Annotated in this window: 72 protein-coding genes and 3 pseudogenes; 29 read left to right on the forward strand and 46 right to left on the reverse strand. The window is 73.5% G+C overall.

The window, feature by feature from the left end; translation table 11 throughout:
- From ACIGXM_RS26840 to ACIGXM_RS26855, 4 genes are all read right to left on the reverse strand, one after another.
- Nucleotides 1–4889, reverse strand: a 4889-nt coding sequence (locus ACIGXM_RS26840; RefSeq protein ID WP_396565155.1) for a beta-ketoacyl synthase N-terminal-like domain-containing protein, incomplete at its 3' end; no start/stop codon positions are given.
- 216 nt (nt 4890–5105) lie between these two features.
- Nucleotides 5106–5879, reverse strand: coding sequence for a BTAD domain-containing putative transcriptional regulator (locus tag ACIGXM_RS26845; RefSeq protein ID WP_396565157.1), 774 nt, complete (start codon nt 5877–5879; stop codon nt 5106–5108).
- The gene (locus ACIGXM_RS26850) at nt 5876–6664 is read right to left on the reverse strand and encodes a thioesterase II family protein (protein ID WP_396565159.1); all 789 of its coding nucleotides are present in this window, start codon (nt 6662–6664) and stop codon (nt 5876–5878) included. Before ACIGXM_RS26850 ends, ACIGXM_RS26845 begins: the two co-directional genes overlap by 4 nt.
- A gap of 376 nt (nt 6665–7040) precedes the next feature.
- Nucleotides 7041–10088, reverse strand: a complete 3048-nt coding sequence (locus ACIGXM_RS26855; RefSeq protein WP_396565161.1) for an amino acid adenylation domain-containing protein — start codon at nt 10086–10088, stop codon at nt 7041–7043.
- A 320-nt stretch (nt 10089–10408) separates the two neighbouring features.
- On the opposite strand from ACIGXM_RS26855, the gene ACIGXM_RS26860 reads away from it, so the two are divergent.
- Complete coding sequence (locus ACIGXM_RS26860) at nt 10409–11242, forward strand: hypothetical protein (RefSeq protein WP_396565163.1); 834 nt, start codon at nt 10409–10411, stop codon at nt 11240–11242.
- Nucleotides 11243–11382: 140 nt separating this feature from the next.
- Here the strand turns inward: ACIGXM_RS26860 and ACIGXM_RS26865 are convergent, their stop codons facing one another.
- Nucleotides 11383–11592, reverse strand: coding sequence for a DUF5988 family protein (locus ACIGXM_RS26865; protein ID WP_396565165.1), 210 nt, complete (start codon nt 11590–11592; stop codon nt 11383–11385).
- A 48-nt stretch (nt 11593–11640) separates the two neighbouring features.
- A complete protein-coding gene (locus ACIGXM_RS26870; RefSeq protein WP_396565167.1) occupies nt 11641–12654 on the reverse strand; it encodes a threonine/serine dehydratase in 1014 nt (337 codons plus the stop codon).
- Nucleotides 12655–13270: 616 nt separating this feature from the next.
- Between ACIGXM_RS26870 and ACIGXM_RS26875 the strand changes: the two genes are divergently transcribed.
- Nucleotides 13271–16177, forward strand: a complete 2907-nt coding sequence (locus ACIGXM_RS26875; protein WP_396565169.1) for an ATP-binding protein — start codon at nt 13271–13273, stop codon at nt 16175–16177.
- Nucleotides 16178–16207: 30 nt separating this feature from the next.
- On the opposite strand, the gene ACIGXM_RS26880 is transcribed toward ACIGXM_RS26875, so the two are convergent.
- Nucleotides 16208–16921, reverse strand: coding sequence for a TetR/AcrR family transcriptional regulator (locus ACIGXM_RS26880; protein WP_396565171.1), 714 nt, complete (start codon nt 16919–16921; stop codon nt 16208–16210).
- A 23-nt stretch (nt 16922–16944) separates the two neighbouring features.
- Nucleotides 16945–18363 carry an MFS transporter gene (locus ACIGXM_RS26885; protein ID WP_396565173.1) on the reverse strand — a complete coding sequence of 473 codons (1419 nt, stop codon included), beginning with the start codon at nt 18361–18363 and terminating at the stop codon, nt 16945–16947.
- Nucleotides 18364–18542: 179 nt separating this feature from the next.
- Here ACIGXM_RS26885 and ACIGXM_RS26890 point away from each other — a divergent pair.
- A pseudogene (locus ACIGXM_RS26890) lies at nt 18543–19442 on the forward strand (ABC transporter ATP-binding protein); the annotation flags it as partial.
- A 976-nt stretch (nt 19443–20418) separates the two neighbouring features.
- Here ACIGXM_RS26890 and ACIGXM_RS26895 read toward each other — a convergent pair.
- The 5 genes and pseudogenes from ACIGXM_RS26895 to ACIGXM_RS26915 form a co-directional block, all read right to left on the reverse strand.
- Nucleotides 20419–21504, reverse strand: a complete 1086-nt coding sequence (locus tag ACIGXM_RS26895) for an alpha/beta fold hydrolase (RefSeq protein ID WP_396565175.1) — start codon at nt 21502–21504, stop codon at nt 20419–20421.
- Nucleotides 21501–22304, reverse strand: coding sequence for a 2-oxo acid dehydrogenase subunit E2 (locus tag ACIGXM_RS26900; protein ID WP_396565177.1), 804 nt, complete (start codon nt 22302–22304; stop codon nt 21501–21503). The genes ACIGXM_RS26895 and ACIGXM_RS26900 overlap by 4 nt, the downstream gene beginning before the upstream one ends.
- On the reverse strand, nt 22301–25339 hold the full coding sequence (locus ACIGXM_RS26905) for a type I polyketide synthase (protein WP_396565337.1): 3039 nt from the start codon (nt 25337–25339) through the stop codon (nt 22301–22303). Before ACIGXM_RS26905 ends, ACIGXM_RS26900 begins: the two co-directional genes overlap by 4 nt.
- A 56-nt stretch (nt 25340–25395) precedes the next feature.
- Nucleotides 25396–37071 (reverse strand): SDR family NAD(P)-dependent oxidoreductase, encoded by an 11676-nt coding sequence (locus ACIGXM_RS26910; protein WP_396565179.1) that lies wholly within the window; start codon nt 37069–37071, stop codon nt 25396–25398.
- A 45-nt stretch (nt 37072–37116) separates the two neighbouring features.
- A pseudogene (locus ACIGXM_RS26915) lies at nt 37117–43617 on the reverse strand (SDR family NAD(P)-dependent oxidoreductase); the annotation flags it as partial.
- Between the two features lie 271 nt (nt 43618–43888).
- Between ACIGXM_RS26915 and ACIGXM_RS26920 the strand changes: the two are divergent.
- The 9 genes from ACIGXM_RS26920 (at nt 43889) to ACIGXM_RS26960 (ending at nt 51644) form a co-directional block, all read left to right on the forward strand.
- Nucleotides 43889–44560 carry a TetR/AcrR family transcriptional regulator gene (locus ACIGXM_RS26920; protein ID WP_396565181.1) on the forward strand — a complete coding sequence of 224 codons (672 nt, stop codon included), beginning with the start codon at nt 43889–43891 and terminating at the stop codon, nt 44558–44560.
- A 15-nt stretch (nt 44561–44575) separates the two neighbouring features.
- Nucleotides 44576–46132, forward strand: a complete 1557-nt coding sequence (locus tag ACIGXM_RS26925) for an MFS transporter (protein WP_396565183.1) — start codon at nt 44576–44578, stop codon at nt 46130–46132.
- 193 nt (nt 46133–46325) lie between these two features.
- Complete coding sequence (locus tag ACIGXM_RS26930) at nt 46326–46847, forward strand: hypothetical protein (RefSeq protein ID WP_396565185.1); 522 nt, start codon at nt 46326–46328, stop codon at nt 46845–46847.
- 19 nt (nt 46848–46866) lie between these two features.
- Nucleotides 46867–48339, forward strand: a complete 1473-nt coding sequence (locus tag ACIGXM_RS26935; protein ID WP_396565187.1) for an FAD-dependent monooxygenase — start codon at nt 46867–46869, stop codon at nt 48337–48339.
- A gap of 49 nt (nt 48340–48388) precedes the next feature.
- Entirely contained in the window at nt 48389–49588 is a 1200-nt protein-coding gene (locus ACIGXM_RS26940; protein WP_396565189.1) for a cytochrome P450, read from the forward strand.
- A 26-nt stretch (nt 49589–49614) separates the two neighbouring features.
- Nucleotides 49615–49809, forward strand: a complete 195-nt coding sequence (locus ACIGXM_RS26945; protein ID WP_396565191.1) for a ferredoxin — start codon at nt 49615–49617, stop codon at nt 49807–49809.
- A 68-nt stretch (nt 49810–49877) separates the two neighbouring features.
- Nucleotides 49878–50096, forward strand: coding sequence for a DUF6059 family protein (locus ACIGXM_RS26950; RefSeq protein ID WP_396565193.1), 219 nt, complete (start codon nt 49878–49880; stop codon nt 50094–50096).
- 17 nt (nt 50097–50113) lie between these two features.
- Nucleotides 50114–50959 (forward strand): thioesterase II family protein, encoded by an 846-nt coding sequence (locus ACIGXM_RS26955; protein WP_396565195.1) that lies wholly within the window; start codon nt 50114–50116, stop codon nt 50957–50959.
- 139 nt (nt 50960–51098) lie between these two features.
- Nucleotides 51099–51644 carry a YbaB/EbfC family nucleoid-associated protein gene (locus ACIGXM_RS26960; RefSeq protein WP_396565197.1) on the forward strand — a complete coding sequence of 182 codons (546 nt, stop codon included), beginning with the start codon at nt 51099–51101 and terminating at the stop codon, nt 51642–51644.
- A 251-nt stretch (nt 51645–51895) separates the two neighbouring features.
- On the opposite strand, the gene ACIGXM_RS26965 is transcribed toward ACIGXM_RS26960, so the two are convergent.
- From ACIGXM_RS26965 to ACIGXM_RS27015, 11 genes are all read right to left on the reverse strand, one after another.
- The gene (locus ACIGXM_RS26965) at nt 51896–52285 is read right to left on the reverse strand and encodes a hypothetical protein (RefSeq protein WP_396565199.1); all 390 of its coding nucleotides are present in this window, start codon (nt 52283–52285) and stop codon (nt 51896–51898) included.
- 19 nt (nt 52286–52304) lie between these two features.
- Complete coding sequence (locus ACIGXM_RS26970) at nt 52305–53513, reverse strand: histidine kinase (protein WP_396565200.1); 1209 nt, start codon at nt 53511–53513, stop codon at nt 52305–52307.
- A complete protein-coding gene (locus tag ACIGXM_RS26975) occupies nt 53513–55231 on the reverse strand; it encodes a cation acetate symporter (protein ID WP_396565202.1) in 1719 nt (572 codons plus the stop codon). The genes ACIGXM_RS26970 and ACIGXM_RS26975 overlap by 1 nt, the downstream gene beginning before the upstream one ends.
- Nucleotides 55228–55575 carry a hypothetical protein gene (locus ACIGXM_RS26980; protein ID WP_396565203.1) on the reverse strand — a complete coding sequence of 116 codons (348 nt, stop codon included), beginning with the start codon at nt 55573–55575 and terminating at the stop codon, nt 55228–55230. Before ACIGXM_RS26980 ends, ACIGXM_RS26975 begins: the two co-directional genes overlap by 4 nt.
- Nucleotides 55576–55628: 53 nt before the next feature.
- A complete protein-coding gene (locus ACIGXM_RS26985; RefSeq protein ID WP_396565205.1) occupies nt 55629–56534 on the reverse strand; it encodes a LytR/AlgR family response regulator transcription factor in 906 nt (301 codons plus the stop codon).
- Nucleotides 56527–59268, reverse strand: coding sequence for a BTAD domain-containing putative transcriptional regulator (locus ACIGXM_RS26990; RefSeq protein WP_396565207.1), 2742 nt, complete (start codon nt 59266–59268; stop codon nt 56527–56529). Before ACIGXM_RS26990 ends, ACIGXM_RS26985 begins: the two co-directional genes overlap by 8 nt.
- Nucleotides 59269–59425: 157 nt before the next feature.
- Nucleotides 59426–59995 (reverse strand): sigma-70 family RNA polymerase sigma factor, encoded by a 570-nt coding sequence (locus tag ACIGXM_RS26995; RefSeq protein ID WP_396565209.1) that lies wholly within the window; start codon nt 59993–59995, stop codon nt 59426–59428.
- Between the two features lie 416 nt (nt 59996–60411).
- Nucleotides 60412–61278 (reverse strand): geranyl diphosphate 2-C-methyltransferase, encoded by an 867-nt coding sequence (locus ACIGXM_RS27000; RefSeq protein ID WP_396565211.1) that lies wholly within the window; start codon nt 61276–61278, stop codon nt 60412–60414.
- Nucleotides 61279–61288: 10 nt separating this feature from the next.
- Nucleotides 61289–62371 carry a family 2 encapsulin nanocompartment cargo protein terpene cyclase gene (locus ACIGXM_RS27005; protein ID WP_396565213.1) on the reverse strand — a complete coding sequence of 361 codons (1083 nt, stop codon included), beginning with the start codon at nt 62369–62371 and terminating at the stop codon, nt 61289–61291.
- A gap of 25 nt (nt 62372–62396) precedes the next feature.
- Nucleotides 62397–63815, reverse strand: a complete 1419-nt coding sequence (locus ACIGXM_RS27010; protein ID WP_396565215.1) for a family 2B encapsulin nanocompartment shell protein — start codon at nt 63813–63815, stop codon at nt 62397–62399.
- A 421-nt stretch (nt 63816–64236) separates the two neighbouring features.
- Nucleotides 64237–67005 (reverse strand): AAA family ATPase, encoded by a 2769-nt coding sequence (locus tag ACIGXM_RS27015; RefSeq protein ID WP_396565217.1) that lies wholly within the window; start codon nt 67003–67005, stop codon nt 64237–64239.
- A 257-nt stretch (nt 67006–67262) separates the two neighbouring features.
- On the opposite strand from ACIGXM_RS27015, the gene ACIGXM_RS27020 reads away from it, so the two are divergent.
- Entirely contained in the window at nt 67263–69377 is a 2115-nt protein-coding gene (locus ACIGXM_RS27020) for a BTAD domain-containing putative transcriptional regulator (protein ID WP_396565219.1), read from the forward strand.
- Between the two features lie 45 nt (nt 69378–69422).
- Here ACIGXM_RS27020 and ACIGXM_RS27025 read toward each other — a convergent pair whose 3' ends face one another.
- From ACIGXM_RS27025 to ACIGXM_RS27040, 4 genes are all read right to left on the reverse strand, one after another.
- Nucleotides 69423–70739 carry an aspartate aminotransferase family protein gene (locus tag ACIGXM_RS27025; protein WP_396565221.1) on the reverse strand — a complete coding sequence of 439 codons (1317 nt, stop codon included), beginning with the start codon at nt 70737–70739 and terminating at the stop codon, nt 69423–69425.
- Nucleotides 70740–71074: 335 nt separating this feature from the next.
- Complete coding sequence (locus tag ACIGXM_RS27030; protein ID WP_396565223.1) at nt 71075–72280, reverse strand: DUF6545 domain-containing protein; 1206 nt, start codon at nt 72278–72280, stop codon at nt 71075–71077.
- Nucleotides 72273–72758, reverse strand: coding sequence for a hypothetical protein (locus ACIGXM_RS27035; protein WP_396565225.1), 486 nt, complete (start codon nt 72756–72758; stop codon nt 72273–72275). The genes ACIGXM_RS27030 and ACIGXM_RS27035 overlap by 8 nt, the downstream gene beginning before the upstream one ends.
- A 38-nt stretch (nt 72759–72796) precedes the next feature.
- Nucleotides 72797–73258: a hypothetical protein gene (locus ACIGXM_RS27040; protein WP_396565227.1), complete on the reverse strand. Its 462-nt coding sequence runs from the start codon at nt 73256–73258 to the stop codon at nt 72797–72799.
- 142 nt (nt 73259–73400) lie between these two features.
- Here ACIGXM_RS27040 and ACIGXM_RS27045 point away from each other — a divergent pair, with 142 nt between their 5' ends.
- Genes ACIGXM_RS27045 through ACIGXM_RS27055 form a run of 3 tightly spaced genes read left to right on the forward strand, consistent with a single transcriptional unit; the run spans nt 73401 to nt 75978 of the window.
- The gene (locus ACIGXM_RS27045) at nt 73401–74582 is read left to right on the forward strand and encodes an amidohydrolase family protein (RefSeq protein ID WP_396565229.1); all 1182 of its coding nucleotides are present in this window, start codon (nt 73401–73403) and stop codon (nt 74580–74582) included.
- Between the two features lie 47 nt (nt 74583–74629).
- On the forward strand, nt 74630–75142 hold the full coding sequence (locus ACIGXM_RS27050) for a hypothetical protein (RefSeq protein ID WP_396565231.1): 513 nt from the start codon (nt 74630–74632) through the stop codon (nt 75140–75142).
- The gene (locus tag ACIGXM_RS27055) at nt 75139–75978 is read left to right on the forward strand and encodes a M55 family metallopeptidase (RefSeq protein WP_396565233.1); all 840 of its coding nucleotides are present in this window, start codon (nt 75139–75141) and stop codon (nt 75976–75978) included. Before ACIGXM_RS27050 ends, ACIGXM_RS27055 begins: the two co-directional genes overlap by 4 nt.
- Here ACIGXM_RS27055 and ACIGXM_RS27060 read toward each other — a convergent pair.
- The 3 genes from ACIGXM_RS27060 to ACIGXM_RS27070 are packed head-to-tail and all read right to left on the reverse strand — an operon-like array spanning nt 75927 to nt 79184.
- A complete protein-coding gene (locus ACIGXM_RS27060; RefSeq protein ID WP_396565339.1) occupies nt 75927–76721 on the reverse strand; it encodes a Mut7-C RNAse domain-containing protein in 795 nt (264 codons plus the stop codon). The genes ACIGXM_RS27055 and ACIGXM_RS27060 overlap by 52 nt on opposite strands.
- 58 nt (nt 76722–76779) lie before the next feature.
- Nucleotides 76780–78477 (reverse strand): hypothetical protein, encoded by a 1698-nt coding sequence (locus ACIGXM_RS27065; protein WP_396565235.1) that lies wholly within the window; start codon nt 78475–78477, stop codon nt 76780–76782.
- On the reverse strand, nt 78474–79184 hold the full coding sequence (locus tag ACIGXM_RS27070; RefSeq protein WP_396565237.1) for an ABC transporter ATP-binding protein: 711 nt from the start codon (nt 79182–79184) through the stop codon (nt 78474–78476). The genes ACIGXM_RS27065 and ACIGXM_RS27070 overlap by 4 nt, the downstream gene beginning before the upstream one ends.
- A gap of 105 nt (nt 79185–79289) precedes the next feature.
- Here ACIGXM_RS27070 and ACIGXM_RS27075 point away from each other — a divergent pair, with 105 nt between their 5' ends.
- Nucleotides 79290–79430: a hypothetical protein gene (locus ACIGXM_RS27075; RefSeq protein WP_396565238.1), complete on the forward strand. Its 141-nt coding sequence runs from the start codon at nt 79290–79292 to the stop codon at nt 79428–79430.
- A 62-nt stretch (nt 79431–79492) separates the two neighbouring features.
- Here the strand turns inward: ACIGXM_RS27075 and ACIGXM_RS27080 are convergent, their stop codons facing one another.
- A complete protein-coding gene (locus ACIGXM_RS27080; RefSeq protein WP_396565240.1) occupies nt 79493–80479 on the reverse strand; it encodes a TetR/AcrR family transcriptional regulator C-terminal domain-containing protein in 987 nt (328 codons plus the stop codon).
- A 188-nt stretch (nt 80480–80667) separates the two neighbouring features.
- Between ACIGXM_RS27080 and ACIGXM_RS27085 the strand changes: the two genes are divergently transcribed.
- Nucleotides 80668–81876 (forward strand): FAD-dependent monooxygenase, encoded by a 1209-nt coding sequence (locus tag ACIGXM_RS27085; RefSeq protein ID WP_396565242.1) that lies wholly within the window; start codon nt 80668–80670, stop codon nt 81874–81876.
- A gap of 246 nt (nt 81877–82122) precedes the next feature.
- Nucleotides 82123–83790 (forward strand): flavin monoamine oxidase family protein, encoded by a 1668-nt coding sequence (locus tag ACIGXM_RS27090; protein WP_396565244.1) that lies wholly within the window; start codon nt 82123–82125, stop codon nt 83788–83790.
- 59 nt (nt 83791–83849) lie between these two features.
- Here ACIGXM_RS27090 and ACIGXM_RS27095 read toward each other — a convergent pair whose 3' ends face one another.
- Nucleotides 83850–84146 carry a UDP binding domain-containing protein gene (locus ACIGXM_RS27095; RefSeq protein ID WP_396565246.1) on the reverse strand — a complete coding sequence of 99 codons (297 nt, stop codon included), beginning with the start codon at nt 84144–84146 and terminating at the stop codon, nt 83850–83852.
- A gap of 42 nt (nt 84147–84188) precedes the next feature.
- Nucleotides 84189–85469, reverse strand: coding sequence for a sporulation protein (locus ACIGXM_RS27100; protein WP_396565248.1), 1281 nt, complete (start codon nt 85467–85469; stop codon nt 84189–84191).
- Nucleotides 85470–85556: 87 nt separating this feature from the next.
- Between ACIGXM_RS27100 and ACIGXM_RS27105 the strand changes: the two genes are divergently transcribed.
- Nucleotides 85557–85709 carry a hypothetical protein gene (locus ACIGXM_RS27105; RefSeq protein WP_396565250.1) on the forward strand — a complete coding sequence of 51 codons (153 nt, stop codon included), beginning with the start codon at nt 85557–85559 and terminating at the stop codon, nt 85707–85709.
- Between the two features lie 19 nt (nt 85710–85728).
- Here ACIGXM_RS27105 and ACIGXM_RS27110 read toward each other — a convergent pair whose 3' ends face one another.
- The 4 genes and pseudogenes from ACIGXM_RS27110 to ACIGXM_RS27125 all read right to left on the reverse strand — a co-directional run bounded on the left by ACIGXM_RS27110 (nt 85729) and on the right by ACIGXM_RS27125 (nt 92208).
- The gene (locus tag ACIGXM_RS27110; protein ID WP_396565252.1) at nt 85729–86550 is read right to left on the reverse strand and encodes a pentapeptide repeat-containing protein; all 822 of its coding nucleotides are present in this window, start codon (nt 86548–86550) and stop codon (nt 85729–85731) included.
- Nucleotides 86551–86694: 144 nt separating this feature from the next.
- Nucleotides 86695–89234: pseudogene (locus ACIGXM_RS27115) on the reverse strand (galactose oxidase-like domain-containing protein).
- Nucleotides 89235–89287: 53 nt separating this feature from the next.
- Nucleotides 89288–90886: an ArnT family glycosyltransferase gene (locus ACIGXM_RS27120; protein WP_396565254.1), complete on the reverse strand. Its 1599-nt coding sequence runs from the start codon at nt 90884–90886 to the stop codon at nt 89288–89290.
- A gap of 80 nt (nt 90887–90966) precedes the next feature.
- Nucleotides 90967–92208, reverse strand: coding sequence for a glycosyltransferase (locus tag ACIGXM_RS27125; RefSeq protein WP_396565256.1), 1242 nt, complete (start codon nt 92206–92208; stop codon nt 90967–90969).
- 312 nt (nt 92209–92520) lie between these two features.
- Between ACIGXM_RS27125 and ACIGXM_RS27130 the strand changes: the two genes are divergently transcribed.
- On the forward strand, nt 92521–93333 hold the full coding sequence (locus ACIGXM_RS27130) for a metallophosphoesterase family protein (protein WP_396565258.1): 813 nt from the start codon (nt 92521–92523) through the stop codon (nt 93331–93333).
- 14 nt (nt 93334–93347) lie between these two features.
- Here the strand turns inward: ACIGXM_RS27130 and ACIGXM_RS27135 are convergent, their stop codons facing one another.
- Nucleotides 93348–94139 carry a hypothetical protein gene (locus ACIGXM_RS27135; protein ID WP_396565260.1) on the reverse strand — a complete coding sequence of 264 codons (792 nt, stop codon included), beginning with the start codon at nt 94137–94139 and terminating at the stop codon, nt 93348–93350.
- Between the two features lie 211 nt (nt 94140–94350).
- Here ACIGXM_RS27135 and ACIGXM_RS27140 point away from each other — a divergent pair, with 211 nt between their 5' ends.
- The 7 genes from ACIGXM_RS27140 to ACIGXM_RS27170 all read left to right on the forward strand — a co-directional run bounded on the left by ACIGXM_RS27140 (nt 94351) and on the right by ACIGXM_RS27170 (nt 102672).
- Nucleotides 94351–95931, forward strand: a complete 1581-nt coding sequence (locus ACIGXM_RS27140) for an MFS transporter (protein WP_396565262.1) — start codon at nt 94351–94353, stop codon at nt 95929–95931.
- 285 nt (nt 95932–96216) lie between these two features.
- On the forward strand, nt 96217–96990 hold the full coding sequence (locus ACIGXM_RS27145) for a serine hydrolase (protein ID WP_396565264.1): 774 nt from the start codon (nt 96217–96219) through the stop codon (nt 96988–96990).
- Between the two features lie 241 nt (nt 96991–97231).
- Nucleotides 97232–98206: a carbohydrate ABC transporter permease gene (locus ACIGXM_RS27150; RefSeq protein ID WP_396565266.1), complete on the forward strand. Its 975-nt coding sequence runs from the start codon at nt 97232–97234 to the stop codon at nt 98204–98206.
- A 167-nt stretch (nt 98207–98373) separates the two neighbouring features.
- On the forward strand, nt 98374–99681 hold the full coding sequence (locus ACIGXM_RS27155) for an extracellular solute-binding protein (protein ID WP_396565268.1): 1308 nt from the start codon (nt 98374–98376) through the stop codon (nt 99679–99681).
- Entirely contained in the window at nt 99678–100604 is a 927-nt protein-coding gene (locus tag ACIGXM_RS27160; RefSeq protein ID WP_396565270.1) for a carbohydrate ABC transporter permease, read from the forward strand. Before ACIGXM_RS27155 ends, ACIGXM_RS27160 begins: the two co-directional genes overlap by 4 nt.
- Complete coding sequence (locus ACIGXM_RS27165) at nt 100597–101406, forward strand: HAD family hydrolase (RefSeq protein WP_396565272.1); 810 nt, start codon at nt 100597–100599, stop codon at nt 101404–101406. Before ACIGXM_RS27160 ends, ACIGXM_RS27165 begins: the two co-directional genes overlap by 8 nt.
- A 3-nt stretch (nt 101407–101409) precedes the next feature.
- Nucleotides 101410–102672, forward strand: a complete 1263-nt coding sequence (locus tag ACIGXM_RS27170; RefSeq protein WP_396565274.1) for an MBL fold metallo-hydrolase — start codon at nt 101410–101412, stop codon at nt 102670–102672.
- A gap of 167 nt (nt 102673–102839) precedes the next feature.
- On the opposite strand, the gene ACIGXM_RS27175 is transcribed toward ACIGXM_RS27170, so the two are convergent.
- The 3 genes from ACIGXM_RS27175 to ACIGXM_RS27185 all read right to left on the reverse strand — a co-directional run bounded on the left by ACIGXM_RS27175 (nt 102840) and on the right by ACIGXM_RS27185 (nt 106470).
- Nucleotides 102840–103508 carry a (2Fe-2S)-binding protein gene (locus tag ACIGXM_RS27175; RefSeq protein ID WP_396565276.1) on the reverse strand — a complete coding sequence of 223 codons (669 nt, stop codon included), beginning with the start codon at nt 103506–103508 and terminating at the stop codon, nt 102840–102842.
- Nucleotides 103509–103569: 61 nt separating this feature from the next.
- Nucleotides 103570–104208: a TNT domain-containing protein gene (locus ACIGXM_RS27180; protein WP_396565278.1), complete on the reverse strand. Its 639-nt coding sequence runs from the start codon at nt 104206–104208 to the stop codon at nt 103570–103572.
- A gap of 147 nt (nt 104209–104355) precedes the next feature.
- Complete coding sequence (locus tag ACIGXM_RS27185; RefSeq protein ID WP_396565280.1) at nt 104356–106470, reverse strand: transglycosylase domain-containing protein; 2115 nt, start codon at nt 106468–106470, stop codon at nt 104356–104358.
- A gap of 906 nt (nt 106471–107376) precedes the next feature.
- Here ACIGXM_RS27185 and kdpB point away from each other — a divergent pair.
- Nucleotides 107377–109536, forward strand: coding sequence for a potassium-transporting ATPase subunit KdpB (gene kdpB, locus ACIGXM_RS27190; RefSeq protein ID WP_396565281.1), 2160 nt, complete (start codon nt 107377–107379; stop codon nt 109534–109536).
- Nucleotides 109537–109781: 245 nt separating this feature from the next.
- On the opposite strand, the gene ACIGXM_RS27195 is transcribed toward kdpB, so the two are convergent.
- From ACIGXM_RS27195 to ACIGXM_RS27210, 4 genes are all read right to left on the reverse strand, one after another.
- Nucleotides 109782–111740, reverse strand: a complete 1959-nt coding sequence (locus ACIGXM_RS27195; RefSeq protein ID WP_396565283.1) for a BTAD domain-containing putative transcriptional regulator — start codon at nt 111738–111740, stop codon at nt 109782–109784.
- 271 nt (nt 111741–112011) lie between these two features.
- Nucleotides 112012–113019 carry a CHAP domain-containing protein gene (locus tag ACIGXM_RS27200; RefSeq protein WP_396565285.1) on the reverse strand — a complete coding sequence of 336 codons (1008 nt, stop codon included), beginning with the start codon at nt 113017–113019 and terminating at the stop codon, nt 112012–112014.
- A gap of 127 nt (nt 113020–113146) precedes the next feature.
- Nucleotides 113147–114442, reverse strand: coding sequence for a helix-turn-helix domain-containing protein (locus ACIGXM_RS27205; RefSeq protein WP_396565287.1), 1296 nt, complete (start codon nt 114440–114442; stop codon nt 113147–113149).
- Between the two features lie 311 nt (nt 114443–114753).
- Nucleotides 114754–115170 (reverse strand): DUF3592 domain-containing protein, encoded by a 417-nt coding sequence (locus tag ACIGXM_RS27210; RefSeq protein ID WP_396565289.1) that lies wholly within the window; start codon nt 115168–115170, stop codon nt 114754–114756.
- Between the last annotated feature and the right edge of the window lie 173 nt (nt 115171–115343).

Genomic DNA, 115343 nt, shown 5'->3' on the forward strand with positions numbered 1-115343 from the left:
AGGCGGTAGAGGGCGGTTTCGAGGGCGAAGAGTGCGGGTTGGGTGTATTGGGTTTGGTGGAGTAGTTCTTCGTTGTTGAAGATGATGTCGTGTAGTGGGTGTTCGAGGTGGGGGTTGAGTGCTGTGCAGGCGGCGTCGAAGGCGGCGGTGAAGACGGGTTGGGTGTCGTAGAGTTCGCGTCCCATGCCGAGTCGTTGTGCGCCTTGGCCGGTGAAGAGGATGGCGAGTTTGCCGTTGCCCCGGGTGGAGCCCTGGATGGTGTGTGGGTTGGGGGTTCCGTCGGCGAGGGCTTTGAGTCCGGCCAGGAGTTCCTCGCGGTTCTGGCCGAGGATCACTGCGCGGTGGGGGAAGTGGGTGCGGCCGGTGGTCAGGGTGTGTGCGGTGTTGGCGAGGTTGATGTTGTCGCGTTCGGTCAGGTAGTGGCGGAGGCGGTGTGCCTGTTCGCGGAGTGCGGGTTCGGTCTTCGCGGAGAGCAGGAGTGGGGCGACTGCCTCTGACGGTTCCTCGGCGGCCGTCTCGGGTGCGGCTTCGAGGATGAGGTGGGCGTTGGTGCCGCTGATGCCGAAGGAGGAGACGGCTGCGCGTCGGGGGTGGTCGGTCTCGGGCCAGGGTCGTGCCTCGGTGAGCAGTTCGACCGCGCCGGCGGTCCAGTCCACGTGTGGGGTCGGCTCGTCGACGTGCAGGGTCCTGGGCAGTATGCCGTGTCGCATGGCCTGGACCATCTTGATCACGCCGCCGATGCCGGCGGCGGCCTGCGCGTGCCCGATGTTGGACTTCAACGAGCCGAGCAGCAGCGGCTGTTGGGTCGAGTGGTGCTGTCCGTAGGTGGCGATCAGCGCCTCGGCCTCGATCGGGTCGCCCAGTCGGGTGCCGGTACCGTGCGCCTCGACCGCGTCCACCTGGTCGGCCGTCAGCCGGGCGCTCGCCAGCGCGGCCCGGATCACCCGCTCCTGCGAGGGCCCGTTCGGCGCGGTGAGTCCGTTGCTGGCACCGTCCTGGTTGACCGCGCTGCCCCGGATGACGGCCAGGACCGGGTGTCCGGCCGCCTGGGCGTCGGAGAGCCTTTCCAACAGCACCATGCCCGCACCCTCGGCCCAGCTGGTGCCGTCCGCGGCCGTGGCGAAGGGCTTGCAGCGGCCGTCGAGGGCGAGCCCGCGCTGGTGGCCGAACTCCACGAACATGCCCGGGGTGGCCATCACCGCGACGCCACCCGCCAGCGCCAGCCCGCACTCGCCCTGTCGCAGCGCCTGCGCCGCCAGGTGCAGGGCGACCAGCGAGGACGAGCAGGCGGTGTCCACGGTGACCGCCGGCCCCTCCAGCCCGAAGGCGTAGGAGATCCGGCCCGAGGCCACGCTCGCGGTGTTGCCGGTCAGCAGGAAGCCGCCGTAGCCGTCGGTGCCCTCGTGCAGGCGCGGACCGTACTCCTGGGACATGGCGCCGACGAACACCCCGGTCCGACTACCGCTCAGCCGGTCCGGGTCGATCCCGGCCCGCTCGAACGCCTCCCAGCTGGTCTCCAGCAGCAGTCGCTGCTGCGGGTCCATGGCGGTGGCCTCGCGCGGGTTGATCCCGAAGAAGGCGGCGTCGAACAGGCCGGCGTCGTACAGGAAGCCGCCTCGGCGGGCGTACGTCTTGCCGGGGGTGCCGGGCTCGGGGTCGTACAGCTCCGCCAGGTTCCAGCCCCGGTCGTCGGGGAAGTCGCCGATCGCGTCCACGCCCTCCGCCACCAGCCGCCACAGCTCGTCGGGGCTGCCGACCCCACCGGGGAACCGGCAGGCCATGCCGACGATGGCGATCGGCTCGTCGCTCACCGCCGTGGTCCCGGCCGGGCCGCGCCCGGCGCCGCCGAGCAGCTCACCGAGCAGGTACCGGGCCAGCGCCACCGGGGTGGGCTGGTTGTAGACCAGCGCGGTCGGCAGCCGGAGCCCGACGGCGGCGGAGAGCCGGTCGCGCAGCTCCACGGCGAGCGGCGAGTCGAAGCCCAGCTCCTTGAAGGTCCGCCCGGAGTCCACGGCCTCCGTGCTGAGGTGGCCGAGCACGATCGCGGCGTTGGACCGGACCAGGTCGAGCAGCACCTCGTACCGCTCGGTCGCCGAGAGGCCGGCGAGGCGGCGTGCCCACGGCGTGCCCACGCTCGCGGGCGCGTTCTCGGCGGCCGGCTCCGGCTCCGGTTCGACCGCGGGCGCGGGCCAGTGCCCGGTGGTGTCCTCCGCCGGCGCCTGCGGCCAGTACCGCTCGCGCTGGAAGGCGTAGCCCGGCAGGGCGATCCGCCGCGGGGCGTGGTCCGCGAGCAGCGCCGACCAGTCCACCTCGGCGCCGCTGACGTGCAGGGCGGCGAGCGAGCCGAGGAGCGAGCGCCGGCCGTCCTCGTCGCGCCGCAGCGTGCCGAGCACCAGCACCTGTTCGGCGCCGGCCTCCTCCAGCGTCTCGTTGACCGCGAAGGTGAGCACCCCGTGCGGGCTGCTCTCGACGAAGGTCCGGTGCCCGGCCGCCAGCAGTGCCCGGACCGCCCGCTCGAAGCGGACCGGCTGGCGCAGGTTGGTGTACCAGTACGTGGCGTCCAGCCCGGCGGTGTCCAGCAGCTCGCCGGTGACCGAGGAGTAGAACGGGATGTCGCCGGTGCGCGGGCTCAGCCCGTCGAGTTCGGCGAGCAGGCGGTCGCGGATCGCCTCGACCTGGGGGGAGTGCGAGGCGTAGTCGACCGGGATGGTGCGGGCCCGGACGCCCCGGGCCGTGCAGTGCTCCACGACGGCCTGGACACCCTGGACGGTGCCCGCGATGACCGTGCTGGTGGGCCCGTTGACGGCGGCGATGGTGACCTGGCCGTCATGCGGACCCACCAGCGGTTCGACCTGGTCGGCGGCGAGCGGGATGCTGGCCATCGTGCCGGTGCCGGCCAGCGCGGTCAGCGCCTTGCTGCGCAGTGCGACGATCCGGGCGGCGTCGTCCAGCGAGAGCGCGCCGGCGATGTGGGCGGCGGCGATCTCGCCCTGCGAGTGGCCGACCACCGCGTCCGGCCGCACCCCGAGCGACTCCCAGAGCCGGGCCAGCGAGACCATCACCGCGAAGAGCACGGGCTGCACGACGTCGACCGCGTCCAGGCCCGGTGTGCCGGGCACGCCGTGCAGCACGTCCAGCAGGTTCCAGTCGGTGAACTCGGCCAGCGCGGTGGCGCATTCGGTGATCGCCGCGCGGAAGACCGCGGAGGCCTCCAGCAGCTCCAGGGCCATCCCGGCCCACTGCGAGCCCTGGCCGGGGAAGACGAAGACCGTCCGACCCCGGTCGGTCGCGACACCGCTCACCAGGCCGGGGCCGTCAGCTCCGGCGGCCAGCAGGTCGAGCCGCTCCAGCAGCTCCGTCGTGTCCGTCCCGAGCAGCACCGCGCGGTGCCCGAACGAGGTGCGGGTGGTGGCGAGCGACCAGGCCACGTCGGCGGGCGCGGGCGCGGGATCGGCCGCCAGGGCCGCCTTCAGCCGGGCGGCCTGGGCGCGCACGGCGTCCGCGGTCCGGCCGGAGACCAGCCAGGGCAGCACGGCCCCGGCCGGCTCGGCCTCCCGGGCCGGCGGCGCGGGCGGTTCGGCCCGGCGCGGCGGTTCGGTGACCACGACGTGGCAGTTGGTGCCGCCGACGCCGAACGAACTCACGCCGGCCACCAGCGGTGCGTCGGGCCGTGGCCACTCGCCGCCCTCGTGCTGCACCCGCAGGCGCAGCGCGGCCAGGTCGATCGCGGGGTTCGGGGTCTCGTAGTTGAGGCTGGCCGGCAGGTGGCGGTGTCGGATGCTGAGTGCGGTCTTCAGCAGTCCGACGATCCCGGCGGCTCCCTCCAGGTGACCGATGTTGGTCTTCACCGAGCCGACCCGGAGCGGGAGTTCGGGCGACCTGGCGGCGCCGAGCGCCTCGCCGAGCGCGGTCGCCTCGATCGGGTCGCCGACCGGTGTGCCGGTGCCGTGCAGCTCCACGTACTGCACGTCGGCCGGCGCTAACCCGGCTTTGCGGCAGGCGAGTTGGATCACCTCGGCCTGGGCTCGCGCGCTGGGCACGGTGAGACCGGGCGTGGCACCGTCGTTGTTGGTCGCGCTGCCGCGGATGACGCAGTACAGCGGATCGCCGTCGGCCAGCGCCCGCGCCAGCGGCTTGAGCACCACGACGCCGCCGCCCTCGCCACGGACGTAGCCGTTGGCGCGCGCGTCGAAGGTGTGGCAGCGGGCGTCGGGCGACAGCCCGCCGAAGCTGACCGAACGCGCGGTGCTGTCGGGGATGATGCTCAGGTTGACGCCGCCGGCGAGCGCGAGCGTCGACTCGCCGTGCCGCAGGCTCTCGACGGCCATGTGCACGGCGAGCAGCGAGGAGGACTGGGCGGCGTCGACGGTGAGGCTGGGCCCGCGCAGCCCGAGCGTGTAGGAGAGCCGGTTGGCGATCAGGCCGCGCTGCACGCCGGTGAAGGTGTGCCGGGTCAGCGACCGGGCGCCGCCGCGCTGCAGCAGGGTCGCGTAGTCGTCCCAGATCGCGCCGACGAAGACGCCGGTCCGGCTCTCCGCGAGCGTGCCGGGCACGATCCCGGCGTCCTCCAGCGCCTCCCAGCCGAGCTCCAGCATCAGCCGCTGCTGCGGGTCCATGGTCACCGCCTCGCGCGGCGAGATGCCGAAGAAGGCCGCGTCGAAGTGGTCGATCCGGTCCAGGAAGCCGGCTCGTCCGCCGGGACGGCCGGCCAGCGCGTCGCCGAACCGGTCCGCGGGGGCGTCGGAGATGGCGTCGACGCCCGCGGCGAGCAGCCGCCAGAAGGAGGTGGGGTCCGGCGCCTGGGGCAACCGGCAGGAGAGCCCGATGACCGCGATCGCGTCGTCGGATTCCAGCGGCGGATCAACCTGGGGACTGTTGGCACCAGTCATCGCTTTCGCTGCCTCCTACGGAGTGTGGCCGGCCGCGTACCCGGCTCCGGACGCTCGTCCCGACCACGGTCGCCGGGGCCGCTAAGCGCAGTCTTGGCGGCCGCTAACCTCGATCTTCTGTGGGTGGTGGAGCAGTTGGGCCGCGGGCACGCCGACGGGCCGGGTGGCTCGCTCCACGTCGGGAGCGGGCCACCCGGCCCGTCGGGTGTTGTCGCCTCAGCCGGCGGAGCAGCCCGCGAGGACCCGGTCGTCGGCCGCCAGGATCGCGCGGTGCAGCTCCTGCAACGCGGAGCACGGCTCCAGCCCCAGCTCGTCGATGAGCGTGCCGCGCGCCGACTGGTACACCTTCAGCGCCTCGGCCCGGCGCTCGGAGCGGTAGAGCGCGATCATCAGCTGGCGGTAGAAGGTCTCGCGCAGCGGGCTCTCCGCGATCAGCGCGAAGAGGTGCCCCACCAGCTCGCGGTGGTGGCCGAGTTGGAGCTGGGCGTCGACGTGCATCTCCGCGCAGTCCAGCCGCACCTCGGTCAGCCAGGTGGCGAAGCTGCGCAGGATCGGGCCGTCGCCGATGTCGCCGAGGGCCGGCCCGCGCCAGAGCGCGAGGCCGCGCTCGAAGCAGTCGACGGCCTCCTCGGGACGCTGCTCCCGCAGGAGCTTGCGGCCCAGGTCGGTCAGTTCCAGGAACGACTGGTAGTCGATCTCGTCGGACCGCAGCCGCAGCACGTAGCCGGAGGACCGGGTGACGATCGGACTGTCCGCCCGGCCGGGCCGGCTGAGGAACTTCCGGAGTTCGGAGACGTAGACGTGCAGGCCCGCGGCGGCCCGCCGCGGCAGCCGTTCCCCCCAGAGTTCGGTCATCAGCTGGTCGGCGGTCACCACGTGGTCCGAACGGACCAGTAAGGCCGCCAGCAGCGTCTCCACCTTCTGCGCGCTGACGAAGGACGTGGTGTTTCCGTCGATGACGCGCAACGACCCGAGAAGCTGGTACTTCACTGTGCTCTCCTGTCGGCAGAAGTGGCGCCGAGGGCTTTGGCGAGAGTGGCGGCGACCGTGTCGACCACCGCGACGCGGTGCTCCTCGAGGTAGAAGTGACCACCGCCGAAGACCTGCAGGTTGAACTCCCCGGTGGTGTGTTCCCGCCACGCCGCCGCCTGTTCGGGCGTGGTGTGCGGGTCGCGGTCGCCGACCAGCATGGTGATCGGGCAGTCCAGCGGCGGCTCGGGCAGCCAGGAGTGGGTCTCGATCGCCTGGTAGTCGCCGCGGACCGCCGGCAGGATCGCGGCCAGCAGGTCCGGGTCCGCCAGCCACTGCGGATCGGTGCCGCCCACCTCCCGCAACTCCCTCACCACGCCCGCCTCGTCCCGCAGGTGGACGGTCCCGGAGGGCAGCCGCGACGGCGCCGGGTAGCCCGAGGCGAAGAGCCAGAGCGGCTCCCGGCCCTGCCACCGCCGGAACCGCTGGGCCACCTCGAAGGCCAGGATCGAGCCCATGCTGTGGCCGAAGAACGCGAACGGGCCGTCCGTCCACGGCTGCAGTTCCTCGTACACCCGGTCGGCCAACTCGGGGATGTTGTCGATGCATTGCTCGGCGCGCCGGTCCTGTCTGCCGGGGTACTGCAGGGCCAGTACCGCGGTGTCCGGTGCCAGTGACTGCGACATCGGGAAGTAGTAGCTCGCCGATCCGCCCGCGTGGGGGAAGAGGACGAGTCGCAACTCGCTCCCGGGGCAGGGATGGAACTGCCGGACCCACTCGCCGGCGGTCCTGGGGGTGGACGTCATCTTCTGTTCCTTCCGCCTGATGGTGCATCATCAAAGTTGCCGGGTAACCGATTTCGGGACGGCCGGGGAATGGGGAAGGGGCGATCCTGTTCCGCGGGGCCGGTTTCCGCTCCGGCCGGCCGGGAACTGCGAGGACATCACGGAGTCTAGGTAGGCGAGCAGATCGTCCGGTACCCCACCGCGCCCCTAGGCTCGCTTGAGCGGAATTTGAGGATTCCCCCCCTAGCGCGGGCCGGCCACCCCGCCCCCCGCACCGCGCGTCGGGGTGGGGCTAGGGGTGGGGGTAGGGGGCGCGCGGGCCGGCGGGGCGGGAACGCGACGTCGGCCCGGGCAACCGGAGGGGTGGTTGCCCGGGCCGACGTCCTTTTCGACCCGCTCAGCTGGCGCGGACGTGCTCGGCCAGGGCGGCGGGGGTCGGGGCGGAGAACAGGTCGGCCAGCTTCACCGTGACCTGGGTGATCTCCTCGATCTTCTGCAGGAGTTGGGCGCCGAGCAGCGAATGGCCGCCGTGCGTGAAGAAGTTGGTCTGCGCCGACACGTCGTCGCGGCCCAGCAGCTCGCGGTACAGCTCGATGACCGTCCGGACCAGCTCGTCGGTCGGCTGCTCGGGCGCGTCGTCGTCGGTGGTCCCGGTGGCCCGATCGGCGGCGGCCAGCTGCTCCAGGGCGAGGTAGTCGACCTTCTCGTTGGCGTTCGTGGGCAACGCGTCGACCACGATGAAGTCCTGCGGGACGGCGGAGTTGGGGAGTTCGGTGCGGGCGTGCTCCCAGAGCCCGTCCACGATGCCGGGACCGGCGGTGGACTCGACGAAGACCACCAACCGGCCGTCCGCGCTGCGGTCCCCGACCACGATCGCGGCGGCGGCCCGCACCTGCGGGTGGCCCAGCACGGCAGCCTCCACCTCGCCCAACTCGATCCGGTTTCCCCGGAGTTTGACCTGCCGGTCGGACCGGCCGAAGACCTCCAGATTGCCGTCCGCGCGCCAGCGGCCCACGTCACCGCTGCGGTAGTACCGCCCGTACCGGGGGTGTTCGCCGAACCTGGCCGCGTTCAGCTCGGGGCGCTTGTGGTAGCCGAGCGAGACGCCGTGCCCGGCGATCAGGAGCTCGCCGCGGACCCCGACCGGCAGCTCGCGGCCGTCCGGGGCGACCACCGTGACCTGGATGTTGCGGATCGGCCTGCCGATGTGCGGGCGCTCGCCCAGGTCGGCGTCGAGGACCCCCCAGGTGCACCAGGTGGTGGTCTCGGTGGGTCCGTAGGCGTGGTGCAGCTCGCACCCGGTCGCCAGCAGCCGTTCGGCCAGCGGCACCGGGAGCGGTTCGGCGCCGATCACCACCCGGCGGCCGGCGAGCTGGTCGGCCACCTGGTCCAGGACCAGCCGCCAGGTGGTCGGGGTGGCCTGGATGACGCCCGGCTGGTGACGTTTGATCAGGTCCAACAGGACCCGGCCGTCCACCCTGGCCTCGTCCGGCGCGATCACGATCCGGCCGCCCGAGTAGAGCGGCACGTAGTGCTCCAGGTTGGCCATGTCGAAGGCGAAGGTGGTCATCCAGAGCGTGGCGTCGTCGGGGGTGGCCCGCAGCCGGACGGTGTAGTCGGCCGCGATGTTGGCGACCGCGCGGTGCGGCAGCAGGGCGCCCTTGGGCCGGCCGCTGGAGCCGGAGGTGTAGATCAGGTAGGCGGGTGAGGCCGGGTCGATGGCCGGGGGGCGCTCGTCCTCGGTGCGGTCGGTCGCGCCGACCGCGGACAGCGCCAGCCGGGCCATCGCGCGGTCGGTGGGCAGCGGCAGGTCGCGGTCGGTGCAGATGACCTTGGCGTCGGAGTCCGCCAGCAGGTGGGCCACCCGCTGGGCCGGGTGCTCCGGGTCGACCGGGAGGTAGGCGGCGCCGGCCAGCCAGACGCCCAGCACGGTGGCGGTCAGCTCGGGTGACCTGGCCGCCGCGATGGCCACGATGTCACCCGCCGAGACGCCCGCCGCCGCCAGGCGGTCGCGGGTGTCGAGGGCCGCGTGCCACAACTGGCGGTAGCTGACCGTGCGGTCGCCCTGTTCCAGCGCGACCGCGTCCGGGGTGGCGAGGACGTGCGCGTGCACCGCCGCCGGGAGGTCGGCCGGTTCGGCCGGCGTCGCGGTGTCGTTGGCCGCCTCGATCACGGCCCGGTCCTCCTCGCTCCAGACCGTGAGCTGCCCGATCGGCCGGTCCGGGTCGGCGGCGCAGGAGACCAGCAGGGCGTCGTAGCGGAGCAGCAGCGCCTCGACGTCGGACCGCTCCAGCTTGTCCGTCCCGTACCGGGCGATGATCCGGATGCCCGAGTCGGCGGAGGCTAGGAAGAACTCCAGGTCGAACTTGCTGTAGCCGTTCTCCAGTACCAGCGGGCGGGCCGGCTGGCCGTTCACCGTGAGGCCGTCGTTCAGCCCCAGCTGCGGGAAGTAGTTGAACAGGTGTCGGCAGAGCCGGTTGCGCCAGGAGGAACCCGCCCGGGGCACCAGGTCGGAGATGCTGTCGACCGGGACGCCGGCGTGGGTCAGCGCGCCGAAGTACCTGTCGCGGGCCCGCCGCACCAGACCGCGGAAGCCCTCCGCCGGGTCGACGGCGACCCGCAGCGGGAGCACGTTGGTGTGGTGGCCGACCGTCCCCGGCGCCTCCCGGGGGCGCACGCTCACCGGTGAGCCGACGGTGATGTCGGGGCCGGCGCCGTGCGCGGCGAGCAGGACGTAGTACGCGGCGAGCAGGACCACGGCCTCCGGTGCGCGTGCCTCGCGTTGCAGGCCGGCGACGGCCGCCCGGGCCTCGGCGGAGAGCTGGTGGCTGAGCTGGTCGCCCTTCAGGGTCGGGTCGGCGCCGTCCGGGGCGCCGCACGCGAGGTCGAGCACCTCGGGGTCGAAGTCCTCCAACTGCTCCCGCCAGAAGGCCAGGTCCTCCGTCGTCGGCTCGGGCTCGACGAAGGTGGGGACCGGGACGAGCAGTTCGGCGGGCGGGGTCTGGCCGGCCACGATCCGGTCGTAGGCCGCGACCAGCTCCTGGAGCAGGGTGGTCCCGGAGATGATGTCGTAGACCAGGTGGTGGAAGGCCAGGCAGACCACGTGCCCGTCGGGGTGGTGGAAGAGCCCGGCGCGGACCAGCGGCCGGCCGTCGAAGGCGTACCGCCGGGTGACGAACGGGCGCAGCGCCAGCTCGATGTCCTCGGCGGCCGGGGTGAACTCGTCGAATTCCTCGACCCGGACGGTGAAATCCTCCGCCGGAACCACGGCCTTCATCAGCTCGGCGCCGGAGGTGAAATAGACGGTCCGCAGCACCTCGTGCCGGCGGAGCAGGACGTCCAGGCTCTGCTGCAGGGTGGTCGGGTCCAGCTCGCCGTCCACCTGGAACGCCAACGAAAGGTTGTTGGCCGCGGCGTCCGGGACCAGGCGTTCGAGCAGCCACATGGCTTTCTCTTTGCGGGTCGCCGCGGAGAGATCACGCGTGGATCGGCCGGCGGGCGCGGCGCCGGATTTCGCTGCGGGTCCCATGGGAACCTCCTCTTGCCGGACGGGCGGAGGCCCATTCCGGTGGGCTGCGATATTTTATGGCCGACCCTACAAGGCGGACATTGTGGGCCGGTACCCCTAAGTGGCCGATCACCCACCGGGATTGGCCGTGGAGCGGCGGATAGGGGGTCCGCTAGGGGTGCTAGGGGGCTGCCCGGTGCATTCTCCAGAAATTAGCATTCAGGCAGGGTTATTTGGCTCACGACCAAGGAGTGGTGATGGCGGAGTCCGGCTCGTGGAAGACTCTGGTGGACGGTGGTGAATCGGCCGGGATCGTACTCGCGGTGGATTTCGACACCACCGGCCGGCCGGAGGCGCGCTTTTCCGATCTGGTGGCCAACCTGCGGACGGATTTCGGTGTGTGGGAGACCGCTCCGCCGGCCGCCGGGACCGAGCACGCGCGGACCGGGGTGGGCTACCTCGACTACTGGACGCGCCGGCTGGCGGCGGAACGCCCGCCGGTCAAGGCCGTGTTGGGGTTCTGCGCCGGCGCGGTCTACGCGGCCGCGCTGGCCGAGCGGGTCGCCGGCCTGCAGCGGACCGAACCGCTGCTGGTGATCTTCGACCCGGAGATCTCCGTCGCGCAGACCCTGATGTGGCAGTACCACAAGGTGGTCGGCTTCATGTCGTCGGTGATTTCCGACCAGGATGTCGCGGCGGCCCGGGAGGCCGGGCAGCGGGTCCACGAACAGACCCCGGAGATCGGCGCGCTGAAGGTCGGACTGACCCGGCTGATCCGGGAGATCGGTGAGCCGGCGTTCAGTCGGGTCGGCCTGGACGCGACCCGTCGCGAGGAACTCTTCGTCGTCTTCGAGTCCTTTCTGAGCTATCTCGCGGCGGCCAGTGAGATAGACCCGCTGGAGCGTTGGAGGAGCGCGGTGGCATTCAGCTCGGCCAGCCCGCTGAGTGGACTTCGGGCGATGCGTTCCTCCGGAGTGGCGGCCGGTCGGTTGGCGGTCGCCCGGGAAATCGAGATCGATGTCGAGCACGGTGCGATGCTGGCCGACAAGGAACTCGCCGAGGCGGTCTCCGGACTACTGGACGGTTGCTGAACGGGAAATCCTGGAAAGAGGTTTCCGGGCCCCGGCCGAGAGAATCGGCCGGGGCCCTTTGCGATCCGCCGGGAATACTTCGCGTGAAATGCCGTGGGCCCGGCCGTCAGAACCGGCCGGGCCCGCGACGTTCCAGGCGGTCACTCCGCGATGGCGGTCCGCGCGGTCCACTCGAAGACCGCCGTCTCCTCGCCGTCCACCGAGGTGAAGTCGCCGGCGTGCCGGAAATGCTCGTAACCGCCGTAGTGGTGGTGCTTGATGGCTTCGGTGAGCGAGTGGGTCCGCTGCACCCGGTCCTCGTCGCGAATGGCGGCGGGGCCGCCGACCAGCAGGGCCTTGAAGGTGGCCACGGGGTACCTCCGGTCTGGTGAAGTGAACGGGTTGACGGCCGGCCGGGGCTACTGGCCGGCGTACTCGGTCAGCAGCGAGGCGACCAGGCCCTCCTCGACGTTGCCGCCGCTGAGCAGCACGCCGATGTCGCGTCCGCGCCAGCGGGGGGCGACCGCGAGCCGCAGCGCCGCCGCCAGCGCGGTGGCGGCGGCCGGCTCGACGAGCAGCCGGGCGTGCGTGAGGGCCAGGCAGAGCGACTCGGCGATCTCCGCCTCCTCGACCGTCAGCACGTCGGTCAGCGCCGCGCGGCAGGTGTCGAAGGGCAGTTGACCGATCCGGTCGGGGCGCAGCCCGTCGGCGATGGTCGGCCGCACCGGGACGTTCACCGGCTCGCCGTCGCGCAGCGCCTCGGTGAGCGCGGGCACCGCCGAGGGCTCGGCCGCGATCACGGCCACGTGTTCTCCGGCGGTCGCCAGGCAGGCCCCGGCCACCGCGCTGCCGCCGCCGACCGGCAGCACCACCGCGTCCAGCCGGCTGCCCGCGGCCCGTACCTGGTCGAGGAGTTCGGCGGTGGCGGTGCCCTGGCCCGCGACCACGTCGGGGTTCTGGTACGGGTCGACCACGTCGTAGCCGCGGACCTGCCGCAGCTCCTCGACGGCCGCGACCCGCTCGGCCAGCACCGTGCCGACCAGCAGCACCTCGGCGCCGGCCTGGCGGATCCGGCGGACCTTGCCGGGTGCGGCGTCGCGCGGCAGCACGAGCGTGGCCGGGACGCCCAGTTGGCCGGCGGCCAGCGCGACCGCGATGGCGTGGTTGCCGGTGCTCTGCGCGACCACGCCCAGGCAGCCGGCGGCCACCAGCCGCTCGACCGCCAGCAGCGCGCCGCGCAGCTTGAACGACCCGCCGCGCTGCAGGTTCTCGGCCTTCAGCCAGAGCCGGGCACCGGCCAGCCGGTCCAGCTCGTCGCTGCGCAGCACCGGCGTCCGCAGTACGCGTCCGGCCAGCCGTTCCGCGGCCTCGTGGACGTCGCTGCGGGTCAGCGGCGGGTCGGCTGCCGCGACGCTCGCCTTGGTCTCAGGCATCGCACCTCACTTCGCTCGGATGGGCGGGCCGGGTCGCGCGACCACGATGTGGGCCCTGGATGTCCGGGAGGGGCAGGGCAGTTGACACGGACCGGGATGACCGCCCGGGGCACGGACCCAGCATCGGCAGCGGGTCTAAAGTCTCCCCAAGCCGAGGCTTCGGCTTCCGCCCCTGACAGATCGGGGCTCCGGTCGATGGTGGTTTTGCTCAAGCTTTAAGCGGTTGACTATTTTTCGCAGACAGTCATACATTCTGACTGGTCCCGCTCGCCCCAAGGAGGTGCGATGCCCAGTGTGCCGACAGGCCCGGAACCAGCACCCCCCGACTGTTGCGGATCACGGTGATCCGCTTCCGGGTCGGCCGGCGCGGCGGAGGGCCACCGAGGCGCGCCCACCGAGGCGCGCCACCGGCGTTCGAACCGGCGCGCTCGAGATGTTTGGCGCGAATTCCTTAGCGGCCACTCGTTCGAAAACCACGATGGATTTACCCTTGCGGTGATTCGTCGAGGTGCAGCGGCACGCCAGGGGAGGCCTTCGACCACTGCGACGCGGGGTGTTCGTCCGACGGGGCGTCAGCTTGGCCGGCTGGCGTCGGTTGATCTGAGACACAGGGGGAATGGTGACGATCACGCTTGTCGAGCGCGAGAACGAGCTTGCCGCGTTAGGCGGTCTGCTGCGGGCCAGCATGGCCGGCCGGTGCCGGGTCGCCCTGGTCAGCGGGGTGGTCGGCAGCGGCAAGACCGAACTGCTGCACACCTTCGCCGAGAGTGCGATGGAGCAGGGCGCGGTGCTGCTCACCGCGCTGGCCTCGGCCGCCACCCAGTCCGTGTCGATGGGCGTGCTGGGCCAGCTCTTCCAGCCGGCCCAGAAGCCCCCGGCGGGCATCGAGTCGGTGTTCTCGCTGCTGGCGACCGTGCTGGCCGGTGCCGCCTCGGACGCCCTGCCGGCGCCGGCGGGCTTCCGTCTGGAGGGCGACGGCCTGGCCTCCGCCTCCGTGCTGGACAGCCTCTGCGCCGGGCTGGCCCGGGTGGCGGCCACCCACCCCGTGGTGATCGGGGTCGACGACGTGCAGTACGCGGACGTCGCCTCGCTGGACTGCCTGCTGTACCTGATGCGACGGCTGCGCTACGCCCGGGTGCTCTTCGTGCTCAACGAGTCCGAGCACGAGCAGCACCGGAACCCGCTTTTCCGGGTCGAGTTGCTGCGCCAGCCGGGGTTCCGCCGGATCAGGCTCGGCCCGCTGTCCGTCGCCGGCGTGGAGCGGATGCTCGCCCTGGAGCTGGGCGCGGACCGGGTCGGCGCCCGGGGTGCCCGGTACCACGCCGTGAGCGGTGGGAACCCGCTGCTGGTCCGGGCGTTGCTGGACGACGGCCAGATGGCCGGCGCGGTCAGCGGCGGCGAACCGCCGGACGGCGCGCCCGAGGTGGGCGACGCCTTCGGCCAGGCCGTGCTGGCCTGCCTGCACCGCGGCAATCCGGCCATGCTGGCGGTCGCCCGCGCGCTGGCCGTGCTGGACACGCCCAGCTCGCCGGAGATGGTGGAACGGCTGCTCGACCTCGATCCCCAGATGACCGCCCAGGTCATCGACGACCTGGAGATCGCCGGGTTCATCGCCGGCGGCGGGTTCCGGCACCCGGGGGCGCGGGCCGCCGTGCTCGGCGACCTGTCCGCCGAACGCCGCGCGACCCTGCACCTGGCCGCGGCCCGGCTGCTGCACGCCATGCAGGGCCCGGCGACCGGCGTGGCCCGCCACCTGATCGCCGCGGGCCAGGCCGCCGACCCGTGGGCGCCGGAGGTCCTGCGGGTTGCCGCGGGCCAGGCGCTCCGCGATGACCAGGCCGAACTCGCCATCGAGTTCCTGGAGTTGGCTGAGCAGACGGCCGGCGGTGTGGAGGAGCGGCTGGCCACCGCGATGCTGCTGGTGCAGGCCGAGTGGCGGGTCGACCCGGCCCGCTCGGCCCGTCACCTGACCTCGCTCGGCGCGGCCCTGCGCGACGGCCGGCTGTCCGGTCGCCAGGCGGCCGTGCTGGTCAGGTCGATGCTCTGGCACGGGCGGTTGGACGACGCGGTGGAGGCCCTGGCGCTGCTCGGGCGCGAGGCCGAGCAGAGTCAGGAGATCGCCTCGGAGCTGCGCACCCTGACCCAGTGGCTGCGGGCCTCGTACCCGGAACTGCTCGACCGCCTGGCCGCCTCACCGACCGGTGGCCGGGAACGGACCAGCCTGTCGAGCTTCCAGTCGCGGGCGGCCGGGCTGCTCTCCGCCGTGCTCACCGGTGGCGGGGACGAGTCGACGGTCTCCGGCGCCGAGCAGATCCTGCAGGCCGCGGTCCTCGACGACACCACCCTGGAGTCGATCGAGGCCGCGCTGCTCGCGCTGGTCTACGCCGACCAGCCGGCCCGGGCGGTGGCCTGGTGCGAGCCGCTGCTCGAGGAGGCGTCGGCGCGGCAGGTGCCGACCTGGGCGGCGACGCTCTCCGCGGTCCGCGCCGAGGCCGCGATCCGACAGGGCGACGCGCCGGCCGCCGAGCGCTGCGGCCGCGCCGCGTTACGTCAACTGCCGGCGCGCAGCTGGGGGGTGGCGGTCGGCGCGCCGGTGGCCAGCCTGGTGCTGGCGAAGAGCGCGATGGGCAAGCACGACGAGGCCGCGGCGCTGGTGAGCCAGCCGACTCCGAACGGCATGCTCGGCACCCGGTACGGGCTGCACTACCTGTACGCCCGCGGGCACCACTACTTCGTCACCGAGCGATTCGACGCGGCCGTCTCGGACTTCCTCACCTGCGGTGACCTGATGGGCCGGTGGGGCGTGGACCTGCCCGCCCTGGTGCCCTGGCGCTCGGCGGCGGCCGCGGCCCTGCTGCGGCTGGGCGAGCGCGAGCAGGCCGAACGGCTGGCCGAGGAGCAGTTGGTGAAGGTGGGCGGCGAGCGGTCCCGCAGCCGCGGGATCACCCTGCGCACGCTGGCCCAGGCCAGCGGGCTGAGTCGGCGCCCGGCGCTGCTCCGGGAGGCCGTCGCCAACCTGCAGTACGCCGGCGACCAGCTGGAACTCGCCCACGCCCTGGCCGACCTGGGCTTCGCGCACCGCTCGCTCGGGGAGTCGGACCGGTCCCGGAGCCTGGCCGACCAGGCGCTGCGGCTGGCGGGCGAGTGCGAGGCCGAGCCGCTGCGCGAGACGCTGTCCAAGGGGCTGGCGGACCCGGTGGCGCGGATCCCGGAGCAGCGGGGGAGTAGACGCACCGGCGTGGCCTCGCTCAGTGACGCCGAGCTGCGGGTCGCGGCGCTGGCGTCACTCGGTTTCACCAATCGCGAGATCGCCAACCAGCTCTACATCACCGTCAGCACGGTGGAGCAGCATCTCACCAGGGTCTACCGGAAGTTGAAGGTGGGGCGGCGCGCCGACCTGCCCACCGACCTGCAGGTCCCGCTGCCGGAGGCGGCCCTCGCGGAGTCCGCCCGCAAGCTCGTGGTCAGCTACCGCAGCAAGAGCGACAAGGTCGAGCTGAACAGCTGCCGGGAGGCGGGATGACCGCCGCCGCCACGGTACGCGGCGCGTGGCTCAGAACGCGCGGCTCAGCTGCTCGCGGTGGCCGTCGGCCATCGCGGTGAACATGTCGATCACGCGCTTGTTCAGCGTGGACAGGCCCTCGGCGGGCAGCGGGGTGTCGCGCTCCAGCGCGCGTTCCAACACGTAGGCGAGCAGGTCGGCGCGCTCCTCCAGGGCCAGCCCGTCGTCCTCGCCGAGTTCGTCGGCGGTGGCGAAGCCGCGGGTGACGTTGGACAGCAGGTGCAGCGCACCCGCCGCGGTCAGGCCGGGCCGGAGCGCGCCCTCCTCGCTGAGCAGCTGCAGGTAGTCGGGGTTCTCGGCCAGCTCCTGCTGGGCAGCGCGGACGCTCTCGTCCTGCGCCAGGTTGCCCAGCAGGACCGGGTCGGAGAGCAGCAGCGCCCGCACCAGCGGGCGTCGGACGCTCTCCAGGAAGATCACCCGCATCAGCCGGTGCGGCAGCGCCAGCTCCGGATCCTGCTGGAGGTCGGCCGCCAACTGGTCGAAGAGCCTCAGCGCCTCGCGCTGCAGGGCCGCCCAGAAGAGCGCCTCGCGGGTCTTCCAGTGCAGGTAGACGGTGCCCTTGCCGACCCCGGCCCGGCCGGCCACGTCGTCGATGGTGACCCGCCGGTAGCCGTGCTGGGTGAGCAGCTCGGCGGTGATGTCGAGGATCCGCTCCGCGCGCACCTGACGGGCGCCGGATCCACTCGGTAGACGGGTCGAATTCACATTCTCCACCATAGAACTAAATTTCAAAGTTCGTCAACTCTAATTCGTATGAAGATCAGTACCGCCAGTGCCGTGAGCAGCAGCAGGCCGGTGCCGACGGACATCGCCCAGTGGATTCCGGTGCCGTAGGCCGCCGGGACGAGAGTGGCCGGCGAGGCGGTGGCGGAGTCGCTCGCACGGTTCCGGTAGGCGGTGTTCAGCACGGTCCCCAGCAGTGCCGGGCCGAGTGCGGTGCCCAGGCTCTGCAGGAAGCGGGACAACCCGCCGCCGGCTCGGAGCCGGGCCCGCGGCAGCGCGTCGAGGACGGCGTCCGAGGCGGCCGTCGAGGTGATCCCCAGGCCGGTGCCGAAGAGCGCCAGGGCGGCGAGGATCACCGGGCACCCGCTGCCCGGCGTGAGTCGGATGAGCGCCGCCTCCCCGCCGGCGGCCAGCAACAGCCCCGAGCAGAGGGTGGTCCGGCCGCCCCACCGGTCGGCCAGCAGGTCGCTGACCGCGCCGCCGGCCGTCACGCCGACGGCCAGTGGCAGCAGGTCGACCCCGGTCGCCAGGGCGCTGCCGTGCCGGACGGTCTGCAGGAAGGGGGTGAGCGCGAAGAGCGTCCCGCTGGTGGTGAGGCTGGCGACGGCGCTCGCCGCGACCGCCGGGGCGACCTGTCGGTCGGCCAGTACCCGCAGCTCGAGCAGGGGTGCGGCGGTGGTCAGCTCGTGCCGGGCGAAGGCCGCCAGCAGGACGACGCCCGCGGCCAGGGCGGCCCGGACGTGGGGCGCGGACCAGCCGTCGGCGGGCCCGCTGATGATCCCGTAGGCCAGCGCGGTGACGCCGGTCCCGGAGAGCAGCAGGCCCGGCCAGTCCATCGGCAGGGCGTACGGATCCCGGCTCTCCGGCACCGAACACGCGATGCCGGAGATCGCCAGCGCCACGATCGGCAGGTTCAGCAGGAAGACCGAGCCCCAGGAGAAGCGGGTGAGCAGGAGCCCGGTGACGAGTGGTCCCAGCGGCATGCCGAGCATCACCGCGGCCGTGGTCACCGCGGTCGCCGGGGAGCGGCGGTCGCCGGGGAACGCGTCCGCCATCACCGGCAGGGTGAGCGCCATGATCAGCGCGGCACCCAGGCCCATCGCGGCCCGGGTCGCGATCAGCGCACCCGCCGAGGTGCACTGGCTCGCCGTCGCCGAGGCGACCCCGAAGACCGCCAGGCCGGCCAGCAGGAAGCGCCGGCGGCCGAACCGCCCGCCCAGCCGTCCGGCGGGCAGCAGGGCGCACACCCAGCCGAGGAGATAGGCCGTCATGACCCACTGGGACTGTGCGATGCCGGTTCTGAGCTGCGCCCTGATCGTCGGCAGGGTGGTGACCACCACGTAGTTGTCGAGTCCCACCATGAGGATGCCGAGTGCGACGGCGGTCGGTCCCCGCCACCGTCGGACCTGTGAAGTCGTGATCATGGCGACTGTCGCTCCTCCCCTTGGTATCTAACGTATGACTAGATTTGAAAAATCGTCAATAGTAGGGACGGGCGGGCTGAACTGTGCTTGACTAGAGTTCAATCCTGGTCATTTGAACGCGCACTCGTGAGGCAGCCGACGCGCGCGCCGCCCCGGGCGGCCACACCAACGGAGGTCCGATGATTGAGGTCCGTGGGCTCAGCAAGCGGTTCGGTGAGGTCACCGCCGTCGACGGGATGACCTTCACGGTCCGTCCCGGCGAGGTCACCGGCTTCCTCGGGCCCAACGGCGCGGGGAAGACCACCACCTTGCGGATGATCCTGGGGCTGGACGCCCCCACCGCCGGCACCGTCACCTTCGACGGCCAGCGCTTCGCCGACCTGCCGGCGCCGCTCTGCCAGGTCGGCGCGCTGCTCGACGCCCGCGCGGTGCACCCGAGCCGGACCGCGGCCCAGCACCTGCAGGTGCTGGCGCGCAGCAACGGCATCGACCCCGCCCGGGTGCCGGAGGTGCTGGAGCTGGTCGGCCTCCAGCGGGTGGCGAACCGGCGGGCCGCGACCTTCTCACTGGGCATGCTGCAGCGCCTCGGCCTGGCCGCCGCGCTGCTCGGCGATCCGCCGGTGCTGGTGCTCGACGAGCCGCTCAACGGCCTCGACCCCGAGGGCATCGTCTGGTTCCGCGGGCTGATGCGGCGGATGGCCGCCGAGGGGCGGACCGTCCTGGTCTCCAGCCACCTGATGGCCGAGATGGCGCTGACCGCGGACCACCTGCTGGTCATCGGCGGTGGCCGGCTGCTCGCCGACATGAGCGTGGCGGCGTTCACCGACGCCACCTCGGTGCCCGAGACGCTGGTCCGCACCCCGCACGCGGCGGCCTTCGGCACCGAGCTGGCCGACGCCGGCGCGGCCATCCGCGCCATCGACGACGCGACCTTCGCGGTCACCGGGCTCGACAGCGCCAAGATCGGCACGATGGCCGCCGCCGCCGGTGTCGAGCTGCACGAACTCTCCTCCACCCGGCGCACCCTGGAGGAGGCGTTCATGGAACTGACCGGCGCCAGCGCCGAGTTCGGCGCCGGTCAGGCCAACTCCGAGGTCGTCGTGGTGGACACCACCGCGGCGCCGCGGGCCGGTGCGGTGTCGGCGCCGCGCCGCGGGCTGCTCGGCAAGGTGCGCCGGGGCCGCCGGCGGACCCACACCGAGCGCCCGCCCCGGTTCCGCGACCTGGTCGCGTCGGAGTGGGAGAAGCTGCTCACCACCCGGTCCGGCCGCTACCTCACGCTCGGCACGGTGGTCGCCGGTGTCGGCCTCGCCGCCCTCACCAGCAACTCGGCGGGCGAGCAGTACGGCGCGATGTCCGCCGCCGACCGGGCGGCCTTCGATCCGACCGAGATCAGCCTGCGCGGCCACCTGCTGGCCCAGTTGACGATCAGCCTGCTCGGGGCGCAGTCGATGACCGCCGAGTACAACACCGGGACCATCACCAATACCCTCACCGCGGTGCCGCACCGCGGCCAGTTGTTGGCCGCCAAGGCCGTGGTGCTCGGCGCGACGGCGCTGCCGGTGGGCCTGGTCGCGACCTGCGGCGGCTTCCTCGGCGGCCAGTCGATGCTCGCCCGGCACGGCGCGCCGCACGCCACGCTGCGCGACGTCGAGTCGCTGCGGGCGGTGCTCGGCGGCGGGGTCTACCTCGCGGCCACCTCACTGCTCGGGCTCGGGGTGGGCGGGCTGCTGCGCAGCACCTCGGGCGCGGCCACCTCGCTCTTCGTGGTGACGCTGATCCTGCCGGCCTTCTCGCCCACGCTGCCCGGGCCGCTGGCCCGCTGGGTGGCGACCTACTGGCCGACCCGGGCCGGCGCCCAGATCATGACGGTCCACCGCGACCCCCGGCTGCTGCGCCCCTGGCCCGGGCTCGGGCTGATGGGTGCCGTCACCGGCGGGGTGCTCGGCGCGGCCTACGTGGCGTTCCGGACCCGCGACGCGTGACGGACCGGCAGCAGTGCGCCCGGCCCGGCCGAGTGGGGTCGGCCGGACCGGGCGCGGGCGAGGGGGTGGTTCAGCCCCGGGGGCGGGCGAAGCGGCCGCGGAACCGGGCGAGGCGCCAGAGCAGTTGCAGCGCGGCGGCCTGCGGAACGGCACCACCGCGCATCTGCGACAGCCGCCAGGCGGTCCAGAGCTGGGTCTCGGTGACGTGGTCCGGCGCGCCGTGCACGTCGTCGTGGACCAGCAGCCGCAGCCGGCGCAGGTGCGCGCGCAGCAACTCGGGATCGCCGGCCGGGATGATCTCGTCGCGCCGGCTCGCGACGTAGCCGACCGGGATCTCGAGCGAGGCCAGCTCGTCGGCGGTCAGCGCCCAGCCGCGCAGCTCCTCGAAGAGCCGGTGGCGGCTGCCGCCGGTCATGTGGACCAGCGCGTCCACGGTGATCCGGGGGATCCGCGCCTGGCACTCGGGGTCGGCGAAGATCCCGCTGATCGGGGCCCCCACGGTGAGCACCCCGCGGATCCGGTGGTCGTCCAGCGCGCAGCGCAGCGCGAGATGGCCGCTGAAGCTCATCGCCAGGGCGTAGGTCTCGGACACCCGGGCCCGGTCCGCGACCGCGTCCAGCAGGCCGGAGAGCATGGCCGGGCTGTCCGCGTCGTACGGCAGCGGGTTCTCCCCGCAGCCCGGCAGCTCGGTGACGATCGCCGCCATGCCGAGCCGGCGGAAGACCGCCAGGGTCGGCGCCCACTGCTCCTTGACGCTGACGTTCCCGCCCATCAGCAGCAGCAGTGGCCGCCGGTCGGTGCCGGAGAGCCCGCTCTGCCAGCAGGCCACCCGGCCGCCCTTCAGCTCGACCTCCAGCCGGTGGACGTCCTGGCCCTCCGCCCGCCAGCGCTCGAACGCGGCGAGGCCGCGGTCCTGCGCGGCCAGCCGGGCAGGACCGTCCACGTAGGGGAACCGGGCCATGATGTAGTGCCGGCACGCCTCCAGGTGGCGGCCCGCCCGGCTCAGCCGCTCCGCCTCGGCGGACCACTCGCCGACCCAGGAGCCCCGGCCCTCCTCGTCGTGGGTGATCCGGTCCAGGATCTCGGTGTAGTTCCCGATCCGCTGACCGCGTGCGTGGGCACCCACATACTGCTTGAGCTCCCGGACGTCGTTCATCGCCGCTCCCCGCGGACCGGGCCGGCGGCGGCCGGCCGCTCGTGCGCCGTCCCGAAGGACTCCAGCGCCTGTTTGAGGTCGGCCAGCACGTCCGCGGCCTCCGCGCCGTCGATCACCCGGTGGTCGAAGGTGAGGGTGAGCCGCATCGTCGGTGCCGCCACCACCTCGCCGGCGCGGACCACCGGACGGTCCGCCACCTGGCCCAGGCCCAGCGTGATCGTGGTGCCGCCCACCGAGGCGAAGCCGTCCACCGGCCGGTGCGACAGCGAGGTCACCGCGAAGGTGCCGAAGGCTCCCGCGCGCCGCCGCAGCGGGCGCACCCCGAGCCGGAACAGCCAGCCGCCGAACGGCCAGGGCAGCCGGTGCAGCAGTCGGGTCGGGGCGTACTCCGGCATCCGTTCGGGATCCCCGTCGCGGTGGTGCGCCAGCCGGTGCTGGATCTCCGCCAGTTCGGCGCGTTGCAGGTCGGGCAGCACGGTGGAGAGCACCACCCGCTGCCCGCCGATGGTCTTGTCCAGGGTGACCTTGCCGTTGACCGAGGAGTACCGGGCGATCTTGGGCCGCGCGGTACCGCGGATCGCCGCGTTGGCCTCCGGGTGCCGGTCCAGCACGCGCCCGCCGGCGTGCAGCACGTACGAGACCACGGAGTAGCGCTCGCCGCGCTCCCGGGCCGCCGCGCGGTGCCGCTGGATCATCGACATGTCGACCTCGGTGTCCAGGAAGACCGGCGAGAAGGCGCGGATCTCGCGCAGGAACTGCAGGGTGTGCCGGCGCTCGGGCGCGATCCGGGTGACGGTCACGAGGCCACCTCCTGCAGGAGGCCGGTCAGCTCGTCGGAGAGGTGTTCGGCGAGCAGGCGCGGGGTCGGGTTGTCGTAGACCATGCCGGGAGTGACCTCGATGCCGTCGTCGGCCATCAGCCGGGTGAGTTCGAGCGCGGTGAACGAGGTGAGGCCCAGCTGGAGGAAGTCGTGGTCGGGGTCGAGGGTGTCGGACCGCAGCACCCCGAGGACGGCGGCGGTGTGACCGAGCACCACCTCCAGCACGGCGGGCGGACGGTCGGCGGAGGACAGCCCGGCCAGCCGTGCCAGCGCCGGTATCGCCGGCTCGGTGTCGAACTCCGACTCAGCGGAGGGGAGTTGGTCGGAATCGGCGAGCGGGGCGAGCGGGATCGGGTCGATCCAGTAGCGCTGGCGCTGGAACGGGTAGGTGGGCAGGTCGAGATGGACCGGGTCCGGCCCGCCGAGCAGCGCGGACCAGTCGACGGCCGTCCCGCCGACGTCCAGCGCGGCGATCGCGGCCGGCAGCGCGGTCTGCTCGGGCCGGTCGGCCCGGAGCAGCGGGGTGCCGCCGACCAGGCCGGCCAGGGTCGCGTCGGGGCCCAGTTCCAGGAAGGTGCTGACGCCCGCCTCGCGCAGCGTCCGGACGCCCCGGTCGAAGTCGACCGCGGCGCGGATGTGCGCGGCCCAGTAGCCCGGATCGGTGAGCTGCTCGGCGGTGGCGAGCGCGCCGGTGACGTTGGAGACCACCGGGATGGCCGGCGGGTGGTAGGCGGCCCGCTCCGCGACGGTCCGGAAGTCGTCCAGGATCGCGTCGGCGTGCGGCGAGTGGAAGGCGTGACTGACGGTCAGCCGCTTGGTCTTCCGGCCGCGCTCCCGCCACTGCTGGGCGATCGACAGCACGGACCCCCTGGCGCCCGACACGACCAGCGAGTCGGGCCCGTTCACGGCGGCGACGTCGACGTCCGGCAGGCCCTCCAGCAGCGGGCGGACCTCGTCCTCGGTGGCCTGCAGGGCGACCATCGCGCCGTCCCCGGGCAGGCCCTGCATCAGCCGGCCGCGGGCGGTGACCAGGGCGGCGGCGTCGGCGAGCGAGAACACCCCGGCCAGGTGGGCCGCGGTCAACTCGCCGATCGAGTGGCCGATCAGGTAGTCGGGCGTCACCCCGCAGGAGACCACCAGGCGGTAGAGGGCGACCTCCAGCGCGAAGAGCGCCGGCTGGGTGTACTCGGTGGTGTGCAGCAGCTCGGCCCCCGCCGTGTCCGGGGTGGCGAAGACCAACTCGCGCAGCGGCCGGTCCAGGTGCCGGTCGAGCTCGGCGCAGACCTGGTCGAAGGCCTCGGCGAAGGCCGGGAAGCGCTCGTGCAGCGCCCGGCCCATGCCGGGCCGCTGGCTGCCCTGGCCGCTGAACATGAACGCGGTCCGCCCGCCCGGGCGGGCCACCCCCTGGACCAGCGCGGCGGACGAGCCGCCCTCGGCCAGCGCCGCCAGCCCGGCGAGGGTGGCCTCCCGGTCGGCGGCCACGATCACCGCGCGGTGCTGGAAGCGGGTCCGGGTGGTGGCCAGGGCACGGGCCACCAGCGCGGCTGGGAGCTCGGGGTTGGCGGTGGTGAAGTCGAGCAGCCGGACAGCCTGGTCGCGCAGCGCCCGCGGGGTCCGGCCGGAGAGCGGCCAGACCGTGACCCCCGGCTCGGCGTCGTCCGGGACCGGCTCGGCGGCGGGTGCCGCCTCCTCCAGGATGACGTGGGCGTTGGTGCCGCTGATGCCGAACGAGGAGACGGCGGCCCGGCGCGGCCGGTCGGTGGCCGGCCAGGGCGTGGTCTCGGTCAGCAGCCGCACCGAGCCCGCGGTCCAGTCCACGTGCGGGGAGGGCCGGTCGACGTGCAGGGTCTTGGGCAGCGCGCCGTGTCGCAGGGCCAGCACCATCTTCAGCAGACCACCGATCCCGGCCGCGGCCTGGGTGTGACCGATGTTCGACTTCAGCGAGCCGAGCCAGAGCGGCCGGTCGACCGGCCGGTTCCGGCCGTAGGTGGCGAGCAGCGCCTGCGCCTCGATCGGGTCGCCCAGCACGGTGCCGGTGCCGTGTCCCTCGACGGCGTCCACGTCGTCGGGGACCAGCCGGGCGTTCGCCAGCGCCGCGTGCACCAGGCGCTCCTGGGACGGACCGTTGGGTGCGGTGAGACCGTTGCTGCCGCCGTCCTGGTTGACGGCGCTGCCCCGGACCACCGCGAGCACCCGGTGGCCGTTGGCTCGCGCGTCCGACAGCCGCTCCAGCAGCACCAGCCCGACGCCCTCGCCCCACCCGGTGCCGTCGGCGGCCGCGGCGAAGGACTTGCAGCGGCCGTCGGCGGCCAGCCCGCGCTGCCGGCTGAACTCGACGAAGACGCCCGGCGTGGCCATCACGGTGACGCCCCCGGCCAGCGCCATCGTGCACTCGCCCCGGCGCAGCGCCTGGCAGGCCAGGTGGACCGCCACCAGGGACGAGGAGCAGGCGGTGTCGATGCTGAGCGCCGGCCCCTCGAAGCCGAAGGTGTAGGCGACCCGGCCGGAGGCGACGCTCCCCGCGCTGCCGGTGCCGGTGAGGCCCTCGACCTCGGCCGGCGTCCGGCCGATCAGCCGGGAGCCGTAGTCGCCGTACATCACCCCGGCGAACACGCCGACCGGCTCGCCGCGCAGCGAGCCCGGCGTGATGCCGGCGCGCTCGAAGGTCTCCCAGGCGACCTCCAGCAGCAGCCGCTGCTGCGGGTCGATCGCCAGTGCCTCGCGCGGACTGATGCCGAAGAACGCGGCGTCGAACTGGTCCGCGTCGTACAGGAAGCCACCCTCCTGGGCGGAGCTCCGACCCGGCGCGTCCGGGTCCGGGTCGTACAGCCCGTCCGGCCAGCCGCGCCCCTCGGGCAGGCCGGCGACCGCGTCCCGGCCCTCGCTGACCAGCTCCCAGAGGTCCTCGGGGGAGCGGACGTCCCCCGGATACCGGCAGCCCATCGCGACGATCGCGATCGGCTCGGACTCCAGGTCCTGAAGCCGCTGTCTGGTCCGGTGCAGATCCGCCGTCACCCACTTGAGGTACTCGACGAGTTTCTCCTCGTTCGCCATCGCTGCTCGATCCCCCTTCATTTCGCGGACCTTCCGAGTTCCCTGTCGATGAAGTCGAAGACCTCGTCGACGGTCGCCTCGTCGATTCGGTCGCCGACGGCGGTGGCGCCGTCGTCCCCGGCCTCGCTCCAGCGGGTCAGCAAGCGCTGGAGGCGGGCGGTCAGGTGGGGCCGGGCCCGGTCGTCCGGGGACAGCGCCAGCAGGGTCGCCTCCAGCTTCTCCAGCTCGCCGAGGGCCAGCTCGGACGGGTCGGCCTCGCCCGCCACCAGGCCGGTCAGCAGGTGGTCGGCGACGGCGGCGGCGCTGGGGTGGTCGAAGACCAGCGAGGCGGGCAGCCGCAGACCGGTGGCCGCGGCGAGCCGGTTGCGCAGCTCGACCGCCGTCAGCGAGTCGAAGCCCAGCTCCTGGAAGGACCGTTCCGGCGCGATGGCCTCGGCCGTCGAGTGGCCGAGCACGGCCGCCATGGTGGCCCGCACCGACTCCAGGACGAGCTTGCGGCGCCCGGTCGGGTCCAGACCGGCCAACTGCGCGCGCAGCGCCTCCGGGCCGCCGGGGCCGCCGCGTCGGGCGGGCGCCCGGACCAGGCCGCGCAGCACCGCCGGGAGGGTCCCGCCGGCCGCCCGCTGGCGCAGGGCCGGCCAGTTGAGGTGGGCGGCGACCAGCGCCGGAGCCGCGCCGGCCAGGGCCGTGTCCAACAGCTCCAGGGCCGCTTGGGTGGGCATCGCGCTCAGGCCGCCGCGTTCCAGCCGGGCCGTCTCGACGCCGGTGGTCAGCCCGGACGCCTCCGCCCACAGGCCCCAGGCGAGCGCCGTGGCGGGCAGCCCGAGGGCGCGGCGGTGCTGGGCGAGCGCGTCCAGGAAGGTGTTGGCGGCGGCGTAGTTGGCCTGGCCCGGCGCGCCGAGCACGCCGGCCGCGGAGGAGTAGAGCACGAAGGCGCTGAGCTGCCGGTCCTTCGTCAGCTCGTGCAGGTGCCAGGCCGCGTCCGCCTTCGCCGGCAGCACGGTGTCCAGGTGCTCGGGGGTCAGCGAGTCGACGGTCGCGTCGCGGAGCACGCCGGCGGCGTGGAAGACCGCCGACACCGGGTGCTCCTCGAGCAGCGTGGCCAGCGCGGCACGGTCCGCCACGTCACACGCCGCGATGGTCACCTCGGCGCCCGACTCCCGCAGCTCGGACGCGAGTTCGTCGGCTCCCCCGGCGGTCGATCCGCGTCGGCTGGTGAGCAGCAGCCGGCGCACGCCGTGGTCGACCACCAGATGCCGGGCCAGCGCGGCGCCGAGCACGCCGGTGCCGCCGGTGATCAGCACGGTTCCCTCGGGCCGGAACGCGATCCGGTCGGGGTCGGGGTCGGTGTCGGCGACCCGGTCCAGTCGGGGGACCAGGGCGGTCCCCGAGCGCACGGCCAGTTGGGGCTCCCCGGTGGCCAGGGCGGAGGCCGCGGCGCGGTAGGAGGCCGGCTCGCCGTCCAGGTCGAGCAGCACCAGCCGCTCCGGGTGCTCCGACTGGGCCGTCCGGAGCAGGCCCCAGAGGCTGGCGGCGGCCGGGTCGACCGACTGCTCGCCGTCGGGCGCGACCGCGCCGCGGGTGACCAGGACCAGGCGCCGCTCGGTGGACTCCGGCTCGGCGAGGAACTCCTGGACCACCGTCAGCGCCCCTGCCAGCAGCGCCCTGGCCCGCCGGGCCGGGTCTCCGGCGGGCTCCGCGAGGGTGGCGTGGTCGGTGGCCTCGGCCCCGGCGGCCCGCAGCGCCTCGGTCAGTTCGCGGTCCCCGACCACGGCCCAGTGGCCGGCCGCCGGTTGTCCGGGCCCGGTCGGTGCCGCCTGCGTGGGGGCCGCAGTCCAGCCGAGCCGGAGCAGCGGCTGCCGGGTGCCGGCCCGCAGCGAGGCGAGCAGCTCCCGGGAGAGCGGGCGCAGGGCGAGGTCGGCGACCTCGGCGATCGGCCCGCCGTGCTCGTCGGTCAGCCGGAGCGCCACGCTGTCGGCCCCGGTCGCCGTCAGCCGCACCCGCAACCGCCGGTGTTCGCCGGCCCGGGCTCGCACCCCGGTCCAGGAGAACGGGATCCGCAGGCCGTCCTGGCCGGTCAGCAGGGAGGTGGCCGGGTGCAGCGCCGCGTCGAGCAGCGCGGGGTGGAGCGAGAAGCCGTTCGGGCCGACGTTCTCGTCCAGGAGGACCTCGGCCCAGACGCCGGCGTCGTCGCGCCAGATCTCCCGGACGCCCTGGAAGGCGGGGCCGTAGTCGAGCCCGGCCTCGGCCAGCGCGGGGTAGAAGCCGTCCACGGCCAGCCTGGTGGCGCCGGGCGGTGGCCACTCCGACTCCGGGGCGGCGGACCGCTCGGAGGCCCGGACCAGGGTGCCGGTGGCGTGCCGGACCCAGCCGTCCGAGTCGTCCTCCGCCGCGCTCCTGGAGTGCAGCGCGAACGAGCGGCCGCCGTGCTCGTCGGCCGCGCCGACCAGGGCCTGCAGCAGCACGGCGCCGTGCTCGGGCAGCACCAGCGGTGCCTCCAGGGTCAGCTCGCCGACCTCGTCGCAGCCCGTCCGCCCGGCCGCGGCGAGGGCCAGGTCGACGAAGGCGGTCCCGGGCAGCAGCACCGTGCCGTGCACGGCGTGGTCGGCGAGCCAGGGGTGGTCCTCGACGGAGACCCGACCGGTGAAGAGCGACCCGCCGCCGGGCAGTGAGGTTCCGGCGCTGAGCAGGGGGTGCCCGGTGGCGGACAGCCCGGCGCCGGCGGCGTCGGCGCGGCCGGCGGCGCGCAGCCAGTACGGGCGGTGCTGGAACGGGTAGCTGGGGAGCGGGACCTGACGGGGAGCCGCCGGGGTGAGCAGCCGCTCCCAGTCGACCCGGAGGCCGGCCACGTGGGCCTGCGCGAGCGAGCCGAGGAAGCGCCGCTGCCCGCCGTCGTCGCGGCGCAGGGTGCCGACCACGGTGCCGGCGCCGTCCAGGATCTCCGCGGTGGGGACGGTGAGCACCGGGTGCGGGCTCGCCTCGACGAACCCGCGGTGGCCGGCCGCGGCGAGCGCCCGGACGGCCCGTTCGAACTGGACCGGCCGGCGGAGGTTCTCGTACCAGTACTCCGCGGTCATCACGGTGGTGTCGAGCGGTTCGCCGGTGAGCGTGGAGTAGAGCGGCAGGTCGCCGGTGCGCGGGGTCAGCCCGTCGAGTTCGGCGAGGAGGCGCTCGCGGATCGCCTCGACCTGGGGGGAGTGCGAGGCGTAGTCGACCGGGATGGTGCGGGCCCGCAGGCCCTCCGCCTGGCACTCCTGGACGAAGCGCTCGACCTCCGTGGCGGCGCCGGCCACCACCGTGGCGGCCGGACCGTTGTGGACCGCCACCGTGAGGTCGAACCCGGCCAGCCGGGCCCCGACCTGCTCGGCCGGGAGCGGGATGCTGGCCATCGCGCCACTGCCGGCCAGCTCGGTCAGCGCCCGGCTGCGCAGCGCGACGACCCGGGCGGCGTCGTCCAGCGAGAGCGCGCCGGCCACCACGGCGGCGGCGATCTCGCCCTGGGAGTGGCCGATCACCGCGTCCGGGCGCACCCCGGCCGCCTGCCAGAGCCGGGCCAGCGAGACCATCACCGCGAAGAGCACCGGCTGCACGACGTCGACCCGGTCCGCCGGCGGCGCCCCGGGGCGGTCCAGCAGCACGTCGAGCAGCGACCAGTCGGTGTACCGGGCGAGCGCGTCCGCGCACTCCCCGATGCTCGCCCGGAAGACCTCGGAGCCGTCCAGCAGCTCGCGGGCCATGCCGTCCCACTGCGAGCCCTGGCCGGGGAAGACGAACGCCACCTTGCCCGGGGCGCCGGCCAGCCCCTCGACGGTGTCGGGCCAGGCGACGCCCTCCGCCAGCGCGGCCAGGCCGGAGCGCAGCTCGTCCGGGTCGCCGCCCACCACCACGGCCCGGTGCGGGTGCAGGTCGCGGCCGGTGACCAGGGAGAAGGCCAGGTCGACCGGACGGACCTCCGGCGCGGCCGCGAGGTGTTCGGCGAGCCGGCGGCCCTGCGCCCGGAGCGCCTCGGGGGACCGGGCGGAGAGCACCAGCGGCAGCACGGCCGGCGGCTCGGCGTCGGGCCCGGCGGCGGGTACCGGCGCGGTCCCGGGGGCGGCCTCCAGGATCAGGTGCGCGTTGGTGCCGCTGATCCCGAACGAGGAGACGCCCGCCCGCCGGGGCCGGCCGGTCTCCGGCCAGGGCGTGGTCTCGGTGAGCAGCCGGACCGCGCCGGTGGACCAGTTGACGTGTGGTGACGGCTCGTCGACGTGCAGGGTCAGCGGGAGCCGGCCGTGCCGCAGCGCCTGCACCATCTTGATGATCCCGGCGATGCCGGCGGCGGCCTGGGTGTGCCCGATGTTGGACTTGATCGAGCCGAGCAGCAACGGCCGGTCCTCGGGGCGGTCCTGGCCGTAGGTGGCGAGCAGGGCCTGCGCCTCGATCGGGTCGCCGAGCACGGTGCCGGTGCCGTGCGCCTCGACCGCGTCGACGTCGGCCGGTGCGAGCCCGGCGCTGCGCAGCGCGGCCCGGATCACGCGTTGCTGGGAGGGGCCGTTGGGGGCGGTGAGCCCGTTGCTGGCGCCGTCCTGGTTGACCGCCGAGCCGCGGATCAGCGCCAGCACCCGGTGGCCGTTGCGCTCGGCGTCGGAGAGCCGTTCCAGCAGGATCATGCCGACGCCCTCGCCCCAGCCGGTGCCGTCCGCCGCGGCGGCGAAGGGCTTGCACCTCCCGTCCGGCGCCATGCCGCGCTGCCGGCTGAACTCCAGGAAGATCCCCGGGGTGGCCATGATGGTGGTCCCGCCGGCCAGTGCCATGGTGCACTCGCCGCCGCGCAGCGCCTGGACCGCCAGGTGCGCCGCGACCAGGGAGGACGAGCAGGCGGTGTCGACCGTGACGGCCGGGCCCTCCAGGCCCATGGTGTAGGCGATCCGGCCGGAGGCCACGCTGGTGGTCGAGCCGGTCAGCACGTAACCGGCCACCGCCTCCTGGGTGGTGGCGGACCCGGCGCCGTACTCCTGGCCGGCCACGCCGGCGAAGACGCCGACCTGGGTGCCGCGCAGGGTGCCGGGCGTGATCCCGGCGTGCTCCAGGGTCTCCCAGGAGACCTCCAGCAGCAGCCGCTGCTGCGGGTCCATCGCCTCGGCCTCGCGCGGGCTGATCCCGAAGAACTCCGCGTCGAAGCCGCCGGCGTCGGCCAGGAAGCCGCCCTGGCGCACGTAGGTGCGGCCGGCCAGGCCGGGCTCGGGGTCGTACAGCTCGTCCAGGCTCCAGCCGCGGCCCCCGGGGTACTCGCCGATCGCGTCGATCCCGTCCACGGCCAGCCGCCACAGCCCGTCGGGCGAGTCCGCGCCGCCGGGGAACCGGCAGCCCATCCCGACGATGGCGATCGGCTCGTCCACGGCCGCCGCGACCGCCGGTGCGGCGGCGGGCCGGGCCGGCTCGGTCCCGCGCAGCCGGGTGAGCAGCTCGGCGGCCAGCTCGGCCGGGGTCGGGTAGTCGAACAGCAGGGTGGCGGGCAGCCGCAGGCCGCTGGCCTTGTTGAGCACGTTGCGCAGCTCGACGGCGGTGAGCGAGTCGAAGCCGAGGTCCTTGAACGGCTGGGTCGGGTCGACGGGGTCGCTCGGGTCGTTGCCGAGCACGGTGGCGATCTGCCGGTGGAGCAGCTCCAACAGCATCGGCGTGGCATCGGCGTCACTCAACTCGGCTATTCGCCGGGCGAGTTGGGATCCCCCTGGGGTCGCGGCGGCCGGCCGTGCGGCCACCGGGCCGACCAGCGCGCCGAGCAGTGCGGGCAGCGCCACCGGGTCGGCGGCGAGCCGGCGGAGCGCCGGGAGGTCGAGTCGGGCCGGGACGACGGCCGGGTGGCCGGCGGTCAGCGCGCGGTCGAACAGGGCCATCCCGCCGGCGGGGTCGAGCGGCAGCATGCCCGAGCGCTCGATCCGGATGCGGTCCTGGGTGCCGAGCGTGCCGGCCATGCCGCCGCTCGGGTCCCACAGGCCCCAGGCGAGCGAGGTCGCGGGCAGGCCGGCGGCCCGGCGGCGCGCGGCCAGTGCGTCCAGGAAGCAGTTGCCCGCGGCGTAGTTGGCCTGGCCCGGGTTGCCCATCGTGCCGGCCACCGAGGAGTACAGCACGAAGGCCGCCAGGTCGAGGTCGCGGGTCTGCCGGTGCAGGTTCCAGGCGGCGTCCGCCTTGGGCCGCAGCACGGCGGTCAGGCGCTCCGCGGTCAGTGCGGGCAGGGTGGCGTCGTCCAGGGTGCCGGCGCAGTGCACCACCGCGGTGAGCGGGTGCTCGCGCGGGATCGCGGCCAGCAGCGCGGCCAGTGCGACGGGATCGGCGGTGTCGCAGCCGGCGACGGTCACCTCGGCACCCAACTCCCGCAGTTCGTCGGCCAGTTCGGTCGCACCCGGGGCCGATGCGCCGCGCCGGCCGACCAGCAGCAGGTGCCGCGCGCCGTGCGTCGTCACCAGGTGCCGGGCGGCGAGCGCGCCGAGCGTCCCGGTGCCGCCGGTGACCAGTACGGTGCCGTCCGGCTCGATCGGCCGCGGGATGGTCAGTGCCACCTTGCCGACCTGGCGGGCCTGTTGCAGGAAGCGGAAGGCCTCCGGCGCGTGCCGCACGTCGAAGCTGGTGACCGGCAGCGGGGTCAGCACCCCGCGGTCGAAGAGCGCCCGCAGCTCGGCGAACATCTGTTGGATCCGGTCGGGCCCGGCCTCCACCATGTCGAAGGCCTGGTAGCCGACCCCGGGGTGCTCCGCCGCGACCCGCCGCGGATCCCGGATGTCGGTCTTGCCCATCTCCAGGAACCGGCCGCCGCGCGGCAGCAGCCGCAGCGAGGCGTCCACGAACTCGCGGGCCAGCGAGTCGAGCACCACGTCGACGCCCTCGCCGCCGGTGGCCGCGTGGAAGTGCGCCTCGAAGTCGAGGGTGCGGGAGGAGGCCAGGTGGTCCTCGTCCAGGCCCTGCGCGCGGAGCGCGTCCCACTTGCCCGGGCTGGCCGTGCCGAAGACCTCGACGCCCCAGTGCCGGGCGAGCTGGACGGCGGCCATGCCCACGCCGCCGGCGGCCGAGTGCACCAACAGCCGCTCGCCGGGCTGGATCCGGGCGAGATCGGCCAGGCCGTAGTAGGCGGTGAGGAAGACCACCGGGGTGGTGGCCGCCTGGACGAAGGACCAGCCGTCCGGGATCCGGGCGAGCATCCGCTGGTCGGTCCGCGCCAGGGCGCCGATCGCACCGTCGAACAGGCCCATCACCCGGTCGCCGACGGCGAGTTCGGTCACTCCTGGGCCGGTCCCGAGCACGACGCCGGCGGCCTCGCCGCCGATCGAGGCCCGGCCCGGGTACATGCCGAGGGCGACCAGCACGTCCCGGAAGTTCATCCCGGCGGCCCGGACCGCGACCCGGACCTCGCCGGGGCCGAGTGGTGCCTCCGACTCCGGGGCGGCGACCGCCACCAGGTTGTCCAGCGTGCCGGCCTCGGAGACCTCCAGCTGCCAGGCCGTGCCGTCCGCCGGCAGCCCGACCGGCGCGGCCGGCTCGGCGACCAGTCGAGGAATGTGCAACACGCCGCCACGGATGGCGAGTTGGGGCTCACCGGTGGCCACGGCGGCGGGCAGCAGTGGCTCGGTGGCCGGCTGGCCGTCGTGGTCGATCAGCACGAAACGGCCGGGGTTCTCCGACTGGGCCACCCGGACCAGCCCCCAGAGGGCGGCCGCGGCCGGGTCGATCTCCCGGTCCTCCGGGGCCAGCGCGACGGCGCCCCGGGTGACCACCACCAGCCGGGCCGTCGCCAGGGCCGGCTCGGCGAGGAACTCCTGGAGCACGGTGAGGAGTTCACGGGTGTCCTGGTGTGCCCGGACCGCCGGGTCGGCCTGCGCCGGCACACCGGTGCGGTCGAGCACCACCAGTTCCGGCGCCGCCGCGCCGCCCCGGACCGCCCCGGTCAGTGCCGCCAGCGCGTCCGGGCCGGTGAGGACCGGGCCGGGGGCCGGCGACCGCACGTCGGCCGGGGGGCGGGTCACGGACCAGCCGAGCCGGTACAACGGGTCCTGCCGGGTCGGAGCCGCGGCGAGCGCCCCGGCGTCGAGCTGGCGCAGGATCAGCGACTCGACGCCGCCCACCGGCTCGCCCTCGGCGTCGAAGAGCGCCAGGGCGAACGTGCCGGGTCCGCCGTCCGCCCGGGCCGTCAGCCGGACCCGCAGCTCGGCGGCGCCGGTGGCGTGCAGCGTGACGCCGCTCCACGAGAACGGCAGCCGGACCTGGTCGAGTTCGACCCGACCGTCCGGGCCGCTGAACAGCAGCGCGTGCAGGGCGGCGTCCAGCAGTGCGGGGTGCAGGCCGTACGGCGCCGCCGCGGTGCCCTCGGGGAGCGCGACCTCGGCGAGCACGGACTCGCCGTCCCGCCAGACCGCGCGCAGCCCCTGGAAGGCCGGCCCGTAACGCAGGCCGAGCTCGGCGAGGTCCTGGTAGAGGCCGTCGACCGGGACCGGCACGGCGCTCGCGGGCGGCCAGGCGCCCAGCACCGGCGCGGCCGGCGCGTCCGGGCCGAGGGAGCCGGTGGCGTGCTGGGTCCAGGCGCCGTCGGGGGCGGCGGGCTCGGGGCGGGAGTGGACGGTCACACCTCCGTCCGGTGTCACGTGGACCCGCAGCTGCACCGCCTCCGTGCCGCTCAGCACCAGCGGGCTGTGCAGGGTCAGCTCCTCGACCTGCCGGTGGCCGCACTGCGCGGCGGCCCGCAGGGCCAGTTCCAGGAAGCCGGTCCCCGGCAGCAGGGTGGTGCCGACCACCACGTGGTCGGCCAGCCAGGCCTGCTGCGCCGTTCCGATCCGCCCGGTGAACACCCTGCTGCCGTCCGGGAGCCCCGTGGCGGCGCCGAGCAGCGGATGCCCGACCGGGGTGAGCCCGAGTGCCCCGGCGTCGGCCGCGGCGGCGTTGTCGAGCCAGAACCGGCGGCGCTGGAACGGGTAGGTGGGCAGGTCGATCGCGGGTGCCGCGCCCCCGCCGAACACCGTCGCCCAGTCGAGGTCGTGGCCCAGCGCGTACGCCTCGGCCGCCACGGTCAGCAGGCCGCGGGCCTCCGGCTGTCGCGGGCGCAGCGGGGCGAGGAAGGCCAGACCCTCGTCCGCCTCCTCGGCCAGGCACTGCTCGGCCAGCGCGCTGAGCGTGCGGTCCGGCCCGATCTCCAGGTAGCCACCGATGCCGAGGTCGTGCAGCTGCCGGATCCCGTCCTGGAACCGGACCGCCTGTCGGATGTGGTCGCGCCAGTAGGCGCCCGAGCGGAGCTCGTCACCGGCGGTCCGGCCGGTCACGTTGGAGATGACCGGGATCCGCGGCTGCCGGTAGTCGAGACCGTCGGCGATCCGCTGGAACTCGTCGAGCACGCCGTCCATGTGCGGGGAGTGGAAGGCGTGGCTCACCTGCAGCCGGCGGGTCTTGCGCCCGAGGTCGGCGAAGTGCTCGGCGATCGCGGTCACCACCGGGTCGTCACCCGAGATCACGGTCGCCAGCGGGCCGTTCAGGGCGGCGATCGCCGCCGCCCGCGGGTGCTCGGCGACCAGCGGGGCGACCTCCTGCTCGGTCGCCTGCACGGCGATCATCGCGCCGCCGGACCGGGCCGCCTCCATCAGCCGGCCGCGGGCCCGGACCAGCGTGCAGGCGTCCGCGAGCGAGAGCAGGCCGGCCACGTGGGCGGCGGCGAGCTCCCCGATCGAGTGCCCGATCAGCTGGTCGGGGACCAGCCCCCAGGACTCCACCAGCCGGTACAGGGCGACCTCGACGGCGAACAGCGCCGGCTGGGTGTAGGCCGTCCGGTCGAGCCGGGCGGCCTCCGCGCTGCCCTCCGCCGCGAAGACGATCTCCTTGAGCGGCAGCTCGGTCAGCTCGCAGATCTCGTCGAAGGCCGCCGCGAAGACCGCGTACCGCTGGTACAACTCCCGTCCCATGCCAGGTCGTTGGGTGCCCTGACCGGCGAAGAGGAAGGCCAGGCCGCGCGGTCGGCCACCGGCCGGGGCGCGGACCAGCTCCGGCGCGGACTCGCCGTGGGCCAGCGCGTCCAGCGCCGCCAGCAGCCCGGGCCGGTCCGGCGCGGTGATCGCGGCCCGGTGCTGGTGGTGACTACGGGTCAGCGCCAGGGCGCGGCCGACCTCCGCCGGGTCCAGCTCCGGATCGTCCGCCAGGAAGGTGCGCAGCTGCGCCGCGCGCTCCCGCAACGCCGCCTCGCTCCTGCCGGACAACAGCCAGGGCGCCCAGGTCGCCGGGGCGCTCTCGTCGGGTTCCGGCGCGCTCGGCGGCTCCTGGACGACCAGGTGTGCGTTGGTCCCGCTGATCCCGAAGGACGAGACCCCGGCGCTGCGGACCCGCTCGCCGGCCGGCCACGGGACGGCGTCGCGCAGCAGCGAGACCGCGCCGGCCGCCCAGTCCACGTGCGGTGACGGCTCGTCGACGTGCAGGGTCGCCGGCAGCAGGCCGTGCCGGAGCGCCATCACCATCTTGATCACGCCGGCGATGCCCGCGGCGGCCTGGGTGTGCCCGATGTTGGACTTGATCGAGCCGAGCCAGAGCGGCCGGTCCGAGGGACGGTTCTGCCCGTAGGCGGTGATCAGCGCCTGGGCCTCGATCGGGTCGCCGAGCGAGGTGCCGGTGCCGTGCGCCTCGACCGTGTCGACCTCGTCGGGCGCCAGTCGGGCGGCCTCCAGCGCCTGCCGGATCACCCGCTGCTGAGCCAGGCCGTTGGGCGCGGTGAGGCCGTTGCTCGCGCCGTCCTGGTTGACGGCGGAGCCGGGGATCACGGCCAGCACCCGGCGGCCCTCGCGCAGCGCGTCGGAGAGCCGCTCCAGCACCAGCAGCCCGGCGCCCTCGCCCCAGCCGGTCCCGTCGGCGCCGGCGGCGAACGACTTGCACCGGCCGTCGGGGGAGAGCCCGCGCTGCCGGCTGAACTCCACGAACACCCGCGGGGTGGCCATCACGGTGGCACCGCCGGCCAGCGCCAGGGTGCACTCGCCGCGGCGCAGCGACTGGGCGGCCAGGTGGATCGCCACCAGCGAGGAGGAGCAGGCGGTGTCCAGCGTCACCGCGGGGCCTTCCAGGCCGAGGGTGTAGGCGATCCGGCCGGAGGCGACGCTCGTGGTGTTGCCGGTGAGGAAGAACCCCTCCAGCTCGGGGGCGTCGGCCCGGGCGCCGTACTCCTGCCCGATGACGCCGGTGAAGACCCCGGTGGCGCTGCCGTGCAGCGAGTCGGGCGGGATCGCCGCGCGCTCCAGCGCCTCCCAGGCGATCTCCAGCAGGACGCGCTGCTGCGGGTCGGTCGCGGCCGCCTCGCGCCCGCTGATGCCGTAGAAGGCGGCGTCGAAGTCGACGGCGTCGTGCAGGAACGCGCCCCTGCGGACGTAGCTCCTTCCGCCGGCCTCCGGGTCGGGGTCGTACAGGTCGGCGGGCCAGCCCCGGTCGTCGGGAAACTCGCCGACCGCGTCGGTGCCGGACCTGACCAGGCGCCAGAGGTCCTCCGGTGAGCGCACCCCGCCCGGGAACCGGCAGGCCATGCCGACGATCGCGATCGGCTCCCGCTCCTTCGCCTCCAGCTCGTGCAGGCGCTGGCGGGTCTGCCGCAGGTTCGTGGTCGCGCGCTTGAGGTAGTCGCGCAGCCTGTCCTGGTTCGCCGCCTCGTTCGCGGCCTCGTTCGCTGTTCCGTTCGCTGTTTCGTTCGCGGCTTCGTTCAACACGGTGCGGAGTGGACCTTTCTGCTGGACGGAGTGCTCCGTCGCCGGTCAGGCTGTGCCGAGTTCGAGGTCGAGCGCTTCGAACAGCTCGTTGTCGGAGGCCGAGTCGAGGTCGTCGGTCGGGTCGGCCGGGAGCCGGTCGTCGTCCCACCGCCAGAGCAGCGCGCGCATCCGCTTGGCGATGTCCTCGCGGAGCGCGGGGTCCGCCGCGGCCTCGGAGATGTCCTTGTTCAGCCGTTCGATCTCCTCCAGGGCGGACCGGACGGCCGCGGCGGGGTCGGGGGTGAGCTGGGCCAGCAGCTGGTGGGCGAGCGCGGCCGGGGTGGGGTGGTCGAAGACCAGGGTGGGCGGCAGCCGCAGGCCGGTCGCGGTGTTCAGCCGGTTGCGCAGTTCGAGCGAGGAGAGCGAGTCGAAGCCGAGCTCCTTCAATGCCCGCTGGGCGGCGATCCCGTCCGGTGAGGCGTGCCCGAGCACGGCCGCGACCTGGCTCAGCACCAGGTCCAGCAGCAGGCGTTCGCGCTCGGTGGCGGACAGGTGCGCGAGCCGCTGGGCCAGGTCGGCGCCGCCGGCCGGGGCCCCGCCCGGGGAGGCCGGGGTGCGGCGCCGCAGCGGGGCCGGGACCAGGTCGGCCAGCACCGGCGGCAGGGCGCCGCCCGCGATGCCCCGCATGGCCGCGGTGTCGAGCTGGGCGGCCACCACGACCGGCAGGTCGGCGCCGAGCGCGGTGTCGAACAGGGTGAGGCCGCGCGCGGAGCTGAGCGGGACCAGCCCGCTGCGGGTCATCCGGGCGATGTCCGCCGCGTCGAGATGGCCGGTCATGCCGCTGGCCTGGTCCCAGTAGCCCCACGGCACCGAGACGGCCGGCAGGCCGAGCGCGCGGCGGTGCTGGGCGAGCGCGTCCAGGAAGCTGTTGGCGGCGGCGTAGCCGGCCTGCCCGGCGCTGCCGACGGTGCCCGCGATCGAGGAGAACAGCACGAAGGACTGGAGCTCCGCGGACCTGGTCAGCTCGTGCAGGTTCCAGGCGGCGTCGGTCTTCGGCCGCAGCACGGTCTCCAGCCGCTCGGCGGTGAGCGACTGGACGATGCCGTCGTCGAGCACCCCCGCGGCGTGCACCACCACGGTCAGCGGGTGCTCGGCCGGCACGGCGGCCAGCACCGCCGCCAGCGCCTCCCGGTCGCCCGCGTCGCAGGCGGCGATGGTGACCTCGGCGCCGAGCGCGCGCAGCTCGTCCGCCAGCTCGCCGGCCCCGGCCGGACCGCTGCGGCTGAGCAGCAGCAGGTGCCTCAGCCCGTGCGCGGTGACCAGGTGACGCGCCACCAGCCCGCCCAGCAGGCCGGTGCCGCCGGTGATCAGGGCGGTGCCCGCGGGGTTCAGCGTGGGCCGCAGGTCGAGCACCACCTTGCCGACGTGGCGGGCCTGGCTGAGGTGGCGGAACGCCTCGGGGGCGCGGTGCACGTCCCACGCGGTGACCGGCAGCGGGCGCAGCACGCCGCGCTCGCACAGCTCGGTCAGCTCGGCGAGGATCTGCTGGACCCGGTCGGGGCCCGCGGTGTCCAGCACGTCGAAGGCCTGGTAACGGACGCCCGGGTGGTCGGCGGCGACCCGCTCCGGATCGCGGATGTCGGTCTTGCCCATCTCGACGAACCGGCCGCCGGGGGCCAGCAGCCGCAGCGAGGCGTCCACGAACTCCCGGGCCAGCGAGTTCAGTACCACGTCGATCCCGCGGCCCGCGCTGCTCGCCCGGAAGTGCTCCTCGAAGTCCAGGTCGCGGGAGGAGGCGAGGTGGGCCCGGTCCAGCCCCTGGGCGCGCAGCACCTCCCACTTGCCGGTGCTGGCGGTGCCGTAGACCTCGACGCCCCAGTGCCGGGCGAGCTGGATCGCCGCCATGCCCACCCCGCCGGCCGCGGCGTGCACCAGCAGGGACTCGCCGGCGGTGATCCGGGCCAGGTCGTGCAGGCCGTAGTAGGCGGTGGCGAAGGCGACCGGGACGGTCGCGGCCTCGGCGAACGACCAGCCGTGCGGCATCCGGGTGAGCAGCCGATGCTCGGTGACCACGGTCGGCCCGGTGCCGGAGGTCAGGCCCATCACCCGGTCGCCCGGGGCCAGTGCGGTGACGTCCGGGCCGACCTCGACGACCACTCCGGCGATCTCGCCGCCGAGCCGGCGGGAGTCGGTGGTCACCAGGCCCAGCGAGAGCATGATGTCGCGGAAGTTCAGGCCGGCGGACCGCACCTCGACCCGGACCTCGCCGCCGGCCAGCTCCCGGCCCGCCGTGTCGTCCTCGAGCAGGGCCAGGTTCTCCAGCGAGCCGGTGCCGGTGGTGCCGAGGTACCAGGCGTCGGTGCCGCCGCGCGGGGTCAGCACGGTGGCCGGGCGGGCCAGCCGTGGCACCCGCAGTTCGCCTGCCCGGAGGGCGAGTTGGGTCTCGCCGGTGGCGAGCGCGGCCGGCAGCGCGCGGTACGAGTCCGCCTGGCCGTCGTGGTCGAGCAGCAGGAACCGGCCGGGGTTCTCGGTCTGCGCGGAGCGGATCAGGCCCCAGACCGCCGCGCCGGCCAGGTCGGCCGGGTCCTCGTCGGGGCCGGTGGCGACCGCTCCCCGGGTGAGCACGGCGAACCGGGTGTCGTCGCCGGCTTCCCGGGCCAGGAACTCCCTGACCAGATCGAGCAGTTGGCCGAGGGTCGAGCCCACCTCGGCCGGGGCCGCCGGCGGGACGGGGACCAGGACCACGGCCGGCTCGCGCAGCTCCGCCAGAGTGGCGAGCGGGGTCGCCGGGACGCCCGCGGCGACGAGGTCGCCGACCAGCTCGGCGGGGCCGCCGAGGACGGCCCAGGAGCGGTCCGGGAGGTCGGTGGGCGTCGGTCGGGTGGGCCAGTCGAGGGTGAACAGGGCGTCGCCGGCGCTCGGCCGGGCCGCGCCGGCGAGCTGCTCCCGGGGGATCTGACGTAGCGTCAGTTCGCCGATGGTCAGTACGGGCGCGCCGGACTCGTCGGTGACGGCCAGCCGGGCGGACTGCGGGCCGGTCAGCGTGACGGTGGTCCGGAGTCGTCGGCCGGCGCTGGCGTGGAGCGTCAACTCCTGCCAGGAGAAGGGCAGATGGGGTTCACCGAGCGGGGTGAGCAGGCCGATCGGGTGCAGGCAGGCGTCGAGCAGTGCGGGGTGGATCCCGTAGCCGGTGAGGTCGGTCTCGTCCGGGAGGGTGATCTCGGCGAAGACCGTGTCCTGGTCGCGCCAGGCGGCCCGCACCCCCTGGAAGACCGGCCCGTACTCCAGGCCGGTGCCGGCCAGGTCGTCGTAGAGGCTGTAGACGTCAACCGGGGTGGCACCGGCCGGCGGCCAACTTCCCATGGTGAAAGTGGAGTTGGCGGCGAAGTCGGCCGTGGTGGCGAGCCGGCCGGTGGCGTGCCGGATCCAGCCGTCCGCCTCGTCGTCCGTGGTGGGACGCGAGTACAGCGTCAGCGGGCGCGCCCCGGTGTCGTCCGGGAGGTCCACCACCGCCTGCAGCCAGAGCCCGCCCTGCTCGGGCACCACCACCGGACTGTGCAGGACGAGCTCCGCGACCTGGTCGCAGCCGAGTCGCCCGGCGATCCGCAGCGCGAGGTCGGCGATCGCCGCGCCCGGCAGGACCAGCTGCCCCAGCACCCGGTGTTCGGCGAGCCAGGGGTGGGCCTGCCGGGAGAGCCGGCCGGTCCACACCGTGCCGGCGCCGTTGGCCAGCTGCACCGCGCCGCCGAGCAGTGGGTGGCCGGTGGCCGCCAGCCCGTCCGCGCGGGGGCCGTCGCCGGCGGCCGGCAGCAGCCAGAGGTGGCTGTGCTGGAAGGCGTAGGTGGGCAGCTCGCTCGGCCGGGCGGCCGGCAGGGCGCGGAAGAACGCCGCCCAGTCGACCGGGTGGCCGTGCGCGTGCAGCGCGCCGAGCGAGGCCAGCAGCTGCGCCCAGCCGTCCTCCTCGCGCCGCAGCGACCCGGCCACCAGTGCCCGGCCCGCCTGCTCGCCCAGTGCGTCCTCCAGCGTCTGCTGGATCCCGGGAGTGAGCACGGCGTGCGGGCTGACCTCCAGGAACGTGGTGTGCCCGGTCCCGGCGAGGTACCGGACGGCGGGTTCGAACCGGACCGGCTCACGCAGGTTGCGGTACCAGTAGCCGGCGTCCAGCTCCGTGGTGTCCAGCGGCTCGCCCGCCACCGTGGAGCAGAAGGCGAGCGTGCCGCGCCGGGGCTCGATCCCGGCCAGCTCGGCCAGCAGGCGCTCCCTGATCGCCTCCACCTGGGGCGAGTGGGAGGAGTAGTCGACCGGGATGATCCGGGCCCGGGCGCCCTCGGCCACGCACTCGGCGACCAGCCGCTCCAGCGCCCCGGGATCGCCGGAGACCACGGTGTGCGCGGGGCCGTTGAGCGCGGCGACGGCCAGTCGGTCGGTCCGGTCGCCGATCAGCCGCCGGACCTCCTCGGCGGGCAGTGCGACGGACGCCATGCCGCCCTGTCCGGCCAGCGCGGTCAGCGCCCGGCTGCGCAGGGCCACGATCCGGGCCGCGTCCTCCAGCGTCAGCGCCCCGGCGACGTGCGCGGCGGCGATCTCGCCCTGCGAGTGTCCGATCACGGCGTGGGCGCGCACCCCCAACGACTCCCAGAGCCGGGCCAGCGAGACCATGACGGCGAAGAGCACCGGCTGCACGACGTCCACCCGGTCCAGCCCGGGGGCGTCCGGGGCGCCGCGCAGCACGGCGGTCAGCGACCAGTCGGTGTGCGTGGCCAGCGCCTGTTCGCAGGCCTCGATCGCGCCCCGGAAGACCGGCGAGGAGTCCAGCAGGTCGAGGGCCATCCCGGCCCACTGCGAGCCCTGGCCGGGGAAGACGAGGACCGTCCGGCCGGGTCCCTCGGCGGTGCCCCGGACCAGCCCGGCCGCGGGCCGGCCGTCGGCCAGCGCGTCGAGTCCGGCCCGCAGCGCCGCGCCGTCCGCGCCGACGATCGTCGCGCGGTGCGGGTGGTGCTCGCGGGTGGTGGCCAGCGCGAGGCCGACGTCGGCGGCGGGCGGCGTCGGGGCGCGGTCGAGGTGGGCGGCGAGCGCCCGGGCCTGGGCGCGCAGGGCCGGTTCGGTCCGGGCGGAGAGCACCCAGGGCAGCGCGGACGGGTGCCGCGCGGGTCCGTCGTCCGGCCGCCTCTCGTCGCCGGCCGGCGGTGCGGCCTCCAGGATGACGTGCGCGTTGGTGCCGCTGATGCCGAACGAGGAGACGCCGGCGCGGCGCGGGCGACCGGTCTCCGGCCAGGCCCGCGCCTCGGTCAGCAGCTCCACGCCGCCGCGCTCCCAGCCGACGTGCGGGGTCGGCTCGTCCACGTGGAGGGTGCGGGGCAGCCGGCCGTGCCGGATCGCCTGCACCATCTTGATCACCGCGCCGACCCCGGCGGCGGCCTGGGTGTGGCCGATGTTGGACTTGAGCGAGCCGAGCCAGAGCGGGCTGCCGGTCGCCCGGCCCTGGCCGTAGACCGAGAGCAGCGCCTCGGCCTCGATCGGGTCGCCGAGCGTGGTGCCGGTGCCGTGCGCCTCGACCGCGTCGACCTCGTGCGGGCTCAGCCGCGCGGCCGCCAGGGCGGCCCGGATCACCCGCTGCTGGGAGGGGCCGTTGGGAGCGGTGAGCTGGCTGCTCCGGCCGTCCTGGTTGACGGCGCTGCCCCGGATCACCGCGAGCACCCGGTGGCCGTTGCGCTCGGCGTCGCAGAGCCGCTCGAGCAGCAGCATCCCGGCACCCTCGCCCCAGCCGACCCCGTCGGCACCGGCCGCGAAGGACTTGCACCGGCCGTCGGGGGCGAGCCCGCGCTGGCGGCTGAACTCGACGAAGGTGCTGGGGGTGGCCATCACGGTCGCCCCGCCCGCCAGCGCCAGCGTGCACTCGCCCTCGCGCAGGGACTGGCAGGCCAGATGGAGCGTCACCAACGAGGAGGAACAGGCGGTGTCGACGGTGACGGCCGGGCCCTCCAGGCCGAAGGTGTAGGCGAGTCGGCCCGAGGCGATGCTGAAGGCGCTGCCGGTGCCGACGTAGCCCTCGAAGCCGTCGGGGGTGTGCTGGAAGAGCTGGGCGCCGTAGTCGCCGTACATCAGCCCGGTGAAGACGCCGGTGCGGCTGCCGCGCAGCTCGGAGGGGAGGATCCGGGCGCGTTCGAAGCTCTCCCAGGCGATCTCCAACAGCAGCCGCTGCTGGGGGTCCATCGCCAGTGACTCGCGCGGGCTGAGGCCGAAGAACTCGGCGTCGAACCGGGCCGCGTCGTGGAGGAAGCCGCCGCTTCGGGCGTAGGTCTTCCCGGTGCGCTCCGGATCCGGGTCGTACAGGCTCTCGGCGTCCCAGCCACGGTCCGTGGGGAACTCGGAGACGGCGTCGACCTCGTCGTGGACGAGCGTCCAGAGGTCCTCGGGCGAGCCCACCGACCCCGGGTAACGGCAGGCCATGCCCACGATCGCGATCGGCTCGGCCTTCGCCTCGGTGAGTTGCCGGTTGTCCTGCCGGAGCCGTTCGTTCTCCAGGAGAGACGCCCGGAGGGCCTCGGCGAGTTGCTCGGAAGACGGAGCCATTTATCAGTCCCCACGGGTCGCGGTGGCGATCACGGTGATCTTCGCGTCAGGGCGCGCCTGTCCGGATCAGGGTCGGCGGGCGGGCTAACGGGGGTCTTGGCGGGTTCTAAAGCTCTGGGGCGGGCTTCCGGGACGGGCACCGGAGCCGTGCGGGAGGGCCGGCGACCCCGCCATTGGATAGCTGTTGACTAACTTTGAAATCTGGTCATAACCTAGGGTCGTGAAGAGATCTCAGCGGCTTCCGAGTGGCTCTGACGCGCGTCAGGTGCGTGCTGAGCGGATCCTCGACATCACCGCCGGCCTGCTGGTCCAGCACGGGTACCGGCGGGTGACCATCGACGACGTCGCCAGCCGGGCCGGGGTCGGCAAGGGCACGGTCTACCTGCACTGGAAGACCAGGGAGGCACTGTTCTGGTCGGTGCTCCAGCGCGAGGCGCTGAAGCTCTTCGACCAGCTGGTGGCCGACCTGCGGGCCGATCCCGAACTGGCGCTGCCGCACCGGCTGATGCGCGAGGTCTTCCTGCAGGGCGTCCGGCGCCCGCTGGTGCGCGGGCTGCTGCTCTCCGATCCGGTCCTGCTGGGCAACCTGGCGCAGGACGACAGCGTCCGCTCGGCCCAGCAGGAGCTGGCGGAGAACCCCGACTACCTGCAAATGCTCAGCGAGGAGGGCGCCTTGCGACCCGGTCTGACCGCGGCGGCCGCGGTCCACATCCTGTCCAGTGTCACCCGCGGCTTCTCCGCCGCCGACGAACTCGGCGAGGACGACGGGCTGGCCCTGGAGGAGCGGGCCGACCTGCTCGCGTACGTCCTGGAACGCGCGCTGGAGCGCGACACCCCGATGTCCACCGAGGCCCTGGCCACGCTGAACAAGCGCGTGGTCGACATGTTCACCGAGATGGCCGACGGCCATCGCGACCAGCTGCAGCGCGCGTACTGAACAGGAGACCGGCAGATGGCTGCCATTGACTCGACGACCTTGAAGAACCCGCCCGTCGACGCACCGCTCGGCAAGCGGTGGTGGGCCCTGGTGGCGCTCACCCTGAGCATTCTGGTGATCGGCCTGGACACCTACGTGCTGGCCACCGCGTTGCCGACGCTCTCGGCCAAGCTGGGGGCCACCACCAGCCAGCTGCAGTGGATCTCGGCCGCCTACACGCTCGCCTGGTCCGGCCTGCTGCTGCCGGCCGGCAAGCTCGGCGACCGGCTCGGTCGCCGCAAGCTCCTGATCACCGGTTTGGGGGTCTTCGGGGTCGCCTCGGTGATCGCCAGTCAGGTGAAGACCGCCAACGAACTGATCGCCACCCGCGCGCTGATGGGCGCCGGTGCGGCGATGATCATGACGCTGGCGCTGGCCCTGGTGCCGGTGATCTTCCCGGAGGAGGAGCGCAACCGGGCGATCACCGTCACCACGATCGGCACCATGCTCGGCATGCCGCTGGGGCCGCTGCTCGGCGGCTGGATGCTGACCCACTTCGCCTGGGGCTGGGTCTTCCTGATCAACGGTCCGGTGATCGTGCTCAGCCTGATCGGCGTCTTCCTCTGGGTGCCCGAGAGCAAGGACCCCACCACGCCCAAGCTGGACTGGCTCGGCGCGCTGATGGTCGTGATCGGGGTCTCCGGCATGACCTACGGCATCATCGAGCAGCCGATCGACGGCTGGTCCAGCGCCAAGGTGCTGGTCGGACTGGTCGGCGGCCTGCTCTTCATGGTCGCCTTCGTGCTGTGGCAGCGGCGGGCCGCGTCGCCCCTGGTCGACCTGCGGCTCTTCCTGAACCGCCACTTCACCTGGGGCTCGATCACCTTCGGCATGGTCAGCTTCGCGATGATGGGCGGGCTCTTCGTGCTCACCCCCTACCTGCAACTGGTCCAGGGCGCCTCCCCGCAGAGCACCGGGGTGCGGCTGCTCCCGCTGATCGGCGCGATGCTGACCGGCGCGGCCGCGGGGGAGAAGCCGGCCAAGAAGATCGGCGCGAAGGCCATCATCCTGCTCGGCATCGTGGTCACCGCGGGCGGGCTGGTCCTGCTCTCCTCGCTGCACGCCACCAGCGGGTACGGCAGCGTCGCGCTCGGTCTGGCGGTGTTCGGCCTCGGCCTGGGCCTGAGCATCCCGCTCTCGGTGGACACCGTGCTCTCCTCGCTGCCCCTCAGCCAGGCCGGCACCGGGAACGGCATGTCCCGGACGATGCAGAACATCTCGGTCTCGTTCAGCTCGGCGATCATCGGCAGCGTGCTGAACAGCGGCTTCCGCAACCGGATCGCCGACGGGCTGCAGGGCCTCTCCGGCGCCGCCCGGGACACCGCCTCGGCCAGCGTCGCCGGGGCGCACTCGGTCGCCGCCGGCCTGCCCGGGGACGCCGGCCGGCAGCTGACCAGTCTGGCGAACACCGCCTACACCCACGGCATGGCGCAGTCGCTGCTGGTCAGCGCGGCGATCCTGGCCGTCACCGCGGTGCTCACCCTGCTCTTCCTGCCGCGCCGCGGTGGTCACCAGGAGGCGAAGCAGGACTGACGGTTCCCGGGCGGCCACGGTCGCGCCACGACTCCCCCTCTCCCCGCCGGAGAGGGGGAGTCGTCGCGTCCCGGCGCCGGGGAACCGTCGGGTCCGGCGCCAAGTCGGGCTTTAGACGAGCTTCAGTGCGGCGTCCGACACTTCATGGGTCGAGGTTGCGACAGCCGTGCAACGTGAAAGGAGACGCCATCAGATGGGCGCACCCGTCGCCATCCCAGTCACCGCGCTGACCCCCCTGATCCTCGTCAGCTCCGAAGCGCCGGCCGCGGATCCGACACCGGCCCCGGTCCCGCCGTCGGACATCGTCTTCGCCGACCTCACCGACGTCGCCGTGAAGCGGGAGATGTCGCTGCGCGGGCCCGGCATCGACGTCGGCGACGGGGTGGTCTTCCGGAACGAGATCAGCACAGCGGACGGTGCGCGGCTGGTCGAGCTGACCGGCGCGGTGACCATCGTCCACGTCCGGCCGTCCGACCAGCGCATCTTCGGGTTCTACCGGGAATTCCTACGGTTCGCCGACGGCACCGCCCGCACGATGGGAATCGTCGACATCACGGCGACCATGGCCGGCCGGGAACAGGTGATTCCGGCCTACGGCATCAGCGGTCGCTACCGGGGAATGGTCGGGATCCGCTCGTACCGGAACAGCAGCGAGAAGCCGGAAACCCACCACGCCGAGATCGTTTTCCGCCACCCGACTTCCCACCGACCGTAGTTCCCGAGGGAGACCGCTCATGGACAGCACCACAGTTCTCATCGCCGGCGCGGGCCCGGTGGGCCTGATGCTCGCCGGCGAACTCGGCCTGGCCGGGGTGCGGGCCGTCGTCGTCGACGCGCGGCCGCAGGCCGACGACAACTGGCGGGTCTCGACCTTCCACCAGCGCTCGCTGGAGGTGTTCGAGCGGCGCGGGCTCGCCGAGAAGCTGCGAGGCGAGGGGTTCTACACCTGGCCCACGCTGCACTTCGGCATGCTCTGGCTGGACCTCACCAAGGTCACCGACCAGGACAACTACCTGGTCGAGATGGCGCGGGTGGAGGCGCTCCTGGAGGAGCGCGCGGTGGGCCTGGGCGCCGAGATCCTGCGCGGCCGCGAGGTGGTCGGCGTCGACGCGGACCAGGACGGCGTGACGGTGCGACTGCGCGCGGCCGGCGGCGGGACCACGACCGAGACCACCGTCCGGACCGACTACCTGATCGGCTGCGACGGCTCGGACAGCGTGGTGCGCCGGCTCGCCGGCTTCGAGACCGTCGAGGAGGGTCCGTCCTGGTATGGCGTGCTCGCCGACCTGGAGACCTACGAGGGTCAGATCGAGGCCCAGCTCTACCCAGGCGGTGTGTTCGGCGCGATGCCCGACCCGCAGCGCGGGCTGTACCGGCTGCAGACCATCGAGTTCGACATCGAGCCGCCCGCCGCCGACACCCCGGTGACGATCGAGGAGCTCGGCACCAACATCGAGCGCCTCACCGGCGGCACCCGCGAGATCGCCAACGCCCGCTGGCTGCGCCGGTACGCGGGGCGGACCCAGTTCGTGACGGAGTACCGGCGCGGCCGGGTGCTGCTCGCCGGCGACGCCGCGCACCACCACCTCTTCACCGCCGGACACGGCCTCAACACCGGCCTGAACGACGCCGTCAACCTCGGCTGGAAGCTCGCCGCCGAGATCCGGGGCCGGGCCCCGGCGGGCCTGCTCGACAGCTACTCGGCCGAACGGCAGCCGGTCGGCGAGCGGGCCTGCCGGGCGCTGCGCGCCCAGATCGCGCTGATGTACCCGCTGGAGTCGGTGGCTCCGCTGCGCGCCCTGCTCACCGACCTCATCGGTTACGACGACGTCAACCGGCACCTGGTCACCATGGTGAGCGACGTCCGCTACCCGTTCGAGGCGGCGGCGGACGCGCCGGAGAGCCCGCTGCTCGGCCGTCCGGTCCCCAACGTCCGGATCAGGACGGCGGACGGGACCGTCGGCATCGCGGACACCCTGCAGAGCGGCCACGGCGTGCTGCTCGACCTCTCCGCGGGGGTCGCCGACCTCACCGCGCTCGGGGCCTGGTCGGACCGGGTGGACGTGGTCGTCGCGGAGCCGGAGCCGGCGCTCGACGCGGCTCTCGTGCTGGTCCGTCCCGACGGGTTCGTGGCCTGGCTGGGCAACGCGGCCGCCACCGGCCTGGACGCGGCCCTGACCACCTGGTTCGGCAGCGCCGAGCACTGATCTGTCCTCCCGGTACCCGAGACGTCTCCCCACACAAAGGACCCTGTCGATGACCCAGCAGACTCCCCCCGTTCCGTTCCCGCAGAGCCGTAGTTGCCCCTACCAGCCGCCCACCGGCTACGACGCCTTCAAGGGCAACGGGCCGTTGCAGAAGGTGGAGCTGTTCGACGGGAAGATCGCCTGGCTGGTCAGCAGCCACGCCGTCGCCAAGAAGCTCCTGGCCGACGCCCGGCTCTCCAACGACCGGACCCGGTCCGACTTCCCGGCGCTGTCCGACGCGGAGCGCACCCCCCGCCCGTTCCGCATGCTCCCCGAGATGGACGGTGACGAGCACGACGCCCAACGCCGTTTGCTGCTCCCGTACTTCACCCTCAAGCGGGCCCGGGAGAACCGCGAGCGGATCACGCAGATCGCCAACGAACTGATCGACGCCCTGCTGAAGAAGGAGGGACCGCTCGACCTCGTCTCGGAGTTCGCGATCCACCTGCCCTCGAAGGTCGTCTGCGAGCTGCTCGGGATCCCCTTCGAGGACCACGAGTTCTTCCAGGACCGTGGCTACCGCCTGGAGAAGGTGGAGAGCCAGGAGTCGGTCCAGCAGATGATCGGTGAACTGTTCGGCTACCTGGACCGGTTGATCAGGGCGATGGAGACCGACCCGCGTCCCGGCCTGCTCGGCGACCTGGTCCGCGGCCCGGTCGCGGCCGGGGAGATGACCCACCAGGAACTGGTCGTGCTGGCGCTGGTCATGCTCAACTCCGGCCACGTCACCACCTCCTCGATGATCGCGCTGGGCGTGCTGGTGCTGCTGGAGCACCCCGAGCAGTTCGAACAGCTGCGTGCCGAACCGGAGTTGATGCCGTCAGCGGTGGACGAGCTGCTGCGCTACACCTCGATCGCCGACTCCGTCACCCGGCGGATCGCGGTCGCCGACATCGAGATCGCCGGTGAGGTGATCGCGGCCGGCGACGGCGTCGTCATGCCCAACGCGCTGCTCAACCGGGACCCGGAGGCCTTCGAGGAGCCGGACGCCTTCGACATCCGGCGTGGCAACACCATCCGCCACCTCGCGCTCGGCTTCGGCGTGCACCAGTGCATCGGCCAGCACCTCGCCCGGGTGGAGATCGAGGTGGCGCTCGAAGCGCTCTTCACCCGGATCCCCACGCTGCGGCTCGCGGTGCCCGCCGCCGAGGTGCCGCTGCGCGACACCGCCGGGCTGGAGGGCGTCTCCGAACTGCCCGTGACCTGGTGACCGGCGACCACGGAGGAGGAACGGCCATGCGAGTCACGGCGGACCAGGGCAAGTGCGTCGGCGGTGGCTACTGCACCCTCAACGCGCCGACCGTGTTCGACCAGGACGAGGAGACCGGGCTGGTCGTGGTGCTCGACGCCGACCCGGCGGCCGGCCGCCGGGTCGAGGTCGAGGCCGCGGTGCGGGACTGCCCGTCCGGTGCGGTCCGGCTGGAGCGGTAGCGGTGCGCGGGACGCCTCCTCCGGCGGGCTCTCCGGGGGAGGCGTCCCGCCGGGACCGGGAGGGACCGATGGACCGGACGGTGACCGTGGCCGCCTGGCTGGCCGGCCGGCTCTGGCACGCACTGGTCGGCTACGGCGCCCTCTGGTTCCACCCGCCCGGTGCCGCCGCCGACCCGGCCTCCGCGCGCGGTACCGCCCCCGGGCACCCCGAACGGCTCTGCCCGGAGCTGCCCACCAGCCCGGCGGAGCGGGCGCTCTGGGCGCAGCTCCGCGGGCTCGGCGAGTGACCCCGAGGAGGATCGGCATGGCCCCGCAGGCAGTCGTCGGCGAGACCTGGATCAGGCGGTTCCACCCCAAGCCGGGCGCGGCCGTCCGGCTGGTGTGCTTCCCGCACGCCGGCGGCTCGGCCGGGTACTTCCACCCGCTCTCGGCGCTGCTCGGCCCGGAGGTCGAGGTGCTGGCCGTGCAGTACCCGGGGCGCCAGGACCGCCGCATCGAGCCGGCCGTGGCGGACATCGGCGAGCTGGCCGACGAGGTCGCCGGGGCACTGCGGCCGTGGGCGGACCAGCCGCTGGCGCTCTTCGGCCACAGCATGGGCGCGCTGGTGGCCTTCGAGACCGCCCGGCGGCTCGAACGGCGCGGCGGTGCGGCGCTGTCGGCGTTCTTCGCCTCGGGCCGGCGGGCGCCGTCCCGGTACCGCGAGGAGCACGTCCACCGGCTGGACGACGCCGGGCTCGTCGCCGCGATCCGGGCGCTGAACGGGACGGACCACCGGCTGCTGGACGACGAGGAGATCCTGCGGGTGATCCTCCCCGCGGTCCGCAGCGACTACCGGGCGGCGGAAACCTACCGCTGCCCGCCGGACGCCGTCCTCGCCGACCTGCCGATCACCGCCCTGCTCGGCGACCGCGACCCCCGCGTCACGCCGGAGGAGGCCCACGCCTGGCGCGAGCACACCACCGGCCCCTTCGAGCTCCGGGTCTTCCCGGGCGGCGGCCACTTCTACCTGGCCGACGCCCGCGCGGAGTTGGCGCTGCTCCTGACCGAACGCCTGACGGCGGCAGAGCGCGGGGCATCGAGGACGACATGGGCCGGTGGGTCTCGCGCCGCATCCCGCCGTTCCGTCGGACGTGGCCGCCCGGCTCGCTAGCGCTCGGTGGTCACTCCCGGGGTGAGGTGGCAGCGGGCGGCGTGGTCGCGGTCCGCCGGCCGGTCGAGGACCACACGGCGAACTCGACCGTGGTGCCCAACTCGACCGCGGGCGAGGTCAGTCCGGCGACGGGTACGGCGTGCTGCCGCTCGCCGCGCAGATGATGCAGGTGCTCAACGACGTGCTCAACGGGATCAACAGCATGCCCTCCAGGACGGGCCCGACGACCGGTCCGCCGGGCCCGCTGAACCCGCGGGCCGTGCACAGCCGTGCTACCGGACGACACCAGGGTGCCGGGCCGGAGAGCCCGGCCCGGCACCCGTCGTACGGAGAGAGGCACGCGATGGAATCCCCGTTCGCCGAGCAGATCCGGCAGGCGATGGCGAGCCTGCAGGAGCACCGCGCCCGGATGCAGGAGGCCCAGCTGGAGCTACAGGCCGCCACGGCTTCGGTCACCTCCGAGGACCGGATGGTCACCGCCGTGGTCGGTCCGCAGGGACAGGTGGTCTCGCTCACCTTCCACACCGACGACTACCGGGACATGGCACCGGAACAGCTCGGCCGGGTGCTGACCGACGTGCTCAACGAGGCGCGGGCCCAGATGGGCGAGAAGGTCATCGCGACCATGCGCGACTTCCAGGGCACGGGCGACATGCTGCGGCAGTCGATGGTCGGCGGCATGTAGTCCGCCGCCGAAGACCCGCCAGCCCGTTCACCAGCTCTGCCGCAGTACACGAAGAGGGCCAGCCATGGCCGCCGCTGACAACGACGACGACCTCGCGGAAATCCGCACCGGCCCGCATCTGGCAGGCCGTCAGCGTGCCGGCAGCGGATGTCGCGGTCGTTCCTGCCACCGGAACGGAGTGTGCCGGTACAACGCACTCGTGACCCGCGACGCACCTGGCGAGGCCGAACCCTGTCCCACGGAGACTGAAGTCAGGAGAGTTCGGCGACCAGCCGCTGCACGCCGTCCTCACCGAAGCGGTGCACCAGCAGCGTGACCCAGTCCAGCACGGCGGCCCGCTCGGCCGGTGTCCAGCCGACGGCCGACGGGTGCTCGTCCAGCACCAGCACCTCGGCAAGCAGGCGCAGCCCCGGGTCGGCCTCGGGCGGCGGCCCGCCGCCCAGCCCCTCGGTGGCCAGCCGGCGGGCGGTGCCGGCGACCCGCTCGGCACCGGCGGGCGGGACCGCGAGCCCGGTGCCGAGCGACCGCGCGGCGGTGGCCGGGGCGCGGTCGTCGCACGGCTCGGACAGCCAGCCGGCGATCAGCCGGCGGACCTTGTCGGCGCCGTCGGAACCGGGCTCACGACCCGGTTCGCCATCCATGTCGTCCACGGTGACAAGTTCACCAGTTCCCGGTCGGCGGCGCGGCCTGAACCCGCGGATGGTACTTCGGGATCCGCAGGGTGATCTTCATCCCGGCGCCCACCCCGGTCTCGATCACCAGCCCGTGGTCCTCCCCGTAGACCTGCCGCATCCGCTCGTCCACGTTGCTCAGCCCGATGCCGTGCGAGGGCCCGCCCCGGCCGGCCAGGACCTCCCGCAGCCGCTCCGGGTCGGCCCCGACCCCGTCGTCCTCGACCGTCACCAGCGCCTGCGCGCCGGCGTCCTCGGCCGTGATGACGATCCGGCCGGTGTCCGGTCGGTTCTCGATGCCGTGCTTGACCGCGTTCTCCACCAGCGGCTGGATGCAGAGGAAGGGCAGCGCCACCGGCAGCACCTCGGGCGCGATCCGCAGGGTGACCCGCAGCCGTTCCCCGAACCGGGCCCGGACCAGGTTGAGGTACTGGTCGATGGAGGCCAACTCGTCCGCGAGGGTGGTGAAGTCGCCGTGCCGGCGGAACGAGTAGCGGGTGAACTCGGCGAACTCCAGCAGCAGTTCGCGGGCCCGCTCGGGGTCGGTGCGCACGAAGGAGGCGATCGCGGCGAGCGAGTTGAAGATGAAGTGCGGCGAGATCTGGGCCCGCAGGGTGCGGATCTCGGCCTCGATCAACCGGCTGCGGGACTGGTCGAGTTCGGCCAGCTCCAACTGGACGGCGACCCAGCGGGCCACCTCGCTGGTGGCGCGGACCAGGATCGGCGAGTCGTCCGGGCCGTACGCGGCGAGCGTGCCGAGCACCCGGCCGCCCACCACCAGCGGGGCCACCGCCGCCCAGCGCAGGTCGCAACCGGGCGTGGTGCACTCGATCCCGACCAGCCGCTGTCGACCGTCGGCTAGCACCTCGGCGGCCGGTCCCATCGCCTCGGCCCGGTGGTGGTCGCCGGCGCCGTCCCAGGCGAGCACGGCGTGTTCGTCGGTGAGGCAGAGCGCCGGGGTGCCGAGCAGCGAGCGCAGCCGGCGGGTCGCCTTGCGGGCGGTCTCCTCGGTCAGCCCGGCCCGCAGCGGCGGCGCCGCCAGCGCGGCGGTGTGCAGGGTGTGGAAGGTGGAGCGCTCGACCGGTGTGCCGAGGTCGCGCTCGGCGTGGGTGCGCCGCCGGCTGAGCACCCACTGCAGGAAGCCGCCGGCGGCGAAGCAGCCGACCGCGCCGAGCACCAGGGCGAGGATCTCGACCATCAGCGGCGACCTCCCCGGTCGCCGGCCGCGCCGGCCGGCTCCGGCAGGTGCAGCCGGGCCATGGTGGCGGCGGTCCTGGCCGGCACGCTCCCCGGCGTGGCCAGCGAGACCAGCACCATCACCAGGAAGCCCAGCGGCACGCTCCACACCGCGGGCCAGGCCAGCAGCGCGTGCGGCCAGCCACCCGGGAACCAGTCCACCATGGTCAGCCCGGCGGCCGCGAGTGCGGCGCCGCCGCCGGTGACGGCGCCCGCGATCGCGCCCGGCGGAGTCAGCCCGGTCCACCAGATGCCCAGCAGGAGCTGCGGGCAGAACGCGGAGGCGGCCACCGCGAAGGCCAGCCCGACCGCGTTGGCAGCCGGCAGGTCCGGCACGACCAGCGCGCAGAGCGTGGGCGCGGCCACCGCCAGTACGGTGGCGCGCTGGAAGCCCCTGATCCCGATGGACGGCAGCACGTCCTGGTGCAGCACTCCGGCCAGCGAGACGGCCAGCCCGGAGGAGGTGGAGAGGAAGGCCGCGAAGGCACCGCCGACCAGCAGCGCGCCGAGCAGCGCGCCGCCCGGGCCGCCGATCAGCCGCTCGGGGAGCAGCAGCGCCGCCATGTCGGTGTCGCCGGTCAGGGCCAGGTCGGGGGCGTAGAGGCGGGCCAGCGCGCCGTACACCGGGGGCAGCAGGTAGAAGGCCCCGAGCAGGCCGAGCACCACCAGGGTGGTCCGGCGCGCGGCCCGGCCGTCCGGGCTGGTGTAGAAGCGCACCGCCACGTGCGGCAGGCCCATCGCGCCGAGGAAGGTGGCCAGGATCAGCCCGTAGACGGCGTACAGCGGATGTGACTCGCCACTGCCGGCCACCGGTCGGCCCCAGGCGGAGTCGACCGGATCGCCGGCCCGGTCGGGCACCGCGGCGCCGGGGGGAAAGGCCAGCCGCCCCTCGACGGTGTGGCCGCCCGGGGGCAGGGTGACCGGCACGGCTTCGTGCGGCCGTCCGTCGACCGTGCCGTTCACGGTGATCCGCACCGGCCGGTCGACCGTGATCCGGACCGTCTGGTCGGCCTGGACCACGGTGGCCCGGTGGAAGACCTGGTGCCCCGCCGTGGGCGAGGGCGAGCCGTCCGCGTGCCAGGCGAGCAGCAGGAAGACGAGTGGGACCAGCAGCGCGGTGAGCTTGAGCCAGTACTGGAAGACCTGGACGAAGGTGATGCTGCGCATCCCGCCGGCCACCACGTTGGCGGTCACCACCACGGCCACCACCACACCGCCGACCCAGCGGGGCGCCCCGGTGACGGTCTGCAGGGTCAGCCCGGCGCCCTGGAGCTGCGGCAGCAGGTAGAGCCAGCCGATGCCGAGCACGAAGGCGCCGGCGACCCGCCGGACCCGTTTCGACCCCAGCCTGAGCTCGACGAAGTCCGGCAGCGTGTAGGCGCCGGAGCGGCGCAGCGGGGCCGCGACGAAGAGCAGCATCACCAGGTAGCCGGCGGTGTACCCGAGCGGGTACCAGAGCACGTCCGAGCTCTGCGTCAGCACCAGGCCGGCGATCCCCAGGAAGGAGGCGGCGGACAGGTACTCGCCGCTGATCGCGGCGCCGTTCAGCCGGGGGCTCACGGTGCGGGACGCGACGTAGAAGTCGGAGGTGGTCCGGGAGACCCGCAGGCCGAGCGAGCCGATCAGCGCCGTCGCCGCCGCCACCACGACCACCGCGACGATCGCGTAGGAGCCGGTCACCGGGTCTCGTTCCGTTCGGCGCGGGTGACGTACCAGCGACCGATCAGCCACAGCACCGGGTAGCCGAGCACCCCCAGCAGCAGCCAGACCAGCGGTACCCCGACGACCCGGACCGCGGCCAGGCCGGGGGCCAGCGCGAACAGCAGCGGGAGCGGGACCACCAGCACGCCCAGCGCCGCACCACCGCCCAGCGCCGCCCGCAGCTGCCGCCGCATCAGGGCCGCCACCGCCGGATCGACCGGCCCGGCAGGCGGCGCCACCGGCGGCCGGGGAGCCGGGGTGCGCCGGACGCCCGGTCCACCGATGACCAGCTCCCGCCGCGGGCGGGTGTTCTCTGCGGCCACCGTGCTTCCCCCGTCGAGCTTCCAAAGGGCCACAGTGTACGCAACCGCCGAGGTCAGGCCCCGTTGCTGGCGCGCTGGACCAGCAGGTCGCGCAGGGCCCGGGCGTTGCGCCGGCTCACCGCCAGGGTCTCCGCGCCGACCCGGACGCTCAGCACGCCCTCGTCCGTCCGGAGCTCCCGCACCGCGCGCAGGGCCACCAGGTAGCGGCGGTGGATCCGGACGAAACCGTGCTCCCGCCAGCGCTCCTCCAGCGCGGAGAGCGGGATCCGGACCAGGTGGCTGCCGGTGGCGGTGTGCAGCCGGGCGTAGTCACCCCTGGCCTCGGCGTACTCGATCTCCTCGACCGGTACGGCGAGTTCGACCGGTACGGCCGACTCGCCTGGCTCGCCCGGCTCGCCCGGTCCGGCTTCCTCCGCCGGCCGGGCGGCGGTCTGCGGCGGGACCGGAACGGCCGGCCGCTCACTCGCCACGGGGCGGCTGACCGCCGGCCGCTCCGCGCTCGCCGGTTCCCCGACGAGCCGGTCGTACGGGGTCGGCCGCCTGGTCGCGGCCAGCTCGCAGACCCGCCGGACGGCCTCGCCCAGCCGCTCCCGGCGCACCGGCTTCAGCACGTAGTCGACCGCCTCGAGGTCGAAGGCCCGCACGGCGAACCCCTCGTGTGCGGTCACGAAGACGATGGCCAGCGGCTTGCCGAAGCCGGCCAGCAGCCGCGCGGTGTCCAGACCGCTGAGCCCCGGCAGGTTGATGTCCAGGAAGACGGCGTCGAGCCGGTCGTCGCCGTCGTTCCCGCTCTCCAGGGCCCGCCCGATCCGCCGCAGCGCCTCGGTCGCGTTGCCGGCCCCCTCCGCCCGCTCGACCCGCGGGTCGGCCCGCAGCAGGTACAGCAGTTCCGCCAGGGCCGGCGGCTCGTCGTCCACCGCGAGTACGCGCAGCGTGGTGCGGGAGTCCAGGTCAGCCACCCAGGGCCGCCAGCAGCTCGCGTGCCTCGGTGACGAACAGCTCCCGGCCCACGAAGGCCCGCTCGGGCAGCGGGAGCACCGACTCCAGCGCCTTCCGGGCCGCGTCGAGCGCCTCGTCCGACCGGTCCAGCAGGTCCAGCGCCCGGGCCCGTTCCAGCACCAGCCAGTACCGCTCGTCCTGGCGGCCCGCGAGGTCGAGCCCGAGCGCCTGTTCGACGTGGTGCAGGGCGCGCTCCGGATCGCCGCACTCCCGGGCCAGTCGGCTGCAGTTGTGCAGGGCCATCGCCAGCACCCGTGGCTCGTCCAGGGCGTGCGCGCAGCCCGACACCGCCTCCCAGGCCGCGAGGCAGGCCATCGGCGACCGGCCCAGCGCCTGGTAGCACAGGGCGAGCCGGACCTGACCCACGCACAGGCTGCGCAGGTCACCGGCGGCCATCGCGATCGCCACGGACCGTTCCAGGTGCGGCAGGCCCTCCTGGGGACGGCCCGAGTGGGTCAGGGCCAGGCCCAGCTGGCCGGTCGACCGGCCGACGGCGTCCTTCGAGCCGCCCGCCTCCGCCGCCCGCAACCCGACCGTCGCCAACTCGGGCCAGTGCCCGAGCGGATCGGTGTAGCGGTAGGAGAGGCCGAGGTTCTGGGCCAGCTTGCGGGCGTGCTCGACGTGACCGAGCCGGAACGCCTCCAGCGTGAGCGCCCGCAGGGCCGGCTCGTACCCGGCGAAGCAGGCCTCCGCCTCCGGAGCCGACCCGACGGCGGGTACTCCGACGGGCGCCGGACCGGCCGGGCGCTCGACCAGCCACGAGTACTCGGTCAGCCGCTCGGCGGTGGCGGCGCTGACCGCCAGCGCGAAGTCGAGCAGTCGCCCGAAGGCGGCCTCCCGCCGGTCCGCGCCGACGGTCTCGGCCAGCAGGTGCCGGGTATAGCGACGGACCAGGCCGGGGCAGGTGTAGCGGCCGGGCTGTTCCTCGGCGATCAGGTGGTGGCCGGCCAGTGTGCCCAGCGCGAGGCGGGCCCGGGCCAGGTCCTCGCCGAGCAGCGCCGCCGCCAGCCCGGGGACGATCCCACCCTCCGGGTACAGCCCGAGCAGTGCCAGCAACCTGGCTGACATCGCCGGGAGTTGACGGTACGTCAGCTCCAGTGTCGCGCCGATCCCGACACTGCCGAAGGTGTCCAGGCCGTCCAGCCCGGTCCGCTCGTCCTCGATCTCCGTCACCAGCTGGGCGAGGGTCCAGTCCGGCCGGACCGCGAGCCGGGAGCCGCAGATCCGCAGCGCCAGCGGCAGGCCGTCGCAGAGTTCGGCCAGCCGCCGGGCGGCCGCCGGCTCCGCGGCCACCCGCGGACCGCCGACCGTGCTGGTCAGCAGCTGCACCGCGTCCTCGGCGGTCAGCGGCTGGAGCAGGTGCAGCGCCGCGCCGTCCTGGGCGAGCAGGTCGAGCAGGGCGACCCTGCTGGTCACCACGACCGCGCAGCCCTCGCCGGCCGGCAGCAGCTGCCGGACGTCCTCCGCCGACCGCACGTTGTCCAGCACCAGCAGCAACCGGCGCTCCCTGGTCAGCCGTTCGAAGAGCTCGGCCCGCTCGTGGGCGGTGGTCGGCAGCTGAGCCGGCCGCTGGCCGAGCGCCAGCAGGAAGCCGCTCAGCACGTCCCGCGGGTCCTTCGGGTCCTGCTCGTCGAAGCCCTGGAGGTCGGCGAAGAGCTGGCCGTCGGGATAGCGGTCGGCCACCCGGTGCGCCCAGTCGACGGTCAGCGAGGTCTTGCCGACGCCGGGCGGACCGACCACCACCGCCAGCGGGACCTCCCCGGGCCTGGGCCGGGTCGCCCGGTCCAGCCACTCGGCCGCGGCGGCCCGGCCGACCAGCCGGCCGGCTCTGGGCAGCTGTCGCGGCCCGTCGGCGACCGTCGGGGCCGGCCCGGTGGACGGCCGGGCCGCCGCGATCGCCGGCGCGGGCGGGCTCGGCGGCGCGGACGGGGTGACGGTCGGGACGGGCGGGGCGGCCGGCGCCGGCACGGGTGAGCCGGACAGCACCTGGTCGAGCGCGGCCTGCAGTGCCGGGCCGGGGTGGACGCCGTACTCGCTCCGCAGCAGCGCCGCCGCCCGGTGGTACGCCGCCAGCGCCTCGGCCTGCCGCCCGGCCTGGAAGAGCGCCCGGATCAGGGCCGCGACCAGGCTCTCCCGGAGCCCGTCGACCCGGACCGCCTCCTCCAGCAGCGGGACCGCCCGGTCGCCCCGGCCCTGGCGCAGCTCGCACTCCGCCCAGGCCTCCAGCACGGTGATCCGCTCGTCGTGCAGCCGGCGGGCGATCGAGCGCGGAATGACGCCGGCGGGTAGGTCCGCCTCGCCGCTGCCGCGCCACAGTCCCAGCGCCTGCCGCAGCAGCGCCGAGCGGTAGCGCGGGTCGTCGGTGGCCTGGGCGCGCCGGCGCAGGTCGGCGAAGACCTGACCGTCCACCAGCGCCGGGTCACCGGCCAGCCGGTAGCCCGCGGGCAGGGTCTCCAGGGCGAACCCGTCCGGCAGCGCCTTGCGCAGCGCCGCGATGTGGCCGTGCAGGGCGGCCCGGGCCCGGGTGGGCGGCTCGCCGTCCCAGACCAGGTCGAGCAACCGGTCGACGGTGAGCGGTTGGTTGAGTTCCAGGGCCAGCGCGGCGAGCACCGCCTGGCGCTTGGGGCCGCCGAGGTCCAGGGGCCGGCCGCGCGGGTCGCGTAGCGCGAGCGGACCCAGGAGCAGGATCTGCATGCACGCTCACCACACCGTACCGTCGAGGGAAAACGCCGACGGCTGCGGAACGTTTTCGCACATCCGTGCCACTGTCGGCCGGTATGAGGGTACGCCAAGGCCGCCGATCGGCGCACCTGCCGACCAGCGGACTCCCGGGCGCCGGTGCTGGATCCGGTCAGGCGGGGAGGGCCAGGCCGCGGCGTTCCAGCACCGGACGGAGGGTGCGGATCGCGTAGAAGTTCCGGGACTTGACGGTGCCGGCCGGCACGCCCAGCAGCGTGGCGGTGTCGTTCACCGACCGGCCGTTGAGGTGGAGCTCGACCAGCACCTCGCGGTGCTGCGGGGTGAGCTCGGTCAGCGCGAGGCCGATGTCGTGGGCGGCGAGCACCTCGTCATAGGGGTCGTGGGTGGCGACGCTCTCGTCCGGGCTGATCTCCGCGACCTCCTGGGCCCGGGCCGCCCGCTTCCGGAAGTGGTCGATGGCGATCCGGCGGGCGACCGTGAAGAGCCACGGACGGCACCGCTCCGGACCGTCGGTGAACGCCTCCGGGTGCTGCCAGGCGCGCACGAAGGTCTCCTGGAGGATGTCCTCGGCCTTGCCCCGGTCACCGCTGGTCAGTCGGATCAGCGCGCGCAGCAGGTCCGGACCGTGCAGTCGGTACAGCTCGGCCAGCGCCTGCTGGTCCAGCGTCGCACGCGCGGTGCCACCGGTCTCCACCGTCTCCGCCTTCTCCTGTGTCTGCACTACTGGCTGCCCTCGCATTCGGTCCCACGCACGTCCACACCATCAGGGTGGCCGAGCGCTCCAACGGACCTCCAACGAACCGCCAATGTCCCCGCCAATACCGGGAAAGCGCCGCTGACCTGCGGTTGTTTCGCCCCCGCTGGCCCGCTGCCGGGGACCCGTACAAGGCCTGTTCACCACCGGTTCACCGGCCGGTCAACAGCCAACCGTTCGTCGCGGTCGGTCCTGCGACGAACGGTCAACGGTCCGAGCGGTCAACGGTCAACGGTCCGAGCGGTCAACGGTCGGCCGAGCGGGCCCGGAGGTGGACCGCGCCGGCCCGCACCGGGGCGGACGACTTCTCCTGGGCACCGCCGGGCCGACGAACGTGACCGTGGGTGGCCGCGGTCGACGACCGGGGCCACCCACGGGTCGCGTCAGGCCTTGTCGGCGGCGATCATCAGGTAGTGGAAGCTGCCCTCCCGGTAGGCGGTGAGGAAGGCGTCCTCGATGCCGCTGGCCACCGCCGCCTTGGCGCGCAGCTCCCAGTACGGGATGGTGGCGGCGGTCAGGTCGACCACGCTGATCGGGACCAGGCCGTTGGCCGACATCGCGGCGAAGTACTCGCTGCGCGGGTGGATGTCGCAGATGTAGTGCGCGTCGATCTGGCTGACCGCCCGGGACGGCTGACGGCCGTGCACGTCGTTGTAGCAGCCGGTGATGGTCACGTACCGGCCGCCGGGCCGCAGCACCCGGGCGTGCTCGGCGAAGAGCTTGTGCAGGTCGACGTACATGGTGCTCTCGTTGTTCCAGACGGACCGGAACGTCGCGTCGGGGAAGCCGTTGTGCAGCATGTTGCGGAAGTGGAAGGCCACCCTGTCGGCCACCCCGCGCTCCCGCGCCTGGTTGTCGGCGAACTTCACCTGCTCCTCGGAGATCGAGATGCCGTCCACCTGGCAGCCGAACCGCAGGTTGGCCAGGAAGCTGGTGCCGCCGCGGCCCGAGCCGGCGTCCAGGATCCGGTCGTCCGGGCCGAGCTCGCCGAGCTGGTCCAGCAGGTACTCGGCCTGGGCGCCCTCCAGCCGGTGCAGCTCCTTGATGATCCGCTCCTCGCGGCCGGCCTCGTCGCCGTCGAGGACGGACCAGTCCACCTCACCGATGCCGTAGTGGTGGTGGAACGTACCGCTGACCTCACCCAGCCGGATGTTGACCGGGGCCTTCTCCTGGTTCCAGTAGTCCGCCACCGACCGCTGGTACCTGGTGGCCAGTACGTCACTGCTGGTGGAGCTGTCGAGCATGGTCATGGTCGTCTCCCTAGGGTTGGTTGTAACGGGGGCTGCTGGCGTGCCACTCCTTGTTGCCGCCGAGCCAGGCCCACAGCGCGCCCAGGTAGCGGGTCAGCACCGGACCGCCGGTGAGGCTGAGCTCCGCCGCGGAGGCCTCGAAGGAGCGCACGAGTTCGTTGTGCAGATCGGCGGCCCGCTGGAGCGCCTCGGCGCCGGAGCAGCCCGCCTCCGCCGCGATCACGATGGGCAGGTTGTACTCGACGCCCTGCGCGCCGCTCTCCTTGTGCGCCGAGTAGACGTCGTTGAGCAGCACGGAGGCGAGGGCGGCCTGCAGGGTGGCCCGGCGGACCTCCGGGCTGCCGTAGACCTGGGCGGGGAGTTCGTAGCCGCCCATCGCGTCGACCAGGGCCAGGCAGGGCAGGAAGCTGTTCAACTGGCGGTTGGCCAGGTACTCCCAGACCGCCGGCAGGGTGCCCCCGATCCGCCAGCCCGCCTCGGCGTCCATGCCGAGGAAGAGGCCGGCGATCTCCTGCCGGAGCCGGTTCAGCTGTGCCCCGGTCGTGTACGGCGCGAGCCCCTGCACGGCCCGGCGCAGCGCGTTCCAGACCGGTTGCCGGTCCATCTCCCGCTGGTAGGCCTCGGCATGCCCGCGGGGCAGCTGGGCCGGGTCGATCGCCGACTGGGCGAGCATCAGCTGTGGTCCGAGCCGCTCCGGGTGGTCGCCGCCGGCGGCCTCCTCGCAGAAGTGGTCGTCGACGGCGAACTCCGCCGCCATGCACCGGGCGGCGGCCAGCAGCCGGTCCGGGTCGTCGGTGTCGGGATGGGTCAGCATCAGCAGGCGCCCGTAGTCGGCCTGTCGGAACCTCTCCAACCTCCCGGCGTAGATGCCGACCCGCTCGGCCCAGCGGACCAGGCGGTCGTTCACCTCGCGGCCCAGCGCGGGATCGTCGCGCAGGTGCGGCGGGCAGTACAGCTCGGGCACGGAGCGCCGGCCGCCGCCGGCGGGCGTGGCGGTCACGGGCCGGCGTGGTGAGCCGATCCGGGCCGCCGAGGTGCCCAGCCCGGTCGGGCCGGTCGGGAAGGGGCGGGCGGCGGCTTCGAAGGCTGCCATCGGTCCTCCTGGAGGGGGTTCGGGTTCAGGACCGCGGGGCAGCGACGTCGACGTTCTCCAGGATGCCGACGGCGTCCTGCACCAGGATCGCCACCGAGTAGTAGGCGGTGACCAGGTAGCGGATGATCGCCTTGTCGTCGATGCCCATGAAACGGACGTTCAGGCTGGGCTCGTACTCGTCGGGGATGCCGGTCTGGTGCAGCCCGATCACGCCCTGGTCGTCCTCGCCGGTGCGCATGGCGAGGATCGAGGAGGTGTGCCCGTCGGTGATCGGGATCTTGCCGCACGGGAAGATCGGCACGCCGCGCCAGGCGGGCACCCGGTGGCCGTCGACCTCGGTGGCGTCGGGGTAGAGGCCGCGCTTGGTGCACTCGCGGAAGAACGCCGAGATCGCCTTGGGGTGGGCGAGGAAGAGGTCGGTGCCGCGCCGCATCGACAGCAGCTCGTCCATGTCGTCCGGGGTCGGCGGGCCGGACCAGGTGTTGATCCGCTGGTCGTAGTCGGCGTTGTGGAGCAGCCCGAAGTCCCGGTTGTTCAGCAGCTCCCACTCCTGCCGTTCGCGGATCTCCTGGACGGTCAGCCGGAGTTGCTCCTCCAACTGGTTCATCGGGTCGTTGTAGAGGTCGGCGACCCGCGAGTGCATCCGGAGCACGGTCTGGGTGAGCGACAACTCGTACTCGCGGGGCGCGAGATCGTAGTCCACGAAGGAGCCGGGGATCTCCGCCTCGCCCTCGTGGCCGGCGGCGACCGCGACCTCCACCTCGCCCTTGGAGTTCACCTTGCGGGAGCTGTTGGCGAGGAACCCGCCGATGTGCTCGCGCAGTCCGTCGGAGCGCTGGAACAGGTCGAGGAAGGCGGTCCAGGGCAGCACCATCAGCGTTCCGGCGGTGGCCGCCCGGGCGGTGGCGGACCAGTGCGGCTCGCTCTGCAACAGGGCCTCGTCGCCGAGGTGGTCGCCGTCGGCCAGCACGCCCAGGGTCTTCTCCTCGTCGCCGTACTTGCCGGTGGAGATCCGCTCGACCCGGCCGTGCGCGATGATGTAGACCTCCTCGACCGGACGGCCCCGCTCGACGATGACCTCGCCGCCGCGGAAGTCGCGGACCGTGAAGCGGTCGGCCAGCTCGGCGAGCAGGGTGTCGTCGTGGAAGCCGCGCAGCACCGGGATCTCGCGCAGCGTCTCGGGGATGATCCGCACGTTGTCCGCCCCGGCCTGGACGAAGCCGACCCGGCCGCGCCCGACGGCCAGCGAGAGCCGGCGGTTGACCCGGTAGGTGCCGCCGGACACCTGCGTCCAGGGGAGCTGTCGCAGCAGCCAGCGGGAGCTGATGCCGCGCATCTGCGGAGCGGACTTGGTGGTGGTGGCCAGGTTCCGCGCGGCGGCGGTGCTCAGGCTGAGCCGGGCGAGCGGTTCCAGGGTGGGGCCGGCGTCCGCTTCGGTCGTCATCGGGGAGCCTCCGGGAGGGATCGGGTGAGTGGCTGGTGAACATGTGCATGCCAAAGTTCGCGGACGCGACCCGGACGGGGCGGCGCCGTGCGGCAGGGGGTGGGGGTGGTGGTGGAGCGAGACGTTAGCAACGTCCGATGTGATTGGACGTCAGTGCGAACTCAATGCGTCAACATCGGCACCGGGCAGCCTGTCTGATCATCAGTGCAGGTCGGATTGGCTGGCGGGTGGCCATGGTGCTCGCCGTAGCGGAAGGCATCGGTCCGCTAGTGCCGGGTCGGATGCCCTGCGAGATCGCGACGGGGTGGCCGGATCATGACGTGCTTCCGGCGTTCTCCCGGCACGGACCCCTATGATGCGCCGCTCCCGTCGGGTGAACCCGCCTCCACGGCGCGCTGCCGGTCGGCGAGGAGCCGCGCTCTCAGGCCTGGGCGTCGTCCTCGGCGGCGATGCCCAGGTCGCGCAGCTGGTGACGGGAGGAGACGCCCAGCTTGGGGAAGATCTTGTAGAGGTGGTAACCCACCGTCCGCGGGCTCAGGAAGAGCTGCGCGGCGATCTCCCGGTTGCTCATGCCGCGGGCCGCGAACCGGACGATCTGCGTCTCCCGGGCGGTGAGTTCGGCCATCGGCCCGGTCTCGGCCGCCTCGTCCTGCACCGCCTCGCCGGCCGCGCGCAGTTCGGCGCGGGTCCGCTCCGCCCATGGTTCGGCCCCCAGCGAGCGGAACCGGCCGAGCGCCGCGTGGAGTTGCTGGCGGGCCTCCTTGAGCCGGCGCTCCCGGCGCAGCCACTCGCCGTGCAGCAGCTGGGTGCGCGCCGACTCGAAGGGCGAGAGCACCGTGCCGTCGCCGGCCCGCCGGAAGTGCTCGCCGCGGTGGCCGCAGCTGTGCACCAGTGCCTGGCAGCGCTCCAGCATGGCGTGCAGCGTGGTGTCGTCTTCCCCCAGCGTCCAGGACTCCAGCTGCTCCAGGGCCCACCGGGCGCGCCGCGTCTGGCCGGCCCGGACCGCGGCCTCCACCAGGTCGGGCAGCACGGCCAGCGACACCATGAAGTGCGAGGCGCTGGTCCCGGGCGTCACCACCTGCTCCAGGATCTCCACGGCGTCGTCCGCCCGGCCCTCGCCCAGCGCGAGCAGCCCCAACGCCCAGTGCGCGATGGCGACCGCGGAGGCGATCCCGTGCGGCACCGCGACGCCGAGCGCCCGCTCGGCCAGCTCGCGGCAGGCGGCGCCGTCGCCCTTCATCGCGGCGATCCAGGCGAGCAGCACCCGCAGGTGGCAGGCGGCGCCCTGCTGGCCGGTCTCGTCCGCCAGCGCGAGCGCCTCGTTGCCGTTGGCCACCGCGCTCACCCAGTTGCCGCCGCTGGCCTCCAGGGCCACCAGCGGCGGCAGGGACATCGGCAGGGTGCCCGCCGCGCCGCGGGTCCGCAGCAGTGCCACCGCGTCCTGCAGGGCGTGCGCGACCTCCTCCGACTCGCCGAGCAGGTACGGCAGCAGGGTGGGCGGCCAGATCCACGGCTGCGGCTCCGGTGGGCGCAGCCAGGCCAGGGTGGCCTCCCGGGTGTGCTGGGCCAGCGGCTCGGGCAGTCGCAGATCCCGCCGGGCCAGCGCGGTGAAGCGTTGCCCCAGGCGCTTGACCGGACCCCGCTCGGGCAGCTGGAGCAGGCCGATCAGCCGGCCGATCTCGCCCAGCGCCGCCGCCTCGTCGGCGACCCAGGCCGAGCGGGCGGCCAGCACCAGCATCTCGCCGGCCAGTTCGGGCTCCAGCCCGCACAGTGCCCGGGCGCCGGCCACGAAGATGTGCCGGGCCTGGCTGGGCGAGCTGCTGGCGTGCACGATGAACCCGCGCAGGCTGGCGGCCCGGGCGGTCAGCACGGCGTCGCCGGGCTGCTCCTGGACCCGGTCGAGCAGCGCGATGGCGTGGTTGCGCTGGCCGGCCTGCCAGGCGCTGTGTGCCGCGTCGGCCAGGTAGCGCAGCTGGTCGGCCCGGTTGGCGGTGAGCGCCGCCGCGCGTTCCAGACCGATCACCGCGGTCGCCACCGCGCCGGTGCGGCGGGCCCGTTCGGCGGCCCGGGCGAGGTCGGCGGCCAGCGCGTCGTCGGTGGTGGGGCAGGCCTCGGCGAGGTGCCAGGTGCGGCGTTCGGGCTCGTCGGTGAGCACCTGGGCGAGCGCGCGGTGGGCGGACTGCCGTTCCAGGTAGCTCGCCGACTGGTAGACGGCCGAGCGGATCAGCGGATGTCGGAAGCGCAGGTCCCGGTCGTCCAGCCAGATCAGTTCGACCCGCTCGGCGGCGGCCAGGTGTTCGGGGGTGGCGCCGAGCAGGGCGCCGGCCGCGAGCAGGGTGCCGAGGTCGCTGGCGCCGTAGGCGGCGGCGAGCAGCAGCAGGGTCCGGGTCCGCGGCGGCAGGGTGCGCAGCCGGGCCTGGAAGGCCTGGCGCAGCCGCTGGCCGAGCGGCAGCCGGGCGGGCAGCGGCTGCTGTCCGCGCAGCTGTTCGGCGTTGAGCGAGCGCGGCAGCTCGACCAGGGCCAGCGGGTTGCCGGCCGCCTCGGCCAGCAGCCGGTTGGCGGTCTCGGCGGCCAGCGGCACCCCGCAGCGGGCCAGCAGCCGGCGGGACTCGGTCGCGTCGAGCGGACCGACCCGGAGCATCGGCAGGTCGGGGGCGGGGAACTCGGAGCCGGAGCCGTCCCGGTGGCCGAAGAGGATGGCGACGCTGTCCGCCTCCAGCCGGCGGGCGATGAAGATCAGGGCGTCCCGGGAGGCCGCGTCCAGCCACTGCACGTCGTCCGCCAGCACCAGGATGGTCCGGTGTTCGGCGGCCTCGGTCAGCAGGGTGAGCGCCGCCAGGGCGACCAGGAACCGGTCGGCGTTGGCCTCGCCGAGCCCGAACGCGCCGGCCAGCGCGGCGGCCTGCGGGCCGGGCAGGGTGTCCGTCCGGTCGAGCAGCCGGTGCAGCAGGCGGTGCAGCCCGGCGTACGGCAGTCCGGCCTCGCCCTCGACCCCGGTGCAGCGCAGCACCAGCAGGTCGGCCGAGGCGCTGCTGGCCGCCAGGTTGAGCAGTGTGGTCTTGCCGGTGCCCGCCTCCCCGCAGAGCACCAACGCCCCTCCCCGGCGCTGCCGGGCCTGGCCGAGCAATGAGCTCAGCCGTTCCCGGGCTTCGGTACGACCCTCCAGCACCCCGCCACTCTGGTCGATCATGATCGAATGTTATCAAGTGGTAGCAATACCATGACTGATCCGGTCAAAGAGCCTGTTCAACGGCGACCTGAGCGGGCGCTTCCGCTTCGCCCGTGACGGGGACCCCCAGTCGACGAACCAGTCATCTGTCAGATGCCCGCGACGTGCTCGTCCCGAAGACTTCATGGCGGTGACTGCCGGGGCCCGTCCAAACCCCCCCTCCAACGGGCCCGGCAGTCGCCCACTGCGGGTGCGGACGACGACGACGGGGTCAGACATTGAAGCTCCCAACGGGCCAGGACGCTGCGGGACCGGAGAACGTCGACACCGCACCGCCGATCGCCGTGCTGGGTGCCATGTCCGTGCGGGTCGGCGGTGAACCGCTGGAACTCGGCCCGCCGCGCCAGCGCGCGGTGCTGGCGCTGCTCCTGATCAACGCCGGCCGGGTGGTCCCGGTACCGACCATCGTCGGCCGGGTCTGGGGCGCCGCCCCGCCCGACTGCGTGAAGGCCACCCTGCAGTCCTACGTCTCGCGGCTGCGCAAGCTCCTGGTCGGGCACGTCTTCGCGGACGGCTCGCGGGTGGAGCTGCGCTACCAGGCCCCCGGCTACCTGCTGGCGGTCAGCCACGAGCGGGTCGACGCCCGGGTGTTCGAGCGCGCGGTGGAGCGCGGCCGGGTGCTGGTCCGGGACGGCCACCACGGCGAGGCGATCAAGGCGCTGACCACCGCGCTGCGGATGTGGAAGGGCACGCCCTACGAGGACCTGGACGGCTACGGGTTCGCGGTCCAGGAGGCCGGCCGGCTGGAGGAGTTGCGGCTCAGCGCGGTCGAGGCCTGGGCGGACGCCGGCATGGCGCTCGGACTCGCCCCCGACCTGCTGCACACGCTGGAGCGGGAGACCAAGCAACACCCTTTGCGGGAGAGCCTGGTGGGGCAGTTGATGCGGGTGCAGTACCGGGTCGGCCGGCAGGCCGACGCGTTGCAGGTCTACGAGCGCACCCGTACCTCGCTCGCCGAGCGGCTCGGCGCGGACGTCAGCAAGGAGTTGCAGCGGCTGCACCAGGCGATCCTGCGGCACGACCCGGCGCTGGACGGCGCGAGGCCCGCGCTGGACGGGCCGGATCCCGGCCAGGGCGGCCGAGCGGTGGTGGCCCGTCGGCCCGACCGGTCGTGCGGTGAACTCGGCCGGCCGTGCAGGGAACGCGTCCGCCCGGCCGCCTTCGTCGGGCGCGACCTGGAACTGCGGCGGCTCACCACGGCCGCCGCCGGGGCGTTCCGCGGCTCCGGTCGCACGGCGCTGGTCACCGGCGAGGCCGGCCTCGGCAAGACCCGGCTGGTGCAGGAGCTCGCGCACGTCCTGGCGGACGAGGGCGTCGACCTGCTCCGGGCCAACTGCCCTTCGATCGCCGACACTCCGGACTACTGGCCGTGGATCCAGCTGCTGCGGCAGGTCCACGCCCGCTGGCCCGAGGTGGCGCTGGAGCTGCCGGCCCGGACCAGGCGGGCGCTGAGCCCGCTGCTGCCGGAACTCTGGCCGGACCGTGGCCCCGAACCGGAGCCCGCCGGCCCGGGCGGTGTGCACCAGCTCGCCGGCCGGGCCCGGTTCGACCTCCAGGACGCCGCGTGCCAGGTGCTGTTGCGGGCGGCGGCACGGCGGCCGCTGGTGCTCGTGCTGGAGGACCTGCACTGCGCGGACGCCGCCTCGCTCGCCCTGCTCCGGCTGCTCACCAGCCAGTTGCCCACCGTGCCGCTGCTGCTGGTCGCCACCTGCCGGATGTTCCAGCTGGTCGACGATCCCGAGCTGCGCCGGACCCGGGCCACTGTGCTGGAGTCCACCGACGGGCAGGAGATCCGGCTGACCCCGCTCGACCCGACGGGCACCCGGGCGCTGGCCACGGCGACGCTGACCGACCAGCCGGAGCCCGGCCTGCTGCGCGCGCTGCACCGCAGGGCCGGCGGGAACCCGTACTTCCTCGCCCACCTGCTCGACCAGCTGGAACACGGTGCGCCCTGGACGGAGTTGGCGACCGGGGTGCCGGCGGATCTGCGTGAGGTGGTGCTGCAGCGGGTGGCCGGGCTGCCCGCCGGGATCGTCGCGGTGCTGGAGGCCTGCGCGGTGATCGGTTCCGGGCCGCGGGCGGCGGTCGAGGCGGTGGTGCGCCGGGACGGCGTGCCCGGCGAGGCGGTGCGCACCGCCGTCCGTGGCGGGCTGCTGCACGAGAGCCCGGACGGCCGGCTGCGGTTCGCGCAGCCGCTGGTCGAGGACACCATCCGGCACGAGCTCACCGCGGCCCGCTGCGCCGAGCTGCGCGGCCGGTTCGGCCAGGCCGCCGCGGGCCGGCCGGGGCGCGCGGAGGAGAGCGGCGCGCTGGCGCACGGGCACGCGGCGTAGGCCCTGCGGGGGCGCGGTCCCGGGCGCCCCGGCCGGCCCGCGGCATCAGTCGACCCGGCCGTCGGGCCGGACCCGGCCCAGCACCGAGCGCAGCCCGTCCGCCAGCCGGTCGGCCGCGGTCCGGTCCAGCACCAGCGGCGGTGTGATCACCAGGGCGCGCGGGTTGCCGCGCAGGATGATGCCGGCGTCCTCGCGCAGCGCGTCGGTGACCGGGAGCGTCCCGGTCGGCAGCGGGGCCCGGGTCCGCCGGTCGGCGACCAGTTCCACGGCCAGCAGCAGGCCCAGTTGCCGGACCTCGCCGACCACCGGCAGCTCGCACAGCTCCGCCAGCCGGCCGGCCAGGTGGCCGCCGATCTCGACCGCGTTGGCCAACAGCCCCTCCCGCTCGATCAGGTCGAGGTTGGCCAGCGCGACGGCGCACGCGGTGGGGTGGCCGGTGTGGCGGAAGCCGCTCGGGAGGCCGGGCCCGCCGCCGACGGTGTCGGCCACCCGCTCGCTCGCCAGCACGGCGCCGTGCGGCAGGTAGCCGGAGGTGATGCCCTTGGCGGTGACCAGGATGTCCGGGGTCACCCCGAAGTGCTCGGCGGCGAACCAGCTGCCGGTCCGGCCGAAGGCGGTCACCACCTCGTCCAGGATCAGCAGGATGCCGTGGCGGCGCAGCAGTTCGGCGACCCGCGGCCAGTAGTCGGGCGGCGGGACGACCGCGCCGGCGCCGCCCATCACCGGCTCGCCGATCATGGCGGCGATCCGCTCCGGCCCGATCCGCTCGATGGTCTCGCGCAGCTCGCGCAGGCAGAACTCGGTGACGTCCGCACCGTCGTAGAGCTCCCGCCGGTACGGGTAGGGCGGGGTGAGGTGGTGGGTGTCCGGCCTGGTCGGGCCGAAACCCTCGTGGTAGACGGGCATTCCGGTGACGCTGCCGCTGCCGTGGTAGGCCAGCCGGCGGGAGAGGATCCAGGTGCGCCCGGACTCGCCCCGGCGGTGGTGGAAGTAGCGGGCCATCCGCAGCGCGACCTCGTTGCCGTCCGCGCCGCCGCTGGTGAAGTACACCCGCGCCAGCCCGTCGGGTGCCAGGGCGGCCAGCCGGTGGGCCAGTTCGGCGGCCCGGTCGTCACCGCCGGGCTCCCAGCGGCGGAGGCGTTCCAGCGTGGTCAGCTCGGTGGCCGCGGCGACCGCCAGCTCGCGCCGGCCGTGGCCGACCTGCATCAGCCCGAGCACCGCCGAACCGTCCAGGTACACCCGCCCGTTGATGTCCCGGACGTAGCAGCCCGACCCCTCCACCAGGATCACGCGTTCGGCGCGTGGGGTGGTGTGGCCGGCCCGCGCTAACCGGGTGCGGGAAACGGAAGAGGTCGAGGTCATGGAAGCACTCCTTCGCTGCCGCCCTCGCGGTGTGACAGAGCGAGCGGCTGCCGCGCCGGACGCCCCCCTTGCCCGCAAGTCTGGCCGCTCCGGCTTGCCGGCCACTGGCATGGAGGGTGGGCCGGGCGCCCAGCGACCCGCAAGGCGGTGCGTGGCCGGGCCGCTCCGGAGTACGACGTCGGGGGCGTTCCAGGTGCCGGCGGGACACGGGGGCGGTCCCGCCGGCATCGCGACCAGCATCTCAGCCCGGACTGGACGATCCGCTTGGCGGCGGCCGGTGGACCGGTCCGCCGGAGTCAAGCGAGTCGCAAGGGGCGCGTGCTAACCAGGGTGCCTCAGGAGGCGGTGGCCTCCGGGGTGGGGCTGTGCGTGCGGTCGGCGAAGTCGTGCACCGCTCGGGAGCGCAGGGCGCGGTGCAGGCGCAGCAGTTGGCGGATCTCCCGGTGGACGGTGGACTCGCCGGAGTCGACGTCCGGCAGCAGGTCCTGGTCGACCTCCGCGTGCAGCTTGGGCGCACCCGCCATCGAGTCCCGTCGGGTGACCTCGATCCAGCAGGCGATGGCGACCAGCCTGCCGCTTCGCCCGCCGCCGGCCCCCGGCGCCTGGCCGGCGGCCTTCGCCAGCAACTCCGGAGAGGCCCAGCCGTCGTGGAGGTAGGAGATGCTGTCGCGGATGTCGATGACCCGCTGGTGCAGCTGCTCCCAGGAGTTGCCGACGGCCACCAGGTCGGCGATCCGCGAGCGCGGCTCGATCAGCACGAGGTCCGGCGTGGCCCGGCGCAGCAGCAGCCACATGCCGTAGAGCCGCTGCCTGCGGTAGCGGTACAGCGCCGACTTGCGCAGCGGTTCGATCGCGGCCAGCGAGCAGCCGAGCGCGACCAGCACGAAGCGGGCGAAGGAGAACCAGAACTCGGCCAGGGTGAAGACCTCCGGCGCGTTCGGGGTGAACCAGCGGACGCCGCGCACCACCAGGTAGGGCAGCTCGCAGGAGGCACCGACGGCGAGCGCCAGCAGGCTCAGCCGCAGCACCGGGCTGCGCATGGTGACACCGTGTCGCCAGAACAGCGCGGCGGCGCCGACCGCGGTGATCGCGCCGTACGCCGTCCAGACGACCGCGTAGCCGATCCACGGACCGCGGGCCTGCGCACCGTAGCGTTCGGCCACCGGCGTGACGGCGAAGAAGACCACCGCGAGCGCGAACATCGTCGCCGCGCACACCTCCGGGGCACGGCGCAGCCAGGCCGGCGCCCGGCCGCCACCGCTGTGCAGCGCGACCGCGAACCGCCAGACGGTGGCGAAGTCGATGGTGGCCACCAGGGCGACGGCGAGCTCGTCGGCCTTGGGGATCCCGGTCATCCGGTCGACCCAGGCGCCCACCGGGGCCTGGATCGCCAGCGAACCGCCGCCCTGCACCAACAGCACGGTCCACATGGGGCGTTGGGCCGGGCGACGAAGGGCCGGCAGCCGCAGCACCAGCACGGTCCACACGACCGCCAGGATGACGCCACGGAAACCCTCCACCCAACCGGGCACGTCATGCACCGATGACCCCCAACAGTTCCTCCGCCCGGCGCTCCACCGCGCTCACCCGCTTGGGCCGTTGCTGGCCCGCGATCTTCAGAACCATGGTCGCGAAGGCCTCGGCGAGCTCCTCCTCGGTGCCGTTGCACGCGGCGCGCGGCCCGAGGCCGGCGGCGGTCGGTCCCTCCTGGTCCGTCGGGCTCCGCAGCTCCGCCGGGGTGGTGCCGTGTCCGGCCAGCAGGTGGCAGATCTCGTGCAGCACGATGTGGTCCCGGTGGTAGCCCACCGCGGACGACCGGTACAGGATGTGGTCGCCCGCGCCGTCGTCGAACCACATCCCGAAGGGCAGGCCGGGCAGTTCGACCGGGTGCAGTGACAGCGAGCGACCGCGGCTGCCGGCCAGCGCCGCGCAGAGCGCCTCGACGTCCCACGGCCGGGGTATCTCGGGCAGTCGCGCCACCAACTTCGCGGCGATCGCCCGCACATGCCTGCTGCTCAAGACCTCAGCCCTTCCTGGCGTCTCGGGGCACCGCCGACTCATCGGCCCTCGATCGGTTCACCGGACACGCCTCTGCGGTCGGCCGGGCCCGCCGCGCGCGGTCCGTCCTGCTTGTGCTCCCGGACGATCCGCACCGCGGCCTCGATCGCCGCCAGTTCGGCGGGCTGCAGCGAGGCGAAGCGGAAGGCCAGCGTCTCCTGCAGGTGGTGCGCACCGGCCGGGGGCGGGGTGTCGACCGCCGGCACGAAACGCGACGGGGGCAGTCCGAAGAACCGGGCGAGCATCTCCCTGGTCCGGTCGGTGATGTTGGTCGCGTCGCCGGTCAGGATGTTGTGGACGTGGCCGTGCGAGATCTTGGCACCGCCGTTGGCGTCGCGGATGTGCTGGGCGAGCCGACGGACCGAAGGGACCTTGCCCCGGCCGTACTTCTCCTCCAGCAGTGCCAGCACCGTACGGGCCAGCCAGACCCCTGACGTGTCACCGGATCCGATCGCGCCCATGGTAATGGCGGCCTCCCCCCAGCCTCTGACGGTCAATTTAACTGTACATGTCGATGTATGCGGACTGTAAGCCTCATGTCAGTAAAGCGTGAGTATGCTTATCAACGTTCTGACGGCATGTCACCTGGGGGAGAACGATTTCGTGGACGATTCCCGACAGGCCATCCGCGCCGCGCGGTGGTTCGACGGCGAGATCGTGCGTAGCGGTCCGGTCTTGGTCCTGATCGACGCCGGCCGGATCACCGACGTCGACACCAGCGGCGCCGCGGCACCCGAAGGCGTGGCACTCACCGACCTCGGTGATGTCACCCTGCTGCCGGGCCTGGTGGACGCGCACAGCCACCTGGTCTTCGACCCGGACGGCAAGGCCGAGCAGCAACTGGTCCACGACGACGATGCCACCGTGCTGGCCCGGATGCGCGAGCACGCCGCCCGCGCGCTGCGGGCCGGCATCACCACCGTCCGCGACCTCGGCGACCGCGGGTACCTCTCGCTGCGCCTGCGCGCGGAGTACGAGGCCGGGGCGCTCGGCCCGCACCTCGTGCTGGCCGGCCCGCCGATCACCCGGACCGGCGGCCACTGCTGGTACCTCGGCGGCGAGGCGGACGGCGCGGAGGCGGCCGTCGCCGCGGTCGCCGAACGGGCCGGGCGCGGCACCGACCTGGTCAAGATCATGGCCACCGGCGGCATGTCCACCCCCGGCTCCAACCCCCGCGGCACCCAGTACGACCTGGCGGAGTTGCGGGCCGTCACCCGGGCCGCGCACGCTCTCGGCCTCCCCGTCACCGCGCACGCGCACGCCGCCGCGGGCGTCGCCGACGCCGTCGCCGCCGGGGTCGACGGCGTCGAGCACTGCACCTTCATGACCGACTCCGGCCTGCCACGCCTGGACCCCCGGACCGCCGAGGCGATGGCCGCCGCCCGCACCTTCGTCGGTTGCACCGTGATCAAGCCGCGCGCGGGGCTGCCGGACGAGGTGCTGCGGACCATCGAGCCCTACTGGGAGAACCAGGCCCGGCTGCACCGCCTCGGTGTGCCGGTGGTCTGCTGCACCGACGCCGGGATCGGCCCGCACAAGCCGCACGACGTGCTCATCGACGACCTGGTCCACTTCGCCTCCCAGGTCACCGGCAGCCTCGGGGCGCTCACCTCGGTCACCTCGCTCGCCGCCGAGGCCTGCGGGCTGACCGGTCGCAAGGGCCGGATCGCCGCCGGCCACGACGCCGACCTGCTCGCGGTGGCGGGCAACCCGGCGCACGACCTCCGCGCGCTGGCGGACGTTCGCGCGGTCTACCGGGCTGGCAGGCCGGTCCTCGGGCGGTAACCTGTCGCCTGCGTCACGGGGGTGGCGCGCACGGGGGAGGGGTTGCCATGAACGGTAGTGCCGACAGTTACCTCGTCACCGCGGCCGTCGTGGCCCTGATCATCGTCCGTCAGCTCAAGGTCAGACCGCTGCGCGAGGACACTCCGGTCGTGCTGCTGGGCATCCTGACGGTGCTCGGGGTGGCCGGGTTGGTCTTCGGCGTGACGTCGGTGACGAAGCTGCACCCGGTGGCCGGGGGAGCCGTCGCGCTGCTGCTGCTGAGCCTGCTGGTCGCCGTCGGGTTCGGAGTGGTCCGGGCGATGACGGTCCGGGTCTGGCGCGAGCCGGACGGCACCGCGCTGCGCCAGGGGACACCGTTGACCACCGCGCTGTGGGTGGCGGCGATCGTGGTGCACTTCGCGCTGGACGCCTGGATCGACCACGTCGACCGGGGCGGCGCGCTCGGGCCGGCGACCGTCTACCTGTACATCGCGCTGACGCTGGGCGCCCAGGGCGTGGTGCTCCGCCGGCGCCTCCCCGGGACCGCGCCGGCCCTGGCGCGGTGGCGGAGGACACTGTGAAGATCTTCATCTCCTCCGACATGGAGGGCACCGCGGGGGTCGTCGACTGGGACCAGTGCCGGTCGACGGGTGCCGATTACGGCCACTACCGCGGGCTGCTCCAAGCCGAGGTGAACGCCGCCATCGAGGGCGCCGCCGCCGGCGGCGCGTCCGAGTTCCTGGTCAACGACTCGCACGGGGCGATGGCCAACCTGCGCCCGGAGGCGCTCGCCGGCCGGGCCCGCTACCTGTCCGGACGGCACAAGCCGCTCTACATGATGCAGGGCCTGGACGCCTCGTTCGACGGGGTCTTCCTGGTCTCCTACCACGGTTCGATGGCCGGCCCCGCCTCGACCCTGTCGCACACCTACAATCCGCGGGCGATCGCCGAGGTCCGGCTGAACGGCACGCCCGCGGGGGAGGCGGCGATCAACGCGCTGGTCGCGCTCGGACACCGGGTCCCGGTGCTGCTGATCACCGGCGACGACGTGACGGCCGGTGAGATCGCGCCGTTCTGCCCCGGTGTCCGCAGCGCGGTGGTGAAGACCTCGGTCTCCCGGTTCGCGGCGGACAGCCTGCACCCCGAGGCGGCCCGGGAGCTGATCCGGGAACGGGCCCACGCCGCGGTGCGCGGGCTGGCCGAGGCCGGCCCGGCCGCGACCGCACTGCCCACGATCGAGCTGCCCGCCACGCTGACCGTCCGGTTCCGCAACGCCGACCTCGCCGAGCAGGCCACCTGGATCACCGGCGTGGTCCGCACCGACGAGCTGACCGTGCGGATCACCGACCGGGACCCGATCCGGCTCTACCGCGCGTTCGTCACCGTGGTGCTGCTCACCCGCGGGATCGCCGAGTGACCGTCCCCCTCGGGTGACGGCCCGGTGCCGAACTCGGCCACCGCCTCGGCCACGATCGCGTCCAGCCGGGCGTGGTGGGCGCCGCGCCAGTAGACCTGGGCGCAGTCGACGCACTGCGCGAAGGTGTCGTACGAGCGCTCGGTGCCGTCCCGCAGCCGCTCCTGCACCGCCTCCTTGGCGGCCTCGCGCAGCGTCCCGTTGCAGGCCGTGCACCTGGTCCAGGGGGCCAGCGGCGGCGCGAACCGGGAGAGCACGTCCCGTAGCTGGTCGGCCGGGCGGTGGCTGTAGATGTAGGCGCCGGCCCAGATCTCCCGGCGGCGCAGCAGCCCCCGGTCGCGCGAGAGCAGCACCCGCCGCTCGGCGGCCGAGCGGGCGGCCAGCGCGGCGTCGCCGATGTCCGGGTTCTCGTAGGCGGCGTCGATACCCAGCAGCCGCAGCCGGCGGGCCAGCGTCCCGAGGTGCACGTCGAGCAGGTAGCGGGCCGGGCCCTCCAGCCGCTGCGGGCGCGGCACGCCGTGCACCGCGATCTCCTCGCCGGCCCCGGGGACGTGCGAGACGGGCACCGGTCGGCCGTCCGCGAGCAGCGCGCCGACCTCGGTGAGCGGAACCCCGAGGGACTCCACCAGATGGCCGAGCGTCGAGGCGCCGTCGGTCCGCACCGCCGACCGCCCGGCCCGGCGCGCCGCGGGGACGAAGAGGTGCAGCTCAGGGGCGAAACTGAGGCGGATCTCAGGTCTGTCCACTCTCTCCACGCGGCCAGCATGCCAGCCGGGCGCGGCCGGTCGCCAACGCTTTCCGCGCTCAGCCGCCGGCGCCCGGGCGGGGACGTCCGCCGAGCTTGCCCGCCCGACCCCACGCCCAGCGCAGCAGCGCCGTCGCCAGCAGCAGGCTGAAGGCCACCGCCTTGCCGAGCGGGGCCGCCGTCGGGCCGTGCAGCGCGGTCACGAACGGCAGGGTCAGCGCCGCCACCGCCACCAGCGGGCCGGCCGCGTACCAGACGGCGAAGAGCAGCGGGCCGGTGCCGCCGCCGGCCCCCTGCGCGGGCGAGATCAGCAGGTCCTGGCGCAGCACGCCGCGGCAGGCGTTCACCAGCCCGGCCCCGACCAGCGCCGGCACCGCGGCGGGCGCCAGCCAGGCCGCCGGGCCGCCGCCGTCCAGCACCACCAGTGCCGCGCCGGCCAGCGCCGGCAGGGTGCCGAGCACGGTCGGCACGATCGCGTGCCGCAGCATCAGCCCGGGCACCGAGTACGGCGACCAGGAGGCCCGGCGGATGTCGTCGGTCTCGATCCGGGCCGGCTCCAGCAACTGGGCGACCGCCAGATAGCCGAAGACCAGGGCCGCGGCCGTGGCCAGCAGCGCCGCACCGCCGCTCAGCCCGTGCACGAGGTCCGCGCAGAGCAGCGCCGGCACGGCCAGCACCACCGCGCGGCCCAGCCGTCCGGGAGAGCGCAGCAGCGCCAGGGCGTCCCGCCAGGGCACCACCAGCCAGGCCCGGCGCGGCGCGGGCAGCCGGACCCGGCGCTGCCGGGTGCCGCCCGAGGCGCTGGTCACCGTCAGCCGTGCGGCCCGCAGCTCGACCGTGCGCAGCGCGGCCAGCACCCCGGCCGCCGCCCGGGCACGGGCGCGCAGCCGGTGCAGTGAGACGGTCGCGGCGGCCCGGTCGGCGAGCACCAGGCAGCCGACGGTGGGCACCACCAGCAGCCCGGCCGCCAGCCAGCCGCCGGGCACGGCCGCCCGGGTCGGCGCCAGCGCGGCGATCCCGGCCCAGCCCCACGGACCCGACCACAGCTCGACCCGCTCCAGCCAGCGCACCGGATGTCCGGCCGCGGCGAGGGTGCTCTGCGTACCGAGCGCCAGCACGAGCAGCGTCAGGTACGGGGTGAGCCGGCGCACCCAGCCGGCGGCCCGGTCACTGCGCTCCACCAGCAGCCCGGCGCAGGTGGCCAGCAGCGGCAGGCAGACGCCGCCGACCAGGCACCAGCCGAGCGCGGCGGGCAGCCCGACCCCGGCCGTCAGGCCCAGCGCGACCATGCCCCCGCAGGCCGTCACCAGGCCGGGGAAGACCGCCAACGCGCAGGAGAGCCAGAACCACGGCCGCAGCACCGGGCGCGGGCGGACCGGGTGGGCGAGCAGCCAGTCGGCGGTCGCCCGGGGCGGCACGACCGGGCCGCGCCACAGGCCGTCACGGACCACCAGCAGCACGGTGGCCAGCCCGAGCGCGGTGATCCCGCTGGGCATCGCGGCGAGCAGGAGGCCGCCGTGCCGGGTGTAGTCGGCGCCCATCGAGGCCTGCAGGAACAGGCCGAGGCTGGGCACGGCCCCCCAGACGACCAGCACGAGCAGCGTGCAGTAGACCGCGAAGGCGGCCTGCTTGGCGCGCTGCCGGCGGTGCGGGGCGCGCATGGCGCGGAGCAGGGCGAGGGCCTCGTCCGTCCAGTCGTCGTCGGCGGACCACTCGGCGGGGGCTTCCCGCTCGCTCTCGACGGCGGTGTCGCTCACCGGTTGCCCGCCTCCGCCGGCTCGCCGAGGACCTTGCCGGGCGTCCCCTGCTCCAGGATCCGGCCGTCCTCCAGTACCACCACCCGGTCGGCCACCTCCCGGGCCAGGTCGCCGTGGTGGGTGACCAGCAGCACCGCCACGCCGTCCGCCAGCTCGGCCCGGAGCAGGTCCGCGAGCCGGCGACGTGCCTCCGGGTCGAGGCGCTGCTCGGGCTCGTCCAGCAGCAGGAGGTCGCGCGGCCGGACCAGCGCGCAGGCCAGCAGCAGCGCCTGCAGCTGCCCGGAGGAGAGCGCCGACGGCAGCGCGTCGGCCCGCTCGGCGAGCATCCGGTCGACCAGCACCTGCTCGACCCACTCCCGGGCGTCGGCGACCCCGTGGGCGACGGCGACCAGCAGCAGGTGCTCGCGCACGGTGAGGTCGGGGTAGCAGGCGACGGTGTCGCCGACCACGGCGACCCGGGCGCGGATCCGCGGGTCGTTCTCGTCCATCGGCAGCCCGTCGAAGCGGACCGTGCCCTTGGTCGGCAGGTCGCGCCCGGCCGCGATCCGCAGCAGCGTCGACTTGCCGGATCCGTTGTGGCCGAGCAGCGCGACGCACTCGCCGGCGGCCAGCGCCAGGTCGACCGGGTGCAGCACCTCCCGCTCGCCGTACGAGCGGCTCACCCCGGTCAGCCGCAGCAGCGCCTTGGGCGCGGATTTCTCGGGCATCTGAACCGGACCTCTCGACGTGTGGGACCGCCCACCCTAGCGACCGTCCTCGCGGTGCCGGTAAACCGGTGGCGTCGAGCGGCGGCCGCTGCTTCGATGCCCCGGATGACCACCGACGCCGATGACCAGCTCCTCGCCCGGACCGAGCGCCACTACGACGCCGTCCCCCGCTCCGCCGCCCGCATCCACGCCCGCGCCGGCTTCCGCCACGTCGCCACCGCCCTGATCGCGGAACCCGCCGGGTAGGGCGCGAGGGGTCCGACCGCGCGTCAGCCGCGCGGGGGCGACGTCGGGGCGAAGCCGGCGGGTCAGGACCGGGGTCGGGACTGCCCGTCGAGGAGCACCGCCATGCCGTCGAGGAGGCGCTGCAAGCCGAACTCGAACAGCTCGTCCAGGTCGAGGTCGTACCCGGCCGTGACGAGCCGCTCGAACGTCGGGAACCGACCGGGAGCCAGGATTTCCTGGAGCGCCGGTTCCTGCGCGTCCAGCCACTGCTCGTTGTCCAGGCCGCTGAGTGCCTCCGCCTCCGCCTCCAGCTCGACGTTGACGGCGGTGCCGCGGACGTAGTTGAACAACGTGAGGTGCGCGGTGAAGACCGTCGGGAGATCGAGACCCTGGCCGTCCAGGGCGGCGAGCGTCCACTCGGTGAAGGGCACCGCGTTGGCGACCGGTTGCGGCCGGGTCACCGACAGAGCCGGTGCGAGCCACGGGTGACGGCGGAACATTCCCCACAGCATCCGGGCGGCGAGCGTGAGCCGGTCCCGCCAGCCCTCCGGCGGGTCGGCGGGGAACGTCCACCGGGAGAACGCCGCGTCCATCATCCGCGTCAGCAGGTGGTCCTTGTCGGCCACGTGCCGGTACAGCGACATGGTCGCCACCCCGAGTTCGCCGGCGACCCGGCGCATCGAGACCGCGGCCAGCCCTTCCGTGTCGGCGACCGCGGTGGCGGCGGTGACGATCCGTTCGAGTGTGAGCGCCTCGTCCGAGGCTCCCTTCCGACGGGCGGACACCGCCGTGCCGGAGGGGGCGCCCGGGCGCGTCGCGGCCGGGTGGCCGGTGCGTGCCGGCCGGCTGCCGGTCTCGACGACCGTGCCGACGCCCGGGACGGCGCGAACCAGGCCCTCGTGACGGAGTTCGGTGAGCACCCTGGTCGCGGTCGCCATGGCCACGCCCCAACGCCGGGTGATCTCGCGGGTCGAGGGCACCCGGTCGCCCGGCGCCAGTTCGCCCGCCTCGATGCGCTGCCGCAGTTCGGCGACGATCTCGCCGTAGCGCGGTGCTCCCTGTTGGCCCACGGCTCCCCTCCGCACTAGTGCACCTGGATGCGCACCACCCTAGTCGTCACGTCGGGGAAGTGCCCCCACCGGTGCCGGACCGGACGGACGCGACCATCCCAGCACTAGTGCACTGCCCGTCAATTTCTCTTGCTCAGCCGCGACTTCAAGGCTTGCAAGCTCAATGCGTACGCCGTACATTCGGCCTTATGCGGAACACCGACATACTCATCTCCGGCGCCGGCATCGCCGGTCCCGCGTTGGCATACTGGCTGCGCCAGGCGGGCTTCACCGTCACCGTCGTCGAGCGCGCCCCGGCGCCCCGGCCGGGCGGTCAGACCGTGGACCTGCGCGGCGCCGGTCGCACCGTGATCACGCGGATGGGTCTGATGGACCGGGCGCGGGCGGTGAGCGTCGACCAGCGCGGCCTCGCCTTCGTCGACAGCTCCGGCCGCATCACCGCTCGGATGCCGGTGGACGGTTTCGGCGGCGAGGGAATCGTCTCCGAGATCGAGATTCTCCGAGGTGACCTCGGCCGCCTGCTGTACGAAGCCTCCCTGCCGGACACCGAGTACCTGTTCGACGACACCGTCACCGGGCTCGCCCAGGACGACGACGGAGTCACCGTCACCTTCGAGAAGGCCGACCCGCGTCGCTTCGGGCTGGTCGTGGGCGCGGACGGGCTGCACTCCGTGGTGCGGGCACTGGCCTTCGGTCCGGAGGCGGACCACGTCCGCCCGCTGGACGTCCACACCGCATGGTTCACCGCCACCGAGGAGATGGACCTCGACGGCTGGTACCAGATGTTCAACCTGCCCGGCGGGCTCGTCGCGTCGGCTCGGCCGGGGCGTCTGCCCGGTGAGATCAAGGCCGGCCTCAGCTTCCGGTCGAGGCCGATCGGCTACGACCGCCGCGACACCGCCGCGCAGCAGGACATCGTGGCCCGACGCTTCGCCGGTGCCGGATGGGAGGTGCCGCGGCTGCTGCGGGCGATGCGCACGGCGTCCGACTTCTTCTTCGACTCCATGGGCCAGGTGCGCCTCGACCACTGGTCCCGCGGCCGGGTGGCGCTCCTGGGCGACGCCGGATACTGCGCCACGCCGCTCTCCGGTCTGGGAACCAGCCTGGCCCTGGTCGGCGCCTACGTGCTGGCCGGTGAACTCGCCCGCGCCGACGGCGACCACCGCGTCGCCTTCCGGAGCTACGACCAGGTCATGCGCCCCTACGTCCGGCAGGCCCAGCAGCTGCCACCCGGCGGCGCCTCGGGATACGCGCCCTCCAGCGCCCTCGCCATCCGCCTGCGGGACCTCTCGATGCGGTCGATGAACCGCTGGCCGATGCGGAACCTGCTCGCCGCGCAGTTCGCCAAAGCCGGAGACATCACGCTGCCCGAGTACGACCACCCGGCTCTCCGCTAGCGCGCGGGTCACGGCCAGGGCCACGTCGAACCCGTCACCGCCGAGGACCGGCCGGGCACCCGGCCGGTCCTCGGCGGTGACGGGCGGCCGTGAAGCGGAGTGCGCCGGAGTCGCCCGTCTCCGTACGGGTGAATCGCCGCGTGCTGCATTGCTTCGTCTGCGAATGGGCTGAAGGATCGCTGGCTGTTCGACCACTCGCTCAGCCGTTCATCACATCAGCCTTCAGTACGAGAGAAGAGGACCCAGATGACCCCTCCGAAGAAGCGGCCGGCACCGGGCAAGCCCGTGGGCAACGAAGCGAAGGCGCTCTACCAGGCCATGATCGGCGCGGCCGGGCCGGAGGCCACCGGCTGGACCGGCCCGCTCCAGGCCACGGCGAAGACCGGCGAGCCGGAGGAGGTGCTGATCCTCGGCGGCGGCGTGGCCGGCCTGACCGCGGCACTGGAGCTGAGCCGGCTCGGCTACGCCTGCACCGTGCTGGAGGCGCAGAACCGGGTCGGCGGACGCAACCGCACCGCGCGCAAGGACGACGAACTCTACGAGCTGGACGAGAAGACCGGCCGGCCCGTCCTGACCCACAAGTGCGCCTTCGACGACAAGCTCTACCTCAACCTCGGCCCCGGCCGCATCCCGTACCACCACCGGCGGGTGCTCAAGTACTGCCGTGACTTCAAGGTCGCGCTGGAGCCGTACGTCATGGAGACCACGGCGAACCTGGTCCGCCCGCCGCACACCACCAAGCCGTGGCCCAACCGCCGGGTGGCCAACGACGTCCGCGGCCACCTCGCGGCCCGGATCGCCCAGGAGTTGGTGGAGAAGGACGCCTTCACCGGTGAACTGCTCGACCTGCTCCGGGTGTTCGGCGCGCTGGACGAGGGTCACAAGTACCGCGGCTCGACCCGGTCCGGCTACCTCGGTTCGCCCGTCGTCGAGGACTGGCCCACCCCCGCCCCGCCGTTGCCCTTCGAGGACCTGGTCAACTCGGGCTACTGGAAGGCCCGTTTCTACCAGCCGGTGGACTACCTCTGGCAGGCCACCATGTTCCAGCCGGTCGGCGGCATGGACAAGATCGTCGACGCGCTGGCCCGCGAGGCGAAGAAGGCCGGTGCGAAGATCAAGCTCGGAGCCGTGGTCACCGGGATCGAGATCGACCCGGACGGCGTCGGCGGGGTCAGGGTCAGCTACCGCCAGAACGAGAAGGACCACCACACGACGCCCGTCTACTGCGTGAGCAACATCCCGATCCCGGTCCTCAAGGGCATCAAACGCTCGGGCTTCTCCAAGGAGTTCGAGGCCGCGCTCAAGGTGGTGGAGTTCGAGAAGACCTGCAAGGTGGGCTGGCAGGCCAACCGGCGCTTCTGGGAGGGCGATCTCGACCAGGCCGGCGACAGCGAGGGCATCTACGGCGGGATCAGCTGGACCGGTCACAACATCACCCAACTCTGGTACCCCTCCAACGACTTCTTCTCCGACAAGGGCACCCTGACCGGCGCCTACAACTTCGCCAAAGCCGCCGATGACCTCGGCAGGATGACCCCGAAGAAGCGCCTGGAGCTGGCCCGCAAGGGTGCCGTCGAACTGCACCCGGAGTTCGAGGACAGGAAGTTGGTGCCCGACGACAAGGGCGTCACCATCGCCTGGCACAAGGTTCCCTTCCAGCTGGGCGGTTGGGCGGACTGGAAGCCGGCGGAGCCGAGTCACCTCAGGGCCTACAAGCAGCTCCTCCAGCCCGAGGGCCTGGACGAGTGCTTCTACGTCACCGGAGACCAGGTCTCCCCGCTCCCGGGCTGGCAGGAGGGGGCCATGATGTCCGCCCACTACGTGGCCCAGCAGATCTACGGCATCATGCCCCTCTCGGTCCCCGAGGTGGTCGCGGTGCCGGACTCGGTCGCGCTGACCCAGGGTCTGTACTGACGCACCCCGCCCGCGGCCCCCGGGAGACGCCCGTCCTCCTGCGGGCCGCGGCCGTGCGCTCAGGGCCGGCCGACAGAAAGGTAGTTGAAGCCGGCATCGCGCATCCGGGTCGGGTCGAGCAGGTTGCGGCCGTCGAAGAGGACCGGGCGGCGCATCATGTGCACGACGTCCTCCCACGGCAGGTCGGCCAGTTCGGGCCACTCGGTGACCACCATCGCCGCGTCCGCCCCCGCGAGGGCCTGCAGGGCGGTGTCGTGACGGGTGGTGGCCGACCACGGGGTGGCGTCGGTGATCCGGGCCAGCGGATCCCAGCAGTGCACCTCGGCACCCTCGGCCAGCAGCCGGGAGGCGATCACGAGTGCAGATTCTGCCGCCGCTCGGCGAAAGATGACGTTCTGTCAGATAGCCATGGTCAATTCGGTGCGGGCGCGGTGGACGAACTCCGAGACCCGGACCTCGTCCTTCCAAGGTGTGAGCGCGGCAGTGAGGTCCCGCACGTAGCCCAGTGCGCGAGTGGACTGGACCCGCGCGAGGATGTCGATGGCCTGGTGGCCGAGGACAAGGCCTTGTTCGAGGTCCCGGGCCTGCAAGTGGGTCATGGCGACTACGGTCATGCGTAGCCCGACGGACCGGGTGAAAGCACCCGGTGACATGGTGGCGGCTTGAGCGTTCCACGTCAGAGCTGCCTTGGGGTTGTGCAGGTCCCGGTAGATCTCGGTGGCATCGGCGGAGAGCCTGGCATGGTCGAAGTAGCCGATCCAGGCTGGTTCCCGGTCCGGGCGGGCCTGGCCGAGCAGGGCTTCGGCACTGGAGAGGGCTGCTGCCGCTGCCCGTGGATCTCGCGCGCGGCCGTGGGCCCTGGCCTCGATCAGTTTGCTGAACGCCAGCACGCGGGGTGCTGCTATGCCCTTGGAGCGCTCGAAGGCGCCCTGGGCCATGTCGATTGCTTCGCTGGAGTAGCCGCGCAGCAAGGCCTGCAGAGCCATGGTCGTCAGGACGTAGCCACCGAGTTCGACGTTGCCGCCGGCTCTGGCCAGGCGCAGCGCCTGGATGAAGTGACGCTGTGCGGCGTCGTGCTGGCCGACGTCGAACGCGGACCAGCCGGTGACGCGGCTGAGTTCGGCGGTGACGGAGAAGAGTTCCTTGCCGATGGGGTCGGTGAAGCTCCCGTTCAGCAGCGGCGCGGCGCGGTGCTTGAGGCAGTCGGTGACCGAGTTGGCTTTCCAGTTCCCGCCGCCGTACTTGGAGTCCCAGCGTCTGGCTTCGTCGGCCGCATCCCACAACTCGTCCAGATCGCGTCGGCCCACGCGGCGGCCGTCGCGCTGGGCCACGTTGTCGTCGGTCGGCCTGACCAGCCAGCGGGTGACGGGTGTGGCGTAGGCGGAGATGGCGAAACTGCTGCCGAGGAAGTCGCGGCGATCCACGTGGCTCCAGAAGTGCGTGGCGACGCGTACGGCGTCGGTCGGGGTCCTGGCGAAATCCAACCCCATCGAGGGCGTCGGATCCCGCAGGCTGCCCATGCCGATTTCCGCGAGGCTTACCGGCCGGCCCAGGCGCTCGGCCAGCGCCTGTGCCAGCAGCGCGGGTACTGGGGGGCGCGGAGTCGTGCCGAATACCTGATCGCCGAGCGTAGGCCCAAAGCCCTGGAGAGTGAAGTCGCCCCACGACTTGTGAGCCACCGTCATGAGCCTGTTGAGCCGGTTAGGTTGAGCTGTTACCTGGCACTCCCGCACCTCGCGGGCCCACGCAAGGGGTGTACTGCGACGATGCTCGATGTGGAGCGGGAGTTGTTGGATGTGGCGATGACGGCGCTTTGCGCGGTGGCCCACATTCGCACCACAGCCGGGGAAACGGTCGACGTTGTGGAGTTGCTGGCCGAGCACGCCCAGGCGGTCGCCCGTCGCGTCGACCTGGTCTGACGAAGGCGTTGGCCGGCGACTACCAGTGCGCCGGGCGGTCGAGGTGGGCCGGGAGCCTGGTGCTGGAGTCGCCCCGGGCGGCGTTCAGTTGGGCTTGGGTGAGGAAGATGGCGCCGGTGAGGTCGGCGCCGGGGAGGTTGGTGTCGCGGAGGTCGGCGCCGATCAGGTCGGCGTCGCGGAGGTCGGCGTTCCGCAGGTTGGCGGCGATCAGGTAGGCGCCGCGGAGGTTGGCGGCGCGGAGGTCGGCGCCCGCCAGCTTGGCGCCGATCAGGTCGGCGCCGCGGTGGTTCCGCTTCCTGCCGGGGACCTTGGCGCGGACGAGTTCGCTGGTCTCCAGGAGGAGGGCGTTGACCTCGGCACGGACGGTGGGCATGTCGAGGGTGGTGAGGGCCTCGGGGGCGGCGAGGGTCAGCTGGTCGACGCGGTCCAGGGCCTGGCGGAGCTCGGCGTGCAGGGGGGCGGCCGGCGGCAACCCCAGCGCCTCGGTCAGGTACCAGAGCAGCTCGTGCAGTTGCCGCATGACCGGGAGGACCTGGAACATCTGCCGGGCCGACTTCGGGGCCCGTCGCCAGTCCTGGCCGCCGAAGGTGACCTGGGAGACCTTCTGGCCGGCGCCGAAGCAGTCGAAGACCGTGCAGCCGGTGAAGCCCTTGGCGCGCAGGTCGGTGTGGATGCCGCAGCGGAAGTCGGCCAGCAGGTTCCCGCAGGGCTTCCCGGCGTCCTTGTCGACCGCGAAGTCGGACGACTTCGCGAACGGCAGGGCGACGCAGCAGAGTGCGAAGCAGTTGGCGCAGTCAGCCTGCAACGCGGCGGACGACGGGGCTGCGGGCTGCTCGGACAAGGTGCGCGATCTCCCCAGGGCGGTGGTGAGCACCGCCTGTCGCCGTGCTCCGGACCAGCGGCCATGGTCGCAGATGGGCCGAGGAGGACGAAACCGGCCGTGGTGACCCCCGCCGGAGCCACCACGGCCGGTGCGCGTGGGAGGTTACTGGGCGACTCCGGCGTCACCCCGGTCGCAGGCGATGCCGTCGTGGTTGGTGTCCAGGCCGTACGGGTCGCGGCCGTTCACCACCAGCGGCGGGAAGCCGTGAGCGAGCAGCCACTGGCAGCGGGCCCCGGCGGTCGCCGGCACGCCCGCCGGGAAGGACGTCGGGACGCACACGTTGACCTCGCCGTAGGCGTGCTCGCAGCCGTCCGCCTTGGCCGAGACCGGGGTCTCGGCGGCACGCGGTACCGCCGGCCGGGGCAGCGCCGCCCTGGGGGCCGCCGGCTCGGCGCCACGGGCGAAGTCGAGGATGTGCGGGTCGGGACGCTGGGTGCCGGCCGGCCGGACCGCCGCGGACTGCGCGCTGCCGGCGGGCAGTGCCAGCACGAGCGCCGCGAGGCCCGCGACGGCCGCGCCGCCCACCCCGGCGGCGGCCAGCCGGCGGAGGAAGGGGGAGGAGGGCATGACGGGATCTCCTTGCCGAGGGAAAGACGTCACTGCAGGTGCACCCACTGCGCCACCGACGGCACGCCGTTCGCGTTGACCGCGAAGAGCATGTAGTACCCGGGCGGGGCGAGGTTGGGGTTGCTGGTCACGTTGAGGTTCACGCTGCCGTCGCTGTTCACCGTGAGCGGCAGGTCGACGAAGCGCTGGTTGGGGTCGGAGGAGTGGGTCACCGCGGCCGGCCGGATCAGCTCGGCCCGCACGATCGGCGCGTCCACCGTGATGTGCTGGCTCGACCCGTACGACCACATGGTGTTGGTGACGCCGGTGATCTGCGGCCGGGCGCCCTGGTAGAGGTACGGCGGCGTGTAGATCGAGACGTGCATGTTGAAGCTGCCGTCGCCGGGGTTGTCGCCGACCGTCATCACCCGGGCGTCGGGCAGCAGGAAGGACGCCGAGTGGTAGCCGCGCGGGATCGGGTCGGTGGCCATGCCGGGGGTGAAGGTGTTCGACGTCGGGTTGAACATCGAGGCCTCGAAGACCGGATCGGCCCGGTTGTGCAGCGCGCCGCCGGTCTCGAAGACCTGACCGTTGGGCAGCAGCACGGCGGAGACGTACATCTTGCCCTGGCCGGGGCTCTCCGGCGCGCCGCCGGTGAGCGTGCCCTGCGGCAGCAGCGGGCCCGGGGTGTAGGCGGGCGAGGCGGCCTTGAGGTCGATCAGGTCGGTCTGCCGGCCGGCGTCCACGTTGGTGTCGACGTTGCCGCCGCCCATCACCATCACCCGCTGGTCCTGCGCCGGCGGCAGCAGGACGCTCATCGACTGGTCGCGGGTGTCCTTGCTCTGCAGGCCGGGCACGTCGGTCACGGTGTTGGCGTTGTAGTCCAGGATGGACGCGCCGGTGCCGGGGGTGCCGTTGCCGAAGACGTGGCTGCCGGTGTAGAAGAGCCGGCCGTCCTGCATCAGGATCATCGACGGGTAGAGGCCGAAGAAGTTCCAGGTCTGGTTGACCTGGCTGGTCGGCAGCCACTGCTGCTTGGCGAAGGAGAACCGCTCGGCGGTGACGCTGCCGGTGGAGTCCGCGCGCAGACCGCCGAAGGTCATGATGTCGCCGTCGCCCATCTCGGTGGCCGAGGGGTACCAGTGGCCGTCGTTCATGTCGTTGACCCGGCTGTAGGTGTTGGTGGCCGGGTCGAAGATGTAGGAACTGGTCAGTCCCTCATAGCCGTGCGAGCCGTCGGCGGCCGGGTAGGACTTGGTGCCGCTCATGATCAGCACACGGCCGTCCGGGAGTTGGACGTGACCCGAGCAGAACATGTCGGACGGGGTGGGGATCTGGGTGAAGCTGCCGGTGGCCGGGTCGTAGACGGCGGAGGTGAAGGTGCCGGCGTTGAACATCATCGGGTCGTTGCCCGAGCCCGCCATCAGCAGCACCTTGCCGTTGTGCAGCACGATGGCGTGCATGCTGCGCACCGGGTTGAGGAAGGGCAGCACCTGCCACGAGCCGGTGGTGCAGGCCGCGCCGGCCGTGCACACCGCGCCGCTCGCGGGGACGGTGGCGTCCTCCATCGTGTAGTCGTCGGTGAGCAGGGTGCCGGTGCCGTAGACGGTGACGCCCCAGGTGATCTGGTCGGTGTTGGGCGGGATCACCGGGGTGCGCACGCTGGTGTGCTGGTAGGCCGAGGTGACCGGCAGGGTCTCCAGGTCGGTCCAGTACTGCCAGCCGGTCGCCACGTCGTGCCGGAACGCGGTGACCACGGTGTCCGGCGTCGTCGTGGTGTACCAGAGGCCCAGGTCGTACTGGTGGTTGGGGGTCACCGAGGGCGCGCAGGAGGGGTTCTCCAGCATCATCGCCTTGTCGTCGCCGGTGGTGACCCCGCTGACGGTGATCTGCATCGCCCGGCTGCCGCTGTGGGCGTTGGGGCTGACGGCGTAGGCGACCGTGCCGTTGCCCCAGCCGGACTTCTCCCAACAGGTCGGGAAGCCGGTGGAGTCGAGCGATTCGAAGCCCGGGTTGACCACCAGGTTGGCCCCGGCGAAGGCGGGCCGGGCGACGATCAGCAGGGCGAGCAGGGTGAAGACGGTGAAAGCGGCCAGAGTTGACCTGGGGCGGGACGTTCGGTGCACAGTGCGCTCCTCCAGGGCTGCTGCTAGTTACCGGATTTGACGATCTGTCGGATCTCGATGCGGTCCGCCGCGGAACCGAACGAGACCAGGACGGTGGAGTGCGCCAGCGCGGCCTCGACGGTCGGCAACGCGTCCGGGTCCTGGCGCAGGGTGGGGGTGGAGACGATGTAGTCGAGACTGCGCCAGCCCTGTGGCAGGGCCTTGGCGACGGCCGGGTCGAGGTCCAGCTTGTAGAACCAGATCACCCCGGTGCCGGGTTGGAAGCCGTCGTGGACGAGGTCGAGCCAGAGCGCGTCGTCCACGGCGATCCGGGTGTGCTCGGGGTCGGGGATGTCGGCCCGGATCCAGCGGGCCGCTTGGTCGTAGCCGGCGTTGGCGTCGGCGGTGACGGCCACCCGGTCGCCCTGGTACCAGCGCGGCACGGTGAACCCGACCGCCAGCGCACCCACCAGCGCCAGGGCGCCGATCCGCAACGGACGCGGCCCCAGCCACGGCGGCCGGCCCAGGGCGACCCGGGCCGCCGAACGGACCGCGCCGGCCAGGCAGAGCGCGAGGAACGGCAGCGCCTGGATCACGTACATCGCCGGCAGGTATCCACCCGGTTTCAGTGCCACCAGGGCGAGCAGCAGCACCGCCAGCGCGGGCGCGCGCATCCGGCGGACCGGCAGCAGGGCGAGCGCGGCGACCAGGCCGCCGATGATCAGCACCCGGTCGTAGTAGAGCCAGGAGTCCAGCGTCTGGTGGGAGCCCGAGCCGGGCGTCAGGATCCAGCCGGAACCGGGCCGTTCCACCTGGAAGAGCAGGCCGCCGATCAGTGAGACGTGCCCGCGGCCGGGCACCAACTCGCCCTTGAGCGCGGCGTAGAGCGGATAGCCGACGCCGATCAGGGCGGCCGCGCTGGCGAAGCCGACCACCGAGAACTTCCGGGTGGTGCGGTCGCCGCGCTGCCACAGCAGCAACAGCACCGCGGGCAGCACGGTGACGATGGTCTCCTTGGAGAGCACGGCCACCCCGGAGCAGAGGCCGGCGGCGACGTGGTGCCAGAGGTGTCGCCGTGGCGAGGCGGCCAGCACGAAGGCGGCCAGGATCCAGGCCACCGCGAAGTTGTCCAGGAACAGCTCGCGTTGCAGCCCGACCGAGAGCGGCGAGAGACCGAACAGCAGCACGGCCAGCGCGCCGCACCAGCGGCTCAGCCCGAGCCGGCGGGCCAGCGTGTACAGCAGCAGGCAGGCCGCACCGGTGACCGGGAGGATCGCCACCCGCATCTCGGCGGTGAACAGGTGCGCCGGGGAGGCGAACAGCCCGGGGAGCCAGGAGAGCACCGCGAGTTGGATCCAGCCCAGCGGCGGGTGGTCGTACCAGTAGGTGTAGGGCGCGAGCGCGTGCCCCTGCTGGACGGCCCAGGCCTGTGCCAGGTAGGTGCCCTCGTCGTCGCTGACGGTCGGGTAGCCGGCGATGTTCCAGCCCTGGACGACGAGCACCGCGGCCGTCACCGCCAGCGCGATCCACCGGTCGGGGTGTGCGGGCCGGGGGAGTTGACGCAGGGCCCGGCGGAGCCGGGGCGGCCGGTGCTCGATCGGCGCGGCGGTGGTGCGGGCCGCCGTGTCCAGCAGTGTGGTCACTCGCTTCTCTCTTTCGGGCAGCGGCTGACCGGGGGCTGCGCGGAGGGGAGGGCTCGTCCCCGGTCGGGGAGGACTCGTGCTCAGTCGGTGAGGTGCGCGCCGACGTGTCTGGTCAGCTCCCACGAGTTGTTGCCGCGCTGTTCCCGCCAGACCGCGCGCAACGCGGCACCGGCCAGCACCACCTGGTAGAGCGGGCCGCCGGCGATCAGCTTGAGGTAGTGCACGGCGCGCACCCGCAGGCCGTACTGCACCCCGAAGTCGTGCAGCGCGACCAGCTCGAAGGCGAAGGTGGCGAGCGCCGGAGCGGCCGGGATGAACGAGAACAACGCGACGGTGACCGGGAGTTTGACGGTGACCGCGAGAGCCAGGTCGATCGGGATCACCACGCCCGAGAAGGCCTGCAGGAACGGCGTGGCGAGGGTCCAGCGGGCCAGCATCCGCTGCCGCAGCTCGGGCAGTTGGCGCCAGTCCTTCTTCCGGTAGACCTGCAGGAAGCCCTGGTTCCACCGGGTGCGCTGCTTGAGCAGGCCGTACAGCGAGTCCGGGGTCTCCTCACGGGTGACCATCGCGGAGTCGTAGGCGACCACCACCTTCTCGCCACCGGCGGAGAGCCGCACACCGAGGTCGCAGTCCTCGGCCAGGCAGTTCTCGTCCCAGCCGTTGGCCCGGCGCAGCACGTCGGTGCGGACGAAGACGGTGTTGCCGCCGAGCGGGATGAAGCCCTTGGTGGCGTGCAGGTGCAGCCGGCTGCGGAACCAGAAGAAGTACTCCAGGCAGTTGCGCAGGCTGTACCAGCTGGAGTGGAAGTTGATCAGTTGGACGCCGCCCTGCACCACGGTGGCGCCGGTGGCCCGGAAGGCGTGGTCGACGTGGGCGAGCAGGTCGGGGTGGACCTGGTCCTCGGCGTCGAAGACGCCGACCACCTCGCCGCGGCAGTACGGCAGCGCGGAGTTGAGTGCCTTGGGCTTGTTCTTGACCCGGTGGGTGTCGGTGATCACCCGGACCCGGTCCGGGGTCTGCGCGGCGAGTTGGCGGGCCACGGCGGCGGTCTGCGGATCGTCGTGGCCGACGATGACGAGTATCTCGTAGGCGCTGTGGGTGGACCGGAGTAATCGACGGACGGTGTGCGCCAGCACCTGCTGCTCGTGCCGGGCCGGGACGAGTAACGAGAAGGCGAGCCCGCAGGTGCCGTCGGGAGCGGCGAACCTGGTCGAGGCCAGCGTCTCGGGCGTCCGCCAGGCGTGCAGCATCCACCACAGGGTGAGCGCGGCCATCCAGAACAGGCAACTGGAGACGATGATCATGAATATGGAACTCAGCATGGGCCCCCCACCGGCCGACGGCCGAACTGACATGCACGCGCGGCGAGGCGCGGTACACAGTAAATACCGTGTGAGGTCCGGCGGGTGGGAAATTGGCGATATTTTGTCGATCACACACACCGTCACCCCGACATGTCCGCATGCTTCGCAACACCCACGAGCCCCGCCCCCCCGCGCGGTCCGCGGCGGGTGGCCGCCACGCGCACGGTCGCGGATGGGCCGAACGGTCCACCTCCGTGCGGCAACCGGAGGCGGGGGTACCGCCCGGGCCCCCGGGGGCCTAGCCTCGGCCCTATGCCGCACGGAAAGCTCATGGGGATCAGTGACCTGCACGTGGCCTACCGGGAGAACCGGAAGATCGTCGAAGAGCTGTACCCCGACAGCGCCGGGGACTGGCTGATCGTCGCGGGCGACGTGGGGGAGATCCTCGGCGACGTGGAGTGGGCGCTCTCGGTGCTCAGCGAGCGCTACGCCGAGGTGGTGTGGGTGCCGGGCAACCACGACCTGTGGACCGTCGACCGCGACCCGGTCCAGCTGCGCGGCGAGGCGCGCTACCGGCGGCTGGTCGAAATCTGCCGGTCGCTCGGGGTCCACACGCCCGAGGACCCCTACCCCGTCTGGTCCGGGCCGGACGGCCCGCTGGTCATCGCGCCGCTCTTCGTGCTGTACGACTACTCCTTCCGCACGCCGACCACGACGAACAAGGAGGAGTCGCTGGCCGAGGCGCGCCGGGCCGGGATCGTCTGCACGGACGAGTTCATGCTCCAGCCGGACCCGTACCCGTCCCGCGACGCCTGGTGCCGGGCCCGGGTGGCGGAGAGCGAGCGCCGGCTGGCGGAGGTCGACCCGGAGCTGCGCACGGTGCTGGTGAACCACTATCCGCTGGTCCGCGAGCCCACCAGGGTGCTGCACTACCCGGAGTTCGCCCAGTGGTGCGGCACCGAACTCACCGCCGACTGGCACACCCGGTTCCGCGCCGCCGCCGTGGTCTACGGGCACCTGCACATCCCCCGGACCACCTGGCACGACGGGGTGCGGTTCGAGGAGGTGTCGGTCGGCTACCCGCGCGAATGGCGCAACCGCACCCGTCCGCGTGACGTCCCCCGCCCGATCTTCCGGGGATAGGGCCTGTCCGGCGGTCACTCGGGCGGGCGGCCGATCTCGCGGCCCAGCTCCAGCGCGAGCACCTGGTCGATCCGCAGGAACGTCTCGAACACCGCGCCCAGCGGCAGATCCCCGCGCGTGCACAGGCCCCGCAGCACGGCGAGCGCGGCGCCCGCGTCCAGGTCGCTCGCGAACCCGGCGAAGGCGGTCGCGACCTGTTCGTCCAGCACCGGCCTGGACGGGGAGTCGGCCGCCCGGGCGACCAGCCGACGCCACCGCGTCAGCTCGGCGCGGGCCGCGGCGAGCAGTGGCGCGGTGAGGGCCACCGGCGCACGGTGCGGGCGGTCGAGCAGGGCCAGCCGCAGCGCCAGCGGCTCGGGCCCGGCCGGTTCGAGCAGCGGGTGCCGGCCGGACCGGTTGGCCGCGGCCGGGGTGGGCCGGACCGGGCCGACCGCCAACGACACCGGGCAGCGTGGCACCACGGGGTCGCCGGGCTGTTCGCCGCCGTCCGTCTCCGCCGCGAGCACCCGGACGTCCGCCGGGCCGACGTCCTCGTCGGACGGCGAGTGGACCCCGAGCCGCCCGGCCGCCTCGGCGAGTGCCTCGGTCTGCGCCGCCGGCACCTCGGGCAGGCGCCACCCGACCAGCGCCTGTAGGCCGGCGGTCTCGGCCACCCGGAGCAGCAGGTCACCGACCAGCAGCGCCCGCAGATCGCCCAGGTCGAACGGCCGCCCGGCCCGCCCGGCCCGCACACGCACCCGCAACAGCCCCGCGCGGCCGGGACGGACCGCGACGGGCAGGCCGGTACGGGTGTCGGTCAGGCGCACGGAGGTCCTCCACTGCTGCGCCGGTAGTCCCTCCAGTGTCGACGCGCGGACCGCTCCCCGCCACGCCAGCACCCTGCCGCCCCTCCCGCACCCCGCTTCCACCGGCGGTGCGTGGTCTGGTCCAGACTGGCTCGCGGCAGCCACCGAACACGGCAGCCACCGAACAGGGCAGTCACCGAACAGGGCAGTCACCGAACACGAAGGGGGAGCGGTGAGCAACAGCGAGCTTTCCGACACCGGGCGGCCGGGCCCGACAACCGGCACGGGCGCCCCGCCACCCGGCTCCCCTCCCACCGTCCAACGCCGCCGGCTGGTGGTCGCGGCGCTGATGCTGTCGATGGCGCTGGTGGCGATGGACTCCGCCTGCGTCTCCACCGCGGTCCCGCAGATCGTCGGCGAGCTGGGCGGCTTCAGCTACTTCTCCTGGCTCTTCTCCGGCTACCTGCTGGCGGTGACCGTCACCCTCCCGGTCTACGGCAAGCTCGCCGACGCCCGGGGGCGCAAACCGGTGCTGCTGGTGGGCTCGGTGATCTTCCTGCTGGGGTCGGTGCTCTGCGCGAGTGCCTGGAGCATGGCCGCGCTGATCGCCTTCCGGCTGGTGCAGGGCCTGGGCGGCGGCGCGATCCAGGGCACCGTGCAGACCATCGCCGCCGACCTGTACCCGCTCAGGCAGCGCGGCCGGATCCAGGCGGCGATGTCCACGGTCTGGGCGGTGTCCGCGGTGGCCGGGCCGGCGATCGGCGGGGTGAGCGCCTCGACGGTCGGCTGGCGCTGGATCTTCCTGGTCAACCTGCCGACCGGGCTGGTGGCGCTGGTGCTGCTCCAGCGCCACCTGCCCGAGCGTGCCGGGGGAGGCCGGACCAGGATCGACTGGGCCGGCGCGCTGGGCCTCTTCCTGACGGCGGGTCTGCTGCTGTTCGCGCTGGTGCAGGGCGGGGTCGCCTGGGGCTGGGGGTCGGCGCCCAGCCTGGCACTGTTCGCGGCGAGCGCGCTGCTGGGCGTGCTGACGGTACGGATCGAGCGGCGGGTGGCCGAGCCGGTCATCCCGGGGTGGGTGTGGCGGCGCCGGGTGATCGCGGGGGTGAACCTCGCGCTCGGCTGCCTGGGCGTGCTGATGATCGCACCGATGGTCTTCCTGCCGATCTACGCCCAGTCCGTGCTGGGACTGCCGCCGGTCGCCGCCGGGTTCGTGCTGTCGGTGTGGACGATCAGCTGGCCGATCTCGGCCGCCTTCTCCAACCGGCTGTACCTGCGGATCGGGTTCCGCGACACGGCGCTGATCGGTGCGGTGTGCGGCACGGTGATCCTGGCGGGCTTCACGCTGCTGCCGTACCGCGGGCCGGCCTGGCAGCCGATGCTGGTGATGCTGCTGCTCGGGGCCGGCCTGGGGCTGTTCCAACTGCCGCTGATCGTGGGCGTGCAGGCCATCGTGCCGTGGGGTGAGCGGGGGACGGCCACCGCGTCGATCCTGTTCTGCCGCCAGGTCGGCCAGAGCCTGGGCGGGGCGCTCTTCGCGGTGATCGCGAACAGCACGCTGACGGACCGTCTGCACCACGCGCCCGCCGAGCTCCGCGGCACCCTGCCCACCGGTCTGGACGCCGTCTCCCGCGCCCTCCTCGACCGCTCCTCGCTCAGCCGTCCCGGGACCGACTACCTCCGCCGCTCCCTCTCCGCCGCGGTCAACAACGTGTACCTGGGTGCCGCGGCCGCCGCGGCCTTGGCGGTCCTCGTTCTGCTGACCGTGACGCCACGCCGCTTCCCGCTGGCGGAGTCGGCCGACGGCGACGACTGACCGGTGACGGCGGACGGCTGACGGGTTCCCACCGCCGTCAGTCGTCCGCCGTCAGCCGTCAGCTGTCGGCGGCCGGCTGTCCGCGGTCGACCCTCCGCGCACGGGTGGTCTCGCGCTCGCCGGTCGTCCCCGGATGGTTCACGGAAGTCGGCCGGGTGGACTCCGAGAGCAAGGCGGCGCCGGCGCGGGGGCGGCGTGGCGAGTGAAGTCGCGGGTGAAACCGGCGGGGAGGCCGTGGGGCGTGGCGGGGTGAGTGGGGTGGTGGGGGAGTGGTAGACGTGGGGGATGCTGTCGGTGGTGCTGGGGCGGTGGGGCGAGTCGCCGGTGGTGGTGCGGAACGCGGACGTGCCGCACGAGGCCGCGAGCACCATGAAGGTCGCGGTGTTGGCGGCGGTGTACCGCAGTGGGCTGGCCCTGGACGCCGCGGTGCCGGTGGTCAACCGGTTCAAGTCGGCGGTGGGTGACGGAAGTTACGTCAGCACCTTCGACTGGGACAACGATCCTGAGCCATGGCGCCTGCTGGACGGTGGCTCCGCGTCGCTCCGCTGGCTCGCCGAACGGATGGTCACGCACTCGTCCAACCTGGCCACCAACCTCTGCCTGGCACAGGTGGGCCAGGAGGCCGTGGCCCGGGTCTGGCGGCAGGCGGGAGCCACGCACAGCGCGAGCCCGCGCGGCATCGAGGACCACGCCGCCCGGGCCGCCGGCGTCGACAACCGGGTCACCGCGCGCGATCTGGCCCGGCTGGTGCGGTCGTTGGAGCCGGAGCTGCTGGCCCTGCTGGAGCGCAACAGCTGGCGGGTGGACCTGGCGGCCGGGCTGCCGCCGGGCACCCGGATCGCGTGCAAGAACGGTTGGATCCCCGGCGCGCGCCACGCCGTCGCCGTGGTCCACCCGGCGGATACCGCGCCCTACCTGCTGGCCGTCTGCTACACCGGCCCGTTGGCCTCGGGGGCGGACCACGGTGATCCGGCCGCCCGGTTGCTGGCCCGGATCTCCGCCCGGGCCTGGGCGAGGCGTCACGCGCTCGATCGCCGAGGGCCGGCGCGAGCGCGCTGAGTGCCGGTGAGCGCGCGGATTCCGGCGTTCGGGTGGAATGTGGCCAGCCTTTCAGGATTTCACAGGTCGCCCCGATGCAGAACCATCGTCACCAAGTGTTTCTGAAATGGACATGTAAGCGCTATCTACGCGCGTTTCACTCATTCCCAGCCGCTCGAAGGCGAGTTGGCGTCGGACCACCACCGCCGGTCCGGCTCTCGGGACGGCCCAGGGGGTCGCTTCACGTGTGGGGTGCAGGACGATGTCGCAGCACGGAGCAGTGACGGTGGAGGCCGCGCGGGCCGCCGGACGGCCACTGTCGTTCGGGGGCGCCCGCGGGGGTGCCCGGCGGACCAAGCGGGTCCGGGAGAGCCCGATGGGGTGGCTCTACTCCGCGCCGGCCCTGCTGATCTTCTCGGTCTTCATCATCGGACCGACCGCCTACACCCTCTACGTCAGCCTCTTCCACTGGAACACGCTCAACACGGCGCAGTCCAAGTACATCGGACTCGCCAACTACCGTGCGCTGTTCCACTCCAACGCGCCGAGCTTCCTCAGCAGCGCCTGGCACTCGCTCTACTTCAGTGGCGCGATGGTGATCGGCGGTACCGCCGTCTCGCTCGCCCTCGCGCTGCTGCTCCAGCGCGGTGGACGGCTGCTGGGCGCGGCCCGGCTGGCGGTCTTCTCGCCGCACGCCACTCCGGTGGTGGCCACCTCGCTGGCCTGGGTGTGGATCTTCAACCCGCAGTTCGGCCTCGCCGACGCCCTGCTCAAGGCGGTGCACCTGCCGCAGCCCGCCTGGTTGCAGTCCACCAGCTGGGCGATGCCCTCGGTGATCCTCTACAGTCTCTGGCACGAGGTCGGCTTCACCGTGGTGCTGTTCCTCGGTGGTCTCGCGGTGATCTCGCCCGAGCTGAGCGAGGCCGCGCGGGTCGACGGGGCGACCGGCTGGCAGGAGTTCTGGCACGTCACCTGGCCCCAACTGCGGCCGGTCACGCTCTTCGTGGTGATCATCACCAGCATCACCTCGCTGCAGGCGTTCACCCAGTTCTACGAGATGAGCCAGGGCGGTCCGGTCTACGCCACCACCACCCTGAGCTACCTCCTCTACCAGGAGGCGTTCGTCTTCTTCGACACCGGCTACGGAGCGGCCCTCGCCGTCGTGCTGTTCGTGGTGACCGCCGCGTTCACGCTGCTCCAGCGCCGGACCAGCGAGCGGATCAGCCGGGGCGACTGACCCCGCCGGCCGCCGTCCTGTGCGTGTGCACGCAACGCGCAGTGCTTCCAGCCCGTGCGTGTACACGCAACACGCAGTGCCTCCAGCCCGTGCGTGTACACGCAACACCCCGTCAGCACCTCGTCCGCAACCCCGTTCGCAACTCCGTCCGTACAGAGGGAACCTCAATGACCGTGTCACGCCGTCGCCGGGCCGTCGTCTCCTCGCTGGCCGCCGCCACCGTGCTCGCCGCTCTGGCCGGCTGCTCCTCCAGCGGTAGCAGCTCCAGTGCGTCCGGTACCACCACCATCTCGTTCATGCAGATCATGATCAACGGGACCCAGAAGAGCACCCTGGTCAAGCTGACCAACGACTTCGAGGCGGCCAACCCGACCATCAAGGTCAACCTGGAGTACCAGCCCGACTACGGCACCCTGCACGCCAAGGAGACCGCCGCGATCGCCGCCCACAACGCGCCGACCATTGGCCAGGTCTACGAGAGCTGGGCCGCCCAGTTCGCCAACAGCAACGTCATCCTGCCGGTCAGCCAGTACGCGGGCACCGACAAGCCGGACCAGCTCGCCTCCTTCTACCAGGGCGTGCAGAAGGACCTGACCCTGCCGGACGGCAAGCTGTGGATGTGGCCGTTCAACAAGAGCGTCCAGGTGATCTACTCCAACGACGACATGCTGAAGGCCAAGGGCCTCACCGCGCCGACGACTTGGGACCAGTTCGCGACCGACGCCAAGGCGGTCTCCGGCAACGGGGTCACCGCCATCGCGATCGACCCGGGCACCACGGCCTCCCCCGCCAGCGGAACCCTGATGTTCCAGGCGCTGGCCGCCGCCGACGGCACCCCGGACTTCGCTTCCGACGGCACTCCGCAGCTGAACAGCCCGGCCGCGATCCAGGCGTTGAGCTACATGGTGGACCTCAAGAAGGCCGGTGCGCTGGTGGTCGGTACCAACTACCCGGGCGAGACCGCGCTCGGCGCCCAGAAGGGCGTCTTCGACCTGAGCAGCGCGGCCGGCTACTACTACGAGAACCAGGCGGTGGGCGGCAAGTTCGCGCTCGGCACCAGCGTGCTGCCGACCGGCTCCACCGGCCAGCCGACCAACATCATGAGCGGCACCAACCTGGTCGAGTTCGCCGGCGCCAGCAAGGCTCAGCAGGCGGCGGGTTGGAAGTACATGCAGTTCCTCGCCTCGGCCTCCAGCCAGGCGCAGTGGGCCACCCAGACCGGCTACCTCCCGGTCACCTCGGCCGCGCTGCCGCTGATGAGCGACTTCATCGCCAAGAACCCCTACCTGCCCACCGCGGTGGCCGCCCTGCAGTACGCGGTGGTCGAGCCGCCGTACAGCTGGGTCGCCAAGGCGGAGGGCGAGGAGGTCGTCGCGCTGCAGGCCGCGCTGGACAAGGGCACCGACCCGGCCACCGCGCTGAACACCGCGCAGACCAACGCGCTCGCCGACCAGAAGGCCGGTGCCGGACAGTGAGTGTCGTCTCCACCGAGGCCGGGCGCCGGGGGCTGCTGCCCCGGCGCCGGGCCGGGGCGCCGGGGGCGGTGAGCCACGGCGGCCCGAGCCGCCCGGTCGGCCGTTCGCGGGCCGGCCTCGTGCTGGTCCGGACCTTCGCCGTGCTGGTCGGTCTGGTCTTCCTGCTGCCCTTCTACTACGTGATCGTCACCTCCCTCAACTCGCAGGCGACCTCCGCCTCCCTCGGCGACCTGCTGGTGCCGCACGGCCAGTGGGGGAACTACAGCCGGGCCTGGTCCGCCGCGCCGTGGCCGCAGCTCTTCCTGAACACCCTGCTGATCGCAGGGTGCACGGTGCTGCTGGCGCTGGTCACCTCGTTGCTGGCCGGCTTCGCCTTCGGAGTGCTGAAGTTCCGCGGGCGAGGGTTCCTCTTCGGCGTGGTGATGTCGGTGCTGATGATCCCCGGGACGGTGCTGATCATCCCGGACTACCTGATCGCCGACGACATCCACTGGTTGGACACCTACTGGATCCAGATCGTGCCGTGGGGCGCCAGCGTCTTCGGGATCTTCCTGGTCCGGCAGTTCTTCCTCGGTCTGCCCCAGGAGCTGTTCGACGCGGCGGAGTTGGACGGCGCGGGGCGGTGGCGGATGCTCTGGTCGATCGGCGTCCCGCTGGTCCGGCCGGCGATCGTGATCATCTCGCTGAACGTCTTCCTGGCCTCCTGGAACTCCTTCCTCTGGCCGTTCATCATGACCAGCAGTCCCGGGGTGCAGCCGGTGGAGGTCGGCCTGGCCGCCTTCGCCGGCGCGAACGGGACGGACTATCCGGCGCTCTCGGCGGCGGTGGTGTTCACCACGGCCCCGGTGCTGGCCTTCTTCCTGATTCTCCAGCGCCACTTCATCACCGGCGCGATGTCCACCGCCGGAGGCGTTCGTGGCTGATGAATTCGATGGACCCGACGAACCCCTGGTCCTGGTAAGTGACTTCGACGGCACCCTGTACCGGGGTGACGCGCCGATCCGCTACTACGCCGAGCAGGCCGCGGCCGGGCTGCCGCGCGACGAACGGGCCGCGCTGCTCGCCGGGGTCGAGCACTACCTGGCCGAGGGGGTCGCGGCCGCCGACAGCACGACGGACCCGGTCCGTGCGGCGGCTTTCCGGGCGGCGGTGGACGGTTGGGAGGTGGTGGCCCAACTCGGCCGGCAGCGGCACGGGTTGGGAGCGGCCGAGCTGGACTCGGCGTTCGCCGCGACCCGCGTCCACATGGCCACGCCGGCCTGTGAGTTGGAGGTCCCGACCGGATACGCCGAGCTGCTGGCCGAGTTGCGCGCGCACGGCGTCCGGGTGGTGCTGGCCACCAACAGTCCGGCCGCCGGGCTGGCCGAGCTGCTCACCCGGCTGGAGGTGCAGCCGCTGGTCGACGAGGTGATCTCCAGCACCGGCAAACCGGCCGGCCTGCGCCGGCTGCTGCGAGCCGAACTCGGCCTGGCCGCAGGCCCGGAGGCGGAGCGGGACACCCGGGTCGGGGCGGCCGAGCGGATCCTCTCGATCGGCGACCACTGGCACAACGACGTCGCCCCCGCCGCCGAACTCGGCGCCCCCTGCGCCTACATCGACCGTTTCGGTCGGGCCGACGGCCCGGCCACCGCGGTGGGCGTGCGGATCGAGGAGCTGCTGCCCGCGCTGCGCGCGTGGGCCGCTGCGCCGCTCGGCCGCGCCACCGCACCTGCTGAAAGGAACTGACCTGTGGTTTCCATCGAGTTCTGGGGAGGCGTCGGCGTCATCGGATCCAGCAAGATCCTGATCTCCGACGGCGGGCACCGGGTGCTGCTGGACATCGGCCTGGACATCCCCGGCGGCAAGGACTACTTCCGCCCGCCGGTCCGGATCCGGCCGGAGCGCGAACTCGCCGACCGGCTGCGGATGGGCGGCGCCCCGCGGCTGCCCGGTCTCTTCGACCCGGCCGCGCTGGACGCCGGTGACCCGCTCGGCGAGGCCGCCGGGGAGACCGCGGTCTTCGTCAGCCACCCGCACATCGACCACGTGGGCCTGGCCGGCTTCGTCCGCCCGGACGTTCCCGTGCATGCGCACACACACGCCGTGGACGTGCTGCGGGCGCTGGAGGCGACCGGTGAGGGCCTGCGCGGCGGCGACCCCGACTGGCACCGGCTGACCGACGGGCAGCGGACCGCCGTGGGACCGATGGAGGTGGAGTGCGTCGCGGTGGACCACGACGTCCCCGGCGCCTCCGGCTACCTGGTGCACACCTCCGACGGCGTGCTCGCCTTCACCGGCGACATCCGCTTCCACGGCCGCAACGCCCAGCGGGCCTGGGACTTCGTCACCCGGGCGGCCGGCTGCGAGGTGCTGGTCACCGAGGGCACCACGCTGGGCTGGGAGCAACGCGACAACCGCTTCCGCACCGAGGCCGACGTCGAGCGCGACTTCGCCGCCCTGCTGGAGAGCACCACCGGCCTGGTACTGCTGTCGATGTACCCGCGGGACATCGAGCGGGTGCACGCCTTCCTGGAGATCGCGGCCGCCGCCGGCCGGACCGTGCTGTGGCCGTCGCACACGGCCGCCTTCCTGCGGCTGATGGGTGTCGAGTCCGTGATGGACGCGCAGGACGTCGACCTGTCCGACGTCCGGGCCAAGCCCGCCGAGTTCGTGGTGGTGCCGGACCCGGCCGACCTGCCCTCGCTGCTCGACCTGCCGGCCGGACCGGACAGCGTCTTCGTGCACGCCAACGGTGAGCCGCTGGGCCCGTTCGAGCCGCGCTGGGAGCCGTTCACCGACTGGCTGTCGGCGCTGGGCATCCCGCTGCGCCAGATCGGCTGCTCGGGCCACGCGAGCCAGGGTGACCTGCACGCGATGGTCGAACGGATGCGGCCGGGGGCGGTCTTCCCGATCCACACCACCTCGCCGACCCGGCTGCACCCGCCGCTGGGCATCTCCCGGGTGATCGCCGAGTACGGCAGCAGCTACGACTTCGCCGGCCGGACGCGCTGACGAGGGCGGGTCCGACGGTTCCGCTCGCCGGGACCGTCGGGCCCGCACACGGACGTACCCGGGTAGCAGCGGGTGACCCGGACCGCCAGCGCGGGAGGGCCGCGCCCCGGCGCGCGCCCACCTCCGGCGCCCCCCGGCGACCTCTCCGGCGCCCCCGGCGGGCACGGTCAGGCGCGGCCGGGCGGGGTGGTGAACACGCAGTCCCCGCAGAGGCCGCCGTTCGGCAGCCGGTAGTAGAGGCAGCACGAGCGCCGGCGCAGGCCCGGCGTGAGCGTGCCGGCGAGCGGGGCGCGGGTGAGCAGGTCCCGTGCGTAGCCGCGCGCGGTCGGCCCGGGCAGCATGCGCGAGGCTCCGGTCAGGGCGGAGGCAGCGTTCCCCCACAGCAGCCGCTCCGAGACGGGTGCGGCGGCCCGGACCGCCGCCGCCAGCGGGGTGAGCTGCTCGACCACGACCAGGCGGTGCAGTGCCGACGCTGACGCGGGCGCCCCGATCGGGTCGGGTACCCAGAGCTCCGGCAGCCCTTGTTCGGGGAGCTGCCAGTACGTCCGGTCGGGTCGGAGCTCCGGCACCACGCCGCCCAGCGCCGCCGCGCCCAGCGTCACCGACCAGAGCCGGGCGGCCAGGCCCAGGTGCACGACCGAGGCGGCCACCCGTGGTTCGGCCGTGCCCAGTCGCCCGGCGACCGTGGCGACCCGCCGGGCGAGCGCCGTCCCGGGCCCGGTCGCGTACAGTTCGCGCAACGGCCGGGCCGCTGCGGGCGGTTCACCGGTCCCGACCGCGAAGAACCCGCCGAGCGCGTTGACCTCGCCCAGGACTTCGGTGACGGCTACGGACATCGGGGCGGCTCCTTCGTCGGGTTGCCGCCCGATTCTCGCAGCCCCACCACCCTCCTCGAGGTCAGACCAGCCGCTCCAGATACCCGTTGGTCACCAGCCAGCCGACGTTGAGCTGCGCCGGGGCGCCCGGCAGCAGCGTGCCGTCCAGCTGGTACTGCCACCCCCAGCCCGGCTGGTCGAACCATGGCGCGATCGGGCCCGCGTGGACCTCGAACGGCTTGACGACCCGGTAGTCGTGGTAGTTGCAGCCCGCCGGTGCGGTGGTGCTGTCCAGGCTCTGCGGCGGGATCGACCGCTCGGCGTACGGCAGGCCCTCCGGCGCGAGGAAGGAGCCGTACTCGCTGCCGTAGCGGTCGATGTCCTGGCCCGGCAACAGCTCCTGCTCGATCTCGATCGGCTGGCCGTCCGGGGTGAGCGCGTAGCCGTTGTCCGGCGGGTAGTTCCAGGAGCCCGCCCGGGAGTCGTAGTAGCGGGCGAGGAAGGCCTGGTCGGACTCGCCGCCGGTGCGCTGGTAGCCGATCAGCTCCAGCCCGACCCGCCCGAGCAGCGGGAGCTGCTCCGGGCCGAGCCGCGCGTCGCCCTGGTGGTCGGCGGCCGAGCACTGGTCCAGTGGCTGCGGCGTGGCGGCCCCGGCGGTGGGGGCGACGGTCAGCAGGCCGGCCGCGGCGGTGAGGGCGAGGGCTGTTCGGCCGAGTGTCATCTCTGCTCCCTGTGATCGTTCTCCTGGCGGACGACCAGAGGCTAGGGGAGACGGCACGGACGTCCCGCGGATTCCGGCCAAGTTCGAGCAGAACGGCCGCGGCCGCCCGTCGGGAGGACGGGCGGCCGCGGTTCACCGGGTTCGGTGTCAGGGCGTGGGGCTCGTGGTGGTGGTAGTGGTGCTGCCGCCACCACCGCCCACCGGCGAGGGCAGCGAGACCGACGGGAAGGAGTCGGCCGGGGTCCCGGCGAGGGAGCCCTCCATGGCGGCCTTCCAGATCGGGCCGGCGACCGGGCCACCGAAGGCCGAGGCGATCGGCGAGCCGCCGAACATCTGGCCCTGCAGCGGGTTCTGGGCGGCGGTGTCACTGACCAGCGTGGCGCCCGCCAGGTCCGGGGTGTAGCCGACGAACCAGACCTGCCGGCCGTCGTTGGTGGTACCGGTCTTGCCCGCGTTGTCGCGGTCGGTGAGACCCGCCGAGGTACCGGTACCGTCCTCGACCACGCCCTTGAGCATCGCGGAGATGGTGTCCGCGGTGTTCTGCGACATCACCTCGGTGCAGTTCGCGGACGGCACCGCCAGCTGCTTGCCGTTGGGGTCGGTCACCGAGGAGATGGCGATCGGGGTGCAGTAGGTGCCGTGGTCGGCGAAGGTCGCGTAGACCGCCGCCATCTCCAGCGGGGTCAGGTCGTTGCTGCCGAGCACCATCGACGGCACCACGCTCAGCGGGTCGCCGTTGGCCTGCTGGGTGATGCCCATCTTGTTGGCCATCTGGTCCACCGTGCACAGGCCGGTGTCGGCCTCGAGCTGGGCGAAGTAGGTGTTGATCGAGTCGGCCATGGCGACCGGCATGTTGTACGGACCCACCTCGCCCGGGTCGTTGTGCAGGGTGTCGACGGAGGGGTACTTGCCGCCGCTGCAGTTCTTCATCGCCGGCCACAGCATGCTCTGCGGCGCGGGGTAGGTGGTGTCGGGCCCGATGCCGTTCTCCATGGCGGCGGCGGCGACGATCGGCTTGAACGTCGAGCCGGTCTGGAACCCGAGGCCACCGCCCATCGACTTGCCGACGTTGAGGTTGATCGTGGTCTGGTTGCTGTTGAAGCCGTACTCGCGGCTCTGGCCCATCGCCGTGATCTTGCCGGTGCCCGGCTGCACCTCGGTCATCACGGCGGCCGGCTTGTCCGACGTGTTGGCGTTGTTGCTCAGCGCCGTCTGCAGCGCACCCTGCGCCTTGGGGTCGATCGTGGTGTGGATCTGCAGACCGCCGCGGTTCCACAGCGCCTGGCGCGCGGCGGCGGTGGCGCCGAACGCGGGGTCGCCGAGGACGGTCTGCTTGACGTAGTCGCAGAAGAAGCCCTCGCCCTGCTGGGCGGTTATGCAGCCCTGGTGGGGCGGGGTGGGCTTCAGCATCGAGGCGATCGGGACGGCGATGGCCTGGTTGGCCTGGTCCTGGGTGATCGAGCCGTACTGGGCCATCTTCTTCAGGACGGTGTCCCGGCGTTCCTTGGCCTGCACCGGGTGCTCGAGCGGGTCGTAGTTGGTCGGCGACTGCTCGAGGCCGGCCAGCATGGCGGCCTGCGGCAGGGTGAGCTGGTTCGCGTGGACGCTGAAGTACCGCTCGGAGGCCGCCTCGACGCCGTACGCCTGCTCACCGAAGAAGGTGATGTTCAGGTAGTTGGTGAGGATCTGGTCCTTGGTGAGGGTCTGCTCGACCTGGATCGCGTACCGCATCTCCTGGATCTTGCGACCCACGGTCTGCCGCTGGGCCTCCAGCACCTTCTGCTGGTCGTCGCCGGCCTCGTCGACGAAGACGTTCTTCACGTACTGCTGGGTGAGCGTGGAGGCGCCCTGGGTGCCACCACCGCTGCTGTTGTTGCCGAGCGCGCGCGCGATGCCCTTGAGGTCGATCGCGCCGTGCTGGTAGAAGCGGTTGTCCTCGATGTCCACCAGCGCCTCGCGCACCAGCGGGGACATCTGGTCCTGGGTCACCACGGTCCGGTCGCGGTCCCAGACGGTGGCGATCACGCCGCCGTTGGCGTCGTAGATGGTGGAGGCCTGCGAGGGCTGCGGGGCCGTGAAGTCCGCCGGGAGGCTGTCGAAGCTGGTCACCGCGTCCTTGGCCCCCAGGCCGATACTGCCGACCGCCGGCAGCATCAGGCCGGCGAGGATCACCCCCGCCAACCCGCTGGCCAGCAGGAAGCGGGTGGCCAGCGCGGCTTTGTTGAACGGATTGAAGCGGCGGGGGGACTGGTTCGACGGCATGCCCTAAGCCTATGCAGCCGATCCCTGCCGAAAGCCCCGACCCCCGCCCTGTCGTGTAACAGCCCTGCCACAACTGTTCGCCGGTCCGCCGGGTGTCAGGTCCACGGCGCGCGGGATGAGAAACGGGGGCGGACCACTCCGGATCGACCGGGCGACTCCGGTGCGGCGCCGGCGAGTTGTCGTCCGTGGACGATCGATGGCCATGGAGTTCGCCTGCGAACTTCCTTGCGGGGGTGGCTTGCGGGATGCCGGGTGTGCCACTGGCCCTGCGTCGCTGGTCAGTTGGGTGTGCGCGGGGGTTCGCGGGCGTCCGGCTCCTCCGGGCTGATCGCACTTGCCAATTGCCGGGTCGGGGTTACAATTCCCGCTCTGGCCATGACTCCTGGTGTTTGCTTCGCTACTCCAGGTGCGCTCCGCGTGATCCTGATGTCCGGCTTCGTGCTGTCGTGATCGATGTCGGGGTTCCGTTTCGGGGTGGCGGAGCGGCCGCTTTGGGGTGGTGCTCCCGCCGGTCCGTTTCGATGTCCGTCCGGACGGGGTGGAGGGGTCGGCGTGGAGGAGTGACGCCGCGCCACCGGCTCGGGCGCGGCGACCCCCTCCTGTCGCCGCGACCGAGCCCGGTGGACCCTGACCGGGTGATCGTAAGCAGCCCGTGATCAGGGCGTAGCGAGGTATCACTCCAGCGAGTGAAGATCCAGTGGAGTGTGTGATTCCACTCCCGCGGTTGTGTAGGCGGAGCGGCCCGGGTGGCGACTGGTGTCAACGGGGCGTCAAGCGGGCGTGAAGCCCGCGTCAAGGTCGGCCGACCGACCGTCAGGGCGGCGTCAGCGGAGGGTTTCCGACCGGCTCGGGAGGGTTGGCTCGGGGCGCTGTTCGTCGTCACCCGTTCGCCCGGGAAGGTTCGCCATGCTCCGCACGTCCCCGATGAGGGAGGTCCCGGCCGACGGGGCCCCGCGAGTCCCGGCGCAGTCCCCGCCGCAGGCTCCGCACCCCGCCCGGCACCGGGCGCCCGCCGGGTTGTTCGACCCGAAACAGCTGTTCACCGCCGTGCCCGAGGCGCTGCGCAAGCTGCACCCCCGGCTGATGGTCCGCAACCCGGTGATGTTCGTGGTCGAGGTGGGGTCCGCGCTCACCACGCTCTCCGCCGTCCTGCAGCCCAGCGTCTTCAGCTGGCTGATCAGCGGCTGGCTCTGGTTGACCGTGGTCTTCGCCAACCTGGCCGAGGCGGTGGCCGAGGGCCGCGGCCGGGCGCAGGCGGAGTCGCTGCGCAGGGCGCGCACCGGGACGGTGGCCCGGCGGATCCTGCACTGGCGGGTCGGCCTGACGAACTGGACCGAGGAGCGGGTGCCGGCCGAGGAACTGCGGCTGCACGACTTCGTCGTGGTCGCGGCCGGTGAGACGATCCCGGGCGACGGCGACGTGGTCGACGGGATCGCCGCCGTCGACGAATCGGCGATCACCGGGGAGTCGGCCCCGGTGATCCGTGAGGCCGGTGGCGACCGGTGCGCGGTGACCGGTGGCACCACGGTGCTCTCCGACCGGATCGTGGTGCGGATCACCTCCCGCCCCGGCCTGACCTTCCTGGACCGCATGATCGCCCTGGTCGAGGGGGCCGAGCGGAAGAAGACCCCGAACGAGATCGCGCTCAACCTGCTGCTGGCCGCGCTCACCGTGGTCTTCATCCTCAGCGTGGTCACCCTCCAGCCGATGGCGATCTACGCCGGCGCCGAGCAGAGCACGGCGGTGCTGGTCGCCCTGCTGGTGGCGCTGATCCCGACCACCATCGGCGCGCTGCTCTCGGCGATCGGCATCGCCGGGATGGACCGGCTGGTGCAGCGCAACGTGCTGGCGATGTCCGGCCGGGCGGTGGAGGCGGCCGGCGACGTCAGTACCCTGCTGCTGGACAAGACGGGCACCATCACCTTCGGCAACCGGCAGGCCGTCGGCCTGGTCCCGCTCGCGGGAGTGACGGCCGGTTCGCTGGCGGAGGCGGCCCAGCTGTCCAGCCTGGCCGACCAGACCCCGGAGGGCCGTTCGGTGGTGGTGCTGGCCGAGGAGCGGTACGGGCTGCGGGCCCGGGCCGAGGGGGAGCTCGGACGGCTGGAGTTCGTGCCGTTCAGCGCGCAGACCCGGATGAGCGGGGTCGACGTCGGGCGCCCGGACGGCTCGCTGGTCCGGGTCCGCAAGGGTGCCGCGGCGGCGGTGGCCGACTGGGTCCGCGAGTGCGGCGGCCGCATCCCGCCCGGGACCGGGGAGGCGGTGGAGGCCATCGCGGCCGACGGCGGGACCCCGCTGCTGGTCGCGGTCGACGACCGGTACGGCGCCCGGGTGCTCGGCGTGGTCCACCTCAAGGACGTGGTCAAGGAGGGCATCCGGGAGCGCTTCGCCCAGCTGCGCCGGATGGGCATCCGGACCGTGATGGTGACCGGCGACAACCCGACGACCGCCCGGGCGATCGCCGCGGAGGCCGGGGTGGACGACTTCCTGGCCGAAGCGACGCCGGAGGACAAGCTGGCCCTGATCAAGCGGGAGCAGCAGGGCGGCCGGTTGGTCGCGATGACCGGCGACGGGACGAACGACGCTCCCGCGCTGGCCCAGGCCGACGTCGGGGTGGCGATGAACACCGGCACCTCGGCCGCCAAGGAGGCCGGCAACATGGTGGACCTGGACTCCAACCCCACCAAGCTGATCGAGATCGTCGAGACCGGCAAGCAACTGCTCATCACCCGAGGGGCGTTGACCACCTTCTCGATCGCCAACGACGTCGCGAAGTACTTCGCGATCATCCCGGCCATGTTCGCCAGCGTGTATCCGGGGCTGGCGGACCTCAACGTCATGGAGCTGCACAGCCCGAAGTCCGCGATCACCTCGGCGATCATCTTCAACGCGCTGATCATCGTGGCCCTGATCCCGCTGGCCCTGCGCGGGGTGCGCTACCAGCCCGCGTCCGCCTCCGACCTGCTCCGGCGCAATCTGTGGGTGTTCGGTCTGGGCGGGCTGGTGCTGCCGTTCCTCGGGATCAAGCTGATCGACCTGCTGGTGGTGCAGTTCATCCCCGGGCTGTGATCCCCGGGCCGTCAGGGGCGGGGGAGGGCGCTGGTCCCGCGTCGGGCCCGCCCGTCCCCCGACCGACCGGGCGTCGCGCTACGCCCCGCGATACCGGGCCGATACCGCCACCGGGCACGATGACGGGGCGACGGAGACCGGGTCTCGAACGGGGGGACTCGGTAACCCGTCGCCGCCCGGGCGGGTCCGGGCGCCAGGACCGTCGGCGGACCGGCCCTGCCGCCCCGACCCGCCCGGAACTTCCCTTACCCCCGCCCGCTCACCGCCAGGGTCTGCCCCACCAGTACCGGCACCAGGCGGGCGGGGGCCGGGGGAGCCGAGGCCAGCGCCGCCCGCAGCAGTGCCTGCGACCGTAGCGGCGCCGGGTCCAGCAGCAGGCTGCGCTCCCGGGCGAAGGCCCGCAACAGCGAGTGGCAGCCGTACCGGCCGGGCTCCCTGGCGATCAGCAGATGGGCGTCGGCCAGTTGCTCCAGCAGCTCCTCCACGCGCCGGACCGGCTCGTCCAGCAGCGCGGCGGCGACCGGTAGCCGGATCAGTCCGCCGTCCAGCAGCGCGAGCAGCCGGAAGGCCCGGGCGGCCGCCGGATCCAGTGCGGCGTAGCTGCGGGCGAACTCGGTCCGGACGTCCAGCCCACCGATCCGCAGCTCGTCGAGCAGCCGCTGGTCGTCGCTCAGCCGGTCGGCCAGGTCGCGCACCCGCCAGGACGGTCGGGCGACCAGTCGGGCCGCACAGATCCGCAGCGCCAGCGGCAGCCGTCCGCACAGCGCCGCCACCGCGGCCGCGGCCAGCGGATCGGCGGCCACCCGGTCCGGGCCGACGGTCCGGCGCAGCAGAGCCTCCGCCTCGTCCGCGGTCAACATCCCCAGTTCGACCCGGAGCGCCCCGAGCAGGTCGCCCAGCCGGTTGCGGCTGGTGATCACGGTCGCGTTCGCGGTGTCGCTCGGCAGCAGCGGCCGGACCTGCGCGCTGTCCCGGGCGTCGTCCAGCACGACCAGCAGCCGCCGGCCGGCCAGCACCGAGCGGTAGAGCGCGACCCGGGCCGCCGGCCCGGCCGGTATCGCCCCGGCGGTCACCCCGAGGGTGAGCAGGAAGGTCCGCAGCAGCTCGGCGGGCTCGGCCGGGTCCGCCGAGCTGCCGCGCAGGTCGGCGTAGAGGACGCCGTCCGGGAACGCGGCCCGGGCGGCGTGCGCGGCCTGCCCGGCCAGCGCGCTCTTGCCGGCGCCGGGCGGCCCGGTGACCACCGCGACCGGCGGGCAGCCGTGGTTCGGCGCGGTCAGCCCGGTGGTGAGGGTGGCCAGCTCGTCGGCCCGTCCGGTGAAGTCGGCCAGGCTCGCCGGCAGCTGGAACGGGACCACGGAGCCGGGCCGGGCGGCCTCCTCCCGGGCGGCCGCCGGCGGGTCGGCGAGCGGCTCGTCCGGCTCGTCGCCCGCCGGGACGCCCGGTACCGGCTCGAGCCACCCGTTCGGCTCCTGCTCGGCCGCGAGGATCCGTTGCTGCACCGCGCGCAGCTCGGCGCCCGGCTCGACGCCGACCTCGTCGGCCAGGATCCGGTGCACCTGCCGGTAGACGCCGAGCGCCTCGGACTGCCGGCCGCAGTGGTAGAGCGCCGTCATCAGCTGGGCCCAGAAGCGCTCCCGCTCCGGGTGGGCGGTGGTGAGCGTGCGCAGCTCGGGGATGACCGCGGCGGCCCGGCCGAGCCGCAGCGCGGCGTCCAGCCGCGCCTCGACGGCGTCCAGCCGGATCTCCGCCAGTCGGCCGGCCTCCTCCTGGCGCAGCACCTCCGCCGGCACGTCCACCAGCGCCGCCCCGCGCCAGAGCGCCAGCGCCTCGTCCAGCAGGGCGACGGCGCGCCCGGCCGCGCCCCCGCGCAGCGCCGCGACGCCCTGGTCGCGCAGCTCGACGAAGTGCTGCGCGTCGAGCTCGCCGGGCAGCACCCGGATCAGATAGCCGCCGGACCGGGTCTCGATCCGTTCGCCGGCGGCCCCGAGCCCCTGCCGCAGCCGCATCACGTAGTTGCGCAGCGTGGTCGGCGCGCTGCGCGGCGGACGGCCGTCCCAGACGACCTCCGCCAGCTGGTCGACCGGGACCACATGTCCGTGCCGCACCAGCAGCGCTGCCAGCAGGGCCCGCTGTTTGGCCGCGGCGACGGCCTGGACCGCCGCGCCGTCGTGCACCAGCAGCGGTCCCAGAATCCCGAACTTCATCTGCCTGCCCTCCCCGGAATGCGGATCGCGGGCGGATCGAGGGCCGACCGAACGTCGGCCGTCCAACCCGCGGGCTCCGCGTCGTGCCCCCGACGCGGGGCCGACCACCGGTTCAGTTCTAGTGCTGGTCGGCGTTGTCCGGCGGGTCCGGAGGGGGCCGGTCAATCAATTCCGTACAACGTCGGCGGGGCGCGCACCACGCCGGTGCGGGTGCGCGCCGACGATCCGGTACCCGCCCGTGTCGGGCCGGTACCGGCTACCGGGTGCCGGGTCAGCCGCAGTGGCTCCAGCCACTGGTCCAGCTCGCGCTCTGGTACGTGCCGCCCCACTCCACGCACTGGCCGGCCGCGGGCAGGGTCACCGGGCCCGCGTAGTAGCTGAAGTTGCCCGGGTTCGAGGCGGACCCGCCGCCCTGCGCGCTGAGCGTCGCGTTCATCGGCACCGCGCTGCCCGGCTGGTCCACCAGGGTGGTCACGCAGTTCTGCCCGGTGGCGGCGCTGTAGTCCAGGTAGACCACCGCGTTGCCGAGGTCGTGGTAGTCGACCAGGCCGAAGCCGCTGCCGCAGAGCGCGTTCGGGTTGTACGAGTTGGTGGCCTGGACCGGCGCCGGGGTCTTCCCGCTGGTCACCGGGCTGCTGTAGCCCACGATGTAGTAGCCGTCGGCGGTGTCCACGTTGCCGGGCTCGCTGCCGACCGCCTTCTGGTCGGCGGCGATGGTGATCGAGGCGACGTGCGAGCTGGCCGCCCAACCGGACTCACCGAGCCCGCTGGTGCCGCCCCAGTCGCCGTTGGCGGTGACGATCGAGCCGTCGGCGTTCACCGCGGTCACGATGCCGACATGGTGCAGCTCGGAGTCCTGGAGGCTGCCGTAGACCACCGCGTCGCCGGGCTGCGGGCTGTACGAGGGGCTGGTGTGCAGGGTGCCGTTGGTCGCGCCGTAGGTGAGGAAGCTCGCGGCGGCGGCGGACAGGCCGCCGGTGTAGAGGCCGGACTGCTGCCAGACCCACTCGGCGAAGTCGGCGCACCAGTACTCGGGGCTGCCCGCGTCGCCGGTGCAGCTGTTCTCGAACTGCGAGCCGCCGAGGCTGTTGGTGGTCGGGGTGTTGGCGCAGGTCCCGGCGGTCTTGTTGACGTTGGCGGCGGCAAGTGAGGCGGCGTCACCGGGGGTGGCGGCTGACGCGGTCGGGGCCTGGGTGAGCGTCACCAGGCCCGCGACCAGGAGCGCGGCTGCCGCGCCGGATATCCGGCGCAGCAGCGTGCACAGACGGTCGGGGTTCACCGTGGTCCTCTCGGAGCGGGGGCGGGGGCAGGTGTGGCCGTTCACCGAACGCCCACACGTGTTCCGCGCCAGTCTCCTGAGGCGCCGTATCGTTCCCGTCGCGCGTTGTGTCCGCGTCCGTCAGCCGTCAGCCGAGGTGCAGGTACTGACAGGCCTTCTGCTCGGCGTCGGTGAGCTGGTCCGCGCTCAGTGTCACCGGCGCCGCCGTGCCGCCGGGGCTCAGCTGCCGGGCGTCGGCGACCTGGGTCGGCGCCGAGCCGCCGAGGCAGGCGACGCCCACCAGGACGTAGCCGCCCGAGGGCTGCTGGGGCAGCGATCCGGTCTGCAGGGTCGCCGGGAACCCGTTGCTGGCGTCGGCGCTGAAACCCAGTTGGTGCCAGGCCGGCCCCGGGGTCGAGCCGGTCCCGCTGGCGTAGTAGCCGGCGTAACCGACGATCCCCACGTTCGGCCCGCTGGCGTGCAGCGTGAGGGTGCCGGGAGCGCCGTTCTGCGGAGCCGCGGTGAGCGTCAGCTGGGCGGGCATCGGGACGTCGTCGGCGCACTGGGTCGGCGGCAAGCCGACCGGCGGGTTGTTGTGCACGACGGCCGAGGAGACCACGCCGCCCCCGCTGAGCTCGAACCAGCGCATGTCCGGCATCCCCGAGGTGGTGTCCACCACGGTGTCCCCCAGGCAGTAGCCGATGAACCGCAGCTCGCAGCCGCTGGGGACGTTCTCGCTCACCGGGGAACTCAGCACGGCACCGGTGTGGATCCGGGTGTTGGGCTGGTAGGTGAACCCGGTGAACGCCGTGGCCGCCTGCTCGGCGACGCCGCTCGGCGCGGCCGGGCAGGGGGAGGCGGCCGCCGCCGGGTGGCTGCCGCCGCTCTTCTGCGGCAGCCAGAGCACGAGCGCCGTGATCAGGCCGGCCAGCACCGCGGCGACGCCCACCACGGACCAGCGGGAGCGCAGCCAGCGGCCGAGCAGGACGCTGCCGGGTCCGTGCTCCGCCGGTCCGCCGGCCGGCCCGCTGATCTCCTCCACGGCGGACACCTCGGACGGCGTGGCGGGTCCCGCGGCGGGCAGCTGGGACGACGCGGCCGGCGTGACGGGGGGTCGGGTCGCCGGCCCGGGTATCGACTCCGCCGCCTTGGCGGACTGGGCCGCGGCCCGCTCGGCCGTCAGTTCCCGGTCCAGCCGCTGCCAGCGCTCCTCCCAGAGCGCGACATCGCCGCCGCACGCCCCGACGTAGGCCAGCGTCACCTCCAGGCTGGGCTGACGGGTGCCGCCGGCAGCGTCGCTGAGGGTGGTGGCGCCGAAGCCGGCCCGCTCGGCGAGCGCTCGGTAGGTCGGGTTGCCCGCCTCCTCGCGCACCACCCGCAGGTCGTATGCGAACGCCTGTAGCGGGCCCTCGGTCGGGTCGATCGGGCGTGGTTTGCGGGCCAACGATTCTCCTAGCCTTGCCGCCGGTTACCGGACTGTCGCGGCATGCTAGAGCCTGGCCAAGTCGGAGGTGCCACCGCCCGCCCCGCCCGCCCGCCTCCGCGCAGTTGGTCAAAAGGACAGGGTAGGCGGATTTATCGAACTCTTCTTCACTTCTCCAGGAGTTCTGCCAGGAGGCCACGCACCCGGAACGCAACCTTCCGCACCACCGGGTGATCAGAGCACCCGTCAGTCCGGCGGCCCGTCAGCCCGTCAGCCCGGCGGCACGTCAGGCCCGTCAGCCCGTCAGGCCGGCTGGTCCGAGCCCGAGCCGCTCACACCCCGAGCACGAGCAGCAGCAGGGCCGTCAGCAGTACGGCGGTGCCGAGCCCGAGGAAGGCGTACTCCAGCCCGCGTCGCTCCCGCCCGTCGACCAGCACCTGCCGCGGGTCCGCCGGGTCGTACCGGACCCGGACCGTCGCGCCGTCCACCAGCGGATGGGACCGGCCGGGTGGCACGGGGGAGAACACCTCCACCACCCGGCCGTCCTCGGTGGCGAACTGCAGCAGCGGGCGGATCGCGCCCGAGCGGTCCTCCGGCCCGAGTGCCCGGTAGCGGACCAGTGCCTGCGCCGAGGTGCCGGACTGCCGCAGCCGGCGGATCTCGTGCAGACCCACCGCGCCCGCCAGGTACGCGACCAGCCCGCCGAGCCCGGCGAACAGTGCCAGTCCGTCCCAGATCGTTCCGCCCATCGCCCCGCACCCTCCTGCCGTCACTCGCGCCTTCTCCTTCCAGTCTGCGCGCCCCCGCCGCGCCGCGCGGCCCGGTCGCCCGGATCCGATCCGCCGTCAGGACCCGGGGGCGGTGGGCGGCGACGCGGCTCGGCCCCCGTCCGGCGTGCGGACGGGGGCCGAACGGCGCAGTG

It is taken from the genome of Kitasatospora sp. NPDC052896, assembly GCF_044547075.1.
Taxonomy (GTDB): Bacteria; Actinomycetota; Actinomycetes; order Streptomycetales; family Streptomycetaceae; genus Kitasatospora.

Excerpts from the sequence above, each read along its gene's own strand:
- ACIGXM_RS26885 (WP_396565173.1), bottom strand. The coding sequence starts at position 18,363 with ATGATCACGACTTCACAGGTCCGACGGTGGCGGGGACCGACCGCCGTC.
- ACIGXM_RS26965 (WP_396565199.1), bottom strand. The coding sequence starts at position 52,285 with ATGGATGGCGAACCGGGTCGTGAGCCCGGTTCCGACGGCGCCGACAAG.
- kdpB (WP_396565281.1), top strand. The coding sequence starts at position 107,377 with ATGCTCCGCACGTCCCCGATGAGGGAGGTCCCGGCCGACGGGGCCCCG.
- ACIGXM_RS26955 (WP_396565195.1), top strand. The coding sequence starts at position 50,114 with ATGGCCCCGCAGGCAGTCGTCGGCGAGACCTGGATCAGGCGGTTCCAC.
- ACIGXM_RS27090 (WP_396565244.1), top strand. The coding sequence starts at position 82,123 with ATGACCCCTCCGAAGAAGCGGCCGGCACCGGGCAAGCCCGTGGGCAAC.
- ACIGXM_RS26940 (WP_396565189.1), top strand. The coding sequence starts at position 48,389 with ATGACCCAGCAGACTCCCCCCGTTCCGTTCCCGCAGAGCCGTAGTTGC.
- ACIGXM_RS27210 (WP_396565289.1), bottom strand. The coding sequence starts at position 115,170 with ATGGGCGGAACGATCTGGGACGGACTGGCACTGTTCGCCGGGCTCGGC.
- ACIGXM_RS27015 (WP_396565217.1), bottom strand. The coding sequence starts at position 67,005 with ATGATCGACCAGAGTGGCGGGGTGCTGGAGGGTCGTACCGAAGCCCGG.
- ACIGXM_RS26930 (WP_396565185.1), top strand. The coding sequence starts at position 46,326 with ATGGGCGCACCCGTCGCCATCCCAGTCACCGCGCTGACCCCCCTGATC.
- ACIGXM_RS27085 (WP_396565242.1), top strand. The coding sequence starts at position 80,668 with ATGCGGAACACCGACATACTCATCTCCGGCGCCGGCATCGCCGGTCCC.
- ACIGXM_RS27130 (WP_396565258.1), top strand. The coding sequence starts at position 92,521 with ATGGGGATCAGTGACCTGCACGTGGCCTACCGGGAGAACCGGAAGATC.
- ACIGXM_RS27125 (WP_396565256.1), bottom strand. The coding sequence starts at position 92,208 with ATGCTGAGTTCCATATTCATGATCATCGTCTCCAGTTGCCTGTTCTGG.
- ACIGXM_RS26870 (WP_396565167.1), bottom strand. The coding sequence starts at position 12,654 with ATGCCTGAGACCAAGGCGAGCGTCGCGGCAGCCGACCCGCCGCTGACC.
- ACIGXM_RS27105 (WP_396565250.1), top strand. The coding sequence starts at position 85,557 with ATGCTCGATGTGGAGCGGGAGTTGTTGGATGTGGCGATGACGGCGCTT.
- ACIGXM_RS26970 (WP_396565200.1), bottom strand. The coding sequence starts at position 53,513 with ATGGTCGAGATCCTCGCCCTGGTGCTCGGCGCGGTCGGCTGCTTCGCC.
- ACIGXM_RS27010 (WP_396565215.1), bottom strand. The coding sequence starts at position 63,815 with ATGACGACCGAAGCGGACGCCGGCCCCACCCTGGAACCGCTCGCCCGG.
- ACIGXM_RS27050 (WP_396565231.1), top strand. The coding sequence starts at position 74,630 with ATGAACGGTAGTGCCGACAGTTACCTCGTCACCGCGGCCGTCGTGGCC.
- ACIGXM_RS27145 (WP_396565264.1), top strand. The coding sequence starts at position 96,217 with ATGCTGTCGGTGGTGCTGGGGCGGTGGGGCGAGTCGCCGGTGGTGGTG.
- ACIGXM_RS26895 (WP_396565175.1), bottom strand. The coding sequence starts at position 21,504 with ATGAACGACGTCCGGGAGCTCAAGCAGTATGTGGGTGCCCACGCACGC.
- ACIGXM_RS27070 (WP_396565237.1), bottom strand. The coding sequence starts at position 79,184 with ATGCCCGAGAAATCCGCGCCCAAGGCGCTGCTGCGGCTGACCGGGGTG.
- ACIGXM_RS26950 (WP_396565193.1), top strand. The coding sequence starts at position 49,878 with ATGGACCGGACGGTGACCGTGGCCGCCTGGCTGGCCGGCCGGCTCTGG.
- ACIGXM_RS27185 (WP_396565280.1), bottom strand. The coding sequence starts at position 106,470 with ATGCCGTCGAACCAGTCCCCCCGCCGCTTCAATCCGTTCAACAAAGCC.
- ACIGXM_RS27155 (WP_396565268.1), top strand. The coding sequence starts at position 98,374 with ATGACCGTGTCACGCCGTCGCCGGGCCGTCGTCTCCTCGCTGGCCGCC.
- ACIGXM_RS27195 (WP_396565283.1), bottom strand. The coding sequence starts at position 111,740 with ATGAAGTTCGGGATTCTGGGACCGCTGCTGGTGCACGACGGCGCGGCG.
- ACIGXM_RS27005 (WP_396565213.1), bottom strand. The coding sequence starts at position 62,371 with ATGGCAGCCTTCGAAGCCGCCGCCCGCCCCTTCCCGACCGGCCCGACC.
- ACIGXM_RS26850 (WP_396565159.1), bottom strand. The coding sequence starts at position 6,664 with ATGACGTCCACCCCCAGGACCGCCGGCGAGTGGGTCCGGCAGTTCCAT.
- ACIGXM_RS26935 (WP_396565187.1), top strand. The coding sequence starts at position 46,867 with ATGGACAGCACCACAGTTCTCATCGCCGGCGCGGGCCCGGTGGGCCTG.
- ACIGXM_RS26875 (WP_396565169.1), top strand. The coding sequence starts at position 13,271 with ATGGTGACGATCACGCTTGTCGAGCGCGAGAACGAGCTTGCCGCGTTA.
- ACIGXM_RS26945 (WP_396565191.1), top strand. The coding sequence starts at position 49,615 with ATGCGAGTCACGGCGGACCAGGGCAAGTGCGTCGGCGGTGGCTACTGC.
- ACIGXM_RS26925 (WP_396565183.1), top strand. The coding sequence starts at position 44,576 with ATGGCTGCCATTGACTCGACGACCTTGAAGAACCCGCCCGTCGACGCA.
- ACIGXM_RS26990 (WP_396565207.1), bottom strand. The coding sequence starts at position 59,268 with ATGCAGATCCTGCTCCTGGGTCCGCTCGCGCTACGCGACCCGCGCGGC.
- ACIGXM_RS27175 (WP_396565276.1), bottom strand. The coding sequence starts at position 103,508 with ATGTCCGTAGCCGTCACCGAAGTCCTGGGCGAGGTCAACGCGCTCGGC.
- ACIGXM_RS27040 (WP_396565227.1), bottom strand. The coding sequence starts at position 73,258 with ATGGGCGCGATCGGATCCGGTGACACGTCAGGGGTCTGGCTGGCCCGT.
- ACIGXM_RS26860 (WP_396565163.1), top strand. The coding sequence starts at position 10,409 with ATGGCGGAGTCCGGCTCGTGGAAGACTCTGGTGGACGGTGGTGAATCG.
- ACIGXM_RS27150 (WP_396565266.1), top strand. The coding sequence starts at position 97,232 with ATGTCGCAGCACGGAGCAGTGACGGTGGAGGCCGCGCGGGCCGCCGGA.
- ACIGXM_RS26855 (WP_396565161.1), bottom strand. The coding sequence starts at position 10,088 with ATGTGGCTGCTCGAACGCCTGGTCCCGGACGCCGCGGCCAACAACCTT.
- ACIGXM_RS27180 (WP_396565278.1), bottom strand. The coding sequence starts at position 104,208 with ATGACACTCGGCCGAACAGCCCTCGCCCTCACCGCCGCGGCCGGCCTG.
- ACIGXM_RS27075 (WP_396565238.1), top strand. The coding sequence starts at position 79,290 with ATGACCACCGACGCCGATGACCAGCTCCTCGCCCGGACCGAGCGCCAC.
- ACIGXM_RS27000 (WP_396565211.1), bottom strand. The coding sequence starts at position 61,278 with ATGACCATGCTCGACAGCTCCACCAGCAGTGACGTACTGGCCACCAGG.
- ACIGXM_RS27025 (WP_396565221.1), bottom strand. The coding sequence starts at position 70,739 with ATGACCTCGACCTCTTCCGTTTCCCGCACCCGGTTAGCGCGGGCCGGC.